Consider the following 115343-nt stretch of genomic DNA (forward strand, 5'->3'; position numbering starts at 1 on the left):
CCTCACACCGGTTCTCGCGATGCGGGACGCCGGTACTTATCTGGACTGGCTGACGGGTCCCAACTCAGGTGTCGGCGCGGAGAGCGTGGCACTGGTCGGATACTGCGTCGGAGCGCGGCTGGCGCTCCTGACGGCCGGCACCTATCCGGAACGAGTCGAGTCGGCCGCGGGTTTTCACGGCGGACGACTGGCGACGGAGGAGCCGGACAGCCCTCATCTGGTCATCCCGCGGATCACGGCCAGGCTCTACTTCGGACATGCCGACAACGATCCGTCCCTGCCACCGGATCAGATCCGCCGGCTCGAGAACGCCCTGGCCGACAGTGGCGTCCGCCATCGGAGCGAGGTCTATGCGGGCGTTCGGCACGGCTTCACACAAGCCGACACCGACGCCTACGACAAGGACGCGGACGAGCGGCACTGGGCGGCTCTCCTCGATCTCCTGGGGCGCGCGGCACGCCCATGATGCGGTGAACACGTAGGACCAGCCAAGGAGTTGGGATGCACTCAGCACGTTCTCCCCGGCGATCGACATCCCGCCGGGCCATGCTGCGCGGCACAGGCCTGGCGCTTGCGGGGGCCGCCCTCCCGGCCTTCACCCGCCCGTCATCGGCGGCCGGCGTCACCCTCAAGGTACTCGTCAACACCCCCCATCTGCCCATCTACACCACGTACTTGGCGCCGGCCTGGAACCAGGCCACCGGAGGCGTTCTTGAGGCGTCGGCCGTCGACTACACCCGGTTGACCGACCGGATCATCGACGATGTGCACAGCGGCGCGGCCGAGTTCGACCTCTTCGATTACTACTACTACGGGCTGGGAGCCATCGCCCACGCCGGCGCCCTGGTCGATCTGACGCACTGGACGGCGAGCCGCACAAGCCTGCACACCCGAGATTTCCTGCCGTCGACGTACGACGCGTACACCCAGTACCGAGGACGGCGGTACGGCCTGCCCTACGACGGCGACCAGCAGTTGATCTTCTACAACTCCGAACTGCTCGATGCGTACGGTCTGCAGCCGCCCACGACCTGGGACGCCTACGACGCGGTCGCGAGACGGATCACGCAGAAGGGCGGCGGTGACCACTACGGGGCCGTGGTGCAGGGACAGCCCGACCCCATGGTGCTCGGCTGTGCCTTCATCAACCGCCTCAACGGCTATGGCGGAGACCTCGTCGACGGGCACGGCCGACCGACCCTCACGACACCGGCGGCCGTAGCAGCAGCCCGGCATCTGGTGGACATCGCGCCCTACGCGCTGCCCACTCCCACCGAAACGGGCTTCGACACCGCCACCAGTGCCTTCCTGGCGGGCCGGGTCGCCCTCATCGAGAACTGGACCGGCATCGCCCGGCGCGCCGACGACCCCAGCCTGTCGAAGATCGCCGGCAAATGGGGAGTCACATCGCTTCCGCTGGGCGGCGGCAACCGGAAGCGGCGTACGCCGCTCAACGGCGGATACGGCCTCGGCGTCTCGGCGGCCTCGCAGCACAGGGCGGCGGCCCTGACCTACCTCGAGTGGGCAACCAGTCGCACGCACATGCTCCTGCAGACCACCCAGCCGAACAGCGCGATCGACCCGAACCGCAGCAGCGTGCTGCACTCGCCGACGTACGCCGGATCCACACCGGACGCCTACCCCCTCATCAGGGCCGGACTCGACGCCACACCCCTGGTCTGGCCGAAGGGGCCCGCCGACCCGGACAACCTCCGGCATCTGGTCGAGCAACTCGCCCTGGCCGTGGACGGCAGGCAAAGCCCCCTCACCGCACTGCGCACCGCTCAGGCCGCCTGGAGATCCTGACGGCCTGCCCGGCAACTCCCTTGTCGGACGGGCTCAGGCGTACGAGCCGAGCCAGCGCAGCTTCGCGGCCTCGTGGTGGGGGCCGCCGCCCTCGTGGTCGTTGAAGTCGTACACCTCGATGGTCTTGTCCTCGTGCGCCCAGGTGTTGAATGCGGCGAAGACCGTGGACGGCGGGCACGTCTGGTCCTCCAGCGCCGTCGAGAAGAGCGCGGGGACCCGGCCACGGGCCGCGAAGTGCACGCCGTCGAAGTAGGACAGCGTGCGCAGCACCTCCGCCGAGCGGCCACGGTGCGTCTTGAGGTACAGGCCGATCTCGCGGTAGGGGTGACGGTCCGTCATCTTGATGGCCCGGGGAAAGTCGCACAGGAACGGTGTGTCCGGGGCCACGGCGACCAGGTCGGGGACCAGGGCGCCGACCGCCAGGCTGAGGCCGCCGCCCTGACTGTGGCCCAGTGCGACGGTTCGTGTGGCGTCCGTGAGGGGATGCGTGCGGGCCGCCTCGACGGCCCGCACGGCATCGGTGATCACCCGGCGGTAGTAGTAGGTCTCGGGCTCCTCGATTCCTCGTGTCATGAACCCGGGGTATGCCGGTGCCGAGCCGACCGGGTCCGGCGTGGCGCCGCCCCCACCGAACGCACTGCCCTGGCCGCGGGTGTCCATGACGAAGTGGGCCCGGCCCGTCGACGACCACAGCAGGTGCTCGTGGGCCAGGCCGCGACCGTTGCCGTAACCGACGAACTCCACCACCAGGGGCAGCGGTTCGGTGGCGCCGGCCGGCAGCCGCAGCCAGCCCCTGACCGGGTGGCCACCGAATCCTCGGAACGTGACGTCGTACACCTGGACCGTCGACAGCCCCGTCACCACCGGCTCGAACCGGACGTCCAGTTCGTGTGCACGTGTCTCCTGCAAGGTCTTCTGCCAGAAGGCGTCGAAGTCCTCCGGTTCCGTGGAGTGACCGTGATACGCGCGCAGTTCATCGAGGGGCAGGTCGAACTGGGGCACTGACAACCGCCTTTGTGTCGAGGAATCCGGTCACCGGGTCAGGCGACGGGTGGGATCGGAATGGTCGTGCTGATCGGGGCCGAGCCGTTGATCATCTTGGTGGCGGCGCCGGCGAGCCGCATGTAGAAGTCGGACGAAAGGTGGGTGCCGTCGGCGTCGAGGGTGAGGAAGTACTGGTTCGTAGGGATCTGCGAGGCGTCCGTGGCGGCCGGTGCGATCGCGGTGGCCTCGTCGTACTCGTCGAACATGGCGACGAAGGCGTTCTTCGTCCCGCAGCGGGCGACGGCCACGGCCTGCTGCCACATGAAGTTCCCCGCCTTGCGCGGGATTTCGTTCTTCGGCGCTCCGGTGTGCCAGTTGGACCAGGCGAAGCCCGGGTAGATGACCGGCTGGTACTCCTGGCCGTTCGCCTTCAACTCCGCCATGTCGTCGTCGAACAGCTGCTGATCGACGGTGGGGTTGCCGACGTTCCAGGGGGAGACCATGTTCAGGGCGGCGTACACGGGGCCGAACCCGGGCTTGGCGTTGGCGTCGGTGCGCCAGCCGCGGGGCACGCCGCCGATGACGTAACAGCCCTTGTTCTTGAACCAGTTGATGAGGTCGAGGCTGCCCTGCACGGTCCCCGGCCGGTTGGTGAACCCCAGACCCCACAGATGGACGACCGGCTTGCCGCCTTCGTGGGCGTACGCGCTGGAGCTGGTCAGCTTCAGCGTGCCGGTGATGGTGTTCGTCCAGTCGTTCTGGACCGTCGCGACGAGGTTGTCGTCGGTGAGGCCGCTGAGGTCGTACTCGATGTAGAAGCCCCGGCCGTGCTTCTCGGCGGCGTCGCGGGCCTTGGACTGGATGTCGTTGCGCTGCTGGAGGCGGGGCTGGCCGATGGCAACGATGTCACTGCCGAAGCGCTGAAGCGCGGCGCCGTCGATGCCGTGCTGCTGCATCCACGCGAAGTGCTGGTCGACGACGGCCGTGGAGTAGGAGCTGAAGAGTTTGGCGGGCTTGCCGTTGCCCAGGTTGGCATAACCGGTCTGGTACAGGCCTGATGCGGGGTAGACGGAGATGTCCGGGTAGAGCTCGAAGGTCTGGTTGCCCGGAGCGGGAGTGCCGCTGGCCCAGTGCGTCCACGCGTTGACGGGGGAGCCGTCGCCGGCGGCGGCGAACCAGCCCTGGTATCCGGCGTACACCTTGCCCTTGACGCCGGGCGCCGCGGCGGCGGGCTTCCGCCGCGCCGCCGACCGGGCTTCCTTGCCCTGCGCGGTCGTCTCAGCACTGGCCGACGAGATGTTGCTGATACCGACCCATGCCGCCGCTCCTGCGCCTACGGCACCGCCGGCGCCCCGCAGGAACGTCCGTCGGGAATGCTTGCGTCCGGTCATGCTGATTCCTCTGCTCGGTGTGGGGTGAGGGGATGGGATACCGGGAACCGTCAGGAGCCGGTCGGAGCTGTCGCGTGCGTGGCGTGGAGCGGGGCGAGTGCGGCGGGCACGGCGCGGAGTGCGTCGTACCAGACGCCGGCCATCTTGTCGTAGCCCGCTTTGGTGGGGTGAATACCGTCCGCGAGATCTGCCGTCGTCAGTGCGTTGTACATCTTCACCAGACGGACGTGCGGCCCCTTTTGGGCCACCACTGACGGAATGGCGGCGTTGTATGCCTCGACGCGCGCCTCGAGCGTCGCATTGGACTGTGGCGGAATGGTCGCCACGAAGAGGAAACTCTGCGGTTTGAGCGCTTGAATGTGGTCGATCAGTCCCGAAAGGCGTGCGGGCGCGTTCGCTATGTCGTGATTCTGGTTCAGGTCGTTCGTGCCGATGAGCAGCAGGATGGTGCGTGGATCGCTCTGGCCGAGCCAGGTGGCTATGTTCGCGTCGAGCTGGTCTATGCGCCAGCCGGGGTGGCCCTCGTGGTCGTGGTCGCCGAGTTCGGCCGGGCCGTTGGTCTGGGAGCCGACGAAGTCGATGGTGTAGCCGCCTGCGGCCAGCAGTTGCCACAGCCTGACGCGGTATCCGCCCGGATAGGGCGTGTACCCGTCGGTGATCGAGTCGCCGAGCGGCATGATGCGCACGCCGCCGTTGGACTCGCCCGGGACGGCTGCCACCGCGGGAGTGCGCCCCAGAGCGATTCCTGCGACCGCGAGGGCACCGCTCAGGAGCGCGCCACGTCTGGACAGCTTTGTCTGCATGAGAACTCCTTGGGGGGAAACGGAGTTGAGGGACGCGGGTAACGGCGGGGGTGATGGTTCGCAGCACAGGAAATTCAGTGGTCCGGCGTCACGTCAACACTTCCGGCCGGCTTCATAGGGGCGAACTCTCCAGTGGAAACGTTGTTGCCTTTCAGCCGGCCTCCGTGTTTCGGAGGTGTGAACTGGCAACGTGCTGATTCCTGGTGCCGCTCCGGGTGTTCGCTGTGCGTGCGTACACGGCCGGGAACGGAGCCTAACTACTTTTACAGGGCTTCGAGTGCGCGTGCGGTCAGTGTGTGAGAGCCCCTGGGCGTGGCATGGCGCGCGGTGAGGACGAGCCGGTGGACCGAGGAGCCCCACACGTGCGTGAAGGCCGGGTCGGTGAGGGGGATCGTCTCCGCTTCGGCGGAGAAGGCGCCGGGATCCCAGGTGAGCAGCAGACCGCGCCGGTTCCGCGGACGGACGGTGGCGCGACCCTCCGGGTGGATCGTCAGGTCGCCGGCGATGAGCAGGTGCAGGGCCAACTCGGAGGACGGGGAGCGTAGTTGCCAGGCGTCTTCGATCTCGGCGCGCTCGTCCTCGCCGCGGACGAGACGCACGGTCCTCATCCATGACTCCAGTTGCGCCTGCGGTGGGTAGGCCGGTGCGAGATCACAGGTGATCTCGTCCGTTTCGGCGGTGGAGTGCGCGGTCACCGAGGATGCCCGGAAGCCGGGTCCCGGCCGTTGCCCGAGGCCATTGACGACCGGGACGTTGTGGTACTCGCTGGTCATCGACCAGATGCTGTAGCGCCGGTCGTTGAACGTCTCCCGCCGGTAGGTCCCCACCCCGGCGTCGATGACCAGGGGACGGGTGTCGACGGCGATGATGAAGGTGCCGACGTCGTTGTGGTTGTGACTCTCGTCGTTGTGGCCCGCTTTGGCCGCCACGAGCAGTCCCCGCTCGGATGCCGCACGCGTGCGGGCGACGAGAACCTGGGTGTCCGGCAGCCAGCTGCGCGCGGGCAGCGGGAACGACGCGGGAGACTCCGCGTTCCACTCGGTGTCGAGCAGGGCGTCCAGGGTGCGGCGCAGATCGAAGGGGCCGGCCGTGGTGAGGGGCCCGTCGCCGGTGTCCTCGCGCAGCGCCCGGGCATGTGCGCTCACCTCGGGCTGCTCGGTGCGGCGGCCGTACCGGTACAGCAGGGCGGGAGCCGTCTCCCGTGGCCGGGCGGGTCCGTCCGCGAAGTTGACGGCCCATCCGTCGCCGATCCAGGTGGCCACGGGGTAACGGGCCATGGCACGCACGAGGGGGTGGCCGAAGACGCCCGCGTCGGTTCCCAGCAGCGAGGTCAGCGTCTCCAGGCACTCGAAGAGGCTGGCGCCCGCGCGCCACCAGTAGTGCGGTCCTTCGTCGCAGCCGCCGTCCCGGGGATGGGCCCGCAGATAGTTCTCCAGCCCTTGCAGGATGCGGCACACCAGGGCCGTACGGTGGTCGTCCGACTCCTCCGTGAGGGCGGTGGTCAGCAGCAGCTCGGAGTGGATCCACGGGTTCCAGTTGTTGAGCTTGGCCGTCGAGCCGTCGTACCAGCCCCATTCGTCGCGTTCCAGGTAGGGCCGCAGCACACGCGTGGAGACCTCACGGCGCAGTCGCCGGCGCACGAGCGGATCGAGGCGGTCGAGCTCGTCGCCCGCGATCGCGTCCGTGAGAGCGAGCAGCACGGCGATGCCGGACGCACCGAGGTCGAGGGTGGGCCGATCCGGGTCTGCCAGCAGCCCGTGCTCGGGCCCGAGCACCCGGAAGTCGTGGGCCGGCCAGACCCAGGACGTCTCCTCGCACAGGGCCCATACGCCGTCCATGACCTCGTCGATGAAGGCGCCTTGGCTCGTCTCCGTGCCGGGGGAGACGGCGGCGGCGAGGACGGCCCGGGCGAGACGCGCCCGGCGTGCGAAGACCCGGTCCTGGTATCCGGACCGGTCGCCGTCGCGCGCGAACCGGGCGAACAGGGAGGCCGGCAGATCGGGCCAGGGCCGCCCCAGCGAGGCGGAGGCGGTCTCCAGGATCCGGTCCCGTGCGGCACGGTCGATCGCCTGCCATCGGTCTCGGTCCTTCAGCGATGGCACTGGACTCCACTCGCCGATGCGGGGCATCCGGGCGGCGACCAGCGTGGGCGGGAACAGCCGGGTGAGGAGCGGATGGGCGGCGCCCTCGGCTTTCTGCGGCGAACTCATGCTTGTCCTAACTCGACGAGGTGGGGGCATGTCGACAAAGTGGTGGTGGGGAAGGGGAGTTGACCCTGCGGGGCTTCGATGCGCGAGGCACCGGCCCGCTCAGGAGGCCGTCCCGCTGTGGGTGCGCAGGCGGGGCGCGAAGGCCATGTGGAACACTCCCGCCGCGGCACCGACCGCCGCGGCGGACGCGCTCAGGGTCGAGTACGTGACCCGCACCGTGCGGACGCGGCGGGCCATCGGGAAGCGGTTCACGGCCGTCGAGATCTCCGACAGGTACAGTTCGGCGACTTCGGGCGGGACGGCCGGCCCGCCGACGATCATCAGGTCGATGTCGTAGAGGTCCGTCATGGCGACCGCGCCCCGCGCCACGATCACCGCCACGTCACGGATCGCCCGCACCGCCCGCTCGTCGCCGTCCGCCGCCGCGGCACACACCGCCTCGTAGGTGATCTCGCCGTCGGGCGAGCTGAGGCCCGCCTCCACGGCCCGGGCGACCACGGCGGACATGGGGGCGCACTCCGGCACCATCTCCGGGCCGCCCTCCGGCGTCAGCCGCTGGAGGGCGTACGCGGTGAGTTCCCCGAACTCTCCCGCGTTGCCCGAAGCGCCGCGGTACACGTCGCCGTTGAGGAAGGCCCCGCTGCCCGCGCCCGCTCCGAGGTAGAGGTACACGAAGTCGGTGCTGCTCTCACCGGCTCCGAGCCACTGCTCGCCGATCGTGGCAGCCGTCGCGTCCTTCTCCAGGATGGTGGGGAGTTCCAGCATCCGGTGCAGTTCGGCGCGCAGCGGGAACTCGCCCCACTTCGACCACAGGGGCGGGTTGAGGAGCACGCCCTCGTGCACGTCCAGCGGGCCGGGCGCCGCCACTCCGACGCCGAGCAGTTTCGTGCCGAGCGGGCCGGCCGCATCGACGGACTGCCGGGTCGTCTCGGCCATCCACTCCAGGCACGACCGCGGGTCGCTGTCCGGAGTGACGGGAAGGCACCGCCGGTCCCGTACGTTGCCGCACAGGTCGACCAGGACATGGGTGATCTGCTCCGGGTCGACGTGGATGCCGATCGCGAAGGCGGCGTCGGGACGCAGCTTGAGCGGCACGCGTGGCTTGCCCTTGCCCGTCCACCGGCGTTCGTCCTCGACCAGGAAGCCCGTGGTGAGCAGGTTGCGGGTGATCCGGGAGACGGCCTGGGGCGTCAGCCCGGTGCGCTCCGCGATCTCGACCCGGCTCAGGGAGCCCGCGACGCGTACGGACTCGATCACCAGTTTCTCGTTGAACGAGCCGAGTGCCAGCTGGTCGAACGCGCGATGGACGGTACGGCGACGGGGCACGCCCTCGCCCTGACCCTCGCGCAGCCACCAGAAGGGCGTGCCCGGCGGGGCCTTGGCGAGGCTCCGCGCGGTGTCGGCCAGCAGGTCGAGGGCGACTCGTGCGCGCTGCGGCTGGTGCTGCAGTTCGAGTTGCGCCATCAGACAGACGGTTGCCGCCCAGCCCATGGAGGCGGGTGCGGCGTGATGGGTGGCGTTCGCGGGCAGGTTGGCCGGTCCCCTGGTGTCGCCCCAGGTGATGACGTGGATACGACGGCCCGCCCAGCGGCCTGCGATGAGGGGGGACACGGCCAGGGCGGGAACCACCGGCAGAGCGCGCACGCTGCCGGAACTCCCCGCCGGCTGTGCGAAGTCGGAGCCCTCGGCCGTGGTGCGTCGGTCCTCCTCCGTGCCGTCCGGCAGTGCCTGTCGCATGACCGCGGTGAGCGCGGCGTAGCGCATCTGCCGTTCCTCCGCGGTCGCGGCTCCCATGCGGGGCTGTCCCGACGGCACGGCTTCCGCGAGCACCACGAAGGCCCTGCCGTCCGGCCGCGCTCCCACCGCGAGCAGCTCCGGGCGGTGGCAGGTCAGCGCGGGACCGACCGGGAGCACCACCGTCGTGTCGCTGCTGCCCGGCCTGATCTGCCAGCGTTGCCACACCCTGCCGAGCGCCGTGTGCGACAGGCCCAGATGGTCGGCCAGGGCACGGGCCGACCAGGTGCGCTGGGGTGGCGGGGGACCCGCGAGCGTCGCGGCGATGACGTCGGCCTCGTCGATGCGTGCGGGGCGTCCGCTGCGCGGCCGGTGTTCGAGTCCGGCCAGTCCGTGGGCGGCGTAGCGCTGCCGCCAGGCGGTGACCGTCGGGCGGGAGATCCCGATGGCGCGTGCGCTCTGGGACACGGACAGTCCGGCCGCCGCGTCCTGCACGATGCGCAGCCGGACCGAGCGGTCCTCCCTGCCTTCCGCCCAGGCCCGCAACTCGGCCAGGTCCTTGTCCGTCAGTGACCATTCGCTCGGCTTGCGCATGACCCCTCTCAGGCTCATTTGTAAAAGTATTTAGTGGCCACATGGCTTGCTTTGGTGTACCCCGGACCGACGCCCCTTCCGTACTCGTGGAAACGCCGACCACCTGGGGTGATGCACTCCGATTGCTCTCATCAGCGCACCTTGTGAATTCGCCTGCAACATACGGCCGTTACATCTTGCCTGTCCACGGCATTGACGTCGAGCAATCCATGAGATTTACATGACCCCGGTCAGTCCGGATGCGGACAGGGACGCCCGCATCTCGGGGAAGGGATCACATGACATGACGACTGTTGATCGGCCGCTCGACCGGCTGGATACGAAGGAGGCGCCGCCCAGGAGCGGCCGCCCCGCACCACCCGGCCGCAAGAACAAGGCGCTGTTCTGGTTCGCGGTCCCCGGCACCGTCCTGCTGCTGCTCTTCCATTACGTGCCGCTGCTGGGCAATGTGATCGCGTTCCAGGACTACCAGCCGTTCACCGGCTTCACGCACAGCCCGTGGACAGGGTTCGACAACTTCAAGATCCTCTTCAACGGCGACCCCGCGTTCCTGCACGCGCTGGTCAACACGCTGGAACTGACGGTCATTCAGGTCGTCTTCGTCTTCCCGCTGCCGATCCTGCTGGCCCTGCTGCTCAACAGCCTGGTCGGCGAACGGGTCAAGCGCGTGGTGCAGAACGTGCTCTACCTGCCGCACTTCCTGTCCTGGGTGGTCGTCGTGGCCGTCTTCCAGCAGATGCTGGGCAACGGCGGCCTGCTGAACGTCTTCCTGCAGGCGCACGACATGGGCACCTGGAACATCATCGGCAACCCGGACCTGTTCAAGGAGCTGCTGACGTCCCAGGTGATCTGGAAGGACACGGGATGGGCCACCATCCTCTTCCTCGCCGCGCTCTCCCGCGTCGACACCGACCTGTACGAGGCGGCCGCGGTGGACGGCGCGAGCCGTCTGCGCCAGACCTGGCACGTGACGCTGCCGGCCCTGCGCGGCCTGGTGATCCTGCTGCTGATCCTCCGCCTCGGTGACGCCCTGAGCGTGGGCTTCGAGCAGATCGTGCTCCAGCAGACGGGCATGGACAAGAACACCACCGAGGTGCTGGACACCTACGTGTACAACAACGGCCTCGTCGCCGGGGAATGGGGCATCAGCGCGGCGGTCGGCCTCGTCAAGGGCCTGGTCGGCGTGGTGCTGGTGCTGGGGGCCAACAAGATCGCCCATCTTCTCGGCGAGGAAGGCATCTACAGCAAATGAGCACAGTCTCCACGGCGGGCCGCAGGCCCGCGCGCAGCTACAGCGCCATCCCGGGCCAGTCGGGGGGCTCCCCGCTGTGGCGCACGGCCAAGTCCCTCGTGCTGCTGGTGTGTGTGGCCCTGGTGGCGATCCCGTTCCTTGCCGTGCTCTCGACCTCGCTCGCGGACGCCGCGCAGATCAACGAGACCGGTGGCTTCGTGCTGTGGCCGAGCCACCCCACGCTCGACTCCTACCGCGCGCTCCTGGGCGGAGGCCTCGTGTCGAGGGCGATGCTGGTCAGCGTCGGCATCACGGTCGTCGGCACCCTGATCAGCCTGGCCGCCTCGATCACGCTCGCGTACGGCCTGAGCCGGCCCGGCTCGTACGGCCACAAGCCGATCCTCATGCTCCTGGTCCTCTCGCTGCTGTTCGTGCCCGGTGTGATCCCCAGCTATCTGCTGGTCAAGCAGCTCGGGTTGATCAACAGCTACTGGTCCCTGATCCTGCCGACCGCCGTCAACGCCTTCAACGTGATCGTCCTGCGCTCGTTCTTCGCCGCCCTGCCGGGCGAGCTGACCGACGCCGCCCGTATCGACGGGGCCGGCGAGTGGCGCATCCTCACCCGGATCGTGATGCCGCTGTCGAAGGCAGCGATCGCGGTGATCGGCCTGTTCTACGCGGTCTCCTACTGGAACGCCTTCTTCAACGCCCTCATCTACATCAACCAGTCGGCCAAGTGGCCGCTCCAGCTCATCCTGCAGACCTACGTCGTCAACAACTCGGCCATCGGCCAGGGACAGACGGCCGACCCCGGCGCGGCGCTCCCGCCGACCGTGGCGCTCCAGGCAGCCATCCTCATCCTGTCGGTCGTCCCGATCGTCATCGTCTACCCCTTCCTGCAACGGCACCTCACCAAGGGCGTGATGATCGGCGCGGTCAAGGGATGACCCGCGCGGACCCTGTGACCGACCGCCCAGAAGAAGGGATTCCCCACCCATGGGTGCGCACCTCACCCGGAGAAACGTCCTGCTCGCAGGACTGGCCGCCGCGGCCGTGCCAAGCCTTGCCGCATGCGGCGACGGCGTAGCCGAACCCTCCCTCGCGGAGAACGCCGACGTACGGCTGCCGGACTACGTCCCCTACCGGGGCGTGCAGCCGGACCTGCCCGGGACGAAGGCCGGCGTGCTGAACGGCTACTACCACTACCCGAAGAACCCCGTGAAAGCGGCGCCGGACGGCCCGCCGGCCAAGGGGCCGTCCATCGACGTCATGACCCTGACGTACAGCCCCGTACCGCCGCCCGCGTCGAAGAACCCTCTGTGGCAGAGGCTCAGCGACAGCATCGGCACCACGCTGAACTACGAGATCGTGCCGGTGGCCAACTACCCGGTGAAGTTCGCCCTGACGATCGCCGGGGGCGATCTGCCCGACGCGATGCTGGTGCTGCCCACCGCTCCACGCCAGCCCGCCATGCTCAACGCCCTCTTCGAGGACCTGTCGCCCTACCTGTCCGGCAGCGGCGTGAGGCGCTATCCCTATCTCGCGAACATCCCCACCAGTTCCTGGTCTCCCATGGTCCTCGCGGGCGGCCTCTACGGCCTGCCCATGCCGCGCGCCAACAGCGGCTCCGCCATGTTCTACCGCGCCGACATCATGAAGCAGAAGGACCTGGACCCGAACCCCAAGTCCTTCAAGGAGTTCCTCCAGCTGTGCAAGGACATCTCCGATCCGAAGCACGCGAAGTACGCCAACGGCGACCCCGCCGTCACCCTGTACTTCATCCTGGAGATGCTGCACGGCGCGAACGAATGGCGGGAGCAGGGCGGCAGGTTCACCTGGTGGCTGGAGGAGAGCGACATCCTGCACCAGGCCCTCGACGCCATGCGGCAGTTGGTCAAGGCGCAGACGATCCACCCGGACGGATTCACCACCGTCGGCAAGTTCAAGGACTGGTTCGGCAACGGCCAGATCGCCATCAACTACGACGGCCTGACCGCCTGGAACCAGAATCTGCTCCAGTACGGCGCCACCAACCCGAAGTTCGAGATCGACGCGATGGTCGCGCCCGGCTTCGACGGCGGCAAGGGCACGCACTGGGCGGGCAACACCAACTTCGCGATGCTCAGCCTGAAGAAGGCCCCGCGCGAACGCATAGAGCAGCTGCTGCACGCGTTCAACCTGCTCGCCTCGCCCTTCGGCACCGACCTCTACCTGCTGCGGAAGTACGGAGTGGAGGGCCACGACTTCGCGTACAAGGGCGCGGACCCGGTGCTGAATACCGTCGGGGTCACGGACACCGGACTGCCGACCACCTTCACCACGGACGCACCGCAGAGCATCTACTTCCCGCAGGACGCGGAACCGGTGCGGCTGCAGTACGAGTTCCAGAAGCGCGCCGTCGACGTGCTGGTGACGAACCCGGCCTACGGCCTGTACTCCGAGACGAACACCACGCTCGGCAACACGATGAGGCAGAACATCATCGAGGGTCCGCTCAAGGGCTACATGCGCGGATCGGCCGACTGGAACGACGTCCAGGACGCGGTGAAGAACTGGCGCCGCAGCGGCGGCGACAAGATGCGCGGCGAGTTCGAGCAGGCCTGGGCCGCCCTGCGCGCCTGACCCACCCCGCCCCCCACCGGAAAACCCCCTGAACCACCACGCAAAGGACCCTGGACTGTGCACGACGAACGACGGATCACCGAAGCACGCGTGCGGAAGCTGCTGGACCGGGTCATCCGCCCCGCGCTCTACAGCGCCGTTCACCCGCTCGCACTCGAAGCCTGGCACGTCGACGGTGAGCCCGTGCCCCTCGCCGACGCCCAGCGGGCCACCTACGCGCCCATGGCGGTCGGCGATACCTGGGGCAGGCCGTGGGGCACCACCTGGCTCAAGGCGACGGCCGAGATCCCGGCCGACTGGACAGGGCGGCGCGTCGAGGCCGTCTTCGACCTGGGCTTCGATCTGACGCGTGGCCCGGGCGGACAGGCGGAGGGCCTGGTCTACCGGGACGGTTCCCCCGTGCAGGGGCTGCACCCGTACAGCCGCAGCGTCCTGCTCACCGGCAGCGCCACCGGCGGCGAGAGCGTGGACCTGCTGGTGGAGCTGGCCGCCAACCCCGACATCTCCGGCAGCCAGGCGAAGGGCACCCACTTCGGCTCGCTGTCCACGGCCGGCGACGCGCACCTCTACCAGCTCAGGCAGGCGGAGATCGCGGTCCGCGACGACGAGGTGTGGCACCTGATCCACGACATCGAGGTCCTCGACCAGCTGATGCACGAACTGCCCGAGGGTTCCTCGCGCCGCCACGAGATCCTCTACGCGCTGCGCAAGGCCGCGGACGCCCTCGACGCGCACGACGTCGCCGGCACCGCGCGCGCAGGCCGGGCGGCCCTCGCCGACGTCCTCTCCCGGCCCGCGCACGCCTCCGCGCACACGGTGACCGCTGTCGGCCACGCCCACATCGACTCCGCCTGGCTGTGGCCGGTGCGGGAGACGGTGCGCAAGTGCGCCCGCACCTTCACCAACATGACGACGCTCGCCGCCGAGTATCCGGAACTGGTCTTCGCCTGCTCCTCGGCGCAGCAGTACGCCTGGATGAAGGAACGGCACCCGGAGGTCTTCGACCGCATCAAGAAGGCGGTGGCCGCGGGTACTTGGGCCCCCGTCGGCGGCATGTGGGTCGAGGCCGACGGAAATCTCCCGGGCGGCGAGGCGCTGGCGCGGCAACTCGTGTACGGGCGGCGCTTCTTCGCCGAGGAGTTCGGCGTGGAGCAGGAAGGGGTGTGGCTGCCGGACTCCTTCGGATACAGCGCGGCCTACCCGCAGCTCGCCAGGCTGGCGGGCGCCCGCTGGTTCCTCACCCAGAAGCTGTCGTGGAACGAGACCAACCGGCTGCCGCATCACACGTTCGCCTGGGAGGGCATCGACGGCTCCCGCATCTTCACCCACTTCCCGCCCGTCGACACCTACAGCGCGGAGCTCTCGGCCGCCGAACTCGCCCACGCGGAAAGCAACTTCGCCGACAAGGGCCCGGCCAACCGGTCGCTCGCCCCGTTCGGCTACGGGGACGGCGGCGGTGGCCCCACCCGCTCCATGCTGGAGCGGGCCCGCAGACTGCGCGACCTGGAGGGCTCGCCGCGGGTCGAGGTGAGCAGCCCGAACGCCTTCTTCGAGGCGGCCCGCGCGGAGTACCCGCAACTGCCGGTGTGGCGCGGCGAGTTGTACCTGGAGAACCACCGCGGCACCTACACCAGCCAGGCCCGCACCAAGCGCGGCAACCGCCGCTCGGAGGCCCTGCTGCGCGAGGCCGAACTGTGGGCCGCCACGGCCGCGGTGCACGCCGGCGCCCCGTACCCGTACGAGCGTCTGGAGTCGATCTGGCGCCGGGTGCTGCTGCACCAGTTCCACGACATCCTGCCCGGCACCTCCATCGCGTGGGTGCACCAGCAGGCCGAGGAGGTGTACGGCGAACTCCTTGCGGAGCTGGAGGCGGTCATCGGGGAGGCGAGCGGCAGCCTCGGCGCCGCGCCCTCGGACATGTTCCTCAACGCGGGTCCCTACGACCGCCGCGAGGTCGCCGTCCTCCCGGCGGGCGCCGAGCAGGCCGCCGGGCCCGTCGGGCAGCGCCTGTCCGACGGACGGCTCGCCGTCCTCGCGGACGTGCCCGCACTGGGCTCCGGCGGGACCCTGGAGCAGCCCACGGCACCGGTGACGGCGCGTGCTGAGGGCGACGGCTTCGTGCTGCGCAACGGCGCGGTGACGGTGACGATCGACGGCGACGGGCTCGTCACGTCCGTCCACGACCACGCCGCGCACCGCGAGGCGATCGCTCCCGGCGCGGCGGGCAACCTGCTCCAGCTGCACCCGGACGACCCCAACGTCTGGTCCGCCTGGAACATCGACCCCTACTACCGGGACACCGTGCGCGACCTGCGCGCGGCCGCCTCGGTCATGCTGGCCGAGAGCGGGCCGCTGCTGGCCTCCGTGCGGGTGGAGCGCCGCTTCGGCGCCTCCGTCCTCGTACAGCATCTGGAACTCGCGGCCGAGAGCAGGCAGTTGACCGTCCGCACCGACGTCGACTGGCAGGAGCGCGACGTCGTGCTCAAGGCGGCCTGGCCGCTGGACGTGCACGCGGAGGAGGAGCGGGCGGAGATCCAGTTCGGTCATGTGCGCCGCCCCACGCACCAGAACACCAGCTGGGACGCGGCCCGTTACGAGCTGTGGGCCCACCGCTGGGTGCACGTCGGCGAACGGCACTGGGGAGCCGCCGTCCTCAACGACTCGACGTACGGGCACGACATCGGCCGCGACACCCGGGAGGACGGCGGCACCACCACGACCCTGCGGCTGTCCCTGCTGCGCGCCCCGCACAGCCCCGACCCCCAGGCGGACCGCGGGCGGCACTCCTTCACCTACGCGCTGGTGGTGGGCGCCCGGGTCGAGGAGGCGATCGCCGGCGGCTACGCGCTGAACCTGCCGTTGCGCCCCGCGCCCGTCACCACACCGGCCCTGGTCACCGTCGACACGACGGACGTCGTGATCGAGTCGGTGAAGCTGGCCGACGACCGCAGCGGCGACGTGGTGGTGCGTCTCTACGAGGCCTGCGGCGGCGCCGTCACGGCAACGCTCACGGCGGGTTTCCCGGTGGCAGGTGTGAGTGACTGCGACCTGCTGGAGTCACCCGAGGAAGACCTGCCGCTGTCGGACGAGGCAACCACGACCTTCAGGATGCGCCCCTTCCAGATCCGCACCCTTCGGCTGCACCGGGCACGGGAGACGGCGTAGACGCTGTCCGGAGCCCCTGTCCCGAGTCGGCCCCCGAGCCACCTTCCCCCCCCGCACCACACAGGAGACCCCTTTCATGCACGACGACCGGAACCTGGTCGAAGCCCGGCTGGAGCGCGTCCTGAGGGAACGTGTCCGACCCGCTGTTCACCCCCTCACCGCACCGCTGTCCGTCGAGATCTGGTCCACCACGGGCGAACCCGTGCCGGTGGCCGAAGGACTGGCCGCCCCCACCCGTCCCATCGCCGCCGGGACCCCTTGGGGCGCGCCCTGGGGCACCAGCTGGTTCAAGGTCACCGGCACGGTCCCAGCCGAGTGGGCGGGCCGCACCGTCGAGGCCGTCCTGGACCTCGGCTTCACCCGGCGCACTCCCGGATTCCAGTGCGAGGGACTGGTCCACCGGCCCGACGGGACCCCGGTGAAGGGGCTCCACCCGCGCAACTCGTATGTACGTGTCGGCTCGCCCGTGGCAGGGGGCGAGCAGGTGCACTGGCACATCGAAGCCGCCTCCAACCCCGACCTGGAGGCGTCCGGTGTGCCGTTCCAGCCCACGCCGATGGGTGACAAGACCACGGCGGGCGACGCACCCCAATACGTGCTGGGCGACATGCGGTTGGCCGTCCTCGACGAGACGGTGTGGAACCTCGTCACCGACCTGGAGGTCCTCGGCGAGCTGATGGCGGAACTCCCCGTCGACGGCGCGCGCCGCTGGAACATCCTCCGCGCGGTGAGCCGGGCCCTGGACGCCCTGGACCTGCAGGACGTGAACGGGACGGCCGCGGCCGCGCGCGCCGAACTCTCCGACGTACTGGCAGCTCCCGCGACGCCGGCGGCGCACCGCATCAGCGCCGTAGGCCATGCGCACATCGACTCGGCCTGGCTGTGGCCGCTGCGGGAGACGGTGCGCAAGGTCGCCCGTACCGCGTCCAACATGACGGCGCTCCTGGAGGAAGAGCCCGACTTCGTCTTCGCGATGTCGCAGGCCCAGCAGTACGCGTGGCTCAAGGAGCATCGGCCCGAGGTGTACGCGCGGGTGAAGAAGGCCGTCGCGGACGGCAGGTTCGTGCCCGCGGGAGGCATGTGGGTGGAGTCCGACACCAACATGCCGGGTTCGGAGGCGATGGCGCGGCAGTTCGTGCACGGCAAGCGCTTCTTCCTCGACGAGTTCGGCCTGGAGAGCGACGAGGTCTGGCTGCCCGACACGTTCGGCTTCGCGGCGGGTCTGCCGCAGATCATCAAGGCGGCGGGCGCGACCCGGCTGCTCACCCAGAAGATCTCGTGGAGCCGCACCAACAGCTTCCCCCACCACACCTTCTGGTGGGAGGGCGTCGACGGCAGCCGCGTCTTCACCCACTTCCCGCCCGTCGACACCTACAACTGCGAGGTGACGGGACATCAGATCGCGCACGCGGCACGGAACTTCAAGGAGAAGGGCGTCGCCACCCGGTCCCTCGCGCCGGTCGGGTACGGCGACGGCGGTGGCGGCACCACGCGGGAGATGGTCGCCCGGGCGGCCCGCCTGCGCAACCTGGAGGGTTCGGCGACGGTCGAGTGGACGACGCCCACCGACTTCTTCACCAAGGCCCAGGCCGAGTATCCCAACCCACCCGTCTGGGTCGGCGAGTTGTACCTCGAACTGCACCGCGCCACGCTCACCAGCCAGGCGCAGACCAAGCGCGGAAACCGCCGCAGCGAGGCCCTGCTGACCGAGGCCGAGGTGTGGGCCACCACGGCGGCGATCCGCACCGGCGCCCCCTACCCCTACGAACAGCTCGACCGGCTCTGGAAGACGGTACTGCTGCACCAGTTCCACGACATCCTGCCCGGCTCGTCCATCGCCTGGGTGCACCGCGAGGCGCGCGAGACGTATGCGCGGGTGGCCGCGGAACTGGAAGGACTCATCGCGGACGCGCACCGCGCCCTCGCCGGCGATCCGGCGGGCGGCACGGAACTCGTCTTCAACCCGGCCCCGCACGCCCGCGGCGGCGTCCCCGCCACCGGCGCCTCCGCACAGCCGCCCACCGGCGGCGCGGTCGTGCCGGTACCGCGCGAGGAGGGCGGCCACATCCTGGACAACGGCCTGCTGCGCGTGGAGATCGACGCCCGCGGCCTCGTCGTCTCCGCCTACGACACCGCCGCGGGCCGCGAAACCATCGCGCCCGGACAGCCCGCGAACCTCCTCCAGCTCCACCCCGACCTCCCCAACCAGTGGGACGCCTGGGATGTCGACGCCTTCTACCGGAACACCGCCAGCGACCTCACCGACGTCACCGAGCTGGCCGTCGAGGGCACGTCCGTGCGCATCGCGCGCAGCTTCGGCGCCTCGTACGTCACGCAGGTGCTGTCCATGCCGTCGGACGCCAAGCGCCTGGACATCGCGACCGAGGTGGACTGGCACGAGACCGAACGCTTCCTGAAGCTCGCCTTCCCGCTGGACGTGAAGGCCGACCGGTACGCCGCGGAGACCCAGTTCGGCCACGTGTACCGGCCCACCCACCAGAACACCAGCTGGGAGTGGGCCAAGTTCGAGGCGTGCAACCACCGATTCGTGCACGTCGACGAGCCCGGCTGGGGCGTCGCGGTCGTCAACGACGCCACCTACGGCCACGACGTGACCCGGGAGGTGCGCGCGGACGGAGGCACGACCACCACCGTCCGCGCCTCGCTGCTACGGGCGCCCCGCTACCCCGATCCGGAGACGGACCAGGGCGTGCACCACTTCCTGCACGCGCTCGTACCGGGCGCGACGATCGGCGACGCGGTCCGCGAGGGCTACCGCGCCAACCTGCCGGAACGGCGGGTCACCGGTTCCGTCGCCGAGGTCGCGCCCCTGGTCCGGGTGGACCACGAAGCCGTCGTGGTGAGCGCGGTGAAACTGGCCGACGACCACAGCGGGGACCTCGTCGTCCGCCTCTACGAGGCCCACGGGGGCCGCGCCCACGCCACCGTCCACGTGGAGGCGGAGGGAGCCGCCGTCGAGCAGGCCGTGTTGGTGGACCTGCTGGAGCGACCGCTCGCCGGGCGTGGGGAGCCGACGCGGGGCGAGAATGCCGTCGTGCTCGACCTGCGGCCGTTCGAGATGGTGACACTGCGGATACCGCGCGGTTGACCATGCACTGAAGCCCGCCATGTCTCGCAGGAAAGAAGAGGGACCCCTTTCATGTCAGTTTCAGGCGACCGTACGGACCGTCCCACGGCCGTGTGCGTGATGAACCCCGACGTCGCCGCCCGCGTCCTCCCAAGTGAGCTGCGCACGCGGCTGTCGGCGTCGGTCCGTCTCGCTCCGGATCCGGAAGACCCGTACGCGGGCGAGAACTTCGCGGCGGCGGTCGCCGATGCCGACGTCCTGATCAGCGGCTGGGGGTGTCCGCGGCTCACGGCGGAGGTCCTGGCGCGGGCGCCCCGACTGCGGGCCGTCATGCATGCCGCGGGCACGGTCAAGGAACTGGTGAGTGACGCCGTGTGGGAACGCGGCATCGTCGTGTCGTCGGCGGCCGACGCCAACGCGGGACCCGTCGTCTCGTACACCCTCGCTCTGATCACGCTCGCCGTCCGGCGCACGCTGACCATGGCGGCGGGGTACCGGGACGGCTGGCCCGGATTCGGCGCGCGCTCGGGTGGAGACGGTCACACGATCGGCATCGTCGGTGCCTCGCGCATCGGCCGCAGGGTCATCGCCGGGCTGACCGCGTCCGACGCGGGCTACGACATCCTCGTGAGCGACCCCTACCTGACGGACGAAGAGGCGTCCCGACTCGGCGCCGTACGCGTTGAGTTGGCGGAACTGTGCCGTCGCTCAGGAGCCGTGAGCATCCACGCACCGCTCCTGCCGGAGACGGTCGGCCTGCTCGACGCCGACATGCTCGCACTCATCCCCGACGGGGGCGTGCTGATCAATACCGCGCGCGGCGCCATCGTGGACACCGCCGCCCTGACGCGGGAGTGCTCCTCCGGTCGCCTGGAGGCCTACCTGGACGTGACCGACCCGGAACCCCTGCCCCCGGACCAGCCCTTGCTCGGCCTGCCCAACGTCCTGGTGACACCGCACATCGCCGGGGCCCAGGGCAGCGAGGTCCGGCGGCTGGGCGCGTACGCGGTCGCGGAGGTCGAGCGCTGGCTGCGGGGCGAGCCGCTGCTGGGTGAAGTGACCCGCGAGGCGCTGCCCCGCCTGGCCTGAACTGCGGCAACGAGACATCCACTTCGTTCGAGCGTGCAGGAGAGCCGACACCCGTGAACCGCACTCCGTCCACCGAGCCCCGCACCCCCGCCGAGGGCCGCGCCCACTGGGAACAGGTCGCCGACCGGCTCCTGCTCGCCGTGCGGCCGTACGCCACCGCCGACCACGCCCTGATCGACCTGCCCGGCACGCCCAGCGTCAACGGTCGGCACAGCGACGGGCTCGAAGGTTTCGCGCGGACCTTCCTGCTGGCCGGCTTCCGGCTCGCGGGAGCGGCCGGTGCGGACCCGCACGACCTGGCGGGCTGGTACGCGGCCGGTCTCGCCGCCGGGACCGACCCGAAGAACCCCGGGCGCTGGCCCACCTTCGCCGAGTGCAACCAGGCCAAGGTGGAAGCCGCGTCCATCGCCATCGCCCTGCACGAGACGCGGGCCTGGCTCTGGGACCGCCTGGACGAGTCGGTGCGGCAGCGGACCCTGGACTGGCTGGCCGCGATGGTCGGTGACGCGATGCCGGGCAACAACTGGATCTGGTTCCAGGGCGTCACCGAGGCCTTCGCCCGCACCGCCGGGGGCACCTGGAGCCAGCGGGACTTCGACCGCATCATCGCGCTGACCGACGACTGGTACGCGGGCGACGGCTGGTACTCAGACGGGCTCACCGGAGGCGAACACCGCAACTTCGACCACTACAACGGCTGGGCCATGCACCTGTACCCGCTGTGGTTCTGCCGCATCCTCGGCGACGCCGCCCCCTCCGGCCTCCTCGACCGCTACCGCACGCGGCTGCGCCGCTTCCTTCAGGACCAGCGGCTGCTGGTCGGCGGCAACGGCTCACCCGTCATCCAGGGCCGCTCGCTCACCTACCGGCACGCGGCACTCGCCTCCCTGTGGACGGGCGCCCTGTTCGACGCCACACCCTTGGCGCCGGGGGAGACCCGGGCGGTCGCGAACCGGATGCTGGACCACTTCCTCGGCCACGGAGCCGTAAACGAGCAGGACTTGCTCACCCTCGGATGGCACCACCCCTTCCGCGGTGTGCTGCAGGTCTACTCGGGACCGGCGTCGCCGTACTGGGCCTCCAAGGGGTTCATGGGCCTGGCCCTCCCCGCCGACCACCCCGTCTGGACCGCCGACGAGGCCCCCCTCGCCGTGGAGCGGGGCGACTTCACGCGTGCCCTCCCGGCGCCCGGCTGGCTCGTGTCCGGGACGGCGGCGGACGGCGTCGTCCGCGTCGTCAACCACGGCGGCGACCACGCCGATCCGTCCCGCCCGCACGCGGACGACCCGTGCTACGCCCGCTTCGCCTACTCGACGCACACCGCGCCGGAGACCCCGGGCGACCCCACCGCGAGCCCCGACGCGTGCGCGGACGCCGACCCGCTCGACAACGCCGTCGTCCTGCTCGACGGCGCCGGACGCGCCTCCCACCGCAGGCCGGCGCAGCGGATCTCCCTGGACGGCGCCACCGCCGTCTCGCGGTCCCGCGCACACTGGCCCGCGAACGCGACGTGGGACCCGTTCGGCGGCCCCGACACCGAGTACGTCCTCGGCCCGTGGATCACCGTCGGCTCCGCGCTGCGGGGATCGATCGAAGTACGGGCCGTACGCGTGGACCCGGCCACCGACGAGGACGCGACCGCACCCGGGCACGTGCTGCGCGTCGGTGGCTGGGCCCTGCCCGTCGACTCCCGCACCGCGGCCGCTCCCGGTCCGCCGGCGGGGGACAGCGCGCGGGTCGTGGGCGCCGAGGGGCTGGTGTCACGCGTCGTCGGCGTCCGCGGATTCACGCAGGCCCGGGTCGTCCTCGGTACCGACAGCAACGCCCTGGGCCCGCTCTCGGCCGTTCCCGTGGTCGAGACGCAGGGTGCGGTCACCCCCGGCATCGTGTACGTGGCCCTGGTCCACCTCGGCGGCACCGAGCCCCACGCCCTGCCGCAGGTCGTCACGGGTGCGGAGGGCGCCACCCTCCTCGTGGACGTGAGCTGGGACGGGGGAGCACGGGACACCATCCGGCTGCCCGCACCCCGGAAGGGGTCAGGGGACTAGCGTCGGCGACATGACACTTTCGTACGACATCCACGGCGACGGGCCCACTGTGGTGCTGCTGCACTCCTCCGTGTGCGACCGGCGCATGTGGGACCGGCAGGTGCCGGTGCTGACCGAGGCGGGGTACCGCGTGGTGCGGTGCGACTTCCGGGGCTTCGGCGAGACACCGGTCGCGGACCGGCCGTACAGCGACGCCGGGGATGTCCGCGACCTGCTGGACCACCTGAAGTGCGAGCGGTACGCCCTGATCGGCTCCTCGCACGGCGGCGAGGTCGCCCTGGAGGTGGCGGCGACCCGGCCTGAGGCCGCCGTCTCCCTGGTGCTGCTCTGTGCCGCGATGCCGGGCCATGTCGCGGGACCCGAACTGAGGGAGTTCACCGAGCGGAAGAAGGAGTTCCTGGCGGCGGACGACATCGCCGGAGCCGTGGAGCTGAACCTCGCGACCTGGATGGGTCCCGATGCGCAGGAGGACGCCCACCACCTGGTCCGTGTGATGCAACAGCACGCGCTGGAAACGCAGCGGGCGGCCCGCTTCACCTCGACCGCGGCCCCGGTGGACATCGGCAGGATCACGGCCCCCTGTCTGGCGGTGTCCGGTGCGCACGATCTTGCGGACTTCCGCGAGATCGCGCGCACCCTGCCCCGACGCATCGCCGGCGCCCGCCACCTCGAACTGCCCTGGGCGGGTCACTTCCCCTCCCTGGAGCGGCCCGACGAGGTGAACGGCCTGCTGACCGACTTCCTCTCCACGACCTTCCCGGCCCGGTGACGCGCGCCCCGCATCGGGATGCGGGGCTCCGGGCCTGCTTCAGGCGTTGCTCGACCAGGCCGCCGAAGGCACTTCGCGATCGGCCCAGGCCGTGAACGGGGTGGCCGGGCGGCCCAGGACCTGCTCGACTCCGTCGGAGACATACGCGTCGGCACCCGTACGGATGCCCTCCAGCATCGCCATCCGCCATTCCACATAGCCCTCCGGCGTGCCGGCCGCCCGCAGGCGGGCCATGTGCGCGACCGGATCCTCGGGCTCGAAGCGCACCTTGACGCCCGAGGCGGCCGAGAGGACGGCCGCGGCCTCCTCGAAGGTCACCGCAGCGGGGCCCGACAGGGCGATCCGCCGGCCCACGCACGCGCCGTCGGCCAGGATCCTGGCAGCGGTCTCGGCGAGATCCTGCACGTCGATGAAGGGCTCGGCACCCGTGCCCACCGGGGCGGAGATCAGCCCGTCCACCGGAACGAACATCGCCTCGGTGAAGTTCTGCGCGAAGTGCGACGGACGCAGCACCGTCCACGGGACCGGACCCGCCTCCAGTGCCCGTTCGGCGAGATCGACCGCGCCACCGGGAAGGAACTCCACGCCGCGGGCCGACAGCAGCACCGCATGCCGGACGCCTGCCGGGGCCGCGACGTCGAGGAAGCGGGCGAGCAGGCCGCTCCAGTCCCGTGCGGATCCCGGACCCACGACGAACACGCTCTCGGCGCCGGCGACCACCGCCTCCCAGGTGGAGGCGTCATGCCAGTCGAACCGCAGCTGCGAGCTCCGGCTCGCCGCCGTCGCCTCGTGTCCCTGCCGGGTCAGCGTCTCGATCAGACGCCGCCCGACTTTCCCTTGTCCGCCCAACACGATGATCTTTGCCATGCCTCCACGCTAGGAGGTCGAGCCGAGATGATGGATAGGTGATCGGCTGGAAAACATTCGTGTTCGTCTACGCTGGCGGGGTGGACGTTCTCAGCGACCAGCTCGCCCGCGCCCGTGCGCGCGGTGCGGTGTTCTCCACCCTGCGCCGTGTCGCGCCCTGGGGCCTGGAGTTCTCCGGCCTGCGTCCCCTGACCGCGCACATCCTCCTGGAGGGCACGGGTTGGCTCAGCGCCGGTGAGGAGGAGCCGGTTAGTCTCGGCACCGGCGATGTCGTTCTCGCCACCGGGGGAGAGCCGTATCGGATCGTCAGCGAGATCGGTGCCGACGTCGAGACGATCACCGCCGCCCGCCGCCGGGGCAGTGACCGGCACCCCGGACCCGCCTCCACCGTCCTGTGCGGGGCGTACGTGGTCGAAGGCAGCGTGGGAAGGAACCTGCTGGAGTCGCTGCCCCGATTCGTGCGCATCCCGCCCGACGAGCAGACGGCCCGGCACCGCGACGCGATCAGCCTGCTGGCCGCGGAGGCCGATGAGGACGAGACCGGGCAGCAGGCCCTTCTCGACCGGCTGCTGGACCTCAATCTGGTGTACGCGCTGCGCAGTTGGTGGCAGCAGGACCGCAGTCACGCGCCCGGGTGGTATCGGGCGCTGGCTCACGAGGGCCTCGCACGGGTGATGCAGGAGGTGCACGAACGACCGGAGCACAAGTGGACCGTGGAGGTCATGGCACACACCGCGGCCATGTCCCGGGCCGCGTTCACCGCCACCTTCAAGAAGGTGATCGGCCAGAGCCCCGGCGCCTATGTGACGCAGCTGCGGATGGGACACGCCGAGGACCTGCTGTTGCGCACCGACGCCCCCTTGGCTTCCGTAGCGGCACATGTGGGCTACACGAACGAGTTCGCCTTCGCCACCGCCTTCCGGCGCGCCCACGGCCTCGCGCCCGGACAGTGGCGCACCACCCGTCGTCAGTCGAACTCCCCGCAGGACAGCGAGAGTTGGTGACGCGGTCGGGTCAGTGGGGGTACGCCGTGGCCTCGGCCACGTGCCGCCAGGTGTCGAGTTCGGCCCGGACCGTCCTGAGCTTGTCCTCGACCCTTTGCACACAATCGGCGCCGAGCTGGAGGCGGAGCGGGGGATCGGTGTGGTCGGAGAGGTCGACGATGGCGGCCGCGGCCCTCGCGGGGTCTCCGGGCTGGGCGTGGTTGGCGGCATGGGCGCGTTCACGTGAGGCGCCGGCGGTGGCGGCGTAGTCGGGGATGTGGTGCGGGGTGGTGCGCAGACTGCTGGAGTCGAGGAAGTCGGTGCGGAAATAGCCGGGTTCGACGATGGTCACGTGCACGCCGAGAGGGGCGAGTTCGCTGCGCAGCGCCTCGGAGTGGCCTTCGACGGCGAACTTGCTGGCGGCGTAGATGCCCCAGGCGGGGGAGCCGGTGAAACCGGCGACCGAGCTGATGTTGACGATCCATCCCGAGCGCCCGCCGCGCATGACCGGCAGGACGCTGCGGGTGACATTGAGCAGGCCGAAGACATTGACGTCGAAAACCGCGCGGACATCGGCGTCGGGGATTTCCTCGACCGCGCCGAGGATTCCGTATCCCGCGTTGTTGACCAGGACGTCGATACGGCCGAAATGGTCCACTCCCTGCTGGACGGCGGCATCGGCCATCGCTCCGTCGGTGACGTCCAGGGCGGCGGTCAGCAGACGGCTGCCGGCGTCGAGGTCGGCGAGAGCGTCATCGATCGACTTGGGGTCGCGGGCGGTGGCGATCACCTGGTCGCCGCGGGACAGCGCCTGCCGTGCGATCTCGAGGCCGAAACCCCGGGACGCACCGGTAATCAGCCAGGTCTTCATACGTTCCTCCGTCACATGGGTGCGGTCATGCCGCGTGGATGCGTCATCAGTACAGACAGCACCAGCTTGATCGGCATTCCTGTGAACCGCTGACACGGGGGTCAGCGCCCCAGCTCCCGGTGCGCCGTCTCCGGCAGCCTCAGATACACCAGTGACGACAGCAGGCAGAGTGCCGCCACGTACCAGGGGAACAGCCCCGCGTGGTCCAGCTCCTTGAAGAGCGTGCCCACGTAGGGGGCCGTGCCGCCGAAGAGGGCGACCGTCAGGGAGTACGGGAAGCCGATGCCCGCCGCGCGGACCCGGGGTGGGAAGACCTCCGCGTTCACGGCCGCGCTGATCGACGTGAAGCCGGTCAGCAGGACCATGCCCGCGCACTGCACGAGCAGCAGCACCGCGAAGGAGTCGCGCAGGGAGTGCAGCAGGGGGACGACGAGCAGGGCGAAGCCCAGGCCGAAGAAGAGGAGGAGGGGGCGGCGGCCGAAGCGGTCGGAGACGAGTCCGCCGAGGGGCTGGAGCAGACCGAAGAAGGCCAGCGAGATGGTGCCCGCGAGCAGCGCGTCCGACTTGGCGACACCCGCGTCGAGTTCGGCGTACGTCGGCAGGTACGACGTCCAGGTGTAGTACGCGATCGTGCCGCCCGCGGTGATCCCGCAGATGAGGAGCGACTCGCGCGGGTGCCGGCGCAGCGCCTCCAACAGGCCGGGGCGTGGGGCGCGTTGCTGCTCCTCGCTGCGGGTCTCGACGGCTCCCCGGCGGATCCAGAAGCCGACGAGACTCAGTACGGCGCCGAGAGCGAAAGGAACGCGCCATCCCCAGCCGTCCATCGACCGGTCGGTCAGGGTGTCCACCAGCAGGGTCGCGATCCCCGAGGCGACCAGCTGTCCCGCGGTCGTCGACACGTACTGGAAGCTGGAGAACAGCCCGCGCCGCCCCGGCCCCGCCGACTCCACCAGGAACGTCGTCGAGGCCGCGAACTCCCCGCCCACGGACAGGCCCTGGAGCAGCCGGGCGAGGACCAGGATCACGGGAGCGAGGACACCGACCGCCGCGTACGTCGGGGTCAGGCCGACCAGCAGGCTGCTGCCGCCCATCAGCAGGATGGTGACCGTCAGGGCGGAGCGCCGTCCGTGCCGGTCCGCGATCGCCCCCATCAGCAGTCCGCCGACGGGCCGCATGAAGAACCCGACGGCGAACACCGCGAAGGTCGAGAGCAGCGGGACCAGGGAGTTGGACGCGCTCTTGGGGAAGACCGCGGCGGCGATGTACGTGGCCAGGAACGTGTAGGCGTACCAGTCGTACCACTCCACGGCGTTGCCCACGGACGCGGCGAGCAGCTGTCGTACGGGCCGTCCGGTGGTCGGGGGTGCCGAGCGCGTCTGTGTCATGATCGCGACCTCCCCGGCGGGCGGGCCCGGCACACCTCACCCCCGCCTCGGCACACCGCTCGTACCGACGACTTTCACATTGGCGCCATCCGACCCTTCCCTGACGTTTGTTGCTCTTGGAACACTCGCTCCGCGCGCATTTCGTCATGTTCCGGCCATCCGCCCAGGATGAGAGGCACCCACCCATGCCCGAAGTCAATCGGCGCCGATTCCTGCAACTCGCGGGCGCGACGACCGCGTTCACCGCGTTGTCGAACAGCATCCAGCGTGCCGCCGCGCTGCCCGCGAACCACCGCACGGGGTCCATCGAGGACGTCGAGCACATCGTCGTCCTGATGCAGGAGAACCGTTCGTTCGACCACTACTTCGGTTCGCTCAAAGGCGTCCGCGGCTTCGGCGACCCGCGCCCGGTGACCTGGCCCGACGGGACGTCGGTGTGGCACCAGAAGGACGCGAACGGCAAGGAGATCCTGCCCTTCCACCCCGAGGCCGACGATCTGGGCCTGGCGTTCGTCCAGGACCTCCCGCACGGCTGGAACGACGGACATGCCGCCTTCAACGGGGGCAGGTACGACAAGTGGGTGCCGTCCAAGGGCTCCACGACGATGGCGTACCTGACCCGCAAGGACATCCCGTTCCACTACGCGCTCGCCGACTCCTTCACCATCTGCGACGCGTACCACTGCTCGTTCATCGGCTCGACCGACCCCAACCGCTACTACATGTGGACCGGTTACACGGGCAACGACGGCCAGGGCGGCGGACCGGTCCTCGGCAACGACGAGGCGGGCTACGGCTGGACGACCTACCCCGAGCGCCTGGAGAAGGCGGGCATCTCCTGGAAGATCTACCAGGACGTCGGCGACGGCCTGGACGCGGCCGGCGGCTGGGGCTGGATCGACGACGCCTACCGCGGCAACTACGGGGACAACTCGCTGCTGTACTTCAACCAGTACCGCAGCGCCAAGCCCGGCGACCCGCTCTACGACAAGGCCCGCACCGGCACCGACGCGTCCAAGGGCGAGGGCTTCTTCGACCGGCTCACGGCCGACGTCAAGGGCGACAGGCTGCCGCAGATCTCCTGGATCGCCGCCCCCGAGGCCTTCACCGAGCACCCCAACTGGCCCGCGAACTACGGTGCCTGGTACATCTCCCAGGTCATCGACGCCCTCACCTCCGACCCGAAGGTGTGGGCGAAGACGGCGCTGTTCATCACCTACGACGAGAACGACGGGTTCTTCGACCACCTGGTCCCGCCGTACCCGCCGCAGTCCGCCGCGCAGGGCAGGTCCACCGTCGACCCCGCCCTCGACCTGTTCAAGGGCAGCGGCAGCAACCCGGCCGGGCCCTACGGCCTCGGCCAGCGCGTGCCGATGCTCGTCGTCTCGCCCTGGAGCAAGGGCGGTTACGTCTGCTCCGAGACGCTCGACCACACCTCGATCATCCGGTTCATGGAGAAGCGCTTCGGTGTCGAGGAGCCGAACATCTCGCCCTGGCGGCGCGCGATCTGCGGCGATCTGACCTCGGCCTTCGACTTCTCCCGCACGGACACCCGGCCGGTCGCCCTGCCGGACACCGACGGCTATGAGCCGCCCGACAAGGACCGGCACCCGGACTATGTGCCGACCCCGCCCGCGCAGGGCGTCCTGCCCCGGCAGGAGCGCGGTCACCGCCCGACGCGGCCGCTCAAGTACGCGCCGTACGTGGACGGTTCGGCCGACATCGCGGCCGGGAAGTTCACGCTCACCTTCGCCTCGGGGGCCAAGGCGGGGGCCGCGTTCCTGGTGACCTCCGGCAACCGCACCGACGGGCCGTGGACGTACACCACCGAGGCCGGCAAGAAGGTCGCGGACACCTGGAACTCGGTGTACTCGAACGGCTCGTACGACCTGGCCGTGCACGGTCCGAACGGCTTCCTGCGCGTCTTCAAGGGCCCGAACAAGACCGCCGGACCCGAGGTCACCGCCCGGCACACCGGCGAGGACGTCGAGCTGACGTTCACCAACAAGGGCTCCGGCACGGTCCGGCTGAAGCTCACGGGCGGCTACGGCTGCCGTCCACGCACCTTCACCGTCCGGCCCGGCGCGACGCTCAGGCACACCGTCGACCTCACGGCGAGCCACCGCTGGTACGACCTCACGATCACGTCCGAGGCCGACCCCGCATTCCTGCGCCGCTTCGCCGGACACGTCGAGAACGGGCACCCGAGCGTGAGCGACCCGGCGCTGCTGACCGCGTAGGCGGCGGGCTCACAGCGGTGTGAGGTGTCCCGGTTCGGCCGATGGCCGGGGCACCAGGGCCGGTTCCGGGGTGGCCGTTTGCGGTTCGAGGGCGAGGACGGCCGCCACCGGGTGCTGTTCGTCCGGCGGAGTCGGGCGCACCCGGGTCAGCAGGACGACGCCCCAGGATGCGAGTGCGGCGCCCGCGAGGCCGAGCAGGACGCCGGCCGCGCCGCCGCGCAGGCCCTGGCCGAGCAGGGTGAGGCCGATCACCGAGGCCGCCACCGGATTGGACAGGGTCAGCACCGCGAGCGGAGCGCCGAGGCCGCCCTTGTACGCGGTCTGCGACAGGAACAGCCCGCCCACGGCGAACGCGGCGACCAGCACCGCCACCAGGACGACCTGGAGGCTGAGCGCCGGGCCGGACCGGTCGGTGGCGGCGACCGTCACCGTCTGGGTGAGCGCCGATGCCACGCCCGAGGCGAACCCGGACGCCGTGGCGTGCCGCAGCCCCGGCCGGGCTCCCGGCCGCGACAGCAGACCGATCAGCGTGGCCGTGACTCCCGCGACGGCCAGCGCCTCGGTCAGGCTCAATACCTGCTCGGGAGCGGATCCGGACGCGGCGACCAGCAGGGCCGCGAGTCCGGTGAGCGTCAGCGCGGTGCCCCGCCACTCGGCCGTGCTGACCTTGCGCCCGGCGGCCCGCGCCCCCAGCGGCACCGCGGCGACCAGGGTGAGGGCACCGAGCGGCTGGACGACCGTGAGCGGACCGTACTTGAGGGCGACGACGTGCAGCAGCGCCGCGGAGGCGTTGAGCCCGACCGACGCCCACCAGGCGCCCGTGCCCAGCAGCCGCAGTACGCCGGCGTCGGCGTCGCGGGCGGCCAGCCGCTCCTGGGCCACGGCCGCCGCGGCGTAGGCGACGGCCGAGACCAGCGAGAGGGCGACGGCGACGAGCGTGGCGGTCATCGGCCCGCTCCCACGAGGACCTTTTCGTCGTCCGGCGCGAGCCGCTCGCTGCCGCGTCCCGCCGTGCTGACGGTGCGCTGCGGCCGGTGGATCAGCGCGAGGGCGCCGCCGAGCATGGCGGTCGCCACGATCGCGTCGAGCCAGTAGTGGTTCGCCGTCCCGACGATCACCAGCAGGGTGACCAGCGGGTGCAGCAGCCACAGCCAGCGCCAGCGGGACCTGGTCGCCACGATCAGGCCGATCGCGACCATCAGGGCCCAGCCGAAGTGCAGCGACGGCATCGCCGCGAACTGGTTGGAGAGATGGTCCGAGGAGGGCGGGCCGTACACCGACGGCCCGTACACGTGCGCGGTGTCCACGAGATGCGTGGCGGCCAGCATCCGCGGCGGGGCCAGCGGATAGACGAAGGGCAGCACCAGGGCCGCCGAGGTGAGCACGGCGAGGACCCGGCGGGCCCAGACGTAGTGCGCGGGGCGCCGCAGGTAGAGCCAGATCAGGAAGGCCGCGGTGATCGGGAAGTGGACGGTCGCGTAGTAGGTGTTCGCGATCTGCGCGAGGCCGTCGCCGTGCAGCAGCAGGGACTGCACCGCGCCCTCGCCGGGCAGGTGCACGGCCCGTTCGAGGTCCCACACCTGGCGTGCGTTGTGGAAGGCCTCGCCGGTGTGCCCCGTCGCGAGCTGCCGGCCGAGCTTGTAGACGAGGAAGAGCCCCGCGACGAGCAGCAGCTCGCGCACGAGCGGCGGCCGTGCCGCGTCGGTTCCCCCCACATCCGGAGGCTTGGTGCGTCCGTTCATCCCCCGGCCCCTTTGCTGACCGTCGTACCTGTGCTGGTGCTGAGTGAGACTCCGGCCGTGGCCGGAACTCATCGGTACGCACCCGTCCCGAAACGAAAGCGTTCCGATACGGGAGTGTACCGATACGTCGGCGTTCCGGTACAGTGGCGTATCGATAGGTACGACACACAGGCAGCCGGGAATAATCCCGGACCCGGGGAAGACCGCAGAAAACGCGAGAAAGACCACAGACGAAGGAGAAGCGCGCATGACGTCGCAGGCCGCGGACGGACCGGACACGGTCGTCGCCTCGCGCCGCTCCAAGATCACGCCCGAGCGTGAGCAGGAGTTCTTCGACGCCGTGCTCGAACAGATCCGTGAGTGCGGATACGACGCCGTGACCATGGAGGGCGTCGCCGCGAGCACGCGCTGCAGCAAGTCCACGCTGTACCGCCAGTGGAAGACGAAGCCGCAGTTCGTGGCGGCCGCGCTGCGGTCGGCCCGGCAGGTCCGCTTCGGCGGCATAGACAGCGGGTCACTGGCCGAGGACCTGAGGCAGGCCGCGCGGATCGCCGCCCAGTGGGGACGCAAGGACACCCGGCTCCACCAGGCGCTGGGCCACGCCATCACCCAGGACCCCGAGCTCCAGCGGGCCCTGCGCGAGGCGCTGGTCGAGCCGGAGATCTGCGCGCTGCAGGAGATCCTCCAGCGCGGCGTGGACCGGGGCGAGATCGCCGCCGACCATCCGGCCCTGCCGTACGTCCCGGCGCAGATGTTCGGCGTGATGCGGGCCCGGCCCGTCCTGGAGGGGGAGTACGCCGACCCCGACTATCTGGTCCGCTTCGTGGAGGCCGCCGTGCTGCCGGCACTGGGCCTCTCCTGAGACTCGGGCCGCCGTCCACGGGATGACTGGACGGTGACCCGACCGCGCCGCACCGTGGGGACGGGGGCGGCGCGCACCCCCCGGCCGGGTGGGGCTCCCCTTTGAGCGGAGGGGAGCACCGCCCGGCCGATCGCCGTCCGGGACGGGACCGGACGGCGCCGGATCAGACGTTCTGGCCGTTGCCGCTTCCCGTCGACACCTTGATGCCCTTGGTGATGGTGTCGATGACGGTCTGTTTCTCGGCGACGTCGACACCGAAGCGGACGACGACGATCTGTTGGGGGTTCGCGGGGGAGGGGAACGCCAGCGACTCGACGTAGCCGTCCGAGCCCTTGCTGGTGACCGCCTTCCAGCGGACCAGATAGCCCTTCTGCCCGGCCACGGTGACCGCCTTGGAGTCGAGCACGTCGTGCGACGTGATCGAGCCGTAGGTCTTGCCGCCGTAGGACTCCTCGGCGTTGGCCCCGATGTCGGCCTTCGCCACCTCCTCGGCCGACGAACCCTTGGTGCCCAGGGCCAGGGCGGGCGCCGAGTACGCGCCGCCGTTCGTGCAGGTCTGGGAGGTGTCGCCGGGGCACTTGTAGGAGTGGTCGGAGGTGATCTGGGCGCCCACCGAGAGCTGCTGGCCGTACCAGTCGTCCGGGATGGGCAGGCTGATCCCGGAGACCGCGTCGGTCACCGAACCGCTCCTGATCTTCGGCGCCTCGGACTGCCCGGGAGCGGGCGACTCGCTGCCGCCGGAGCCGCCCGAACCGCCGGAGCCCCCCTGACCGCCGTTGCCGCCGAACGGTCCGCCCTGGCCGCCCTGTCCGCCCGAGGAGCCGTCCTGCCCTCCGGGGCCCGGCCCCTGCCCGGAGGCGGTGCCGCCGCCCGAGTTGTCGTTGCCCGCCAGGGCGTACACGCCCACGCCGATGCACGCGAGGACGACCACGGCCGCCCCCACCGCGATGCCCGTGCGCAGACCGCGGCGCGGCGCGGCCGGTGGCTGGGCGGGATACGACGGGTACGCCGGGTAGGCCGACACACCCGCCGCGGGGGCCGCCTGCGCCGGATCGGCACCGGCCGTCGGCGTCTGCGCCGGTGGACCCCATACGGCCGCCGACCCGGCGGGGCGGGTCCGGTCCGTCCATGCCTTGCCGTCCCACCACCGCTCGGTGGCGGGACCCTCACTTGTCTGCCCGGGGTCGGGGTACCACCCGGGAGGAGTCACCTGCGTCATGCCCCCACCGTATGAGGCCTCGGTGAAAGCGGGATGAGAGCCCCGGCGTTCATGCCACCACCAGCCGCCTCGGCGGCCGTGCACCGGGTGGCGGCAGCCGCAGCCCCTCCCGGCCGGGAGTGATCGAGCCGAGCACGCGCGCGTGGCGGGCGCCGGTGCTCGCCGGGTGGGTGCCGGGCAGGCCGTGGGCGGTGAGGAAGCCGAGGACGGCGAAGGCGTAGGCCTCCTTGGCGTTCCAGGGCAGGCCCAGTTCGTCGGAGGTGCGCACCGCGGTCCCCGGCAGCCGCTGCCCGAGCATCGCCATGAGCACAGGATTGCGGGTGCCGCCGCCGGAGGCGATGACCTCCGTGGCGTTCAGGGCGCCGACCGCGTCGGCGACTGTCCGGGCCGTGAGCATGGTCAGCGTGGCGATCACGTCCTCGGCCCTGAGGGTGGTGAACCCGGCCAGCGCGTCGCGCAGATAACCGAGGTGGAAGAGTTCCTTGCCGGTCGTCTTGGGGGCGGGCAGCGCGTAGTACGGCTCGTCGAGCAGCCGGCGCAGGAGCGGTTCGTGAACGGTGCCGCGCGCGGCCAGCGCCCCGTCGACGTCGTGGGCCAGTGCTCCGCCGCTGAACCCCCGTGCCGCCGCGTCGATCAGCGCGCACGCGGGCCCGGTGTCGAAGGCCGTGCCGTCGGGGGCGGTGACATTGGCGATGCCGCCGAGGTTCAGGGCGACGGGTGTGCCGGGTCTGCCGCGCAGCCACAGCAGGTCCACCAGGCTCACCAGAGGCGCGCCCTGGCCGCCCGCGGCGATGTCGCGCGGCCGGAAGTCGGCGACCACGGGCAGCCCGGTGGCCTCCGCGATCCAGGCCGGCTGCCCGAGCTGGAGCGTGCCGCGCACCTCGCCGCCGTCCGCCCAGTGGTAGACCGTCTGCCCGTGCGAGGCCACCAACTCGGCCTCGCCCCGGCACACTTCACGGTCCGCCCGCACCGCGGCCGCCGCGAACGCCTGCCCGATGCCCGTGTCGAGCCGGCACACCTCGGCCGCCGACGTGACACCCGGCGGCAGCGCGGCGGCGAGCGCCTCCCGCAGCTCCTCGTCGTACGCCTCGCTCACCATCCCCAGCGGCTTCAGTACGAGACCGTCGCCGTCGAGGCTCAGGTCGGCCGCCGCCGCGTCGATGGCGTCGTACGACGTGCCCGACATCAGGCCGATGACCCGCATCCGCTCAACCCGCTTTCCGTTTCGGTGTTCCGGCCAGGGCGAGGACGCTCACCGCGCATGTCGCCGCCGCGTAGTACCCGGGAATGTCGACGTTCCCCGTCCGCTTCACGGTTTCCGTGATGATGAGCCCGGCACAGCCCGAGAACACGGCATTGGACAGCGCGTAGGCGAGTCCCAGGCCGGTGTATCGCACGTTCGTCGGGAACAGCTCGGAGAGCATCGCCGGGCCGGGGCCCGCCATCAGCCCGACCACCGCACCCGCGCCGAACACCGCCGCCCCCTTCACGGAGTTCGACGTCCCGGTGTCCTGGAGGAGGTCGAGCAGCGGCAGCGCAAGCAGCACCACGAGCACCGCGCCCGTCAGCATCACCGCCCGCCGGCCCACCCGGTCGCTGAGCAGGCCCGCCGGGACGATCGTGACCGCGAAGCCGGCATTGGCCAACACCGTGGCGATCAGCGCCTGTTGGAAGCTCGCGTCGAGGGTGCTCTGCAGATACGAGGGCAGCACGACCAGGAAGGTGTAGCCCGCCGCAGCCCAGCCCATGATCCGCGCGGCGCCCAGCGCGACGGTCCGGGCCACCTCGCCCGCGGGCGGGCTCACCGCCGCGGTCTCCCGCCGGAACGCCGGCGTCTCGTCCAGGCGCAGCCTCAGCCACAGCGCCGCGAGCCCCAGCGGCAGCGTCAGCAGGAACGGCACCCGCCAGCCCCAGTCGCCCAGCTGATCCTCCGTCAGCAGGGAAGCCAGCAACGCCGCCACACCCGCCCCACCCAGCAGCCCCAGCGCCACCGTGAACGACTGCCACGAGCCGTACAGCCCGCGCCGGCCCGGCGGCGCGAACTCCGTCATCACCGCCACCGCGCCCCCGAACTCCCCGCCCGCGGACAGCCCTTGGAGCACCCGCAGCAACGTCAGCAGCCATGGCGCCAAGGCCCCGACCGTGGCGTAGGTCGGCAGCGCCCCGATCAGCGTCGTCGCCGCCGTCATCAGCAGCACCACCAGGATCAGCACCGGGCGGCGCCCCACGCGGTCGCCCAGCCGTCCGAACAGGGCCGCCCCGACGGGCCGGAAGAAGAACGCGAGCGCGAAGGAGGCGTACGTCTTCACCAGCGCCTCCGCCTCGCTGCCGCCCTCCGGCGTGAAGAAGCGCGCCGCGATGACGGTGGCGAAGTAGCCGTAGACCCCGAACTCGTACCACTCGATGAAGTTGCCGACCGAACCGGCCAGCACAGCGCGTGTCGTGGACGCGTCCCGCACGACCCGGCGTTGCCCGAAAAACAGCGTCATCTCAGCGCCCTTCGACTGTCGGTTACCTTCTGTCGGGCTGCTCACGGGTCCGTCGCGTCGCCTTGCCGTACCCGCTGTCACCCATCACGGCAAGAGCTACCCGGAGCGGCCACCACTTGCCCGACCGGACGGCTACGCTCGAGGTCTGTACGTCGTTCGGGCGACTTGGGGAGGTAGCGGGATGACGGACGTCCGGCCCGGGGAGGGCGCCTCGGCCTCCCTGTGGGAGCGCGAGGACGAAGTCGCCGCCGTCGTACAGGCGCTCGACACCCTCTGTGGCGATCGCGCGTCCGGGGGCAGCCTGATGGTGATCCGGGGAGAGGCGGGCATCGGCAAGACCGCCCTGCTCGCCGAGGTCCGCCGGATCGCCGAACGCCGCGGCTGCACCGTGTGGTCGGCCCGCGGCGGCGAGACCCTCAGGTCCGTCCCCTTCAACGTGGTGCGCCAACTGCTGCAGCCCGCCCTGGTGTCGCTGATGCCGGAGGAGGCCCGCGAGTACCTGGGCGACTGGTACGACATCGCGGGCCCGGCCCTCGGGATAGCGGAACCGGGCGAGCGCCAGGCCGACCCGCAGGGCGTGTGCGACGGACTGGTCGCCGGGGTGCGCCGGCTGGCCCGCCGCGACTGGCCCCTGGTGCTGCTCATCGACGACGCGCACTGGGCCGACCAGGAGACGCTGCGCTGGCTCGCCGCCTTCGCCGAGCGCCTCGACGACCTGTCCGTGCTGCTCGTGGTGGCCCGCAGGCCCGGCGAGGTCAGCGGTGACAGCGCCCGCTATCTGGAGGCGGTCACCGCCTGCGCGGGCGGACCCGACGCCACCCTGAGCGCCCTCACCCCACAGGCCACCGCCGGCCTCACCCGCGCCACCCTCGGTGCGCACGCCGACGCCCCGTTCTGCCGCGAGGTGTGGGCCGTCACCGGCGGAAACCCGTACGAGACCGTGGAGTTGCTCGCCAAGGTCCGCGAAAGCGAACTGGAACCCACCGAGGGCTCCGCCGCCGAACTGCGCGCCCTCAACCGCTCCGCACGCGGCGGCGGCCTCGTCGCCCGCCTGGAGGAACTCGGCATCGACGCCACCCGGTTCGCCTGGGCGGCCGCCATCCTCGGCACCGGCATCTCCGTCGACCTGGTGGCCAAGCTCGCCACCATGTCCCGCGAGGACGCGCTGCGCTGCGCCGAACTGCTGCAGGGCGCCCGCATCCTGACCGAACCCGACCCGGCCGGCGTCCGGATCGGCGACGGCGACCTGGAGTTCGTGCACCCACTGATCGCCTCCGCCGTCTACCACTCCATCCCGGACGCCCTGCGCACCGCCATGCACGGCATCGCCGCCCAGGTCGTCACCGACTCCGGACTCGGCGCCGCCATGGCCTCCCGGCATCTGCTGCAGGTGCACCCAGACGACGACGAGGAACTGGTCGAGCAGCTGCGCGAGGCCGCCCGGGAACACCTCGCCGTCGGCGCGCCCGACGCGGCCCGCCGCTGCCTGGAGCGCGCCCTGCTGGAGCCGCCCGTCCCGGAGTCCCACGCGCGCGTGCTCTTCGAACTCGGCTGCGCCACCCTGCTGGACGCGCCCGCCACCACCATCGAGCATCTGCAGTCCGCGCTCGCCATGCCCGGCCTCGACAGCGAGGAACGCGTCGACGCCGTCGTCCGCCTCTCCCAGGCCCTCCTCCACAACGACCAGCTGGGGGAGGCCGTCCGCACCGTCGAGGCGGAGGCCGCCCGGCACGAGGACGGCCCCGCGAAGCTGCGGCTGCAGGCCGTGCAGTACATGTGGGAGGGCATCCACGCCGGAGAGTCCACCTCGCCGGGACGCTCCGAGCGCCTCGCCGGCCTCGCCCGCACCTGCACCGGCCGCAACAACTCCGAGCGCGCCCTGCTCATGCTGCGCGGCTTCGACGCGCTGCTCCAGGGCGAGAGCGCGGAGGAGGTCATCGAGGTCTGCGACCGCGCCCTCGTCAACGGCCGCCTGGCACCGGGACTCGGCTGGACCAACACCGAGTGGGGCATCGAACTGCTGCTGATGCTCTCCAACTCCTACGCCTACACCGACCGCCTCGACCGCGCCGAGAGCCTCTACAACGAGGCCCTGCGCACCTACGAGACGGCCGGCTGGAGCGGCGGTCATCTCTCCCTGGCCCACGCCCACATCGGCCTCGTGCACCGCAGGCGCGGCCGGCTCAGGGAGGCGGAGGCATCCCTGCGCGAGGCGCTGCGCCTGGCCGAGCGCGTCGGCCGCGGACTGCCCCTGTACTGGTGCGCCACCAGCAACCTCGTCGACGTCCTGCTCGCCCGCGGCCATGTCGACGAGGCCTGGGCCATAGCCGACCAGCACGGTTTCGCACCGCCCTACCCCTCGCCCATGGTGATGCACGACCCGCGGTCCGTGCGCGGCCGACTCCTGCTCGCGGTCGGCCGCACCGCCGACGGCATCAACGAACTGGAGGAGGCCGAGAAGGACGCGGCCGCCCGCGGCCACCACAACCCGGTGGTCCTCCCTTGGGCGTTCAACCTCGCCCGGGCGCTCGCCACGGAGGAGCCGGCCAGGGCCGCGCAACTGGCCACGGACGCCCGGCAGCAGGCCGAGCGGTTCGGCACGGACACGGCCATCGGCGAGGCGCTGCGGTGTGAGGCGGCGCTGGAGACGGGGCAGCGGGCCGTCCGGCTGGCCGCCCAGGCGGTCGCCTATCTGGAGGCCTCGCCCTGCCAGTACGAGCATGCGGCGGCCCGGGTCGAGTACGGGATCGCTGCGCGGTCCGTGTCCGAACTCAACAGGGGGTTGGCGCTCGCGCGCTCTTGTGGGGCGGACGGGTTGGCCGAGGAGGCGCGGCAGGTGCTGGAGGCGGGGCGGGGGTTGCGCTGACGAGCTCGGGCCTTGAGGTGAGTTGGCGTCTGCGGGTCGGTTGGGGTTGATCGCGCAGTTCCCCGCGCCCCCAAGACACGAACCCCCGCTACAGCGCCAGCAGTTGGTCCGTCACCGCTGACAGGCGTTTCTGTAGCTCGCGGTCATACGTCGCCTCGTGGGCCCGTGCTCGGTTCGTGCCGTCGAAGTAGTTGCCCGTGCCCGTGTCCTTGGTTGCCAGGGCCAGTACGCCCGGTGCGCCGTCGGCCACCGAGTTCCAGGGGGTGACGCCGCCCTCGCGGACCATGGCCGTGTCCATGAAGGTGGCGGGGTGCAGGACGTTGACCGACACGCCGGAGTCGGCCAACTCCTCGGCCAGGGTGAAGGTGTGGGCCGCCAGGGCGAACTTCGCGCGGCGGTACGCCGCGAAGCCGTCGTAGCCGCGACGGAACTCGATGTCGTCGAAGTCGAGGGGTTCCTGGCCGACCGAGCCGACGTTGACGACGCGGGCCGGCGGGTTCGCGCGCAGCACCGGCAGCAGGGCGCGGGAGAGCACGACCGGTGCCAAGTAGTTCACCGCGAGGCGCAGTTCATGGCCGTCGGCGCTCAGCTCGCGGCCCGCGCCGGACGCGCCCGCTCCCACGCCCGCGTTGTTGATCAGCACGTCCAGACCGGGATGCGCACCGGCGACCCGCTCGCCCAGCTCGCGCACCTGCGTCAGCGAGGCCAGATCGGCGACGAACCCTTCCGCGTGCCCCTCCGTGCGCAGCTCCGCGACCAGCTGCTCGGTGCGGCCCGGATCGCGGCCGTGCGCGAGGACGGTGTGGCCGGAGCGGACCAGCTCGAAGGCGACGTAGCGGCCGAGACCCGAGGTGGCGCCGGTGATCAGAATGGTGGACATGCCTCCACCGTAGGCACGCGGTGAAGGCATGTGGCAGATGCTGCTGAGGCTACGACCAGCAGGGTCACCCTCGGCTCCCGTCCTCCTCCGCCAGCACCCGCTGGGCCGTCGCGAACGCCGAGTTCGCCGCCGGAACCCCGCAGTACACGGCCGTCTGCAGGAGTACGGCGCCGATCTCGTCCGGCGTCAGACCGTTGCGCCGGGCCGCCCGCACATGCATGGCGAGCTCGTCGTAGTGGCCGTGCGCGACCAGCGCCGTCAGCGTGATCATGCTGCGTTCGCGGCGCGAGAGCGTCGGATCGGTCCAGATCTCGCCCCAGGCGTAGCGCGAGATGAAGTCCTGGAAGCGGGCGGTGAAGGGGCTCTGGCGGGCCTGCGCCCGGTCCACGTGCGTATCGCCCAGCACCGCACGGCGTACCTCCATGCCCCGCTTGGCACCCCCGTCGAAGTGGGCGCGCAGCGCGGTCAGCACGGCCTCGGGGCACTCCGCCGGCGCGAGATGCGCGGCACCCGGAAGCTCGACGAGCGTGGCGCCGGCGACCGCGTCCGCGATCTCCCGCAGATGCGGCGGCGGGGTCGCCCGGTCCTCGCGCCCGGCGATCAGCAGCGTCGGCACGGAGATCTCCGCGAGCCGGACCCGCAGGTCGAAGGCGGCCAGTGCGTCGCAGCAGGCGGCGTACGCCTCCGGATCGGCCTCGGCCTGGTCACGCACCAGCCGCGGGACGGTGAAGCCGGGGGTGAACCAGCGCGCGTCGGCGCTCTCCACCAGTGAGGCGAGGCCCTCCCGCCGCACCAGCGCGGCCCGTTCCTCCCACGGCTTCGAGCCGTTGAAGTGCGCCGACGAACAGATCACGGCCAGCGACGACACCCGGTCCGGGTGGTGCACCCCCAGATGCAGACCGACGGCTCCGCCGAGCGAGACACCGGCGTAGGCGAAGCGCTCGATGCCGAGCGAGTCGGCGAGCGTGAGCACCTGGGCGGCCAGGTCGGCGACGGTGGCGCCGGGAGCGATCAGACCGGGCGCCGACCCGCCGTGCCCCGGCAGGTCCCAGCGCACCACACGGTGGCTGACGGCCAGCTCGGGCGCCACCTGGTCCCACAGGGCGTACGACGTGCCGAGGGAGGGTCCCAGCAGCAGCGGGGGAGCCGAAGCGGGCCCTTCGGCACGGTGGTTGAGGAGTTTCTCGGTCAACGTCGCTCCAGTGCACGGTCGGTGAGGGCTCCGGCGGAGCCGGTGTAGCGGGCGGGATCGGTCGGCTCGTCGAGGTCGACGTCCTTCAACTCGGGCTCGGCCGCGAGCAGTTCACGCAGGGAGCGTCCTTCGGCGTAGGTGCGTCCGGCCAGCTCGCTCAGCAGCTTCTTGGCGCGGGCGCGGCCCAGCACCGGGGCCAGCTCGGCGGACAGCCGCTCGGAGACGATCAACCCGTGGGTGAGGCCGAGGTGTTCGCGCATCGTGTCCGCGTTCACCCGCAGCCCCTCGGCCAGTTCGGCGGCGTCCCGGGCCGCCCCGCCGACCAGGCGCAGCAGATCCCGCAGCGGCTCCCATTCGGCGTGCCAGGCCCCGGCCGGGCGCTCGTCCTCGGCGGCCAGCGACCCGTACAGCGTGGCCGCGAGCTGCGGAGCCCGCCGGGCCGCCGCCGCGACGAGCGTGGACCGCACGGGGTTCGCCTTGTGCGGCATGGCCGACGAGCCGCCGCCGCTGCCCTCCGCGACCTCGGCGATCTCGGTACGGCCGAGCGCCAGCACATCCACGGCCATCTTGCCCAGCGCCCCGGCCGCGAAGGCCAGACAGCCCGCGAGATCGGCGATCGGTGTGCGCAGGGTGTGCCAGGGAAGCAGCGGTTCCCGCAGCCCCAGTTCTCGGGCGAACGCCGCCGTGAGGGCCTGCGGGTCCCGGGCGCCGTACGCGGTGAAGGCGGCCAAGGTCCCGGCTGCGCCCCCGAGTTGGGCCGGCAGACCGTCCTGTACTGCCTTGATCCGGTCCCGGGCGTCGAGGACGAGCGAGCGCCAGCCGGCCGCCTTCAGCCCGAACGTCGTCGGCACGGCGTGCTGGGTGAGCGTGCGTCCCGGCATCGCGGTGTCGCGGTGCTCGGTGGCCAGTCGGGCGAGCGCCCGTTCGGTGCGGTCGAGGTCGGCGAGCACCGGGTCCAGGGCGCGCACGGCGACCAGCATCGTCGCCGTGTCCATGATGTCCTGGCTGGTCGCGCCCCGGTGGACGTAGGGCCCGTGCTCCTCACCGACCGCCTTCGTCAGATCGGCGACCAGCGGGATGACCGGGTTGCCGCCCGCGCGCGCTCGCTCCGCGAGGGACCGCACGTCGAAGCGACCGGCCTCGGCCGCTGCGGTCACCGCGGCCGCAGCCGTCGCCGGGGCGAGATCCAGGGCGGCCTGCGCGCGGGTGAGCGCGGCCTCCGCGTCGAGGAGGGCCTGCAGATACGCCGTGTCGGCGGTGGCCGACGCGACGGGGGAGCCCGCCCACCCGGGGGCGAGCAGGCCGGGGTCGTCGGGGTTCTCGAAAGCGGCGGGTGGACCGGCAGATGTCACTGGAACTCCAGGAAGACCGTTTCGCCTTCGCCCTGAAGGCGGATGTCGAAACGGTAGGTGCCCTTGCCGTCGTCCTCGGCGATCAGCGTGTCGCGTCGCGACCGGTCCACCCGGGACAGCAGCGGGTCGGCGGCGAGGGCAGCGTCGTCGCCCGGCAGATAGATCCGGGTGAACAGATGCACCAGCAGCCCGCGCGCGAAGACGCACACGCTGATGTACGGCGCGCTCCGCCCGCGCGCACCGGGCCGCAGCGTACGGGCGTACCAGTGGCCGTTGGCGTCCGTCTGGATGCGCCCCCAGCCGGTGAACTCCACGCCGTTGCGGCCCACATAGCCGCCGGTCGCCGGGTCGCGCCGGATCGATCCGTCGGCGGTCGGCACGTTGCCGTCGGGGTCGGCGCCCCACAGCTCCACGAGGGCGTCCGGCAGTGGTTTGCCCTCGCCGTCGTACACGTATCCCTGGAGCGTGATCGTGTCGGGGTGTCCGACCGGCGCGATGTCACCGCCGCCGGGAAAGGGCAGGGCGTAGCCGTAGAAGGGGCCCACCGTGTGCGAGGGAGTGGGCAGGACGGTCTCGGGCCGGCTCGTGTCGATCTTCGTCATGGCAGGTCAGCGCCCTTCCTCGAGCCAGGTGGCGTGCGGGCCGTCCAGCACGATGTCCCAGTGGTAGCCCATCGAGAACTCCGGTACGGACAGGTCGTGGTCGTAGGTCGCGACCAGCCGCTGCCGCGCGGAGTCGTCGGTGACGGACTGGATGATCGGGTCGTACGGGAACAGCGGATCGGCGGGGAAGTACATCTGCGTCACGAGCCGCTGGGTGAACGCCGAGCCGAACATCGAGAAGTGGATGTGCGCCGGACGCCAGGCGTTGAGGTGGTTGCGCCAGGGGTAGGGGCCGGGCTGGATGGTGGTGAAGCGGTAACCGCCGTCGGCGTCGGTGATCGTACGGCCGAATCCGGTGAAGTTCGGGTCCAGCGGGGCGTCGTGCTGCTCGCGCTGATGGGCGTAGCGGCCCGCCGAGTTGGCCTGCCAGATCTCGATGAGCTGACCGCGCACCGGACGGCCGGCGCGGTCCAGCAGCCTTCCGGAGACGGTGATGCGCTCGCCGATCGGCTCGCCCCGGTGGTGCCGGGTGAGGTCGTTGTCGATCTCGGTGATGTCGCGCTCGCCGAAGGCGGGGGAGTGCAGCTCCACCAGCTCCGGGTCCTTGCTGACGTCGATGGCGATGGGCGGCTGTTGGGGGTGACGGAGGATCGAGGAGCGGTACGGCGCGTAGTCGCGGCGCGGGTGGTGCTCCATGGGGGCGCCGTCGGTGACCCGCTTCTCGTACGCGGCGTGCTCGGCCGCGATCTCCTGGTCGATGTCGTGTTGTGTGAGCGTCATGGGGTTTCCCTCGGGGTTCCCGGGTGTCCTTGGCGTTCCGCGTTCCGCGTTCCGCGTTCCGGCGGTGGGGCGTTCAGCGTTCGAGGACGAGGGCGAGGCCCTGGCCGACGCCGATGCAGAGGGTGGCGATGCCGGTGCCGGTGCCGCGGGCGGCGAGCTGGTGGGCGACGGTGCCCGCGAGCCGGGCCCCGGAGGCGCCCAGGGGATGGCCGAGCGCGATGGCGCCGCCCTGCGGGTTGAGGATCGCCGGGTCGAACTCGGGCCATTCGGCGACGCAGCCCAGCACCTGCGCGGCGAATGCCTCGTTCAGCTCCAGCACGTCCAGGTCGGCGAACGTCTTGCCGGCCTTGGCCAGGGCCCGGTTGACGGCCTCGACCGGGGCGAGGCCGAAGTAGTGCGGGTCGACGGCGTGCACCCCGGTCGCGGAGACCCGGGCCAGCGGCTCGCGGCCGACCGCGTTCAGGCCGGCCTCGTCGACCAGCAGCAGGGCGGCGGCGCCGTCGTTGAGGGGGGAGGCGTTGCCGGCCGTGACGGTGCCGTTCTCCTTGCGGAAGGACGGCTTGAGCTTGGCCATGGCCTCCAGGGAGGCGTTGGGGCGGACGCACTCGTCGGCGGCGAAGTTGACCGGCTCGCCCTTGCGCTGCGGGATCGCGACGGGCGCCAACTCGGCGTCGAACAGCCCCTGTTCGCGGGCGGCGGCGGCCTTGCGGTGGGAGGCGAGCGCGAACTCGTCCTGCTGCTCGCGGCTGATCTTGTGCTTGTCGGCGATCAACTCCGCGCTTTCGCCGAGGGGGATGGTCCACTGCGGGTCCATGGTCGGGTTGACCATGCGCCAGCCCAGCGTGGTGGAGTACAGCTCGGTGTGGGCGGCCGGGAAGGGGCGGTCGTTCTTGGGCAGCACGTAGGGGGCGCGGGTCATCGACTCCACGCCGCCGGCCACCGCGATGGAGGCGTCGCCGGCGGCGATGGCGCGGGCGGCCTGGATGACGGCCTCCAGGCCGGAGGCGCACAGCCGGTTGACCGTCACCCCGGGCACGCTGGTGGGCAGCCCGGCCAGCAGGGCGGCCATGCGGCCGACGTTGCGGTTCTCCTCACCCGCGCCGTTGGCGTTGCCGAAGTACACGTCCTCGATCCGCGCGGGGTCCAACTGGGGTGTGCGGGCGAGGAGTTCGCGGATGGTGTGGGCGGCGAGGTCGTCCGGGCGCACGCTCGCCAGGCCGCCGTTGTAGCGGCCGATCGGGGTGCGCACGGCGTCGACGATGTACACGTCCTTCAAGCGGTCGCTCATGAGTGGATCTCCTCCGGGATGCGCACCGTGGCGGCGGTCTTGGTGATGATCTCTTCGACGCTGACGGCGGGCGCGGTCTCCACCAGCACCAGCCCATCCGCGGTGACGTCCAGGACGGCGAGGTCGGTGATGATCCGGTCCACGCATGCCTTGCCGGTCAGCGGCAGCGCGCACTCGTCCAGGATCTTCGGGCTGCCGTCCTTCGCGGTGTGGGTCATCACCACGATCACCCGGCGGGCCCCGTGCACCAGATCCATCGCCCCGCCGATCCCGGTGACCAGCTTCCCCGGGATCGCCCAGTTCGCCAGGTCACCGGTGGCCGAGACCTGCATGGCGCCCAGCACCGCGACATCGATGTGCCCGCCGCGGATCATTGAGAAGGACAGCGCCGAGTCGAAGAACGAGGCGCCCGGCAGCACGGTGACGGTCTCCTTCCCGGCGTTGATCAGGTCCGGGTCGACCTGATCCTCGGCCGGATAGGGGCCGGTGCCCAGGATGCCGTTCTCCGACTCCAGCACCACCTCCACCCCGGCGGGCAGATAGTTCGGGATCAGCGTGGGCAGCCCGATGCCGAGGTTGACGTACTGCCCGTCGTGGAGTTCGCGCGCGGCCCGCGCGGCCATCTCCTGGCGTGTCCAGGCCATCAGCTGCTCACCGTCCGCTGCTCGATCTTCTTGTCCGTCGCCTGTGCGGGCGACAGGGCGACCACCCGCTGGACGAAGATGCCGGGCAGGTGCACCGCGTCCGGGTCGATCGCGCCGGGTTCGACCAGCTCCTCCACCTCGGCGATGGTCACCCGCCCGGCCATCGCGGCGAGGGGGTTGAAGTTCCGGGTGGCCTTGTTGAACACCAGGTTCCCGTGCCGGTCCCCGCGCGCGGCCCGTACGAGTGCGAAGTCGGTGCGGATGCCCCGCTCCAGCACGTACTCGATTCCGTCGAAGGCGCGGACCTCCTTGGGCGGTGAGGCCAGCGCCACCCCGCCGTCGCCGTCGTAGCGCCAGGGCAGGCCGCCGTCGGCGACCTGGGTGCCCACCCCGGCCGGCGTGTAGAAGGCCGGGATGCCCGCACCGCCCGCGCGCAGCCGTTCGGCGAGCGTGCCCTGCGGGATCAGCTCCACCTCCAGCTCCCCGGCCAGGTACTGCCGGGCGAACTCCTTGTTGGCGCCGATGTAGGAGCCGGTCACCCGGGCGATCCGGCCCGCCGCCAGCAGCACCGCGAGCCCCGTCTCCATCGCCCCGCAGTTGTTGGAGACCACCGACAGGCCCCCCACCCCCCGCTCGAACAGGGCCCCGATCAGCACGTTCGGCACCCCGCTCAGACCGAACCCGCCCACCGCCAATGACGCGCCCTCGGGCACATCCACCACCGCCTCAGCGGCAGTGGCGACCACCTTGTCCATCCGTGAAGCCCCATCCCGTCCGAGCGCCCGGTCCGCAATTAATCAGGGCACTGAGTATTTCGGTGAAGTTTCCTTCACGCTGCCACTGTCGCCGCGAGGCGTCAAGACCTCCGCGTAGTCCATGGTCAGAGTCCGATGCAGGGATGCAGACAGCCCGTACGGGCGCTGGGTATCGTCAGTACACCAACGAATTCGACCTCGGGAGCGCACATGGCCGCGGTGGACCTCACCACCCACCCCGGGCACCTGGCCCGGCGGCTGCAGCAGGCCCACTACCTGCTGTGGAACACGATGGTCTCCGAGGAGATCACCTCGCCGCAGTTCGCGGTCCTGAACGCGCTCGTCGCCGAGCCGGGCCTGGACCAGCGCACGGCGGGGGAGCGGGTGGGGCTCGACCGGTCCACGATCGCCGAGGTGATCAGCCGGCTCGGCAGGCGCGGGCTGGTGGACAAGGTGCGCGACCCGCAGGACGGCCGCCGTTTCCTGCTGCGCCCTACCGACGAGGGGGTGCGCACCCATCGCAAGCTGACCGTGCGCACGGCCCGGATGAACCAGGTCTTCCTGGCGCCGCTGACCGCCGCCGAGCAGACGGTGTTCTTCGACCTCATCCGCCGGGTCGCCGACGCGGCGGAGGGGCTCCGCAACCCCGCGGAACCCCTCGTGGCGCAAGGAGGATGAGCAGGCCGTACAGGTCATCAGGACCGTACAGGGCATGGAGACCGCACAGGTCATGAGGCCTGTGCCAGCACCACCCACACCTGGCCCTTGGCGAAGTTGACCGGCCTGCCGTCCTTCGTTGTGAACGACGTACCGTCCATGGCCGTCGCGCGCTTCCAGTTGACGTCGTGGACCCGTCCGTCGCGCAGGACGTCCGCCCGCCCCGATCCCACCGTCTCGGTGTACGGCGTGTAGTTGCCGAGGAAGTCGTGGAAGGCAGACTTGTGCACCTTCACGTACTGCACGACGACCGTCGCCGGTGCCACCCGCTTCCCGTCGGTCGTCACGGTGGGCGTTCCGTCCATCGCGACCAGATAGCGGTGCTGGGCGGGGGACCAGGTGAAGGTGAAGCGGGCGGCCGGGTAGCGGATCGTGCGCGACTTCTCGGCCTTGCCGCCGGCGGGTGCGGGGCCGTAGCGGAAGCCGGTGGTGAGCGCGGCCGGGCCGGGGGCCGACGGCATCAGGCGGGCGGGGCGCAGGTAGAGGTTGTGCGGGGCGGCCTTGGCGGTGCCGCGGAAGTAGGCCTTGGACGCCTTGCCCGGCGGCTCGGCCTGCACCGGGGCCTGGTCGATGAGCGGCAGCAGCCTGTGCTGTGCGCCGGAGAAGGCGAGCGTCGGTCGGTCGAACTGACGCAGCAGCTCCAGGTCCGACTCGCGGGCGCTGCGGACCGGCCCGACGACCTTCGGCAGCGTGGTCGCATACACCGCCATCAGCCGGCTCAGGCCGCCCTCGACCTGCTCCACGTAGACGATGTCCGCGGTGTCGAGCCCGGTCTGGGGGCGGGCCCCGGGCGCGTTGTCGATCTTCACGGCGAGTACGGAACCGGCGGCGTCGACGCTGTGGTGCGGGGCGGGGGTGTGCTGCCCCTCTGTGCGTCCGCGCTTGTCGTCGGACTGGCCGTGCCCTGCCGTGCAGCCCGCCGCCAGCGCGGCCGTCATCGTGGCGGCCAGCAGCGCCACCGTCGTCGAGGCGCGTCGAGGGCGCACCGTCCGTCTCATGCTCACGTGGCCACCACATCCCGTGTAGATGATTGTGCGTTTATACGTTCATTGGTGGCCATACCCGCTCGGTTCTGGTTGTGCGCGGTGAATACGCCCATTGGCCCTGATCCTGCTTCGGTCGGCGCACGCCCGGGTACCCGGGCGGGACCGCAGAACGGACCCATCGAAGCGACGGAGGGAGCGTCACACGATGAAGGCTGTGACCTGGCAGGGGAAGCGGGACGTACGGGTCGAGGAGGTACCGGATCCGAAGATCCAGGAGCCCACGGACGCCGTCATCCGCATCACGTCGTCGGGGCTGTGCGGCTCCGATCTTCATCTGTACGAAGTGCTCACACCGTTCATGACACCCGGCGACATCCTCGGACACGAGCCGATGGGCATCGTCGAGGAGGTCGGACCCGCGGTGCCGGACCTCGCGGTCGGTGACCGGGTCGTCGTGCCGTTCCAGATCGCCTGCGGCAACTGCTGGATGTGTCTGACGGGGCTGCCGACGCAGTGCGAGACCACCCAGGTCTCCGGCGAGGGCATGGGCGCGGCCCTGTTCGGCTACACCCGGCTGTACGGCGCCGTGCCGGGTGCGCAGGCCGAGTACCTGCGGGTGCCGCAGGCCCAGTACGGGCCGATCAAGGTTCCCGAGGGCCCGGCCGACGACCGTTTCGTCTACCTCTCCGACGTGCTGCCCACCGCCTGGCAGGCGGTCGAGTACGCAGGCATCCCGAAGGGCGGCAGCGTCGCCGTGCTCGGCCTCGGACCGATCGGGGACATGGCCTGCCGGGTCGCCCAGGTGCGCGGTGCGGGGCAGGTGTTCGGTGTGGACCTGGTGAGCGAGCGGCTGCGCCGGGCCCGTGCGCGGGGTGTGGACACGTACGACCTCAGGAGCTTCGACAACGACAAGGAACTCGTCGCCGCGATCCGCGACAAGACCGACGGCCGCGGACCCGACGCCGTGATCGACGCGGTGGGCACCGAGGCCCACGGCAGTGCGGCCGCCCGGCTGGCCCAGCAGGCCTCCGCGATGCTGCCGCGCAAGATCAGCGGACCGTTCGCCGAACGCTTCAGCATCGACCGGCTGGCCGCCCTGTACACCGCGATCGAACTGGTCCGCCGCGGCGGCACCATCTCGCTCAGCGGCGTCTACGGCGGAATGGCCGACCCGATCCCGCTGCTCACCCTGTTCGACAAGCAGATCCAGATGCGGATGGGCCAGGCCAACGTCCGCCGCTGGAGCGACGAGATCATCCCCTACCTCACCGACGAGGACCCCCTCGGCGTCGACGACTTCGCCACCCACCGCGTGCCGCTGACGGACGCCCCGCGCGCCTACGAGATGTTCCAGCAGAAGCGGGACGGCGCGGTGAAGGTGCTGATGACGCCCTGAGCCGGGTGGGCGGCGCGTGTCAGCCGGGTGAGCGGAGCGCGCGTCAGCCGGGCGAGCGGAGGATTTCGTCCAGGTCGTAGCGGACCGGCTTGTCGAGCTGGGCGTAAGTGCAGCGTTGTGGGATGGGGTGGGTGCGGTCGGCGGCGGGAACGGGCTGCGTGCCGACGGCCAACTCGGCGCGTCCGTCAGCGCCACCCACGTGACGCTCGCGGGCGCTCCGCGGGCGTGCGAAACGCCCTGCGCCGGCCCGGCAGGGCGCGTCAGTCGGGTGAGCGGAGGATTTCGTCCAGGTCGTAGCGCACCGGTTCGTCCAGTTGTGCGTAGGTGCAGCTCTGCGGGGTGCGGTCCGGGCGCCAGCGGCGGAAGCGGGCCGTGTGGCGAAAGCGGGCTCCGTTCTCCATGTGGTCGTAGGCCACTTCGGCCACCCGCTCGGGGCGCAGGGGCACCCAGGACAGGTCCTTCTTGCCCGACCAGCGGCTGGGCGCACCGGGCAGCCGGGCCGTCTCGTGCGCGGCCTCGTCGGCCCAGGCCGCCCACGGGTGCCCCGCCGCGTCCTCCATGCGCAGCGGCTCCAGCTCCTCGACCAGCTCGGCGCGCCGCTTCATCGCGAAGGCGGCGGACACCCCAACGTGCTGGAGGCGGCCATGGTCGTCGTAGAGGCCGAGGAGCAGCGAGCCCACGACCGGCCCGCTCTTGTGGAAGCGGTAGCCCGCGACCACGACGTCCGCCGTGCGCTCGTGCTTGATCTTGAACATGGCGCGCTGGTCCGGCAGATAGCGCAGGGTGAGCGGCTTGGCGATGACGCCGTCCAGGCCCGCCCCCTCGTACTGCTCGAACCAGCCCTGCGCCTCCTCGACATCGGTGGTCGCCGGCGCCAGATGGACGGGTGCGGTGACGCCCTGCAGCGCGCGGCTCAGCAGCGCCCGCCGGTCGGTCAGCTCCACGTCCAGCAGGGACTCGTCGGCAAGAGCCAGCAGATCGAAGGCGACGAAGGACGCCGGGGTCTTCTCGGCGAGCATCCGCACCCGGGAGTCGGCCGGGTGGATGCGCTCGGTGAGCGCGTCGAAGTCGAGCCGCCCCTCGCGGGCGATCACAATCTCGCCGTCGAGCACGCACCGCGTCGGCACCCGCTCCTTCAGCGCCTCCACCAGTTCGGGAAAATACCTGGTCAGCGGCTTGCCCGTACGGCTGCCCAGCTCGATCTCGGCCCCGTCGCGGAACACGATCGCCCGGAACCCGTCCCACTTCGCCTCGTACTGCATGCCCGGAGGGATCTTCGCCACCGACTTGGCGAGCATCGGCTTCACGGGCGGCATCACCGGGAGATCCATGGTTCCGATTCTGCTCGCATACGTCACTTGTCGCCCGGTATGCGAGGTTCGCGAGGTGCGCCTACCGTGGCCGCATGGGTGCAGCGGTGGAACTGGAGTCGGGTGGCCGCACGGTCCGGCTGTCCAGCCCGGACAAGATCTTCTTCCCGGAGCGCGGCTACACCAAGCTGGACCTCGCCCGCTACTACATCGCGGTCGGCCCCGGCATCCTGCGCGCCCTGCGCGACCGGCCCACCACCCTGGAGCGCTACCCGGAGGGGGTCACCGGCGAGTCCTTCTTCCAGAAGCGGGCGCCCAAGAACATGCCCGACTGGATCCCGACCGCCCACATCACCTTCCCCAGCGGACGCAGCGCCGACGAGATGTGCCCCACCGAACCGGCCGCCGTCCTGTGGGCCGCCCAGTACGGCACGCTCACCTTCCACCCCTGGCCGGTGCGCCGCGACGACGTCGACAGCCCCGACGAACTGCGCATCGACCTCGACCCGCAGCCCGGCACCGACTTCGACGACGCCGTCCACGCCGCCCATGAACTGCGCGCCGTCCTCGACGAGTTCGGCGGACTGCGCGGCTTCCCCAAGACCTCCGGCGGGCGCGGCCTGCACGTCTTCGTACCGATCGAACCGCGCTGGACCTTCACCCAGGTCCGGCGGGCCGCCATCGCGGTGGGCCGGGAGCTGGAACGCAGGATGCCGGACCATGTGACGATCAAGTGGTGGAAGGAGGAGCGGGGCGAACGCATCTTCGTCGACTACAACCAGACGGCGCGCGACCGCACCATCGCCTCCGCCTACTCCGTACGCCCCCGCCCGCACGCCCCCGTCTCGGCGCCGCTGCGCTGGGAGGAGGTGGGCGTCGCCCGACCTGAGGACTTCGACATCGTGACCATGCCCGCGCGCTACGCCGAACTCGGCGACGTGCACGCGGACATGGACGACACGCGCTACTCCCTGGAGACCCTGCTCGAACTCGCCCGGAAGGACGAGCACGACCACGGGCTGGGGGATCTGCCGTACCCGCCCGAGTATCCGAAGATGCCGGGGGAGCCCAAGCGGGTACAGCCGAGCCGGGCGAAGAAGGGGGCGCCCCCGGCGAAGGCGCCCCCGGGGGACGCTACAACTCCTTGATCCGGACGTCCCGGAAGGACACCACGTCCGACGTGCTGTGCACCTGCAGTCCGACATAGCCGGAGGCGAAGCGCCGTCCGTCCGTGCCCGGGTCGTCCGAGCGCGGCGGCTCGAAGACCTGGCCGCCGATGTTGTCGAACTCGTTGATCAGCACGCCGTTGCGGTAGACCGAGTAGTGCTGGCCGACCACGCGGATCTCGTAGTCGTTCCAGGTGCCCTTCTGCGTGACACCGGCACCCGCGAGCCCGACGCGGTCGAAGCCGTAGATCGAGCCCGTCTTGTACATGTCGCCGGAGGGCGAGTCGAACACCTGGATCTCGTGCCCGAACTTGATGGCGGCCCACTCCGGGCGCGGCTCCTCGGGGTGGTCGTGGATCCACGGGAAGCGCACGAACACACCGGAGTTGGCGTTGCCCGTGCCCGGAGCGTCGTCACGCCACTGCAGCTTCAGCGAGAAGTCGCCGTACTTGCGCTGCGGATACCACAGCATGCCCAGGCCGTCCTTGGTGGTGCCGCTGGTGATCGAGCCGTCCGCGTTGAGCGCGAACGAACCGCCGCCCACCTGCTCCCACTTGGCGAGGGACTCGGCGGTGCCGTCGAAGATCGTCCGGTAGCCCTGGGTCTGTCCGGGTTCACCGATCCCGGACTGGCGGGCGGCCTTCTGGATCGCCTTGACCTCGCGCCGGTCGACGACTCCTTCGTCGCGCAGCTTGTCGAGGACCGTCCTGACGTGCTTCAGGAACAGCGCGTGGGACGTCCACTCCTTCTCGTCCTCGATCAACTCGTTGATACGGCACCGGTTGTTGGTGACCCGGTTCGGCACACCCGTGTCGACCGTGCCGACGATGACGGTCAACCGCTCGTCGTACTCAGGGCAGTTGGGCGCGGGCACCCCGCCACCGGCCACCACCGTGAAGCTCGCGGTCCGCGACTCGGAGGTGTTGCCCGCCTTGTCGCTCGCCCGGTACGCCACGGTGTGGCTGCCGGTGCGGTCGACGGTCACGGCGGCGGTGTAGGCGAGGTACGGGCCGCCGTCGAGGGAGTACTCGATCCGGTCGACGCCCGAACCGCCCTCGTCCGCCGCGCTCACGGTGACCTTGGCGTTGCCGACGTACGCCCCGTCCGAGTTGCGCGTGCCGTCGACGCTGACACCCGTCACCGGCGGGGTGGTGTCCTGCGCGGGCGGCGAGACGACCGTGAACTCCACGCTCTTCTCGGCGGCCGTGTTGCCCGCCTTGTCGGTGGCCCGGTAGTGCACGGTGTGCGTGCCGACCTGATGCACCATCACGGGCGCGGTGTACGGCTGCCAGGCGCCGGAGTCGACCGCGTACTCGATGGTGTTGACCCCGGAGCCGGTGTCGGACGCGGTGACGGTGACCGTGGCCATGTCGAGGTAGTTCCCCTCGGCGTCCTTGTCCCCGCTGACCGTCGCCGAGGTGTCCGGCGGTGTCGTGTCGTCCGTCGGCGGTGCGACGACCGTGAACGACACGCTCTTCTCGGCCGCCGTGTTGCCCGCCTTGTCGGTGGCCCGGTAGCGGACCGTGTGGTCCCCGACCTGGTCGACCACGACCGGCGCGGTGTACGGCTGCCAGGCGCCGTCGTCCCCGATCGCGTACTCGATCTTGTCGACACCGGAGCCGCCCGTGTCGGTCGCCGTGATCGCCACGCTCGCCGAACCGACGTACTGGCCCTGCGAGTTCTGCGTGCCGTTCACGGCCGCCGAGGTCTCCGGCGCGGTGGTGTCCTCGCCGCCGCCCTCGGTCACCGTCAGGATGCCCTGCATCTGCCCGTGGCCGGGGATCGTGCAGTGGTAGAAGTACCGGCCCGGGGTGAGCGTCACCTCGGCGGTGTGCCGGCCGCCCTGGTCGTCGTTGGGGTTGGCGAGGATGTTCAGCTCGACGTCGCTGTTGAACTCCGGGTCCGAGGTCACGAACGTCAGCGTGTGCGGCATGCCCATCGTGTTGCCGGTGGCCACGCTGTTCTCGAAGACGATCGTCGCCTGGCCCGCCACCGCCGTGGTGGGCGCGGACGCGTACTTGGTGATGTCGTCACCCGCGGTCCAGGTCAGGACCTGCTCGGCGGCCGCCTCGGGTGCGGGTTGCGCACCGGCCGTCGTCGTCTGCAGGCCCAGCATCATCAGTACGGCGGCCAGCAGCGCCGTCAGGAGTCTTCGTTGCCGCAGTTGCCGCATCACTGCCCTCCCCTCGCCAGTTGATCGGCGGCCGGGGTCGGCCCGCCGCCGGTGTAAGTGACCCGCCACAGCGCCGACTTGGCGTCCGAGGTGAAGAAGCCGCGGCCGTAGTCGAGGACGTACAGCGCCCCGTCCGGGCCGAACTTCCAGTCCATGAGGTTCTTGATGCCGTCGTTGCCGATCGGCACGATCTTCTTCAACGACTCCGAGTGGACCGGCAGTCCGCCGTCCCCGTGGGTCTTGGGGTCGGTGAGCACCGCGTTGCGCGGCTGGTCGGCGTCGTAGAAGTCACCGACGAACCACTTGCCGTCCCAGTACGAGGGCCACTTGGTCTCGCTGGTGTTCGCCGGGTCGTAGCGGTAGACCGGCCCGTCCATCGCGGCCTGGCCGCCGCCCTTGAGCCAGGGCAGCAGATAGGTGGCCTCCTCCTGCTTGTACGAGGGGATGCCGTTCGCGTCGCGCGGGTAGTCCGGGGCGCCGCCCTGCGGCGAGTACCAGATGTTGTTCCCGGTCGCCGGCGGGAGGTTGACCAGGCCGTCGTTGTTCGGCGACTCGTTCTTCGGGTGGTCGCAGTCGTACCAGCCCAGCGGCTTGCTGGGGTCCGGCAGATTGCGGTCGCGGTAGGGCTGCTTGTTGCCCATGCAGTACGGCCAACCGCGGTTGCTCGCCTTGGTGATGACGGCGAACGTGTCGTACTTGGCCGGACCCCAGGTCGTCGACGGGGCGCCCGCGTCCGGGCCGACCCAGCCGGCGTAGAGGGTGTCCGTCTTCTTGTCGACGGAGATCCGCGCGGGGTTCCTGACCCCCATCACATAGATCTCGCCGCGCGTCTTGCCGCCGCCCTCGTCGGTCTCCTTGCCGGTGAAGAGATTGCCCTCGGGGAGCGTGTACGTCCCGTCCGGCTCCGGATGGATGCGCAGGATCTTGCCGTTGAGGTTGTTGGTGTTGCCGGCGGTGCGGCGCGCGTCCGCGAAGGAGACGCCCTTGTAGTTCGGCTGCGGATTGTTGCCGGAGTAACCGTCGCTGAATCCGCTGGAGTTGTTGTCGCCGGTCGCGATGTACAGGTTGCCCTTGGAGTCCCAGGCCATCCCGCCGCCCGCGTGGCAGCAACTGTGCACCTGCACCGGCCACTTGAGCAGCACCTTCTCGCTGCTCAGGTCCAGCTTGTTGGTGGCGAGGTCGAGCGTGAAGCGGGAGACGCGCCGCTCGGCCATCTGCGTGTCGCGGTTGAGCTGCGAGTGCGGCGTGTAGTGCAGATACACCCAGCCGTTCTGCTCGAAGCCCGGGTCCAGCTCGATGCCGAGCAGGCCCTCCTCGACCTTGACCAGCTCGTCGCCGCCGCCCTTGTTGCCGAAGATCGTCAACTCGCCCGCCAGCGTGACCTTCTTGGTCTTCGGGTCGTAGACATGGATCTGCCCCTTGCCCTTGCCGACGTCCGGGTTGTTCCAGTCGGTGATCACGGGCTGGGAGGCGTCCGCGCCGCCGCGGCCGATGTAGAGCACCCGCCCGTCGGGGGCGGTGACCAGGCCGTGCGGCTCGCCGATCTGGTCGTTCTGCCCCGGCTGGTTGGGCTGGGTGAGGCGCTCCGCCTTGTAGTTGGCGTCGATCGTCGCCTTGCAGTCCGCCTGCACCAGACGGGTCGTCCACAGCAGGGCGCCGCGCAGATGGTCGCGGAAGTCCGTCTCGTCGTACGAGGAGACCGTGCCGCCCATGCCGGTGTAGAAGGAGCGCCCGCCGTCGTAGTCACGGCACCAACTCACCGGGTGGTCCCAGCCGTTGGCACTGGCGCCCGGCTTGTACGTCGACTCGCGCACGCGTGCCACGGTGTGCACGTCGCCCGAGGGGTTCTCGACCCAGTTGAACCACTGGTCGGGCCGCTTCCACTGCAGCGGCAGGTCCTTGGTCGCCGGGTGCTGCCGGTCGCCGACCTCAACTACCGCGCGCTGCACGGCGGTCGGGCTGGAGGGGGCGGGCCGGGCGCCGACCAGACCGGTGAACCAGTCCGAGTACGGCTCGGCGCGCGCCGCGTCATGGATGCCGACGAAACCGCCGCCCGCCTCCATATAGGCCTCGAGGCCCGCCTCCTGCTCGGGATCGAGGACGTCGCCCCCGCCCGTCAGGAACACGATCGCGTTGTAGCGCCCCAGCTTCTTCTCATTGGTGAACACCGAGGCGTTGTCCGAGGCCTCGACCGTGAACCGCTGGTTCGCGGGCCCTGTCTGGCCGATCCGTTCGATCGCCTCGATACCGGCGTTCACGACCGGCGACTCGTCCCCGGCCGCGGCGGAACCGTAGAAGATCAGCACCCGTACATTCGCGCCGCCCGGAGGCGACTTGACGGACATCGTTGTCGAAGACGGTAGGGGGGCCGGGCCGGCGTGCGCGACCGGCCCCGACAGCAGTCCGGCACCCAGCACCCCCGCCGACACGGTCGCCACCCAGGTCCGTCTTCTCGCGCTTCTTGTGCTCAACCCTCGTAAGTGCATGGGCACCTCCTCGGTCACAGCAACAACGCCAAGGAAGCTAGACCCCTTTGCGTGACTCGCCAATACCTATGACCGCAATGGCACGAACTTTGTCCTGAGTGTGGATAAACGCTTCGGCGGCCTGTACCGTCTCACAGGTTCACCACAGCTTCGTCTCGCAAATTCCGTACCAGGGTGGGGAGTTCTGCATGGACAGACGTGGGTTCAACCGGCGGAGCATGCTCCTGGGCGGTGCGGCGGTGGCGACATCGTTGTCCCTCGCCCCGGAGTCGGCGAGCGCCTCGGGCCCGGCGAAGACCGCCCCGGCCGGCGGCGAGGTCAGACACATCAAGCTCTACGCCGAGAAGCTCGCCGACGGACAGATGGGCTACGGCTTCGAGAAGGGCAAGGCGACCATCCCCGGGCCGCTCATCGAACTCAACGAGGGCGACACGCTTCACATCGAGTTCGAGAACACCATGGACGTCGCGGCCAGCCTGCACGTCCACGGCCTGGACTACGAAGTCTCCAGCGACGGCACGAAGTTGAACAAGAGCGACGTCGAGCCCGGCGGCACCCGCACCTACACCTGGCGCACCCACAAGCCCGGCCGCAGGTCCGACGGCACCTGGCGCCCGGGCAGCGCGGGATACTGGCACTACCACGACCACGTGGTCGGCACCGAGCACGGCACGGGCGGCATCAGGAAGGGCCTGTACGGCCCGGTGGTCGTCCGCCGCAAGGGCGACATCCTGCCGGACGCGACCCACACGATCGTCTTCAACGACATGACGATCAACAACCGGCCCCCGCACACGGGACCCGACTTCGAGGCCACGGTCGGCGACCGCGTCGAGATCGTGATGATCACGCACGGCGAGTACTACCACACCTTCCACATGCACGGTCACCGCTGGGCGGACAACCGCACGGGCATGCTCACCGGCCCGGACGACCCCAGCCAGGTGATCGACAACAAGATCGTGGGCCCGGCGGACTCGTTCGGCTTCCAGGTGATCGCGGGCGAGGGCGTCGGGGCGGGCGCGTGGATGTACCACTGCCACGTCCAGAGCCACTCGGACATGGGGATGGCCGGGCTGTTCCTGGTGAAGAAGACGGACGGCACGATTCCGGGGTACGAGCCGCATCACCACTGACCGCGGCCCCTGTGAGCGCTCTCACCTCCCCGCCCGCCCGGAGTTATCCTGATCGGCACCCGCCGATGAGGAGCCCCGAAGTGACCGACACAGCGCCACGCCCCACGCTGGAGGCCGTGGCCGCCCGCGCGGGGGTGTCCAGGGCGACCGCCTCCCGGGTGGTCAACGGCGGGGACGGGGTGCGCGAGCCCCTGGTGGCCAGGGTCCGGCGCGCGGTGGAGGAACTGGGGTACGTGCCGAACCAGGCCGCGCGGAGCCTGGTGACCAAGCGGCACGACGCCGTCGCCGTGGTCATCGCCGAACCCGAGGCCCGCGTCTTCGCCGACCCCTTCTTCGCACTCCAACTGCGCGGCATCAGCAAGGAGTTGACGGCCCACGACAACCAGCTCGTGCTGCTGCTCATCGAGGGCCGCGACGACCACGCCCGCGTGGGCCGCTATCTCGCCGGCGGCCATGTCGACGGCGCTCTCGTCTTCTCCCTGCACCTCGACGACCCACTCCCCGGACTCATCCAGCACGCCGGGGTGCCGACCGTGTTCGGCGGCAGGCCCGGCTGGAGCGACGGCCACAGCGAAGCCCTCTACGTCGACTGCGACAACCGCGAAGGGGCCCGCGAGGCCGTACGCCACCTCACCGGCCTCGGCCGCACCCGCATCGCGCACATCACCGGCCCGCTCGACCAGACCTCCGCGGCGGACCGGCTCGACGGCTACCGGGACATGATGGCCGACGCCGATCCACGGCTGGTCGTCGAGAGCGACTTCACCCCGGCGGGCGGTGAGCGGGCGATGCGTGAGCTCCTCGAACGCCGGCCCGACCTGGACGCTGTGTTCGCCGCCAACGACCTCACCGCCGCAGGCGCCCTGCGGGTGCTGCGCGAGAGCGGACGGCGGGTGCCCGAGGACGTCGCCGTGATCGGCTTCGACGATGTGCTGCCGGTCGCCGAGCAGACCGATCCGCCGCTGACGACGGTCCGTCAGGACATCGAGGAGATGGGCCGGTTGATGGCCCGGCTGCTGCTGCGCCGGCTCGGGCACCGGGGCGTGGCCGAGGACGCCGAGGGCGCGCCGTCCAGCGTGGTGCTGCCGACGACACTGGTACGCCGCGCCTCCGCGTGAGCACTCCGCCCGCCGAGCCGGAAAGGTCCGGGGGTGCTGCTTCGACGACTGCTGCTAAGTCTGCTGCGGTGCGCTCTTGATGACGGCGAAGCGGGCGCCGTAGGGGTCGGTGAGCCTGGCGATGCGGCCGACGCCCTCGACGTCGGTGGCCGGGACGCGGACCTGCCCGCCGAGCCGCTGTGCCTCGGCGACCGTGGCATCGGTGTCGGTGACCTCGAAGTACGGCAGCCAGTACGCGCTGTCCTCCGCCGGGTCGTCGGCCAGGTCGACGACGCCGCCGAACATGGCGTCCTCACCGGCGCCCGCGGGGTTGAGGCAGGTGTACGTGCCGCCGGGGAAGGGCACCGCGGAGGTCTCCAGGCCCAGGGTCTCGTGGTAGAACCACGCGGCCGCCGGGATGTCCGGGGTGTACAGCTCGACCCAGCACAGGGCGCCCGTCTCGTTGGCCTTGTCGACACCCTTGGTCCGGCCCGGCTGCCAGATGCCGAACGACACGCCCGCCTTGTCGGCGAGGATCGCCATGTGGCCCTCGCCCATCACGTCCATGGGCTGCATGAGCACGCTGCCGTGCGCCTGCTCCGCGGCCTTCGCGGTGGCCTCGGCGTCCGCGCTCTGGAAGTACACCGTCCAGGAGGGCGGGCCCTGCTCGGGGGTGGTCTGCATGCCGCCGGCCACGGTCTTCCCGTCCAGCTGGAAGAAGCCGTAACCGCCGGCATCCGGGCCCGCCGACTGGAACCGCCAGCCGAAGAGACCGCCGTAGAAGGTGGTGGCGCCCTCGATGTCGGAGGTGCCGACATCGATCCAGTTCGGAGCGCCGTTGACGAAACGGGTGGTGAGCATCGTGCCCTCCTCGTAAGGGTCCCGTCCTGTGCACTGCTGAGTCTTGCACCGCCCACTGACAACCGCTGCCGGAGCGCTGCGGCGGGGTGTTGGCGGGGTCCGCCGGGGGAGCGACGGTCCGCCGGGGGCGCGGCGGCCCGACGGGAGCGCGGCGGGGTGGCGGGCGTGGCAGGGCACGGGCGCGGTGGGGCGGAGGGCGTGGCAGGGCACGGGCGCGGCGGGGCGGAGGGCGTGGCAGGGCACGGGCGCGGCGGGGCGGAGGGCGTGGCGGGGCACGGGCGCGGCGGGGGCCGTGGCGGTCACCGCGGGGCAAGGGCGCGGCCCGCACGGATTTCACACGCCCCCGCGCGCCGCCGTGCGCAGCCGGGTGCGGGCGCGCAACCATCGGGTGGCCGGGACCCCTGCACGGCGGCGTTGATCCCGCGTTGATCGAACGTTTTTCGCCGCACGGCACGCTCGGGCTCATGCACAACGACACGATCACCCCGGCCGACCCCGCCTGGCAGGCCCAGGCGCTGTGCGCGCAGACCGGGGCCGACTTCTTCTTCCCCGAGCCCGGCAGCTCGGTACGCGAGGCGAAGCGCATCTGCGGCATGTGCGAACTGCGCCCCGTCTGCCTCGACTACGCCCTGCGCAACGACGAGCGCTTCGGAGTGTGGGGCGGCCTGTCGGAGAAGGAGCGGATGGAGCTGAGGCGGCGCCAGAACAACCGGTGAGCCGGCCACGCGCGCGTGGCCGGCTCACCGCATCGGGAATCGGATGAGCCGTCAGGCTCCCGCCCGGGCCGCCATCCGGGCCTTGCGGGCGGCCAGTTTCTCGTCGAACTTCAGGGCCTCGGCGTCGAGGCCGCCCATGAAGAGGCCGAGTTCTTCCTGGGCCTTGAGGCCCTCGGGGCCGAGGTTGTCGATGTCGAGGACCTTCAGGAAGCGCAGGACGGGCTGGATGACGTCGTCGTGGTGGATGCGGAGGTTGTAGACCTCGCCGATCGCCATCTGGGCCGCGGCCCGCTCGAAGCCGGGGATGCCGTGGCCGGGCATGCGGAAGTTGACGACGACATCGCGCACGGCCTGCATGGTGAGGTCGGGGGCGAGTTCGAAGGCGGCCTTGAGCAGGTTGCGGTAGAAGACCATGTGCAGGTTCTCGTCGGTCGCGATGCGCGCCAGCATGCGGTCGCAGACCGGGTCGCCCGACTGGTGGCCGGTGTTGCGGTGCGAGATGCGGGTCGCGAGCTCCTGGAAGGCGACGTAGGCGACCGAGTGCAGCATCGAGTGGCGGTTGTCCGACTCGAAGCCCTCGCTCATGTGCGCCATCCGGAACTGCTCCAGCTTGTCCGGGTCCACCGCGCGCGAGGCGAGCAGATAGTCGCGCATCACGATGCCGTGCCGGCCCTCCTCCGCGGTCCAGCGGTGCACCCAGGTGCCCCAGGCGCCGTCGCGGCCGAAGAGGGAGGCGATCTCGTGGTGGTAACTGGGGAGGTTGTCCTCGGTCAGCAGGTTCACCACCAGCGCGGTGCGGCCGATCTCGCTGACCTTGGACTGCTCCTTGCCCCAGGCCTCGCCGTCCTCGAAGAGGCCGGGGAAGTTACGGGCGTCCGACCACGGCACGTACTCGTGCGGCATCCAGTCCTTGGCGACCTTCAGATGCCGGTTGAGTTCGTTCTCGACCACTTCCTCCAGGGCGTACAGCAGCCGGGCGTCGGTCCAGACGGCGGGACTACCGAGGTGCGGGGAAGTGATCGTCACGGAAACTCCAGGGGGACGGGCGGCAGAACGGAAAGGGTCCGGCGAGCGGTGCCGGGAACCTACGGGATCGTAGGCTACGAAACCGTAGGTTACGAGACCGTAAGTTAAGAGGGGCGTAAAGAGCCCTGATCAGATGCCGTGCCCATGGCATGCGGGAGCATGCCAAAAGCCTCAAGGACTTGCAGGTCCCGGGGCTGAAGGAGTGAAACGATCGCCCGTCAGGCGTAGAGGTCCCGCAGCCGGACCGAGAGGCATGTCACACAACCCTCGAGCTTCTCGAACTCGCTGATGTCCACCACGACCGGCTCGAAGCCGAGATCCGCGAGCAGGTCCGCCGACTTCGGCGCGCTCGCCGCCATCAGCAGCTTCTCGCCGCCGAGCAGCACCACATGGGCACCGCTCTCCTCGGGCACCGACAGGAAGCGCGGGAACAGCGAGGGCCGGTCCACCTTCGGGATGTGCCCGACGACCGTCCCGTCGGGCAGCGCCGTGACGGCCGACTTCAGATGCAGCACCTTGCTCACCGGTACGGCGACGATCCGCGCCCCCAGGGGCTCGAAGGCGGCCCGCAGCTGCTGGACGCCGGCGGCGTTCGTGCGCCCGCCCCGGCCGACGTAGATGGTGTCGTCGATCTTCAGTACGTCGCCGCCGTCCAGGGTGCCCGGCTCCCAGATCCAGTTCACCGAGCAGCCCAGGCGCGCCACGGCCTCCTCGACGCCGACCGTCTCCTCGCGCCGGGACGTGGCGCCGGGCCGGGTGATCAGCGCGACGTTCTTGTACATGACGACCGTGTCCTCGACGAACACCGAGTCCGGGCAGTCGTCCTCCGGGGCCACCTCCACGGTCTCCCAGCCGTGCGCCTGCAGGGCCTCGACGTACGCCTCCCACTGCTCCACCGCAAGATCGGTATCGACCTTCTCCCGCTCGATGTGCGTCACCAGGCCTTCGGCCAGGCGGGGGCTGGGGCGGCGGACGAGGGCCTTCTTGCTGGGCACGACGGGACTCCGTAACGGCGGGACTGTGGACCGGGCCCCGTGATACAGGGCCCGGTCCGCCATCATGCAGGGCGGATGTGCGCGGGCAAAACCCCTCGTTGCCAGGCTGTGCCCCTCCTGCAATGCGCTATCCGACCTCCTCCGGCGCGGTCTCCTGCAGCTCGCCGTCCAGCAGGAGCCAGCGGGCGATGCCGATCGACTCCAGGAACGGCAGATCGTGGCTGGCCACGATCAGCGCCCCTTCGTACGACTCCAGGGCCGACGTCAGCTGCCGCACGCTCGCCATGTCGAGGTTGTTGGTCGGCTCGTCGAGCATCAGCAGCTGCGGGGCCGGCTCGGCCAGCATCAGCGCCGCGAGAGCGGCCCGGAAGCGTTCGCCGCCGGACAGCGTGGCCGCCTTCTGGTCGGCACGGGCGCCCCGGAACAGGAAGCGGGCCAGACGCGCCCGTACCCGGTTGTTGGTGGCGCCCGGCGCGAACCGGGCCACGTTCTCCGCCACGGACAACTCGTCGTCGAGCACGTCGAGCCGCTGCGGCAGAAAACGGAGCGGCACGTGCGCGTGCACCTCGCCCGACACCGGCTCCAGCTCACCGGCGATGGTCCGCAGCAGCGTCGTCTTGCCCGCGCCGTTGCGCCCGATCAGCGCGACCCGCTCGGGACCGCGCAGGTCGAGCCCGCCGGCCACGCGCGCGCCGTACGCCAGCTCCAGGTCCATCAGCGTGAGCACGCCACGGCCCGCCGGGACGGCCGTGAACGGCAGGTCGACGCGGATCTCGTCGTCGTCCCGCACGGCGTCCACCGCGTCGTCGAGCCGCTCCTTCGCCTCCGTGAGTCGCTCCTCGTGCATGATGCGGTGCTTGCCCGCGGACTCCTGTGCCGCGCGCTTGCGCGCCCCCATGACGATCTTCGGCTCGCGCTTCTGGTCCCACATCTTCTGTCCGTACCGCTTGCGGCGGGCCAGCTTGACCTGGGCGTCGGCCAGTTCGCGCTTCTGCTTGCGGTAGTCGGCCTCGGCGGCGCGGACCATCCGCTCGGCCGCCTCCTGCTCGGTCGCGAGCGCCTGTTCGTACGCGGAGAAATTGCCTCCGTACCAGGTGACCTCCCCGGAGCGCAGATCCGCGATCTGGTCGACGAGGTCCAGGAGTTCGCGGTCGTGGCTGACCACGACCAGTACGCCGGGGTAGGCGGACACGGCCGCGTACAGCCGTCTGCGTGCGTACAGGTCGAGGTTGTTGGTCGGCTCGTCCAGGAGCAGGACGTCCGGGCGGCGCAGCAGCAGTGCGGCAAGCCGCAGCAGCACCGACTCGCCGCCCGAGACCTCGCCGATGGTGCGGTCCAACTCGATGTGGCCGAGCCCGAGTTCGCCGAGTGTGGCGAGGGCTCGTTCCTCCACGTCCCAGTCGTCGCCGACCGTCTCGAAGTGCTCCTCGGTCACGTCGCCCGCCTCGATGGCGTGCAGCGCGGCCCGCTGGGCGGCGATGCCGAGCGCCTCGTCGACCCTCAGCCGGGTGTCGAGTGTGACGTTCTGCGGGAGACGGCCGACCTCGCCCGTGATCCGCACGGTGCCGTCGGCCGGGGTGAGTTCGCCCGCGATCAGCTTCAACAGGGTCGATTTCCCCGATCCGTTGACGCCGACGAGCCCGGTTCTGCCGGGGCCGAAGGCGACGTCGAGGCCCTCGAAGACGGGGGTGCCGTCGGGCCAGGTGAAGGACAGGGACGTACAGGTGATGGAACTAGACATACAGGACCTCGCGGTTGCGTGATGCGGTCAGGGGCAAACGCGTATCGAGACACCGCGGGACTGCGGGCGCAGAGAGGAGTCCTGGAGAGGAGAGTCCCGGAGTGGAGAAGGGGCCTTAAGGACGCCTTGGGGACGCCCTTGGGGATGAAAAAGGGCCTGCTCCGCCGGGGACGGCTCGACTGCCGAGGTCACACTCTGCGCACACACCTCAAGGGGTGTGACGCGGTGTCTCAGGACCTCAGAGGAGCAACGTCCTTCTCCGATCGACGGCAACAGAACCGCTGTACACCGTACGAGCGGCTCCGGGAGCTGTCAACGCATTAACGAATTACCGTGATCCTCGACGACGCCGCACCAAGGAGACCTCGTGCCCCACGGTTCGCTCTCGATCCCGGCCCGGCTCTGCCTCCTCGCCTGGGACCCCACCGGCGCCGAGGCCGCGGACGCCGCGCATCTGGTACGGGCCGGCGCCCTCGCCGAACTGGCCCGACGCGGTCTGCTCACCGACGAGGACGGCATCGCCACACCCGTCGACATGGACTCCCTCGCCGGCGACGCCCCTCTGGACGGCCTACTGGAACTGGTCCGCGAGTCCCGTCCACACCCCTGGCGGGCGTGGGTGCTCCTCCACGCACGCGTGACGGCGGACGCCGTAAGGGAACAGCTGACGGCGGAGGGTTGGCTGCGGGCGGAGAAGAGGCGGGTTCTCGGCGTCTTCCCGAGCGTGGAGCACGTCCTGGAGCGCGCGGACGCAGTGGAGACACTGCGGGAGGAGGCGCGGCAGGTGTGGGAGGGGGTGGCGCAGGTGTCGGGGGCGTCGGGGGCGGATGCCGCTGTTGTGGCCCTGGCGGTGGCGGGTGGGGTGCGTGGCGTGGTCGGGGATGGGGGCCGTGAGGGGCGGAGGGTGCGGTACAGGGCGCGCGTCGAGGAATTCGTGGGGCTCAGCGGGGAGAGCTGGGTGCTGGGTGAGCTGGTCGCTGCTCTCGGATCGGAGCTTCGGGTTTCCGGCGCCGACCGCCCCGGGCGCTGACCAGGCATGACAACCAAAGAGACGCTACGCGCGCGTGCCGGGCGCTCGGTGTTGCGGACGGCGATCGGCTGGATAGTGCCGCTGCCGACGCGCTCGGGGTGCCGTTGTTCGTGAACGTGCGGATCGACACGTTCCTCAGGGGCGCCGGGGGGTGGACCTCACCCTGGAGAGGGCGGCCGCGTGCCCGGAGTCGTCGACCCGGGGGTCGTCAAGGTCCTCGTCGACGGGATCGAGAAGCCGGTGAACGTGATGGCGGGGCCCGGCGCTCCACCGGTCGCCGAGCCGGCCGCGCTCGGTGTCGCCCGGGTGGGCGCCGGCTCGGGCATCGCGCAGGCCGCCCACGCACTGGTCCGGCGCGCCGCAGGGGAGCTGCTGGGCACGGGGACGTACGACTCGCTGACGGGCGGGCTCGACTACGGCGAGCTCAATACGCTCATGGGCGGGAGCCGTCAGGCGGCGTCGCGCATCAGTTCCGCGAGGTCGTGGTCCAGGTCCAGCTGCAGATGCTCAAGGCCCACGGGCACGAGCGCGTTCGTCGCGGCGAGGAACCCGCGGATCTCCTCCGAGCGGACATGCACGATGGCCGTGCCCTCGGGGGCGTGGAACTCCAGCACGGTCCGGTCGTAGCCGTAGGGCCGCACCCGGACGTCGCCGTCGCCCACGGCCTCCTCCTGGCCGTCCATGAGGAGTTCGCGCGAGAAGGTCCAGCAGACCTCCACGCCCTCCAGGGTGGCCGGCGCGGGGAAGGTCATTCGGACTGCGAACGGGTCGCTGCGGTCGTAGTGCAGGGTTGCCGGAATGCTCGGCATGCGTGGCGCGGCGGCCACGAGGCGGGCCTCCACGGGCTGCTCGATGACGGTGGACAACGTCTTGCTCCCTTGTGACGTCTGGGCGGACTGGTGGGCGGACAGGACCGGGCACTGCTAGAGACGCCGGAACCAGCCAATCCGTGCACCCCAAATCCGAGTGACCTCCGTCACCGCGTTCATTCACAGGAGTGACGAGGTCTACTTCTCGTGTGCCGATGGGCACGTGGGACCCGCCCCCAGGTGCCCATGGGACCACCCCCGTGGGCACATGAGCCGTGTCCCGACCGGCACTTGGGACGGTGACGGGCCGTCTGGACGGTGCCCGGGCGGTGGACTAGTTTCGCCCGCCATGAGGCGCTTGGGGAGCACGCGACGCGTGAGACGTACGTTCTGCACGGTGGCAGCAGGGGCGGTGTGCTCGATGGCGCTCGCCGCCCCGACCGCCGTACCCGCACAGGCCGCACCGTCACAGGCCGCACCCGCACAAGGGCAGGAGCACGGGGTGCACAAGGCACCGCACTGGGAGCTCACGGACACCGGTGCGGCCGACGTTCGCTTCCGCGCACTGTCGGCCGTCAGCCGTCACACCGCCTGGGTGGCCGGAACCAAGGGCACCGTCCTGCGCACCACGGACGGCGGTACGAACTGGCGAGACGTCTCGCCGCCGGGCGCCGACGCCCTGGAGTTCCGGGACATCGAGGCCTTCGACGCACGGCGCGCCGTGGTGCTGGCGATCGGTGAGGGCGAGGCGTCCCGCGTCTACCGCACCGACGACGGCGGCGTGACCTGGACGGAGTCCTTCCGCAACACCGACGCCAAGGCCTTCTACGACTGCCTGACCTTCTTCGACCACCGCCACGGCCTCGCGATGAGCGACCCCGTGGACGGCAGGTTCCGCATCCTGTCCACCAGCGACGGCGGCAACTCCTGGAAGGTGCTCCCCGACGCCGGCATGCCGCCCGCCCAGGAAGGCGAGGCGGGCTTCGCGGCGAGCGGCCAGTGCCTCGTCGCCTCCGGCCCCTCGGACGTCTGGCTGGCCACCGGCGGCGCCGCACGCGCGCGCGTGCTGCACTCCCGCGACCGCGGGCACACCTGGACGGCGACCGACACCCCGATCCCGGCGGGCGACCCGGCCAAGGGCGTCTTCGCGCTCGCCTTCCGCGACCGTACCCACGGCCTCGCGGTCGGCGGCGACTACCGCCCCGACCAGTCCTCACCGCAGGCCGCCGCACGCACCGCCGACGGCGGCCGCACCTGGCAGCCCGCCGCCCAGCCGCCGCCCGCCTACCGTTCCGGCGCCGCCTGGCTCCCGCACAGCCGTACCGCCGCCCTCGCGGTCGGCCCGACCGGCACCGATCTGACCACGGACGGCGGCCGCACCTGGCGGACGGTCGACACCGGCTCGTACGACACCGTGGACTGCACCGCCGACCTCGGCTGCTGGGCCGCGGGGCAGCAGGGGCGGGTGGCACGTCTGGAGAAGTGAGGCACAAGAGGGCCGGAATGCGGGTACTCGATCGCGGACATCGGCAGTCGCGACTGCGAAGGGAGCGAGCGATCATGCCCGCAGGCTCGAGCTCCAAGAGGGAGCGCCAGTACGAGCACATCAAGAAGAGCGCCCAGGACCGGGGCGAGAGCACCGGACGCGCCGAGGAGATCGCGGCCCGGACGGTCAACAAGGAGCGCGCCCGGTCCGGCGAGTCGAAGACCGCCAGCCGCACGTCGACCCAGGACATGTCGTCCGGCGAGCGGGGCGGCAAGCGCTCGGGCCGGGGCTCCGGCGGCCCGACCCGCGACCAGCTCTACAACGAGGCCAAGCAGCGCGGCATCGAAGGGCGCTCGTCGATGAACAAGGGGCAGCTGCAGCGCGCGCTGAACGCGAAGAAGGGCTGAGCCGAGGCGCTCAGCCGGCCGGCTGCCGGTGGCGCTCCAGCTCCGGAGCCGTCTTCGTGGCGCGGAACTCCGTGACGCGGTAGGTGCACACACCGGCGACGTTGAAGGGATCGCCCGCGACGATCTCCTCGATGCGGGCCCGGTTCTCCGCGACGGCGAGGATCACCCCGCCGTCACGGGGCTCCTTGCGCCCCGACGCCAGGAAGACGCCCTTGCCGTACTGCTCGTCCAGCCACGCCACATGCTCCGGCAGCAGGGCGTCCACGGCGTCGAGCGGGGCGGTGTAGGTCAGCTCCAGTACGAACATGATCGCGAGCCTACGCCGCCCTCCTGGGGCCCGTACGCTCGTTCCCATCATGACGACCGTAGGGATTCCCGCGGGCTGGCCCGCGACCGAGGAAGAGGCCCGTGCCGTCCAGGACGAGCTGCGGGGGCGTGTGGTGCTCGACGAGTCCGGACCGCCGCCCGGCACCGGGCGGGTGACCGGTGTCGACGTGGCCTACGACGACGAGCGGGACGTCGTCGCGGCGGCGGCCGTGGTGCTGGACGCGGCGAGTCTGGACGTCGTCGCCGAGGCCACGGCCGTCGGGCGGATCTCCTTCCCGTACGTGCCGGGTCTGCTCGCCTTCCGCGAGATCCCCACGGTCCTCGCCGCCCTCGACGCGCTGCCGTGCCCGCCGGGGCTCGTGGTGTGCGACGGCTACGGCCTCGCCCATCCGCGCCGCTTCGGCCTCGCGAGCCACCTCGGCGTCCTGACCGGCCTGCCCACCATCGGCGTCGCCAAGAACCCCTTCACCTTCGCCCACGACGCCCCGGGCGCCGCGCGCGGCAGTGCGTCACCGCTGCTCGCGGGCACCGAGGAGGTCGGGCGCGCACTGCGCACCCGGGACGCCGTGAAACCGGTGTTCGTGTCCGTCGGCCATCGCGTGAGCCTCGACAACGCCTGCGCCCACACCCTGGCCCTCACCCCCGCCTACCGGCTGCCGGAGACGACCCGCCGGGCGGACGCGTCGTGCCGACGGGCACTTCAGGACGCGACGATCCGCCACTGACCCACTTCGCGGTACTCCGAGTCGTAGACCGCCGCCTCGTCCCCGGGCTGCAGCGGGTAGTGACGGAGGTTGCCGCCCCAGTACCGCAGAATCCGACCGAGCTCGCCGGCCGGGTCCTTCGTCAACGCCGCGTCGTCCATGGTGACTTCGAGAAGGAATTTCATACCTTCAAGTGTTTCATTGAACTGCCTGTTGGCACTTGACGACGGATCTCGGCCGGAAAACGGGGCCGGTGCGCAGGAAAAGCCTCAACTGGCGCTTGCGGGAGGTAGGTGGACGCGCGGCGCGATGTGAGTATGCGTACTGAGTACGAGTACGGATGTGGGCACGGCTTCCCGGCCGACAGGCTGTGCCCCATGACGACGCACCGCGCCCCAAAGCCCCTCGCCGACCCCAACCGTCCCGTCGAGCGCGCCGTGACGGCCGCACTGATCCTGGCCGTCCTGGCGGGCGTCGGCTGGATCGCCGGGATGATCTACACCGTGGCCGGCTGGTCGCTCTAGGAAGCGCCGGACGCCGCCAACTGTGTGCCTTGCCCGGGTTCAGCGGCTCACGACCACTCGAAAGCCGATCCCGGCCCCGCTCAGCCGCTCGATGAGGGCGTCGCCCATCGCGACCGCAGTCGTCACCTGCCCGGCTGTCGCCGGAAGGTCGTCGAAGGCGAGCGACAGGGCGGACTCGGCGAACATCACGGCGGTCTCGCCGTAGCCGGGGTCGCCGCCCGTGACCTCTGTGAAGACCTGTCGGCCACCGCCCTCGCCCACGAAGCGGATCTTGAACCAGCTCTTGGCGCGCTTCTCGGCGTCCGGTCCCTCGCCGGGCTTGAGGCGGTTGGACAACCAGCGGCGGGCGGGCGGCAGTTGGGCGGCGGTGAAGAGGCCGCCGGCGGCTGCGACGCCGGCCATGGCCATGGGCAGGCGGCGTACGGCGGCGTAGTGCCGGTAGCGGAAGTCGGGGCCGTAGCGCTCCAGGGCCTTGGCGGAACGGTGCACGATCTGCGGGTCGATGGTGGGCAGCGGCAGCGCCCACGCGCCGATCTCCTTCGCGAACCGCGGCACCCCGGTGGGCGCCGTGGCGCGTCGCCCCACCAGGCGTGGCTCGTGCCGCCTGCGGTCCCGCTCGGCGGCCAGCATCGGGCGCACCCGCGCGAACTGGTTGAGCGCCGAGGCGAACGTGCCGCCCGAGAAGACGGCGTCCACCGTCACGAATCCGTCCACGGTCAGCGGCACCCCCTCAGGCAGGTGCTGGACCGTGAAGTACGCGCCGAGGTCGTGCGGGATCGAGTCGAAGCCGCAGGCGTGCACCAGCCGGGCACCGGTCTCCCGCGCGCGTGCGTCGTGGCGTACGTACGTCAGGTCCACGAACTCGGGCTCGCCGCACAGGTCGAGATAGTCCGCGCCGCTGTCCGCGCAGGCGGCGACGAGCTCCTGGCCGTAGGTGACGTACGGACCCACCGTCGTGGCCACCACGCGCGCGTGCCCGGCGAGTTCGCGCACGCCGGCCGGATCGGACACGTCCGCCCGCAGCACACCCACCTTCTCGCCGCCGGGCAGCCGCTCGCGCAACTCCTCCAGCTTCCGCTCGCTGCGCCCCGCGATCGCCCAGCGCAGCCCGTCGGGTGCGTGGGCCGCCAGGTACTCGGCGGTGAGCGTCCCGACGAATCCCGTCGCGCCGTAGAGCACGATGTCGTACGGCCGGTCCGTCCCGTTCAGCCTGCTCATGACACCCCTTGTCCACAGCCCGCGCCTTGTCCACAGCCCGCGCCGTTGTCGGTGGCCGAGGCTAGCGTGAGATGCGCTGAGTTCGATGACGAGCCCGGAGGCGGGACTGTGGCCGTGACCAGAAATGCCCTGAAGAAGTGGGAGAAGGTGCGCGCGTTCGCGCTCGGGTTGCCGGGCGCCGCCGAGGAGTTCCCGTGGGGTGAGTCCGTCGCGAAGGTCAACAAGAAGGTGTTCGTCTTCCTCGGGGTCGACGACGGCAGCTACCCGCTGGGCGTGACGGTGAAGCTCAAGGACGAGGCGGCCCATGCCCACGCCCTGACCTTCCCCGGAGCCGAACCCGCCGGATACGGCCTGGGCAGGGCCGGCTGGGTGCGCGTCCCGCTGGAGGAGCAGGGTGCCCCGGCGGCGGAGCTGCTGTGCGACTGGGTGGAGGAGAGCTATCGCGCGATAGCCCCGAAGAGGCTGACGGCGCAGCTCGACGCGCGGTGAACCGGTCGGTGGATCTGTCAGCGATCCGGTCATTGTCTAAGCGCTTGCTCGCTCAGGGCTTGTGCTCAGTGGAACGTGTTCTTAGCATCACTGGTGTTACATCAGTTGTGTCACAGTGCTGGGGGCTGGATGACAACGGCGAAGACGCCACCCGGGCAGGGCCCGCTGACCGGCGTGCGCGTGGTCGAGCTCGCCGGGATCGGGCCGGGCCCGTTCGCGGCCATGATCCTGGCCGACCTGGGCGCCGACGTCGTGCGCGTCGACCGCCCCGGCGGCGCCGGACTCGCGATCGACACCGCGTACGACGTCACGAACCGCAACAAGCGCTCGGTGGTCGTCGACCTGAAGTCGGCGGACGGTCCCGCGCGCGTCCTGGACCTCGCCGAGCGCGCCGACATCCTCGTCGAGGGCTACCGCCCCGGCGTCGCCGAGCGCCTCGGCGTCGGCCCCGAGGCCTGCCACGCGCGCAACCCGGGGCTGGTCTACGGCCGGATGACCGGCTGGGGCCAGGACGGCCCGCTCGCCCAGCGCGCCGGCCACGACGTCGCCTACATCGCGCTCACCGGCACTCTCGGCATGATCGGCGACCCGGACCGTCCGCCCGCCGTCCCCGCCAACCTGCTGGGTGACTACGCGGGCGGCTCCCTCTACCTGGTCATCGGCGTCCTCGCCGCCCTCCACCACGCGCGCGCCACCGGCACCGGCCAGGTCGTCGACGCCGCGATCGTCGACGGCACCGCCCACCTCTCCGCGATGATCCACGGCATGCTCGCGGCCGGCAGCTGGCACGACCGGCGCGGCGCCAACCTCCTGGACGGCGGCTGCCCGTACTACGGCACGTACGAGACGTCCGACGGGAAGTACATGGCGGTCGGTTCCCTGGAGCCGCAGTTCTACGAGGAGTTCGTGACGCTCCTCGGCCTGCCCGAGCACTCCGGCGCCCGCAGGGACTGGGCCCGCTGGGGCGAACTGCGCGAGGCCGTCGCCGCGCGCTTCGCCACCCGTACCCGCGAGGAGTGGACGACCGTCTTCGAGGGCTCCGACGCGTGCGTGGCGCCCGTCCTGTCGCTGCGCGAGGCCCCGCACCACCCGCACCTCGCCGCCCGCCGCACCTTCACCGACCAGGGCGGCATCACGCAGCCGGCCCCGGCCCCCCGTTTCTCCGCGACCCCCACCGCGGTGCGCACCGGTCCGGCCCGGCCGGGCGCCGACACGGCGGCCGTGGCGCACGACTGGGACGTACCCGATCTCCTGAAGGACCAGGACCTCACGAAGGGCCCCGAATGAAGCGGCAGATCTTCGCCCCCGAGCACGACGCGTTCCGCGAGACGGTGCGCGCCTTCCTGGCCAGGGAGGTGCTGCCGTACTACGAGCAGTGGGAGAAGGACGGCATCGTCTCCCGCGAGGCCTGGCGGGCGGCCGGCAAGCAGGGCCTGCTCGGGCTCGCCGTGCCGGAGGAGTACGGGGGCGGCGGCACCTCCGACTTCCGCTACAGCGCCGTCCTGGCCGAGGAGTTCACCCGCGCGGGCACCCCCGGCCTGGCCCTCGGCCTGCACAACGACATCATCGGCCCGTATCTGACCTCGCTCGCCACCGAGGAGCAGAAGCGGCGCTGGCTGCCCGGCTTCTGCGACGGCTCGATCATCACCGCCATCGCCATGACCGAGCCCGGCGCCGGCTCCGACCTGCAGGGCATCCGCACCCACGCCGAGGACCGCGGCGACCACTGGCTGCTCAACGGCGCCAAGACGTTCATCTCCAACGGCATCCTCGCCGACCTGGTGATCGTGGTCGCCAGGACCACCCCGGAGGGCGGCGCGCGCGGGCTGTCGCTGCTGGTCGTCGAGCGCGGCACGGACGGCTTCGAGCGCGGCCGCAACCTCGACAAGATCGGCCAGAAGGCGCAGGACACGGCCGAGTTGTTCTTCCACGACGTGCGCGTGCCCAAGGAGAACCTCCTCGGCACGCTCCACGGCGCGTTCGTCCACCTGATGACGAACCTCGCCCAGGAGCGCCTGAGTATCGCGGTCTCGGCGATCGCCGCCGCCGAGCACCTGCTGGAGATCACCACCGACTACGTCAAGGGGCGCGAGGCCTTCGGCCGGCCGCTCGCCGCCAAGCAGCACATCCGCTTCGAGATAGCGGAGATGGCCACCGAGTGCGCCGTCACCCGCACCTTCCTCGACCGCTGCATCGAGGAACACGCAGACGGCGGGGCCGGCACGCTCGACGCCGTCCACGCCTCCATGGCCAAGTGGTGGGCGACCGAGCTGCAAAAGCGCGTCGCCGACCGCTGCCTCCAACTGCACGGCGGCTACGGCTACATGACCGAGTACCCCATTGCCAAGGCCTTCACCGACGGCCGCATCCAGACCATCTACGGCGGCACGACCGAGATCATGAAGGAGATCATCGGCCGTTCGCTGCTCGGCTGAAGCTTCCCGACCGGCCGGCCCTCACCACCGGACCGCCGGCCCACCCTCACCCTCGAAAGGCCTGCTCGTGACCACCGAAGCGTATGTGTACGACGCGATCCGCACCCCGCGCGGCCGCGGCAAGGCGAACGGCGCCCTGCACGGCACCAAGCCCGTCGACCTGGTCGTGGGCCTCATCCACGAACTCCGCGGCCGCCACCCGGACCTCGACCCCGCCGCGATCGACGACATCGTGCTCGGCGTCGTCGGCCCGGTCGGCGACCAGGGCTCCGACATCGCCCGGATCGCGGCGATCGCCGCGGGCCTGCCGGACACGGTCGCGGGCGTCCAGGAGAACCGCTTTTGTGCCTCGGGTCTGGAAGCCGTCAACATGGCCGCCGCCAAGGTCCGTTCGGGCTTCGAGGACCTCGTCCTCGCGGGCGGCGTCGAGTCCATGTCCCGGGTGCCGATGGCCTCCGACGGCGGCGCCTGGTTCAACGACCCGATGACCAACCTCGCCACCAACTTCGTGCCCCAGGGCATCGGCGCCGACCTCATCGCCACCATCGAGGGCTTCTCCCGCCGAGACGTCGACGAGTACGCGGCCCTGTCGCAGGAGCGCGCGGCCACCGCCTGGAAGGAGAACCGCTTCGAGCGCTCGCTCGTCCCGGTCAAGGACCGCAGCGGCCTGGTCGTCCTCGACCACGACGAGCACATGCGCCCGGGCACCACGGCCGACTCCCTCGCCAAGCTCAAGCCGTCCTTCGCGGACATCGGCGACCTCGGCGGCTTCGACGCGGTGGCGCTGCAGAAGTACCACTGGGTCGAGAAGATCGACCACGTCCACCACGCGGGCAACTCCTCCGGCATCGTCGACGGCTCCGCGCTGGTCGCCATCGGCTCCCAGGAGATCGGCGAGCGTTACGGCCTCACCCCGCGCGCGCGGATCGTGGCGGCGGCGGTCTCCGGCTCGGAGCCCACGATCATGCTCACCGGCCCCGCGCCCGCCACCCGCAAGGCGCTGGCCAAGGCCGGGCTGACCATCGACGACATCGACCTCGTCGAGATCAACGAGGCCTTCGCGGCGGTCGTCCTGCGCTTCGTGAAGGACATGGGCCTGTCCCTGGACAAGGTCAACGTCAACGGCGGCGCGATCGCGCTGGGCCACCCGCTCGGCGCCACCGGCGCCATGATCCTCGGCACGCTCGTCGACGAACTGGAGCGCCAGGACAAGCGCTACGGCCTCGCGACCCTCTGCGTCGGCGGCGGCATGGGCATCGCCACCATCGTCGAACGCGTCTGAAGACCCCAGCGGCCACCCAAGACTTCTACGGAGAACCCCTCATGACCGAGAGCACCACCATCCGCTGGGAACAGGACGACACCGGCGTCGTCACCCTCGTCCTCGACGACCCCAACCAGTCCGCGAACACCATGAACCAGGCGTTCCGCGACTCCCTCGCCGTCGTCACCGACCGCCTGGAGGCCGAGAAGGACTCCATCCGCGGCATCATCCTCACCTCCGCCAAGAAGACCTTCTTCGCCGGCGGCGACCTGCGCGACCTCATCCGGGTCACCCCCGAGACCGCGCAGGACCTCTTCGACGGCGGCATGGCGATCAAGCGCAACATGCGCCGCATCGAGACCCTCGGCAAGCCGGTCGTCGCCGCCCTCAACGGCGCGGCCCTGGGCGGCGGTTACGAACTCGCGCTCGCCTGCCACCACCGCATCGCCCTCGACGCGCCCGGCTCCAAGATCGGCTGCCCCGAGGTCACCCTGGGCCTGCTGCCCGGAGGCGGCGGAGTGGTCCGTACGGTCCGTCTGCTGGGCATCGCCGACGCCCTGCTGAAGGTGTTGCTCCAGGGCACCCAGTACAACCCGCGGCGCGCCCTCGACAACGGCCTGGTCGACGAGGTCGCCGAAACCCGGGACGAGATGCTCGCCAAGGCCCGCGCCTTCATCGACGCCAACCCCGAGTCGCAGCAGCCCTGGGACAGGCCGGGCTACCGCATCCCCGGCGGCACCCCCGCCAACCCCAAGTTCGCGGCCAACCTGCCCGCCTTCCCGGCCAACCTGCGCAAGCAGACGAACGGCGCACCCTACCCGGCGCCGCGCAACATCCTCGCCGCGGCCGTCGAGGGCTCCCAGGTCGACTTCGAGACCGCACAGGTCATCGAGGCCCGCTACTTCGTCGAACTGGCCGCGGGCCAGACCTCGAAGAACATGATCCAGGCGTTCTTCTTCGACCTCCAGGCCGTCAACTCCGGCGCCAACCGGCCGACCGGCATCGAACCCCGCACGGTCCGCAAGGTCGCTGTCCTCGGCGCCGGGATGATGGGCGCGGGCATCGCCTACTCGTGCGCCCGCGCGGGCATCGAGGTCGTCCTCAAGGACGTCTCGCTGGAGGCGGCCCTCAAGGGCAAGGGCTACTCCGAGAAGCTGTGCGCCAAGGCCGTCTCCCGCGGCCGTACGACCCAGGAGAAGGCCGACGCGCTGCTCGCCCGCATCACGCCCGCGGCGGACCCGCAGGACGTGGCCGGCTGCGACGCCGTGATCGAGGCCGTCTTCGAGAACCCCGAGCTCAAGCACAAGGTGTTCCAGGAGATCCAGCACATCGTCGAGCCCGACGCGCTGCTGTGCTCCAACACCTCGACCCTGCCCATCACCGCCCTCGCCGAAGGCGTCGAGCGCCAGGCCGACTTCATCGGTCTGCACTTCTTCTCGCCCGTCGACAAGATGCCGCTGGTGGAGATCATCAAGGGCGAGCGGACGGGCGACGAGGCCCTCGCCCGCGCCTTCGACCTGGTCCGCCAGATCAACAAGACGCCGATCGTCGTCAACGACTCCCGCGGCTTCTTCACCTCCCGCGTGATCGGCCACTTCATCAACGAGGGCGTCGCCATGGTCGGCGAGGGCATCGAGCCCGCGTCGGTCGAGCAGGCGGCGGCGCAGGCGGGCTACCCCGCGAAGGTCCTCTCCCTCATGGACGAGCTGACGCTCACGCTCCCGCGCAAGATCCGCAACGAGTCGAAGCGGGCCGTGGAGGAGGCCGGTGGCACCTGGCCTGCGCACCCCGCCGAGGCCGTCATCGACCGCATGGTGGACGAGTTCGACCGCCCCGGCCGCAGCGGGGGAGCCGGCTTCTACGACTACGACGAGAGCGGCAAGCGGGCGGGCCTGTGGCCGGGCCTGCGCGAGCACTTCACCAAGCCGGGCCACGAGATCCCGTTCGAGGACATGCAGGAACGCATGCTCTTCTCCGAGGCGCTCGACACGGTCAAGCTCCTGGAGGAGGGCGTGCTGACGTCCGTCGCCGACGCCAACATCGGCTCCATCTTCGGCATCGGCTTCCCCGGCTGGACCGGCGGCATCCTGCAGTACATCAACGGCTACGAGGGCGGGCTGCCCGGATTCGTGGCACGCGCGCGTGAGCTGGCCGAGCGCTACGGCGACCGCTTCACGCCGCCCGCGCTGCTGGTGGAGAAGGCGGAGAAGGGGGAGCGCTTCACGGACGCCGCCTGAGGGAGCCGGGCGGGTTCGGCCCCACGTATCGCTGAGCGGTACGCGGGTCTTGCACCCGACCCTCCGGGCCCGGGACGCTGACCTGCGAACGCTCCGCACGGCCACCGTCCCCCGGAGGAGCCCCCATGGGATACCGTCCCGCCCTCGCCGTCCTGGACATCCTGCGCGGCGAGGGCGTGGATCGCGTCTTCGGCAACCCCGGCACCACCGAACTGCCCTTCCTGGCCGCCCTGTCGGAGGCGGCGCACGACGGACCCGAGTACGTGCTCGGCGTCCACGAGGGCTCCGTGGTCGCCATGGCCGACGGCTACGCCCGCGGCACCGGCCGCCCGGCCTTCGTCAGCCTGCACATCGCCGCGGGCCTCGCCAACGGCCTGATCGGCCTGCTCAACGCCCGCCGTTCGCGCACCCCGCTCGTGGTGACGGCCGGCCAGCAGGACCGCCGTCACCTGCAGCAGGACCCCATGCTCTCCGGCGACCTGATCGGCCTCGCCACACCCGCGGTGAAGGCGGCGTACGACATCCAGCACGCCCAGGACCTGCCACTCGCCCTGCGCCGCGCCTTCGCCCTTGCCGTACGGCCGCCCGCCGGGCCGGTGTTCCTGTCGGTCCCCATGGACCTGCTGGCCGAGAACACCGAGGTCGACGTCCCGGCCCGCACCCCCACGCCCCCGCCCGGACCGGCCGCCGGTCTGGAGCGCGCCGCCCTGCTGCTCGGTGCCGCGGCCCGGCCCGCGATCGTGGCCGGGGACGGGGTGGGTCGCGAGGACGCCGTCGCCGCTCTCGTCGCCACCGCGGAGGCGTGCGGCGCCGTCGTCCACCACCAACCGATGAGCGATTGCCTGAACTTCCCCACCACCCACCCGCTGTACGCGGGCATGCTGCCGCCCCGGCACGACGCCATCCGCAAGGCCCTCGCCCCCTACGACGCCGTACTGGTCGCCGGCGCCCACGCCTTCACGCCGCACCACTACAGCCCCGGGCCCGCGCTGCCGCCGGGCCTCACCGTCGTCCAGCTCGACTCCGACCCACACGAGATCGGCCGCAACTTCCCCGCCACGGCCGGGCTGGTGGGCGCTCTCGCCCCCTCCCTGAACCGGCTGTGCGAGCTGCTGCGCGACCGGGTGCCCGCGCACACCGCCAAGGCCCGTGTCGAGCGCGCGGGCGAGCGTCACACCGCCGACCGCGAACGCGCCGAGTCCGCCGCCCGCGCCGCCTACTCACCGGCGCCGCTCGCCCCCTGGGCCGCCGCCCACGCCGTGGCGCGCGGGCTGCCGCCGGACGCCGTCGTCGTCGAAGAGGCCATCACCGTCGGCCTGTTGCTGCGCCGCCTCGTCCGCCTCGAACGCCCCGGCAGCTACACCCACACCGTCGGCGGCGGCCTCGGCTGGGGCATCGGCGCCGCCGTCGGCCGCGCCCTCGCCGAGCCCGGCCGCCCCGTCGTCGCCGTCCTCGGCGACGGCTGCACCCTCTTCGGCCTCCAGGGCCTGTGGAGCGCCGCCCGGCAGAACGCCCCCGTCCTCTTCGTCGTCATGAACAACGGCGTCTACCGCACCCTCCAGGACACCTACGAAGCGATGGGCGCCCAGGGCCCCTGCCCCGGCACCGACCTCGGCCCCCTCGACTTCACCCAGGCGGCCCGCTTCTTCGGCGTCGACGCGGTACGTGCGGCGAGCGCGGACCACCTGCGGGAACTGGTGACGGGCGCGGACGCCCTGACCCGGCCCCTGCTGGTGGACGTACCGCTGCGCGGTTGAGGGCGCGCACGGCGCCGTGGTCCTCGCGGCCCACGCCTTGTCACTCCCCCCGAAAGCGACCACCATCGGTTCATGACGGACGGTCAGCTGCCGAAGTCTGTGCTCGCCCGCGGGGTCCTGCTGCTGCGCGCCTGCGGTGACTCCGAGACCGCCCTCACGCTCGCCGAGCTGGCCCTGTGCACGGGGCTGCCCAAGCCCACCGCGCACCGGCTGATCGGTGAGCTGGTGCGGCTCGGGCTGGTCGAGCGCACCGAGGAGGGCAACTACCGCATCGGGCTCGGGCTGTTCGTGCTGGGGCAGTCGGCACCGAGCGTGCGCGAGCTGCGGGACGCGGCGCTGCCCTACCTCGGCGATCTGCACGAGGCCACGCTGGAGAACGTCCACCTGGCCGTCCCGGACGGCACCGACACCCTGTTCCTGGAGAAGGTCACCGGCCGGCGCGCCACCCCGATCGTCTCGCGCACCGGAGGCCGGCTCCCCGCGCACTGCACGGCCACCGGAAAGGTCTTCCTCGCCCAGGACCCCCGTCCGCCGTACCGCGCCCTGCCCCGGCTGACCCCGCGCACCCTGGTCCTGCCCGGCCAGCTCGCGCGCGACCTCGCCCTCACCCGGGCCCGCGGCTACGGCGTCAACCTGGAGGAGGCCGAGATCGGCATCTCCGCCGTCGCCGCCCCCGTCTACGTCCGCAGCAACGGCCCCCGCCCCATCGCCGCCATCTCCGTCACAGGCGGCACCCGCCGCCTCGACGTCGACCGCATGGGCGCCCGAGTATGCGCAGCAGCAAAAGCCCTCACCCGCACCTTGTCGGCCTGACCGGCCCAGGGACTTCGCCTCACACCGCGCCCGGCCCCGCCCGCGGCGCTGTCGGTTTGACCGGGTCAGGGGCCTGGCCCCGCGCCCAACCGGATTAGCGCGCCGTGTTCCGCGCCCCGCCCGGCCTGACCGGACCAGAGGCCGGAGCCCGTTCCCCCTCCGGCTCAGCCCCGCTCACCCCGACTTGGCCACCGTCTGCTGCCGCCACCGCCGGCTCGTGCTCCGTGAGCCGCTCCCTGCAGACCGCTCGGGCACCCGGGTGTGTGCCGCGGCCAGGGCCGTCCCCCGCACCCTGTCCGCCTGACCCCCACGGCCCCGGATCCCCGTTCCTCTCACGTCGACTCGGTCACCGTCGGCTGCACAGCTACCGCCAGTTCATGCTCCGTGAGGTGCTCCCCGTGTACCTCGCCCGTGAGCCGGCCGCGTACGAAAACGAGCACTCGATCGCACACCTCCGTCAGTTCGGCGAGGTCGGTCGAGGCGATGAGGACGGCTGTTCCGGTGGCGGCCAGCTCGGTGATGATGCGGTGCATTTCGGTGCGTACGCCGACGTCGACGCCGCGGGTGGGATCGTCCAGGACCACGATCTTCGGGTCTGTCGCCAGCCACTTGGCGAAGACGACCTTCTGCTGGTTGCCGCCGGACAGCCGGGCCACGATGTCGTGCAGGCCGCCGCGAAGGCGCAGGTGTCGGGTCAACTCGGCCGTGCGGCGGACGAGTTCGGAGCGGGAGGGCAGCATGCCGCCGCGGCCGAGCGCCAGCCAGCTCACCGTCGTCGTGTTCTCCCACACCGTACGCTCCGCCATCAGCCCGTACCGTTTGCGGTCGCTCGGCACGAAGGCGACGCCCGCCCGCACCGCTCCGCGCAGGGAGCGCGGGAGCCCCCGGCCCGCGACGTCCACCCGGCCCGCGGAGATCGCCGTACGCCCGCACACCACCTCCAACGCGCTGAGATGACCGGCACCCTGCAGCCCGGCGACCCCGACCACCTCGCCCGCCCGCACCGTGAACGTCACATCCCTCAGCCGCCCGGGCACGCTCACCCCGGACAGCACCACCGGCGGCGGCAGATCCACCACGGCCCGCGCCCGGCGCACCGGCTGCGGCGGGCGGCCGCCGAGCATCGCGGTGACCAGCTCCGGCACACCGACCTCGGACCGGCGCACCCCGCCCAGCGCGACCTGCCCGTCCCGCAGCACGGTCACGCGGTGCGCGAAGCGCATCACCTCCTCCAGGAAGTGGGTGACGTACAGAACGGCGATGCCCCGCCCGGTGAGGGTGCGCAGCACCTCCGCCAGCCGGTCCACGGCGGCCGCCGGCAGCGCCGAGGTCGGCTCGTCGAGGACCAGCAGCCGGGGACTGCGCAGCAGCGCCCGCGCGATCTCCGTCAACTGCTGGTCGGCGAGCGGGAGTTCACCCAGCTCCTGGCCGAGGTCGACGTCCAGTCCGAGCTCGGCCAGGACCGGTCTCGCCGCCCGGTCCATCGCCCTGCGGTCGAGCAGTCCGAAGCGCCGCAACGACCCCCGCGGGAAGAGGTTCTCGCGCACGGTCAGATCCGGGAACAGGCTCAACTCCTGGGAGACGACGGCGATCCGGATGTCCCCGGCCGTCCGCACCGCCCCCTGGTCCGCCGCCAGCGTCCCCGACACGATCCGCACCAGCGTCGACTTGCCCGCGCCGTTCTCCCCGACCAGCGCGTGCACCTCACCGCCCCGCAGCCGGATGCCGACCCCGTCCAGCGCCCGCACCCCGCCGTACGACTTCACCAGGCCCTGTGCCACCAGGATGTCCCCGTTCGTCATCTCAGCGGGCGTCCTTCAGGGGCTTGAGGTTGGCCTTCTGGTCGCCCAGCAGCTTGTCGATCGTCGGCTTGTACCAGTCGTACGCCGCCGTCGCGGACTTCTGCCGGGCGATGATGTCGTCGATGTTCGAGGAGTCCACCACCCCGCCCGGCGACAGGAACCATCCCTCGGGCAGCTTGCCGTCGTTGTCGCGCACCGCGTCGATCAGCAGCGCCGTGGACAGATAGCCCTTGAGGAAGTGCTGCGGGTCGATGGTGACGAAGTTCGAGCCGTCCTTGACCGCGTCGAGGGTCTTGGGGTCGACGTCGAAGCCGGCCGTCAGCCACTTCCCGTGCCGCGACTTCTTGATCTTGGCGAGGTTGTAGCTGTCGGCGTCACCCACACCGAGGAACGCCAGCGCCTCGGGGTGCGCGTTGACCTGCGACGACCAGGAGCTGTAGTTCTGCCCGGGATCGCTGTACGTCTGGAAGGGGCCGAGCACCTTCACCCCCGGCGCCTGCTTCCTGAACGTGTCGGAGATGCCCTTCGCCCGGTTGTCCAGCACCGGCGTCCCCGGGTTGGGCACCCCGATCACGATCTCGCCCTTCGGATCCGCACCCAGCCGCTTCAGCGCCTCCTTGGCCATCAGCTCGCCGAGCGCGTAGTTGTCGTTGCCGACGTAGAAGGTGACCTTGCTGCCCTCGGTGGGGGAGGTGTCCAGGGCGACGACCGGGATGCCCTTGTCGACGGCCTGCGCGGCGGGGCGGGTGAAGATCGGCGGGTCCAGGTTCTCCAGGACGATGCCGTCCTTCGCGGTCGCGGTGAGGTTCTGGAAGAGCTGCACCTCGGCGGGCCCGTCGGTGTTCGGCGGCCCGACCGCCTTGAAGTCCACCTTCCCCGCGTGGCTCGCGGCGCTCTCGGCGCCGAGCACCATCTCGTGGGCGAAGTTGAGCGAGATGTTGGCGACCGCGATGCCCATGTCGAGCTCACCGCTCCTGCCGCCGGAACCGCTGTCCCCGCAACCGGCGGCACCGAGCAGCACCAGCGCACCGAGCACGGCGGCGGTCGTACGGAGTCGGGCGTGCATCACGGCCTCCAAGTGCTGTGCGCAGGCTGGGTGTTCACTTGCGTCGGCGCCCGGTGCGCCGCAACGCGCTGTCGGCCGCGACGGCGACGAGGATGACCCCGCCGGTCGCGAACGACGTCCAATTGATGGGTACTTCGAAGAAGACGAGCCCGGAGGCCACGACCGCCAGGATCATCGCCCCGGCCACCGCGCCGACCACCGAGCCCCGTCCGCCGGCCAGCGGAGTGCCGCCGATGATGCAGGCGGCGATGGCCTGCAGTTCGTAGCCCTGGCCCAGGGTCGGGTCACCGGCGCCGTAGAAGGCGAGGGCGAGCGCGGCGGCGCACGCCGTGGTGAGCCCGGACAGGGCCAGGGCCTCGATGCGGGTGCGGACGACCGGGATGCCGCTGAAGGCGGCGGCGTCGGGATTGGACCCGATCGCCCGCACCCGGGCCCCGAAGCGGGTGCGGGCCAGCACCACGGCCAGCACCACGAGCACCGCCAGCAGCACCCACAGCGCGAACGGCACCCCGCCCGGGTCGCCGCCCACGACCGTGAAGAACGAGTCGTCCAGCGGCAGATCGGTGATCTGCTTGCCGTCGGCGAGCGCGAGCCCGACCCCCCGGAACAGCATCAGCGTGCCCAGCGTGACGATGAACGACGGCAGCGCGAGCAGGGTCGTCACCAGCGCGTTGAACACCCCGGCGGCGATCCCCGTCAGCAGCATCACCGGCACCGCCAGCCACGGGCTCAGCCCGTCCCGCACCAGCAGCGCCCCGACGACCAGGCACATCGCGTAGGTGCCGCCCACCGACAGATCCACCTCGCGCATGGCGAGCACGAAGACCATGCCGCACGCCATCAGCGAGATGTAGACGGAGTTGTGGGCCGTGGAGAGCAGATTGGAGGTGTCGAGGAAGTCCGGGTACGCGATGCCGATCCCGGCGATCAGCAGCCCCAGCACCAGCAGTACGCCCAGCTCGTCGCGGACCAGGCGCCCGGGCAGCGGGGCGAGCCTGCGCAGTCCGCCACCCTGATCGCGGGCGCGCTCGGCGTCGTCCACGGCACGCTCGGTCTCGGTCATCGGGCACGGCTCCCGTACGGCTGGTGCTGGCGACGGGCCCGATCCGCCGGCCAGGCCCCGCCCGCAGCGTCGGCCCCCGGGCTGCGTACGGCAACAACGCCGTTTCAGCGAGTGAAATGCACCCTTGCCGAGTGCCTGACGGCTCATCACACTCGGCCCATGGAGACGCGTACCGCCCTGGTGACCGGTGCGGCACAGGGCCTCGGGCAGGAGTTCGTGGTGGCGCTCGCGGGACGTGGGTACCGGGTTGCCGGGCTCGACCTGGTCCCGCAGACCCAGACCGCCGGGCAGGTGCTGGACTATCTGGAGCTGGTCGGCGACGCCACCGACGAGGAGCAGGTGCAGGCCCAACTGGAGCGTGTGATCGACCAGTTCGGCACCCTGCACGTGGTGGTCAACAACGCCGGCGTCTACCCCGCGAAGCCCTTCGAGGAGACGACGGCCGAGGACTGGCGCCGCGTCATGCGGATCAACCTGGAGGCGCCCTTCCTAGTCACCCGGGCGGCGCTGCCGTATCTGAAGGCGGCCGGGTGGGGGCGGATCGTCAACATCGTCTCCGCCGCCGTGTTCACCGCACCACCCGACATGGTCCCCTACGTCGCCTCGAAGTCCGGCCTGATCGGCTTCACCCGCGCGCTGGCCTCGGCCCTCGGCCCCTACGACATCACCGTCAACGCGATCGCGCCGACCATGGTGCGCACCGCCACCGCCGAGCGGACGGTCGGCGCGGACGGCGGCTTCGAGGCGGTCCGCGCCGGGCAAGTCGTGCGGCGCACCCAGGAGCCGTCCGACCTGGTCTCGACCCTGCTCTACGTGGTGGACGAGGGCAGCGGCTTCCTGACCGGGCAGACGCTCAACGTGTCAGGCGGATCGGCCTTCCTGTGAGCCGGTGCGAGTGTCCCCGCGTGACTCCGTGTGGGCGTCGGCGAGCCACTGGTGCACCTCCTCCTTGAGCGAGCGCTGGAACGTCGTCAGCAGCGCCTGCACCACCAGAGGCTGCATGTACGCGGACAGCGACTTCACGTCCTCCTCGTCCCGTTCGAGGACCTCACCGCGGAACAGCTGCGACAGTTCGTGCGCCGCCGCGCGCGAGTGCTCGATGAGCACCTGGCGCGAGGCGAGGATGACCGCCTCGGACAGCGGTACGTCGAGCAGCTGGACGGCGAGCCTGAGCAGCCCCGAGTCGACCCGGAAGGCGTCCCCGTCGGGCCGCACCACGCCCATGGCGGCGAGCCGCTCCACGTCGTCCTCGCCCAGCGGCCGCCCGGCCCGGCGCCCCAGCTCCTCGGCGGTCAGCGTCTCCACCGTGTCCGGGGCCCAGGAGGCCACGACGGCCCGGTGGATCGCCAGGTCGTGATGGCTCAGGTCCGCGGGCAACTGCTCCATGTAGCGCTCGATCGCCGCCAGCGTCATGCCCTGGTGCTGCAGCTCCTCGATGAGCGCCAGCCGGGCCAGGTGCTGCTGCCCGTAGTGGCCCACGCGCCGGGGACCGAGCACCGGGGGCGGGAGCAGCCCCTTGGTGCCGTAGAACCGGACCGTGCGCACCGTCATGCCGGCCCGCGCGGCCAGTTCGTCGATCGTGAGCGTCGGCTCCCCGGTGTCGCGGTCGGTGTCCGTCGTCATGTGCAGCAGTATCGCTGTCTCACCAGAACTGTGAAACCCGGACGGCAGGGTCGCCCGGGACCGGTGGGGCGCAGGTGGGAGTCCTGTGGGGCGCGTGTGAGAAGTGCCGCTGTGTGATCTATGCCATCGCATGCGCCCGGGGGGTCGGGGGAAGGTGGCGCGTTGGTCTGCGTTTCCCCACCGAGTGCGCGGGCCCCGTACGTCCGGAACACCCGAGCGCGACCCGCTCGGGCGCACCAGAGAGTGGTACCCCCGTGAGCAAGGACGCCGTGACCACGGCACAGGTCGCTCCCCACAGCGACGCGGCCCCGACGCCCGCGGACGCGGGCGACGCCGGATACAGCAAGGGCCTCAAGCACCGTCACGTCAACATGATCGCCATCGGCGGCGCGATCGGCACCGGACTCTTCCTGGGCGCCGGCGGCCGGCTGCACAGCGCGGGCCCGGCCCTCGCGATCGCCTATCTCGTCTGCGGGATCTTCGCCTTCTTCGTCGTACGGGCGCTGGGCGAGCTGGTCCTGTACCGCCCGTCCTCCGGCTCCTTCGTGTCGTACGCGCGCGAGTTCCTGGGCGAGAAGGGGGCGTACGTCGCGGGCTGGATGTACTTCCTGAACTGGTCGACCACCGGTATCGCCGACATCACCGCGATCGCGCTCTACACCCACTACTGGAGCATGTTCACCAGCATCCCCCAGTGGGTGCTGGCCCTGATCGCGCTCGCAGTGGTCCTGGCCGTGAACCTGATCTCGGTGAAGATCTTCGGCGAGATGGAGTTCTGGTTCGCGATCGTCAAGGTCGCCACCCTGGTGGGCTTCATGCTGATCGGCATCTGGCTGCTGGCGACGTCGCACGAGGTGGGCGGCGGGACCCCGGGCATGAGCGTGATCTCCGACCACGGCGGGGTCTTCCCGCACGGCGTGATGCCGGTCGTCCTGGTCATGCAGGGCGTGATCTTCGCCTACGCCGCCCTGGAGCTCGTCGGCGTCGCCGCGGGCGAGACCGCGGAGCCGGAGAAGGTCGTCCCGCGCGCGGTGAACTCCATCATGTGGCGGGTCGGCCTCTTCTACGTCGGCTCCGTCGTCCTGCTCGCCCTGCTGCTGCCCGGTTCGGTGTACTCGGCGGACGAGAGCCCGTTCGTCACGGTCCTGTCGAAGATCGGCGTCTCCGGCGCCGGCGACGTGATGAACCTGGTCGTCCTCACGGCCGCCATGTCGTCCCTGAACTCGGGCCTGTACTCCACGGGCCGCATCCTGCGCTCGATGGCGACGGCGGGCTCTGCCCCGAAGTTCACCGCCCGGATGAACCGCAGCCAGGTCCCCTACGGCGGCATCCTGCTCACCTGCGCGGTGTGCGTGCTCGGCGTCGGCCTCAACTACCTCATGCCGAGCCAGGCCTTCGAGATCGTCCTGAACGTCGCCTCGCTCGGCATCGTGTCGACCTGGGTGATCATCATGATCTGCCACCTGGTCTTCGTCCGCCGCGCCAAGGCGGGCCTGCTCGCCCGCCCCTCCTTCCGCCTCCCCGGCAGCCCGGTCACCGAGATCGTCACGATCGCCTTCCTCCTGGCCGTGCTCGGCCTGATGTGGAACGACCCCGAGGTCGGCCGCAAGACCCTCCTGCTCATCCCGGTCGTCGCTGCGATGCTGGTCGCGGGCTGGTTCGGCGTACGCCGCCGGGTCGGCCGTACGGCGGACCAGGAGCTGTCCCAGCTCGGCAAGTAGTCCGCCGAGCAGCCCTCGCCGATATTCAGGGGCCCGTTGTCAGTGGCGGGCCGTACGGTGGCGTCATGTCGGAGATCATCTACATCCGGGGTGACGCCACCGCGCCGTCGGTGAAGGGCGTCAAGGTGATCGCCCATGTCTGCAACGACCTGGGAGGTTGGGGGAAGGGCTTCGTCCTCGCGCTGTCGCGCCGCTGGCCGGAGCCGGAAGCGGCGTACCGCGCCTGGCACCGCGACCGCGCGAAGAACGACTTCGGGCTCGGCGCAGCACAGTTCGTGCAGGTCGAGCCGTATGTGTGGGTGGCCAACATGATCGGCCAGCGCGGCACCAGAACCGGCAGCAAGGGCGTCCCGGTGCGCTACGAGGCGATCGACGCCGCCCTCGGCAGGCTCGCCGACAAGGCCCTGGAGCTGAATGCGTCCGTCCACATGCCCCGGATAGGGTGCGGGCTGGCCGGCGGCAAGTGGTCGCGGGTCGAGCCGCTGATCACGGAGCGACTGGTGAGACGCGGCATCAAGGTCACCGTGTACGACCACGGGGAGGGCGGAAAATGAGCCGCGACATCGACGTTCTCGTCCTGGGCGGCGCAGGTGTGGACACGATCGTCCATGTGCCGCAGCTGCCGCTCCCGTATGCCGACAGCTACATGATCGAGCAGGGGATCCGCACCCGCGCGGGCCAGACCGGCGACTTCGTGGCCCTGGGGCTCGACGCCCTCGGCCTGCGGGTGCACCACCTCGACATGCTCGGCGACGACCATGAGGGCGACCTGGTCCGCGCCCTGCACACCGAGAAGGGCATCGCGTTCACGGCGATTCCGCACCCGGCGGGGACCAAGCGCGCCGTCAATCTCGTCGGCCCCGACGGCAGGCGGCTGTCCCTGTACGACGTGAGCCGGACGCAGGGCGAGGACCGCTTCCCCGAGGACACGGTGCGGACACTCGCGGGAGCGAGCCGCCACGTCCACGTCACGATCACCCAGCCCTGCGCCGACGCCCTGCCCCTGCTGCGCGAGTCGGGCGCGACGCTCTCCACGGACCTGCACGACTGGGACGGCGAGAACCCCTACCACGCACCCTTCGCCCACGCCGCGGACGTCGTCTTCCTCTCCGCCACCGCCCTCGGCGACCCGGAACGCACCATGCGCCGCATCGCCGACCGAGGCCGCGCCGAGGTGGTCGTCGCCACGGCAGGTGCGAAGGGCGCCTACCTCCTCGCCGACGACGAACTCACCCACATACCCCCGGCCACACCCCCCGGCCCGGTCCTCGACTCCAACGGCGCGGGCGACGCCTTCGCGGCGGCCTTCCTCCACGGCTGGCTCAACCGCGAAACCCCCCGCCGCAGCGCCCTCTACGGCACCCTCGCAGGCGCCCACGCCTGCACAGTCCCATCAACGGAGACGGCCCCACTAACCCGCGAGGCCCTCCTGACAAAGCTAGTGGCAACCCCCTAAGGGGCGCGGGGAACTGCGCGACCAACCACATCGGCCCCGCAGCCCCCAAACAACCGAACCCGGCACTACCTAGTGGGCGCCGTGAGCAGCCACAATCTTCTTCCACGACCGAGGCTGCACACCCGCCGACTTGGCAAAAGCCTCACCCGCGGACTTTGCAAGAGCCCCACTGGCCGGCTTGACCGGCTGGAACAACCACACGTCGAACAGCGCCCCGAGCGACTTCCCGGACACCTTCTCCGCATACGCCTGGAAATCCGCGATGGACGCGTTCCCGTACGCATGCTCCTGCGGCCACCCCTTGAGAATGGCGAAGAACGCATCGTCGCCGACCGCGTTGCGCAGCGCCTGGATGGCCAGCGCCCCCCGGTCGTAGACGGCGTCGTCGAACTGGTGGTCCGGCCCGGGGTCACCGGGCTTCACGGTCCAGAACGGGTCGTCGGCCGGATGCGAGGCGTACACGTAGTCGGCCAGTTCCTGTGTCGTGCCCTCGCCCTCGTGCTCGGACCACAACCACTGCGCGTACGAGGCGAAGCCCTCGTTGAGCCAGATGTTCTTCCAGCCCTTGAGCGACACACTGTCGCCGTACCACTGGTGCGCCAGCTCGTGGACGACGAGAGAGGAGTTGGCGCCGTTCGCGAACTGCTTCGGGCTGTAGTAGACCCGGGTCTGCGTCTCCAGGGCGTACCCGGTGGTCGTGTTCGGGACATAGCCCCCGGCCGAGTTGAACGGATACGGCCCGAAGTAGCCGCTCAGCCAGTCCACCAGCTCCCCGGTGCGCTCGATGCTCGCCCGCGCGGCCCCGTCGTTGTCGCCGAGGTCCTTGCTGTAGGCGTTGACGACGGGCACGCCGCCCTCGGAGGTGCTGGTCGTGATGTCGAACTTCCCCACCGCCAGCGTGGTGAGGTACGTCGCCTGCGGCTTGTTCTGACGCCAGTTGTAGCGGGTCGAGCCGAGCTGTGAACGCGTCGACTGCAGCGTGCCGTTGGAGATGGCCTGGGTGCCGTTCGGCACGGCCACCGAGACGTCGTAGGTGGCCTTGTCGAGCGGGTGGTCGTTGCTCGGATACCACCACCAGGCCGCCTCGGGCTCGTCGGCCGCGACCGCCCCGTCGGGAGTGCGGTGCCAGGTGCTGAAGCCGTAGGCGCTCTTCGTCGAGGGCACGCCGCTGTAGCGCACGACCACGGTGATCGAAGTGCCCTTGTCGAGCGGCTTCTTCGGCGTGACGACCAGTTCGTGCTGGCCCGAGGTGGTGAAGGACGCCTTGGCGCCGTTGACCCGCACCTCGCTGACGTCCAGCAGGAAGTCCAGGTCGAAACTGGACAGATCCTGCGTCATCTTCGCCAGGATCGTCGCCGTACCGGACAACTCGTCCGTCGCGGGCTGGTACTTCAGGCGCAGGTCGTAGTGGGAGACGTCGTATCCGCCGTTGCCGTAGGCCGGGTAGTAGGGGTCGCCGATGCCCGGAGCGCCGGGGGAGTGGCTTGCGGCGGACGCCGGGATCGCCAGCATCAGGGAGGCCGCAGCGAGTGCGCCCGGCGCGATGATTCTGCGGTGCACGAAAGCTCCAAGTCGTAGGGGCACGAAGTCTGTTCGCAGCCTATTGAGTCCCTGTGGCCCCGGGCATGTCCATGGCACCGCCTGTCACACGATCGCCATTCGGCCGACATGGGCCCCTCCACGACAGGAACCGATCCGGCCGCAGAAGCCCCTGCCGACCGCCCATGACGTCCTACGGCCCTCTTCTGCACGGCAGTTGACCGATGTACCGTCCCGCGCATGCCGATACGCATGCGCTTCACGACCTGGAGACCGCTCGCGACGGCGGCCATCGCCGTCCTCATGGCAGCCCTCCTCACCCCGGCGGCGGCCCACGCGGCCGGCTCGACGCCGAGGGAGAGCCGACCCGTCTACTCGTACGCGAACGCCATCCGCGAGGCCGTATGGGTGGACACCGGACTCGACGGCGACCGCGACGGACGGCACGACCGCGTCGCCGTCGACATCGTGCGCCCGCGCGAACCCGCGCAGCAGGGGCGCAAGATCCCTGTCATCATGGACGCCAGCCCGTACTACTCCTGCTGCGGCCGCGGCAACGAGAGCCAGCTCAAGACGTACGACGCGCAGGGCCACGTCGTCCAGATGCCGCTCTTCTACGACAACTACTTCGTGCCCCGCGGCTACGCCTTCGTCGGCGTCGACCTCGCCGGCACCAACCGCTCCGACGGCTGCGTGGACGTCGGCGGCCGCTCCGACATCCAGTCCGCCAAGGCCGTCGTCGACTGGCTCAACGGCCGGGCCAAGGCGTACACGACCCGCACCGGCGCCACGACCGCCAGGGCGAGCTGGACCAACGGCAGAACCGGCATGATCGGCAAGAGCTGGGACGGCACGATCGCCAACGGCGTCGCCGCGACCGGCGTCAAGGGCCTGAAGACCGTCGTCCCGATCAGCGCCATCTCCTCCTGGTACGACTACTACTTCGCCCAGGGCGCCCCGCTCTACGACTCGGGCCCCGACTGGCTCTCGGACTACGTCGACAGCCCCGACGCCCGGGCCAGGTGCGCCGCGGTGCAGCAGCGGATCGTCGACGGCGCCCCGCGCACCGGCGACTGGACCCCGTTCTGGACCGAGCGCGACTACGTCAAGGACGCGAGCAGGGTACGGGCGAGCGTCTTCCTCACCCACGGCATGCAGGACCTCAACGTCCGCACCAAGCACTTCGGCCAGTGGTGGGACGCCCTTGCCAAGAACGGCGTCGAGCGCAAGATCTGGCTCTCCCAGACCGGCCACGTCGACCCCTTCGACTTCCGCCGCGGCGCCTGGGTCGACACCCTGCACCGCTGGTTCGACCATGAACTCCTCGGCTACGACAACGGAATCGACCGCGAGCCGATGGCCGACATCGAGCGCCACCCCGACCAGTGGATCACCTCCACGGTCTGGCCCCCGCGCGGCACCACGGCCACGACCCTGCGCCCCGACCGGGGCACCCAGGCGGGCGTCGGCACCCTCGGCCTCACCAAGGGCCACGGCAGCGAGACCTTCACCGACAACCCGCAGCTGAGCGAGACCGACTGGGCCGCCCGGATCGCCACGTCCACCCCCGAGAAGGCCGGCTTCCTCACCGGCCCCCTCACCCACGACCTGCGCCTGTCCGGCTCCTCCAAGGTGACGGTCACCGCAACCCCGACGACGAGGACGGCCCACCTCTCCGCGGTCCTCGTCGACATCGGCCCGGACACCATCCGGGACTACGCGGACGGCGGCGAGGGCATCACGACCGGCACCGACCGCAGCTGCTGGGGCGCGAGCACGACGGGCGACAGCGCCTGCTTCAAGAACACGGCGGCGAAGAAGACGACCGTCGACTACACGGTCTTCAGCCGCGGTTGGGCCGACCTGGGGAACCACGCCTCCCTGCACAAGGGCGTCCCCCTCACCCCCGGCAAGGCCTACACCATCACCCTGAACCTGGCCGCCACCGACCACGTCGTCCCCGCCGGCCACCGCCTCGCCCTGATCATCGCGGGCACCGACAAGGACCTCATCGACCCCCCGACCGACCAACCGACCCTCACCGTGACCCTGACCCACACCCGGGCCCAGGTCCCGATCGTGGGCGGCACCCAGGCCTTCACCCACGCCACCACCAACACCGGCACCGCCCCCAAGGCGACACCTTTGAAGGGCGTACGTGCCCCGAACACGACCCACCGCATCCCAACCCCCTGACCTGCAGCGTCTTCAGGGGCGCGGGGAACTGCGCGACCAGCCCCAACGCACCCGCACCCGCCGAACAACCCGTCCCCGCACCCCCGATGGAGCGCGGGGACGGTAACGGAATGTGTCAACACATGCTCGGAGAGCCATCGCACCGGGAATACTCACAGCATGTCTGCCGAGTACGCGACCTTCGGCCTGGCACCGGCGATGCGTGCCGGTGGAGTCCTCGCCAACGGTGACTACCAGATCCACCGGGACTTCGTGGACTTCGTCGTCGACGGACGGCCGCTGCTGTTCCAGCTCTCCGACCTCGACGCCGTCTCCCCGCTCGCCTCCGACGTCCCACCCGCGATCTTCACCGAACAGGTCCGCAGCCTGCTGCTGGAGGCGGACGCGCCGCTCCCGGACGGGCGTTACGTCATCTACGGCTGCCCCGACTGCGCGGACCTGGCCTGCGGCGCGGTCACCGCGGTCATCGAGCGGGACGGCGAGGACTTCATCTGGCGGGACTTCGCCTGGCAGACCGACGAACACGCCGACCTGGAGCTCAACGGCTACCACGGCATAGGGCCGTTCCGCTTCCGGGGCGCCGCATACCGCGAGGCGCTGGACGCCCTCCTCGACGGCGCCACCACGGGCCCGCGCCGCCGGGTCCTGCTGATCGGCGCCCGCGTCGCCCTGCTCGCCAAGCTGGCCGCGGCCCTGCGCACCATCGGCATCGGCGCCGACATCGCCCACGACGCGCACGGCGTCCCCGCCGACGAACTGCGCGGCTACGGCGCCGTCGCCTTCGGCCGCGCGATCACCCAGGAGCAGCGAGCCGCCGTACGCCGCAGCTTCGAGCAGGCCGGCGTCGAGGTCGCGTACGTCGAGGGCCTCGCCCCGATCGTCCCCCTGCTCGTCGCGCAGATCGAACACGCCCTGGACCGCAGCCCGGTGCAGCTGCGCCGGCTGACCCGGCTGGTGGCGGCCGACGGCGAGGCCGGCATCGAGGTCACCTCGCCCTGCCGGGTCCGCCTGACCGCGTACCGCCTGGACCGCCTCTACCGCACCCACACCCACGAGGTCTTCGACGGCGTCCTCGAAACGGGCCGCCATCGCATCGCCCTGGACACCAAGGCCGTCAGGGGCGAGTCCTTCGTGGTGGCCCGGACGGCGGGGAGCGTACTGGTGGAGGCGATGGCGCGCTGACGAGAGAGGCCCTCGCTGCCGGGAAACGCCGCGGCGGGTGGCCCCCGACGGCCGTTAGGATCGGCGGCCTGATGACTGCCACACTCGTCGCCAAGAACCTCGCCGCCGGGCACGGCGACCGCTCCGTGTTCGCCGGGCTCGACCTCGTCGTCGCACCCGGCGACGTGATCGGGCTGGTCGGTGCCAACGGCGCGGGCAAGTCCACCCTGCTGCGGATGCTCGCGGGCCTGCTCGCACCGGAGGAGGGCGAGCTCAGGCTCTCCCCGCCGACGGCGACCGTCGGACACCTCCCGCAGGAGCCGGAGCGCCGCCCCGGCGAGACCGTCCGCGCCTTCCTGGCCCGCCGCACGGGCGTCGCCGAGGCGCAGCGCGTGATGGACGAGGCGACCCAGGCCCTCGTCGACGGCGCACCCGGCGCCGACGACGCCTACGCGGCGAGCCTGGAGCGCTGGCTCGACCTCGGCGGCGCCGACCTGGAGGAGCGGGCCGAGGAGGTCGCCGACTCCCTCGGCCTCGCGATCGACCTGGACCAGCCGATGACGTCCCTGTCCGGCGGCCAGGCGGCCCGCGCGGGCCTCGCCTCCCTCCTGCTGTCGCGCTACGACGTCTTCCTCCTCGACGAGCCGACCAACGACCTCGACCTGGACGGCCTGGAACGCCTCGAACGCTTCGTCTCGGGACTGCGCACCGGCACCGTCGTCGTCAGCCACGACCGCGAGTTCCTCACCCGCACGGTCACCAAGGTCCTCGAACTCGACCTCGCCCAGGGACAGATCAACCTCTACGGCGGCGGCTACGAGGCCTACCTGGAGGAGCGGGAGGTCGCCCGCCGGCACGCCCGGGACGACTTCGAGGAGTACGCGGACAAGAAGGCGGCCTTGCAGGAGCGGGCGCAGACGCAGCGCTCCTGGATGGACAAGGGCGTCAAGAACGCCCGGCGCAAGGCGGGCAACGACAACGACAAGATCGGCCGCAAGTTCCGCAGCGAGGCCAGCGAGAAGCAGGCCGCGAAGGCCCGCCAGACCCAGCGCATGATCGAGCGCCTGGAGGTCGTCGAGGAGCCCCGCAAGGAGTGGGAGCTGCGCATGGAGATCGCCTCGGCCCCGCGCTCGGGCGCAGTGGTGGCCACCCTGCGGGACGCGGAGATCCGGCGCGGCGACTTCACCTTCGGGCCGGTCTCCCTCCAGATCGACTGGGCGGACCGGGTGGCGGTGACCGGGGCCAACGGCGCCGGCAAGTCGACCCTGCTCGGCGCCCTGCTGGGCCGCGTTCCGCTCGACGCCGGCGCCGCCTCTCTCGGCTCCGGAGTCCTGGTCGGCGAGGTCGACCAGGCCCGCAAGCTGTTCCACGGCCCGGAGGCCCTGCTCGACGCGTTCTGCGCGGCCGTACCGGACACCGAACCGGTCGACGTACGCACCCTGCTGGCCAAGTTCGGCCTGAAGAGCGACCACGTCCTGCGCCCGGCGGCGACCCTGTCCCCGGGCGAGCGCACGCGCGCGGCGCTGGCCCTGCTGCAGGGCCGAGGCGTCAATCTGCTGGTGCTGGACGAGCCGACGAACCACCTCGACCTGCCGGCCATCGAACAGCTGGAGTCCGCCCTCGACGCCTACACGGGCACCCTGCTGCTGGTCACCCACGACCGCCGCATGCTCGACGCGATCCGGGTGAACCGCCGCCTTGAGGTGGCGGACGGGAAGGTGACGGAGCGCTGAAGGCGCTTCGGGGGAGGCGCTCCTGGGGAGGGGCGGCAGCCGCCCCTCCCCGTCAGCTCACCGCTTGCCGTTCTTCGGGTCCACCAGTCCCGCCCGGCGCAGTGCGTCGGCCATCGCGCTGTTCGCCGGCGGCGCCTGACGTGCGCCCCCGCCCTGGCGCGCACCTCCGCCCTGGCGCTGGCGCTGCTGGGGCGGACGGCCGCCGCGCTGCCGGCGTTCACCGCCACCGTTGCCGCCCTGGCGGCCCTGCGGGGCCGCCTCGTCGTCCAGGCGCAGGGTCAGCGAGATGCGCTTGCGCGGGATGTCGACGTCGAGGACCTTCACCTTGACGATGTCGCCCGGCTTGACGACGTCCCGCGGGTCCTTGACGAACGTCTTCGACATCGCGGAGACATGCACCAGACCGTCCTGGTGGACACCGACGTCGACGAAGGCACCGAAGGCCGCCACGTTCGTGACCACGCCCTCCAACACCATTCCGGACGACAGGTCGGCGATCTTCTCCACGCCCTCCTTGAACGTGGCCGTCTTGAACGCCGGACGCGGGTCCCGCCCCGGCTTCTCCAGCTCCTTGAGGATGTCGGTCACCGTCGGCAGACCGAACGTCTCGTCCACGAACTCGTCCGGCCTGAGCGAGCGCAGCACGGCCGTGTTGCCGATGAGGGACGCCACTTCCTGCCCGGACGTCTGCACCATGCGGCGGACGACCGGGTAGGCCTCCGGGTGCACGCTGGAGGCGTCCAGCGGGTCGTCGCCGCCGCGGATGCGCAGGAAGCCCGCGCACTGCTCGTACGCCTTCGGGCCGAGCCGTGCCACGCCCTTGAGCTGTGTACGGGACTTGAAGGGGCCGTTGGCGTCGCGGTGCGCCACGATGTTCTCCGCGAGGCCCGAGGTGATGCCGGAGACGCGGGCCAGCAGCGGGGCCGACGCCGTGTTGACGTCCACCCCCACGCCGTTCACACAGTCCTCCACCACCGCGTCCAGCGAGCGCGAGAGCTTCACCTCGGACAGGTCGTGCTGGTACTGGCCGACGCCGATCGACTTGGGGTCGATCTTGACCAGCTCGGCGAGCGGGTCCTGCAGCCGGCGCGCGATGGAGACGGCGCCGCGCAGCGACACGTCCATGTCGGGCAGCTCCTGCGAGGCGAACGCGGAGGCGGAGTACACGGACGCGCCCGCCTCGGACACCATCACCTTGGTGAGCTGCAACTCCGGGTGCTTGGCGATGAGTTCACCGGCGAGCTTGTCGGTCTCGCGGGACGCCGTGCCGTTGCCGATCGCGATCAGCTCGACCGCGTGCTCCTTCGCGAGCCGGGCCAGCTTGGCGATCGCCTCGTCCCACTTGTTGGCCGGGACGTGCGGATGGATGACGTCGGTGGCCACCACCTTGCCGGTGGCGTCGATGACGGCGACCTTCACGCCCGTACGGAAACCGGGGTCCAGGCCCAGCGTCGCGCGCGTGCCGGCCGGGGCGGCGAGCAGCAGGTCGCGCAGGTTGGCCGCGAACACCTGGACGGCCTCGTCCTCCGCGGCCGTACGCAGCCTCAGGCGCAGGTCGATGCCGAGGTGCACCAGGATGCGGGTGCGCCAGGCCCAACGGACCGTGTCCTGCAGCCACTTGTCGGCGGGACGCCCTTGGTTGGAGATGCCGAACTTCGAAGCGACGATGCTCTCGTACGAGGACGGGCCCTCGGTGGGCTCCTCGGCCTCCAGGCTGAGGTCGAGGACGTCCTCCTTCTCGCCGCGCAGCATCGCCAGGATGCGGTGCGAGGGCAGCTCGGTGAACGGCTCCGCGAAGTCGAAGTAGTCGGCGAACTTGGCGCCCGCCTCCTCCTTGCCCTCCTTGACCTTGGCGGCGAGGCGCCCGCGCACCCACATGCGCTCGCGCAGCTCACCGATCAGGTCGGCGTCCTCCGAGAACCGCTCGGTCAGGATCGCGCGGGCGCCGTCCAGCGCGGCCTGCGGGTCGGCAACGCCCTTGTCGGCGTCGACGAACGCGGCGGCGGCCGCGAGCGGTTCGACACCCGGGTCACCGAGCAGCCCGTCGGCCAGCGGTTCGAGACCGGCCTCGCGGGCGATCTGCGCCTTGGTGCGCCGCTTGGGCTTGAACGGCAGATAGATGTCCTCGAGCCGGGCCTTGGTCTCGGCGGCGCGGATCTGCGCCTCCAGCTCGTCGGTGAGCTTGCCCTGCTCGCGCACCGAGTCGAGGATCGCGGCGCGCCGCTCCTCCAGCTCCCGCAGATAGCGCAGCCGCTCCTCGAGCGTGCGCAGCTGCGCATCGTCGAGCATCTCGGTGGCTTCCTTGCGGTAACGGGCGATGAAGGGCACCGTCGAACCGCCGTCGAGCAGCTCCACGGCAGCCTTGACCTGCCGCTCCCGTACGCCGAGTTCCTCGGCGATCCTGCCTTCGATGGTCCCGACTGCGCTGGACCCGGGTGTCGTCACGATCCCGTACCGCCTTCTCACTGAGGTTGCGCCGCAATTGTGGCAGGTGGCAGTGACAGTCGGGGATCAGGGCGGCACCCGGCGGGCCGGGGCGCCGGAATCAGGCGCCGCGGCCGCGCGCGGTGGACGAGGCCCCGCCGAAGAGACGGGCGAGAGCCCTGAAGGGCAGCGTCACGACGGTGGCGATGGCGCCACCGATCTGGCGCAGGACGTCGGCTATGGCTCGGAACACGGATTTCCCCTTTCCTCCTCCGGCCACGGCGGCCGGCAGAGGTTCGGGTACCCGGGTCCGATCAATCCTTGCCTATCAGATCCGCGGGGAAGGCCCCGGCGCCGACCGCGGCCCCCGCGAAGGCCTTGCCCAGCTCGGTGAGCCGCGCGACGCCCTGCGCGCCCAGATGCTCGTAGGGTGCCCGGTCGAGCCGGTCCGTGTCCGCCTCGATCTGCGCCCGCAGCGCGACACCCTGCTCGGTCAACTCGCCGTCGCCGTCCAGCAGTCCGCGCCCGCGCAGCCGCTCGCAGGCCGCGTCCCACTCCTCCTGGCTCCATCCGCGCGTGGCGAACACCCACTTCGGTGTCATGCCCTTGCCGGTCGCGGTGTGGGTCACCACGGCCTCCAGACCGTCGAGACCGGCGGCCGTCAGCAGGGCCACGTGTCCGTCGCCCCGGTGCTCGCGCAGCAGCGTGGCGGCGTGGAAGAGCGCCATGTGCGGCTGTTCGGGGACGGGCAGGTCGGCGTGCGCGGAGTACAGCGGCCGGGCCGGGCGCGTACAGGCCTCCGTCGCCCGCAGCGCCAGCTGTGCGGCCTCGGCCATCTCCCGGGACGCCAGGATCTCCTCGCCCAGCAGCCGGCGCAGGGTCGCGTCGACGGCACGCGCGCGTGCGTCCAGGATCTCCCCCGGAGCGGCGCTCTCCCAGACCCCGGGCACGTGCCGGGCCACGAGCTCGTACTTGTAGTTGTAGAAGACGGCCGCCACCGTGCCCGGTCCGACCGGCCCCAGGGCGGCCCCGCGGACGGCGAAGTTGCGCGCCTTGGGGTGCGTGATGCCGAGGGCGCTGAGCTCCTCGCCCAGGTCGGGCGAGAAGTAGTGCGCCGCGTGAAGGGAGTTGAGCATGTTGTGGCAGCGGCGGCCGGCGCGGGACTCGAGGACGGCAGTAGTCATGCAGCGCACGTTACCGACTGGTTGGTATGGATGCCAGGGCGGGGCACGGTATGGCAGGAAAGGTGGGGTGCTCGTCATTGCGGCCATCGGGCGGGCCGCCAAGAATCGAAGACATGCGAACCGTCCTGGTCGTCCTCTTCGACGACGTGCAGAGCCTCGACGTCTCCGGCCCGGTCGAGGTGTTCAACGGCGCCGAGCTGCACCGCCCGGGCACGTACCGCATCCGCACGGTCAGCCGGGACGGCCGGCCCGTGCGCACCTCCAGCGGCCTCACCCTGGTCCCGGACCACTCCTTCGCCGACGCACCGCCCGCGCACACCCTGCTGATCCCGGGTGGCGCCGGCACCCGGCGACCCGACCCGCGCCTGGTGGCCTGGCTGCGGGAGAACGGCCCGCGGGCGGCGCGTCTGGTCTCGGTGTGCACCGGCGCGCTGCTGCTCGCCGAGGCAGGCCTGCTGGAGGGCCGCCGGGTGACCAGCCACTGGTCGGTCTGCGACAAGCTGGCCCGCGAGCACCCGTCCGTGGAGGTCGACCCCGACCCCATCTTCATCCGCGACGGAGACCTCGCCACCTCGGCCGGCGTCACCTCCGGCATCGATCTCGCGCTCGCACTCGTGGAGGAGGACGCGGGCCGCGAAACCGCCCTCTCCATCGCTCGCCACCTGGTGGTCTTCCTGCGCCGCCCCGGAAACCAGGCCCAGTTCAGCGCACAGCTCGCCGCGCAGACGGCACAGCGGGAGCCCTTGCGTGAAGTGCAACAGTGGATCACCGAGCACCCGGGCGAGGACCTGTCGGTGGAGTCGCTGGCCGCCCGTGCGCGGCTCTCGCCCCGCCACTTCGCCCGGGCCTTCCAGGGCGAGACCGGCATGACACCCGGCCGCTACGTCGACCGCGTCCGCCTCGAACACGCCCGCCGGCTGCTGGAAGAGTCCGCGGACGGGATCGAGGAGATCTCCCGCAGCTGCGGCTACGGCACCCCGGAGGCGATGCGCCGCGCCTTCGTACGGACCCTCGGCGCGGCGCCCGCCGAATACCGGCGCCGCTTCCGCCCGGCGCCCGCCCCCTGACCACCCGCCGAACCAGCCGATCCCGGCGCATCAGCCGAACCAGTCGATCAAGCCGAACAAGCCGAACCAAAGGGGGAACCATGCAGTTCGCGATCGTCCTCTACGACCGCTTCACCGCCCTCGACGCCGTGGGACCGTACGAGACCCTCAGCCGTCTGCCGGACTCCGAGGTCGTCTTCGTCGCCGAGCGGACCGGTCCCGTGCGCACCGAGGGCGGCAACCTCGCGCTGGTCGCCGACCGGACCCTGGCCGAGGTGCCGCACCCCGATGTCGTCGTCGTCCCGGGCGGCCCGGGTCAGACCCCGCAGATGGACAACGGGGCGCTGCTCGACTGGATCCGCACCGCCGACGCCACCAGCACCTGGACGACGTCGGTGTGCACCGGCTCCCTGCTGCTCGCCGCGGCGGGCCTGCTCGAAGGCCGCCGCGCGACCTCGCACTGGCTGGCCCTGGACGAACTGAAGCGGTTCGGCGTCGAGCCCACGGGGGAGCGGGTGGTGATCGACGGCAAGTACGTCACCGCCGCCGGGGTCTCCTCCGGCATCGACATGGGCCTCACGCTGCTCGGACGGATGTCCGGGGACGTCGTCGCCCAGGCCGTGCAGCTGGGTATCGAGTACGACCCGCAGCCGCCCTACGACGCCGGGTCCCCGCACAAGGCGCCCGCGGACGTCGTCGAGCTGATCCGCTCGATGAGCCGGTTCATCCTGGGGAAGGAACCGACCACGTGAAGCGCGGCTGACGGCGCTCCAGGAACGCGGCGACCCCCTCCGCGGTGTCGCCGCTGCCGCGCGCCTGCTCGCCCCAGTGGGCGTCCCGGTCGGCGCGGCCGTTCGCGAACTCCTTCGCCGCGGCCTGGGTGAGCTGTGAGCGGGACACCAGGATCCGGGTGAACTCCGCGACCCGCTTGGCGAGTTGGTCCTCCGGCAGCACCTCGTCCACCAGGCCGGTGCGCAGCGCCCGCGCCGAGTCGATCAGCTCTCCGGAGAACAGCAGGTACTTCGCGGCCGCCGGGCCCACCAGCGACACCAGCCGTCGGGTGGAGGACGCCGGATAGACGATCCCGAGCTTCGCGGGCGTCACCCCGAACAGCGCGCCCTCCTCGGCGAACCGCAGATCGCAGGCCGCCGCGAGCTGCGAGCCGCCGCCCACGCAGTGCCCGCGCACCGCGGCCAGCGTCGGCTTCGGAAAGGCGGCCAGGGCCTCCTCGGCGCGCACCGCGAGCTGCTGCGCCTCCTCGGGCGCCTCCCGCAGCGTGGAGATGTCGGCCCCGGCGCAGAACGTGCCGCCCTCGCCGGTCAGCACCAGCGCCCGTACGTCCGGATCGGCCGCGAGGCGATCGAGCAGCGGCGGCAGCGCGGCCCACATCGCGGCCGTCACGGCGTTGCGCTTGGCCGGGTGGTGGATGACGACGGTGGCGACCGAGTCGGCGACACCGTGCAGCAGCTGGGGCTCCATGAGCCGGATGCTAGCGGTCTCGCACTACAACCCGAAAAGTTCGCGAAGTCGGTTCCGGAGGGGACAGGAGCGGTCCCGCAACTGGCTGTGTCGTGCGCCAACGGTCATAAACGCTCGATATCCGCTGACTTGTGTTCAGTCATCCGGAGCGGGGCGGGTCGGAACCAACACTCGACTTGTGGTGACAATCGAGCGCGAGGGTGGCGACCGGACGATGGACGACCACGGGCGTGGGCCCGGCCCACGCCCAGAGGGCGGCGCCGAGGGGCCCCGAGATCCGGGGCCGACGGATCCGCTGCCGTACGAAGGCGTCTGGCGGTTCACCGCACCCGCCGTCGACGCCTCCGTCCCGCAGGCGCGGCACGCCGTGCGCGACCTGCTGCACCGCCAGGGGGTGCCCGTCTCCGACGACCTCGTCCACGGCCTGCTGCTGATCGTCTCCGAGCTGGCCACCAACGCCGTCAAACACGCGGCCGTGCTGTCGCCGATGCTCGCGGTGGAGGTCGCCGTGGGCGCGGAGTGGGTGCGGGTGTCCGTGGAGGACGACCACCCCTACCGCCCGACCGCCCTGGAGGCCGACCACGGCCAGACCGGCGGCCGGGGGCTGCTCCTGGTCAGCGAGGTCGCCCGGGAGGCGGGGGGTGTGTGCGACGTCGAACACACCTCGAGCGGCGGCAAGGTGATCTGGGCCGCCCTGCCGCTCAAACCCGTGCGGGCGCTCTGAGCCCCGGGGCCGCCGCGGGCGTCACCAGCCGGCCGACGCGCCGGTCAGCTCCCTGACCGCGGGACGCGCCGCGTCCAGCACGGTCATGAACCAGGACGAGAAGGTGTCCTTGGCATGCCGCTCCGCCAGCTCCTCGGGGCTCACGAAGGCGATCTCGCCGACCTCCTCCGGATCCGGCCGCAGCGGGGACTGCACCAGGCCGACGAACAGGTGGTTGTACTCCTGCTCGACCAGGCCCGAGTCGGGGTCCGGGTGGTTGTAGCGGACCGTGCCCGCCTCGGCGAGCAGCGAGGGGGACACACCCAGCTCCTCGTACGTCCGCCGGGCCGCCGCCGCAAAGGGCGCCTCGCCGGGGTAGGGGTGGCCGCAGCAGGTGTTGGACCACACGCCGGGGGAGTGGTACTTGCCCAGCGCCCGCCGCTGCAGCAGCAGCCTGCCGTGCTCGTCGAAGAGGAAGACGGAGAAGGCGCGGTGCAGCTGCCCCGGCGGCTGGTGGGCGGCGAGCTTCTCCGCGGTGCCGATCGTGACGCCGTTCTCGTCGACCAGTTCCAGCAGAATCGCGTCAGCGGTGCCGTTCGACGGAGTGTGCGTCGCGGTGGCAGGTGTGATCGGCATACCCATCCTTCGCATAGGTCTTCGCGCCCCAAGTCTGCCGTACGAAACCGGCACTCCCGGCACTTCACGGCGCACCCGCATGTCCCGCGTGCACCGCGGGGCGCGGCCGTCGCCGGCCGGGCGCCGGAAGAGGGGCCCGGTGGTTGATCGTGCCCGGAGCGATCGGCGGGGAACCGTCCGGGCGGTGCTGTGAGGGTCAGGACGCACCTCCGCGCCGGACGGCTGCATTCCGCCCCGGGGGCGCACCACCCACCTCAATTCTGCACCGCACCCCCACCCACCCCACACCGCCCCGGTTCCCCCGCCACCGCACGGGGTGGGCCCCAGCTCACCTCTCGTGATGCAACTGCCACCCCGCCCACGCCGACTCCACCATCTCCCGCACCCCGCGCCGGGCGGTCCAGCCCAGTTCCTTGGCGGCCCTCTCGGCCGAGGCGACCGCGCGAGGTGCGTCGCCCGGGCGGCGGGCCTCGACGAGCGGCGCACGCCTCTCACCGCTGACCTCTCCGATGGTGGTGATCATTTCGCGGACGGAGACGCCCTCGCCGCGGCCGATGTTCACCGTGAGATCGCCGTCGGCGCCGGTGTCCAGCTTGCGGGCCGCCGCCAGGTGGGCCTCGGCCAGGTCGGCGACGTGGATGTAGTCGCGGACGCAGGTGCCGTCCGGTGTCGGATAGTCGTCGCCGAAGATCCGCGGCGCCTCGTCGCGGGTGAGCCGGTCGAAGACCATGGGAACGATGTTGAACACGCCCGTGTCGGCCAGCTCGGGCGCGGCCGCGCCCGCCACGTTGAAGTAGCGCAGGCACACCGTGGAGATGCCGTGCGCCCGGCCCGCCGCCCGCACCAGCCACTCACCGGCGAGCTTGGTCTCGCCGTACGGGTTCACCGGCGCGCAGGGCGTGTCCTCGGTGATCAGGTCCACGTCCGGGCTGCCGTAGACGGCAGCGGACGAGGAGAACACGAACCGCCCGATCCCGGCCTCGGCGACCGCGTCCAGCAGGGTGGCGAGGCCGCCGACGTTCTCCCGGTAGTAGCGCGTGGGCTGTGCCACGGACTCGGCGACCTGCTTGCGCGCCGCGAGGTGGACGACACCGGTCACCGCGTACCGCGCGAACACCCGCTTCAGCAGGTCGCCGTCGAGCGACGAGCCCTCGACGAGCGGTACGTCCGACGGCAGTCGCGCGGGGTTCCCGGCCGAGAGGTCGTCCAGCGCGACGACGCGCTCCCCGGCGCCGGCCATGGCCCGCGCCACATGGGCCCCTATGTATCCGGCTCCGCCTGTGATCAGCCATGTCATGGTCGCCCACCCTATGTCGGCCCCGACCCCGCGATCCCCAATGTCCGTGATGCCTGGTCTGCTCCCCGCGGTTTGTGAGCGGGACCCCGGATCCCCGATGATGATCGCGGCAAAGGCCGGTGGAGACTGCGTTGATCGGCTAGTTAACGGGCGGTGAACGCCGCTCTCCTGGCATCCGATAGCCTCTGCCGACATGCCGCCCGCCTGGTGCAGCCAGGGGCGCCCGTACCCAGCACATGACCGGCGCCAGCGCGTCGGCACCCAGGGAGTGAGTTCGGTTGTCGACCGCCATCCTCACCGGTCAGCCGGTCCCCGGATCGTCGATCGAGGGCGATCTGCGGTCCCTCGGCTACGACGTCCGGTCCGCGGCCGACGCCGCGGACGCGGAGACGCTCCTCGCGCAGGTCCCCGGCGACCAGCGGGTCGCGGTGGTGGACGCCCGCTTCGTGGGCCATCTGCACGCCCTGCGCCTCGGCCTCACCGACCCCCGCTTCCCGCTCGCCGCCATCCCCGGCGCCGTCACCGCCCAGCCGGCCGGCCGTCAGGCGCTGACCCGCGCCATGGCCCGCGAGAACTCCGCGGGCGGCGGCGCGACCGTCGTCGTGGACAACCTCGCCGACCGCATCGTCGCGGCCCTCGACGCCGACGGCACCGACGTCCACCGCCCCGAGCTGGGCAGCCTGGTCGCCGAGGTACCGGCCGACCCGCAGGCCCGCAACGAAGCACGGCAGGCCGTCGCCGGCGTTGACGACGAGGCCATACGCCTGAAGTCGGCCGTGAAGTCCCGCGACGGCTTCTTCACCACGTTCTTCATCAGCCCGTACTCCCGCTACATCGCCCGCTGGTGCGCCCGCCGGGGCCTGACCCCGAACCAGGTCACCACCGCCTCCCTGCTGACCGCGCTGATCGCGGCGGGCTGCGCGGCCACCGGCACCCGCACTGGCTTTGTCGCCGCGGGCATCCTGCTGATCTGCTCCTTCGTCCTGGACTGCACGGACGGACAGCTCGCCCGCTACTCCCTGCAGTACTCCACGCTCGGCGCCTGGCTGGACGCCACCTTCGACCGGGCCAAGGAGTACGCCTACTACGCGGGCCTCGCGCTGGGCGCGGCCCGCGGCGACGACGACGTATGGGCCCTGGCGCTCGGCGCGATGGTCCTGCAGACCTGCCGGCACGTCGTGGACTTCTCCTTCAACGAGGCCAACCACGACGCCACCGCCAACACCAGCCCCACCGCCGCCCTCTCGGACAAGCTGGACAGCGTCGGCTGGACGGTGTGGATACGGCGCATGATCGTGCTGCCGATCGGCGAGCGCTGGGCGATGATCGCGGTCCTGACGGCGGTCACCACCCCGCGCATCACCTACTACGTCCTGCTCATCGGCTGCGCCTTCGCGGCGACGTACACCACGGCGGGCCGCGTGCTCAGGTCGCTGACCCGCAAGGCCCGGCGCACCGACCGCGCCGCGCAGGCGCTGGCGGACCTCGCGGACGGCGGACCGCTCGCCGGGGCGGTGGCGCGGTTCGCCCCGCGCGTCCCGGCCCCCGTCGCCGCCGCGGCCGCCGGTCTCCTCGTGGTGATCCCCGCCGCGATCTGGGGCGCCGCATGGCCCACCGTGCTGGGCGCCGTCGCCTACGTCCTGCTCTCCGGCGCCGCGGTCGCCCGCCCCCTCAAGGGCGCCCTGGACTGGCTCGTCCCGCCCTTCTTCCGGGCGGCCGAGTACGGCACCGTCCTGATCCTCGCGGCGAAATCCGGGGTGAACGGCGTGCTGCCCGCAGCTTTCGGCCTGGTGGCGGCCGTCGCCTACCATCACTACGACACGGTGTACCGCATCCGCGGCAGCGCCGGAGCGCCGCCGGCCTGGCTGGTGCGCGCCATCGGGGGACACGAGGGGCGGACGCTGCTCGTCACCGTCCTCGCCGCGGTGCTCACCGCCTCGCAGTTCAAGGTCGCGCTCACGGTCCTCGCCGTGGTCGTCGCCCTGCTGGTGCTCGTGGAGAGCATCCGCTTCTGGGTGTCCGCAGGGGCGCCCGCAGTACACGACGAAGGAGAAACCGCATGATCGGCCTCGTGCTGGCGGCCGGCGCCGGACGCCGCCTGCGCCCCTACACCGACAGCCTGCCCAAGGCTCTGGTGCCGGTGGGGCCCGCGGGCATAGAGGACTCGATCACGGTGCTCGACCTCACCCTCGGCAACTTCGCCGAGATCGGCCTGAGCGAGGTCGCGGTCATCGTCGGCTACCGCAAGGAGGCCGTGTACGAGCGCAGGGCGGCCCTGGAGGCGAAGTACGGCCTCAAGATCACCCTCATCGACAACGACAAGGCCGAGGAGTGGAACAACGCCTACTCCCTGTGGTGCGGCCGTGACGCCCTGCGGGACGGTGTGATCCTCGCCAACGGCGACACCGTCCACCCGGTCTCCGTCGAGAAGACGCTGCTCGCCGCGCGCGGCGACGGCAAGAGGATCATTCTCGCCCTGGACACGGTCAAGGACCTCGCCGACGAGGAGATGAAGGTCGTCGTCGACCCCGAGAAGGGGATGACGAGGATCACCAAGCTGATGGACCCCGCCGAGGCCACCGGTGAGTACATCGGCGTCACCCTGATCGAGGGCGACGCCGCCCCCGAGCTGGCCGACGCCCTCAAGGCCGTCTGGGAGAGCGACCCGCAGCAGTTCTACGAGCACGGCTACCAGGAGCTCGTGAACCGCGGCTTCCGGATCGACGTGGCGCCGATCGGCGACGTCAAGTGGGTCGAGATCGACAACCACGACGATCTCGCCCGCGGACGGGAGATCGCGTGCCAGTACTGACCCGGCTCATCCCCTCGCCGCTCGTCGTGGACATCCGCCCGGGTGCCCTCGACGACCTGGCGGGCGTGCTCGCCGACGAGCGCATCTCGACCTCCGGCAGGCTCGCCGTCGCGGTGAGCAACGGCTCCGGCGCCCGGCTGCGCGAGCGCCTCGCACCGTCACTGCCCGGCGCCACCTGGTACGAGGTCGGCGGCGGCACCCTCGACGACGCCGTGCGGCTGGCCGGCGAGATAAAGGCCGGCCGGTACGACGCGGTCGTGGGCCTGGGCGGCGGCAAGATCATCGACTGCGCGAAGTTCGCCGCGGCCCGGGTCGGGCTGCCCCTGGTCGCCGTACCGACGAACCTCGCGCACGACGGTCTGTGCTCGCCGGTCGCCACCCTCGACAACGACGCGGGCCGCGGCTCCTACGGCGTGCCCAACCCGATCGCGGCCGTCGTCGACCTCGACGTCATCCGCGAGGCGCCGGCGCGCTTCGTACGGGCGGGCATCGGCGACGCCATCTCCAACATCAACTCGATCGCGGACTGGGAGCTGTCCAACCGCGTCACCGGGGAGAAGATCGACGGCCTCGCCTCCGCCATGGCCCGCCAGGCCGGCGAGGCGGTGCTGCGCCACCCCGGCGGCATCGGGGACAACGACTTCCTCCAGGTCCTCGCCGAGGCACTGGTGCTCACCGGTGTCGCCATGTCGATCTCCGGCGACTCCCGCCCCGCCTCGGGCTCATGCCACGAGATCAACCACGCCTTCGACCTGCTCTACCCCAAGCGCGCCGCCAGCCACGGCGAGCAGTGCGGCCTCGGTGCCGCCTTCGCGATGTATCTGCGCGGCGCGCACGAGGAGTCGGCCTACACGGCCGAGGTGCTCCGCAGGCACGGGCTTCCGGTGCTCCCGGAGGAGATCGGCTTCACGGTGGACGAGTTCGTCCGCGTCGTGGAGTACGCCCCGGAGACCCGGCCCGGCCGCTACACCATCCTCGAACACCTCGACCTGACCACCGACCAGATCAAGGACACATACGCCGACTATGTCAAGGCCATCGGTAGCTGAACTCCGTCCGGTCGTCCACCCCGCAGGGGTCAAGGACCGGCGCAGCGGTGAGCACTGGATGGGGCGCCTCTACATGCGCGAGGTGTCCCTGCGGGTCGACCGCTACCTGGTGAACACCAGGGTCACGCCCAACCAGCTCACGTACCTGATGACCGTCTTCGGCGTGCTCGCGGCCCCGGCACTCCTCGTGCCCGGGGTCTGGGGCGCCGTGCTCGGCGTCGTCTGCGTCCAGATGTATCTGCTCCTTGACTGCGTCGACGGCGAGATCGCGCGCTGGAAGAAGCAGTACTCCATGAACGGCGTCTACCTGGACCGGGTCGGCGCCTACCTCACCGACGCCGCCGTGCTGGTCGGCTTCGGGCTGCGCGCCGCCGACCTGTTCGGCAGCGGCCGTATCGACTGGCTGTGGGCCTTCCTCGGCACGCTTGCCGCGCTCGGCGCGATCCTGATCAAGGCCGAGACCGACCTGGTCGGCGTCGCCCGCCACCAGGCCGGGATGCCGCCGGTCAAGGAGGCCGCCGCCGAGATGCGCTCCTCCGGCATGGCGCTGGCCCGCCGGGCCGCCGCCGCGTTCAAGTTCCACCGGCTGATCCTCGGCATCGAGGCCTCCCTGGTGATCCTGGTCCTGGCCTTCGCCGACCAGGCGCGCGGGGACCTCTTCTTCTCCCGGCTCGGGGTGGCGGTGATGGCCGGCATCGCACTGCTGCAGACCCTGCTGCACCTCGTGTCCATCCTGGCCTCCAGCAGGCTGAAGTGAGCGCCATGAAGGTCGGCGCGGTGATCATCACGATGGGCAACCGCCCCGAGGAGCTGCGCGCCCTGCTCGACTCGGTGGCCAAGCAGGACGGCGACCGCGTCGAGGTGGTCGTGGTCGGCAACGGCTCGCCCGTGCCGGACGTCCCCGACGGCGTCCGTACGATCGAGCTGCCCGAGAACCTCGGCATCCCCGGCGGCCGCAACGTCGGCATCGAGGCCTTCGGCCCGAGTGGTCGCGATGTCGACATATTGCTGTTCCTCGACGACGACGGGCTCCTCGCGGGCCACGACACCGCCGAGCTGTGCCGGCAGGCCTTCGCGGCCGACCCGCAGCTCGGCATCATCAGCTTCCGCATCGCCGACCCCGAGACCGGCATCACCCAGCGCCGGCACGTCCCGCGGCTGCGCGCCGCCGACCCGATGCGCTCCTCCCGGGTCACCACCTTCCTCGGCGGCGCCAACGCGGTGCGTACGCAGGTCTTCGCCGAGGTCGGCGGACTGCCGGACGAGTTCTTCTACGCCCATGAGGAGACCGACCTGGCCTGGCGCGCCCTCGACGCCGGCTGGATGATCGACTACCGGTCCGACATGGTGCTGTACCACCCGACGACCGCACCCTCGCGGCATGCGGTCTACCACCGCATGGTCGCCCGCAACCGGGTCTGGCTGGCCCGCCGCAACCTCCCCGCGCTCCTGGTCCCGGTCTATCTCGGCGTCTGGATGCTGCTCACCCTCGTCCGCCGTCCCTCGCGGCCCGCGCTGCGGGCATGGTTCGGCGGGTTCCGGGAAGGCTGGACCACTGCGTGCGGGCCGCGCAAGCCCATGAAATGGCGTACGGTGTGGCGGCTGACCCGACTGGGCCGGCCCCCTGTGATCTGACAAGCTTTTTCCCATGTACGAGCGACGCGGACCCGTCCCGGGTCCCGAGCTTCCGCCCGCACGGGCCGCGCATCCCGAGGACGAAAGTTTCCACCAGTGAGTGAGTCAACCCACGACGGCACGGTCGCCCTGAGCCCGGCCGTGTCACCCGACGAGGGCCTTACGGCGGGCCAGCTCGCCGCCAAGTACGGCCTGACCGTGAGCGGCGCCCGCCCCACGCTCGTCGAGTACATCCGCCAGCTCTGGGACCGGCGTCACTTCATCCTCGCCTTCTCGCGGGCGAAGCTGACCGCCCAGTACAGCCAGGCGAAGCTCGGCCAGCTCTGGCAGGTGGCGACACCGCTGCTGAACGCGGCCGTCTACTTCTTCATCTTCGGCGTCATCCTGAACGCCAGCCGGGGCATGTCGAAGGACGTCTACATCCCGTTCCTGGTCACCGGCGTCTTCGTGTTCACCTTCACCCAGAGCTCGGTGATGGCGGGCGTGCGCGCGATCTCCGGCAACCTCGGCCTGGTCCGCGCACTGCACTTCCCGCGCGCCTCCCTGCCGATCTCCTTCGCGCTGCAGCAGCTCCAGCAGCTGCTGTTCTCGATGATCGTGCTGTTCGCGGTGGCCGTCGGCTTCGGCAGCATCCCGGACCTGTCCTGGCTGCTGATCGTCCCGGTGCTCGCGCTGCAGTTCCTCTTCAACAGCGGACTCGCGCTGATCATGGCCCGGGCGGGCGCCAAGACCCCGGACCTGGCGCAGCTGATGCCGTTCATCATGCGGACGTGGATGTACGCGTCCGGCGTGATGTTCTCCATCCCGATCATGCTGGCCGACAAGCCGGAGTGGACGGCGACCGTTCTGCAGTGGAACCCGGCCGCCATCTACATGGACCTGATGCGCTTCTCGCTCATCGACGGCTACGGCTCCGAGAACCTCCCCGACCACGTCTGGGCCGCCGCGGCCGGCTGGGCCGTTCTCGTCGCCCTGGGCGGCTTCCTGTACTTCTGGAAGGCGGAGGAAAGGTACGGCCGTGGCTGACCAGCACATCGACCAGCAGGGCGGCGGACGGATCCCCACCGTCATCGCCGACGAGCTGCACATCGTCTACCGCGTCCACGGCGCCAAGACCGGCAAGGGCAGCGCCACCGCCGCCCTCAGCCGCATCGTCAAGCGCGGCGAGGAGCGCGGGGTGCGCAAGGTGCACGCCGTCAAGGGCGTCTCCTTCGTCGCCTACCGCGGCGAGGCCGTCGGCCTCATCGGCTCCAACGGCTCCGGCAAGTCGACCCTGCTGCGCGCCATCGCCGGCCTGCTCCCGGCGGAGAAGGGCCGCGTCTACACCAACGGCCAGCCCTCGCTGCTGGGCGTCAACGCGGCCCTGATGAACGACCTGACGGGCGAGCGCAACGTCATATTGGGCGGGCTCGCCATGGGAATGTCCCGCGAGCAGATCAAGGAGCGCTACCAGGGCATCGTCGACTTCTCGGGCATCAACGAGAAGGGCGACTTCATCACCCTGCCGATGCGCACCTACTCCTCCGGCATGGCGGCCCGGCTGCGTTTCTCCATCGCCGCGGCCAAGGACCACGACGTCCTGATGATCGACGAGGCGCTGGCGACCGGCGACCGCAAGTTCCAGAAGCGTTCCGAGGAGCGCATCCGTGAACTGCGCAAGGAGGCCGGCACGGTGTTCCTGGTCAGCCACAACAACAAGTCGATCCGGGACACCTGCGACCGCGTCCTGTGGCTGGAGCGCGGCGAGCTGCGCATGGACGGGCCCACCGACGAGGTCCTCAAGGAGTACGAGAAGTTCACGGGCAAGTAGTCCACTCACCCATGGGCCGACAGGCCCAGCACGCTTCGCGGGGCCCCGCCGGAACTGTTCCGGCGGGGCCCCGCGTCTGCAAAGGAAACGTCAACTCGGTCCCGCCCAAGGAATCTTGAAGCCAATCGGTGTGTTGTTGTGATGTGCAGGACACCCCAGCGAAGCTCGCTGCGTTGTACAACGTAAGCTGTACCGGTCCCGAAAGGCGGCAAGTGGGGCGATAATGCGCGACACCCAAAAGCGGGACGACCGCGCCGAGGGCCGGGCGGCGTGTCCGAAATAGTATGCATTGGGTCGGCAGTGTAGAACGGGAGATGTGACGGCAATGGCTACGGAAACTCCCCAGCTCGGCGGAGCATGTGCCGTCCCCGCCGCGGGCGGCCACCGGTGACGGGAACCGGCGCCTCGTACGCCGGTGATCCGGAGCGCGGCACGCTCGACAAGGCCGCGGGCGAGAACTTCCCCGTGGCTCCTTTCTTCCTGCCCCGGGCCTGGCGCGCCGACCTCATGGCGGTGTACGGCTTCGCCCGCCTCGTCGACGACATCGGCGACGGCGACCTGGCCCCCGGCGGCGCCGACGCCCGTCTGCTCGGCGTCCCGCCCGAGGACGCCGAGGACCGGCTGCTCCTCCTGGACGCCTTCGAGCAGGACCTGAACCGGGTCTTCGACTCGACCCCGCACCACCCGCTGCTGCGCCGCCTCCAGCCGACCGTCCGGCGCCACGGCCTGAGCCCGGAGCCCTTTCTCGGCCTGATCGCGGCCAACCGCCAGGACCAGCTCGTCAGCCGCTACGAGACCTACGACGACCTGCTCGCCTACTGCGAGCTGTCAGCCAACCCCGTCGGCCGTCTCGTCCTGTCCGTCACGGGCACCTCGACCCCCGAGCGCATCCGTCTGTCGGACGCGATCTGCACGGCGCTGCAGATCGTCGAGCATCTGCAGGACGTCGCCGAGGACCTCGGCCGCGACCGTGTCTATCTGCCCGCCGAGGACATGAAGCAGTTCCGTGTTCAAGAGGCGGATCTCGCCACATCCACCGCGGGCGCATCGGTGCGCGCACTGGTCGCGTACGAGGCACAACGCGCCCGGGATCTCCTGAATGAAGGCGCCCCTCTCGTGGGTAGCGTCCACGGCAGGCTGAGGCTGCTGCTCGCGGGGTTCGTGGCCGGGGGAAGGGCGGCGATCCACGCGATCGCCGCCGCTGAATACGACGTACTTCACGGCCCGCCCAAGCCCGGCAAGGGCCGGCTGCTGCGCGAGGTGGGCGTGACTCTGCGAGGAGAGGGGTGATCCGGACCGTGGAGTCTCCACCACACGTGTCCGCGCCGGTACTCGCCGCCTACAGCTACTGCGAGGCCGTCACCGGGCAGCAGGCCCGTAACTTCGCGTACGGCATCAGACTGCTGCCGACGCCCAAGCGGCGGGCGATGTCGGCGCTGTACGCGTTCTCCAGGCGCGTCGACGACATCGGCGACGGCGAGCTGGCGGACGACGTCAAGACGGCGAGACTCGACGAGACCCGGGCGCTGCTGACCCGGGTGCGCGAGGGCGCGGTCGCCGAGGACGACACCGACCCCGTCGCGGTCGCACTCGCCCATGCCGCCGACGCCTTCCCGATCCCGCTCGGCGGCCTGGACGAGCTGATCGACGGCGTGCTGATGGACGTACGCGGCGAGACGTACGAGACCTGGGACGACCTGAAGGTCTACTGCCGCTGTGTCGCGGGCGCCATCGGGCGGCTCTCCCTCGGGGTGTTCGGCACCGAGCGGGGCGCGCGCGGCGCCGAGCGGGCAGCGGAGTACGCGGACACGCTCGGGCTGGCGCTGCAGCTCACCAACATCCTCAGAGACGTCCGGGAGGACGCCGAGGGCGGACGCACCTATCTGCCCTCCGACGACCTCGCGAAATTCGGGTGCTCGGCCGGGTTCAGCGGGCCGACCCCACCGGAGGGCTCCGACTTCACGGGCCTCGTGCACTTCGAAGTGCGTCGGGCCCGCGCCCTTTTCGCCGAGGGCTACCGGCTGCTCCCCATGCTCGACCGGCGCAGCGGAGCCTGCGTCGCCGCCATGGCCGGCATCTACCGCCGGCTGCTCGACCGCATCGAGCGGGACCCGGAGGCCGTGCTGCGCGGCCGGGTCTCGCTGCCCGGGCGTGAGAAGGCGTATGTCGCCGTACGCGGACTGTCCGGCCTGGACGCCCGGCATGTGACCAGGACCGTCAGGAGGCGCGCCTGATGGACAAAACGGGCCAAGGTGATTCCACCGGCGAAAAGCGGCACGCAACCCTCCGGGCGGGGACGGCGTCCCTGACTGCGACGGCCGACCGTGCACCGTTCGAACAGCACGGAGGCCGCGCAGGGGAGGGTGCACGATGACCGACGACACCGGCTCCGACGAGCCGCTCGCGGGCATGCCGGGGCGTCCCGCACGGGACGCCGTCGTGATCGGCGGCGGGCTCGCCGGCATCACCGCCGCGCTCGCGCTCGCCGACGCGGGCATCCGCGTCACCCTGATCGAGGGCAGGCCGAGACTGGGCGGCCTGGCCTTCTCCTTCCAGCGCGGCGAACTGACCGTAGACAACGGACAGCACGTCTACCTGCGCTGCTGCACCGCCTACCGCTGGTTCCTCGACCGGATCGAGGGGACGGCGCTGGCGCCGCTGCAGGATCGTCTCGACGTGCCCGTCCTCGACATCGGCAAGCCCGAGGGGCGGCGGCTGGGCAGGCTGCGGCGCGACCCGCTGCCCGTACCCCTGCATCTGGGGCGCAGCCTTGCGACCTATCCGCATCTCTCGCTCGCCGAGCGGGCCAAGGTGGGGCGTGCCGCGCTCGCGCTCAAGGGGCTCGACCTCGCCGATCCGACCCTGGACACCCAGGACTTCGGCAGCTGGCTGGCCGCGCACGGCCAGTCGGCGCGTGCCGTCGAGGCCCTGTGGGACCTGGTCGGGGTCGCCACCCTCAACGCGGTCGCGGGCGACGCCTCGCTGGGGCTCGCCGCGATGGTGTTCAAGACCGGTCTGCTGTCCGACCCGGGCGCGGCCGACATCGGCTGGGCCCATGTCCCGCTGGGTGAACTGCACGACCGGCTCGCCCGCAAGGCGCTCGACTCCGCGGGCGTGCGCACCGAAGTCCGTACACGCGTCACCTCCATCTCTACTGACGAGAACGGGCGTTGGAGCGTTCAGGTTCCCGGCGAGACGCTTCAGGCGGACGCCGTCGTGCTCGCCGTACCCCAGCGCGAGGCCCACGAGCTGCTGCCCGACGGCGCCCTCGACCACCCTGACCAGCTGCTGGACATCGGCACCGCGCCGATCCTCAACGTCCATGTCGTCTACGACCGAAAGGTGCTCAGCAGGCCGTTCTTCGCGGCCCTCGGCACCCCCGTCCAGTGGGTCTTCGACCGCACCGCGGCGTCCGGACTGCGCGAGGGCCAGTACCTCGCGCTGTCGCAGTCGGCCGCGCACGACGAGATCGACGCACCGGTCGCCACCCTGCGCGAGCGCTACCTGCCCGAGTTGGAACGACTGCTTCCGGCAACCCGCGGTGCCGAAGTGAAGGACTTCTTCGTCACCAGGGAGCGCACGGCGACGTTCGCACCCACCCCCGGCGTCGGACGGCTGCGGCCCGGCGCCCGCACCAAGGCCCCCGGCCTCTATCTGGCCGGAGCGTGGACCGCCACAGGGTGGCCCGCGACCATGGAGAGTGCGGTCCGCAGTGGTGTGAGTGCGGCCGACGCCGCGTTGAGCGCCCTGGGCCGGTCCCGCCCCAGCGACCTCTTCGAGTTCGAGGAGGCGGCTTGATGCTCGAGCAGCACGCGGCAGGCCCCCACACCTCCGGCACCGCAGAAAGAGGAGAGACTGTGCCCACTGTGCCCCCGGCCGAGACGGCCGCGCGGAGGACCGCGGTGGACGTGACCGCGCTCCTGGAGCGCGGCCGGACCCTTGCCACACCGGTACTGAAGGCGGCCGTGGACCGCCTGGCCCCTCCCATGGACACCGTTTCCGCCTACCACTTCGGCTGGATCGACGCCGAGGGCAACCCCGCGGACGGCGA

The 115343-nt window shown here is 71.2% G+C and carries 99 protein-coding genes and 1 pseudogene (2 of these 100 running past the window's edge); 55 read left to right on the plus strand and 45 right to left on the minus strand.

Annotated elements, in window-relative coordinates; all coding sequences use genetic code 11:
* Together MQN93_RS04205 and MQN93_RS04210 are read left to right on the plus strand one after the other, a co-directional pair.
* Positions 1-466, plus strand: partial view of a dienelactone hydrolase family protein gene (locus MQN93_RS04205; protein ID WP_242708341.1) — the 3' portion only. The gene continues 302 nt to the left of window position 1, outside the view; the window shows 466 of its 768 coding nt (coding positions 303-768); the start codon falls outside the window, past its left edge; the stop codon is at positions 464-466.
* A gap of 35 nt (positions 467-501) precedes the next feature.
* A complete protein-coding gene (locus MQN93_RS04210) occupies positions 502-1806 on the plus strand; it encodes an ABC transporter substrate-binding protein (RefSeq protein WP_242708342.1) in 1305 nt (434 codons plus the stop codon).
* A 33-nt stretch (positions 1807-1839) separates the two neighbouring features.
* Here the strand turns inward: MQN93_RS04210 and MQN93_RS04215 are convergent, their stop codons facing one another.
* The 5 genes from MQN93_RS04215 to MQN93_RS04235 all read right to left on the minus strand — a co-directional run bounded on the left by MQN93_RS04215 (position 1840) and on the right by MQN93_RS04235 (position 9540).
* Positions 1840-2808 (minus strand): acetylxylan esterase, encoded by a 969-nt coding sequence (locus tag MQN93_RS04215; protein ID WP_242708343.1) that lies wholly within the window; start codon positions 2806-2808, stop codon positions 1840-1842.
* 38 nt (positions 2809-2846) lie between these two features.
* Positions 2847-4181, minus strand: a complete 1335-nt coding sequence (locus tag MQN93_RS04220; protein ID WP_242708344.1) for a glycoside hydrolase family 99 protein — start codon at positions 4179-4181, stop codon at positions 2847-2849.
* A gap of 50 nt (positions 4182-4231) precedes the next feature.
* Positions 4232-4984 (minus strand): SGNH/GDSL hydrolase family protein, encoded by a 753-nt coding sequence (locus tag MQN93_RS04225; protein WP_242708345.1) that lies wholly within the window; start codon positions 4982-4984, stop codon positions 4232-4234.
* A gap of 263 nt (positions 4985-5247) precedes the next feature.
* Positions 5248-7194: a heparinase II/III domain-containing protein gene (locus MQN93_RS04230; RefSeq protein ID WP_242708346.1), complete on the minus strand. Its 1947-nt coding sequence runs from the start codon at positions 7192-7194 to the stop codon at positions 5248-5250.
* A 99-nt stretch (positions 7195-7293) separates the two neighbouring features.
* Positions 7294-9540 (minus strand): ROK family protein, encoded by a 2247-nt coding sequence (locus tag MQN93_RS04235; RefSeq protein WP_242708347.1) that lies wholly within the window; start codon positions 9538-9540, stop codon positions 7294-7296.
* Positions 9541-9805: 265 nt separating this feature from the next.
* On the opposite strand from MQN93_RS04235, the gene MQN93_RS04240 reads away from it, so the two are divergent.
* The 8 genes from MQN93_RS04240 (at position 9806) to MQN93_RS04275 (ending at position 23534) form a co-directional block, all read left to right on the plus strand.
* On the plus strand, positions 9806-10774 hold the full coding sequence (locus MQN93_RS04240) for an ABC transporter permease subunit (protein ID WP_242708348.1): 969 nt from the start codon (positions 9806-9808) through the stop codon (positions 10772-10774).
* Positions 10771-11700, plus strand: a complete 930-nt coding sequence (locus MQN93_RS04245) for a carbohydrate ABC transporter permease (RefSeq protein ID WP_242708349.1) — start codon at positions 10771-10773, stop codon at positions 11698-11700. Before MQN93_RS04240 ends, MQN93_RS04245 begins: the two co-directional genes overlap by 4 nt.
* Before the next feature lie 49 nt (positions 11701-11749).
* A complete protein-coding gene (locus MQN93_RS04250; RefSeq protein WP_242708350.1) occupies positions 11750-13375 on the plus strand; it encodes an extracellular solute-binding protein in 1626 nt (541 codons plus the stop codon).
* 57 nt (positions 13376-13432) lie between these two features.
* Entirely contained in the window at positions 13433-16540 is a 3108-nt protein-coding gene (locus MQN93_RS04255) for an alpha-mannosidase (protein WP_242708351.1), read from the plus strand.
* Between the two features lie 76 nt (positions 16541-16616).
* Positions 16617-19649 (plus strand): alpha-mannosidase, encoded by a 3033-nt coding sequence (locus MQN93_RS04260; RefSeq protein ID WP_242708352.1) that lies wholly within the window; start codon positions 16617-16619, stop codon positions 19647-19649.
* 51 nt (positions 19650-19700) lie between these two features.
* Positions 19701-20717 (plus strand): hydroxyacid dehydrogenase, encoded by a 1017-nt coding sequence (locus tag MQN93_RS04265; RefSeq protein ID WP_242708353.1) that lies wholly within the window; start codon positions 19701-19703, stop codon positions 20715-20717.
* 53 nt (positions 20718-20770) lie between these two features.
* The gene (locus tag MQN93_RS04270) at positions 20771-22765 is read left to right on the plus strand and encodes a DUF2264 domain-containing protein (protein WP_242708354.1); all 1995 of its coding nucleotides are present in this window, start codon (positions 20771-20773) and stop codon (positions 22763-22765) included.
* 10 nt (positions 22766-22775) lie between these two features.
* Positions 22776-23534 (plus strand): alpha/beta fold hydrolase, encoded by a 759-nt coding sequence (locus tag MQN93_RS04275; RefSeq protein WP_242708355.1) that lies wholly within the window; start codon positions 22776-22778, stop codon positions 23532-23534.
* Positions 23535-23573: 39 nt separating this feature from the next.
* Here the strand turns inward: MQN93_RS04275 and MQN93_RS04280 are convergent, their stop codons facing one another.
* Complete coding sequence (locus MQN93_RS04280; protein WP_242708356.1) at positions 23574-24401, minus strand: NAD(P)H-binding protein; 828 nt, start codon at positions 24399-24401, stop codon at positions 23574-23576.
* A gap of 80 nt (positions 24402-24481) precedes the next feature.
* On the opposite strand from MQN93_RS04280, the gene MQN93_RS44175 reads away from it, so the two are divergent.
* Positions 24482-25405: an AraC family transcriptional regulator gene (locus tag MQN93_RS44175; protein WP_242708357.1), complete on the plus strand. Its 924-nt coding sequence runs from the start codon at positions 24482-24484 to the stop codon at positions 25403-25405.
* Between the two features lie 10 nt (positions 25406-25415).
* Here MQN93_RS44175 and MQN93_RS04290 read toward each other — a convergent pair whose 3' ends face one another.
* Both MQN93_RS04290 and MQN93_RS04295 read right to left on the minus strand, forming a co-directional pair.
* Positions 25416-26255 (minus strand): oxidoreductase, encoded by an 840-nt coding sequence (locus tag MQN93_RS04290; protein ID WP_242708358.1) that lies wholly within the window; start codon positions 26253-26255, stop codon positions 25416-25418.
* Between the two features lie 101 nt (positions 26256-26356).
* A complete protein-coding gene (locus MQN93_RS04295; RefSeq protein ID WP_242708359.1) occupies positions 26357-27640 on the minus strand; it encodes an MFS transporter in 1284 nt (427 codons plus the stop codon).
* A 185-nt stretch (positions 27641-27825) separates the two neighbouring features.
* Here MQN93_RS04295 and MQN93_RS04300 point away from each other — a divergent pair, with 185 nt between their 5' ends.
* The gene (locus tag MQN93_RS04300) at positions 27826-29880 is read left to right on the plus strand and encodes a phosphocholine-specific phospholipase C (protein ID WP_242708360.1); all 2055 of its coding nucleotides are present in this window, start codon (positions 27826-27828) and stop codon (positions 29878-29880) included.
* Between the two features lie 9 nt (positions 29881-29889).
* On the opposite strand, the gene MQN93_RS04305 is transcribed toward MQN93_RS04300, so the two are convergent.
* Together MQN93_RS04305 and MQN93_RS04310 are read right to left on the minus strand one after the other, a co-directional pair.
* On the minus strand, positions 29890-30828 hold the full coding sequence (locus MQN93_RS04305; RefSeq protein ID WP_242708361.1) for a DMT family protein: 939 nt from the start codon (positions 30826-30828) through the stop codon (positions 29890-29892).
* Positions 30825-31622, minus strand: a complete 798-nt coding sequence (locus tag MQN93_RS04310) for a phosphatase PAP2 family protein (protein WP_242708362.1) — start codon at positions 31620-31622, stop codon at positions 30825-30827. The genes MQN93_RS04305 and MQN93_RS04310 overlap by 4 nt, the downstream gene beginning before the upstream one ends.
* A gap of 247 nt (positions 31623-31869) precedes the next feature.
* Here MQN93_RS04310 and MQN93_RS04315 point away from each other — a divergent pair, with 247 nt between their 5' ends.
* On the plus strand, positions 31870-32484 hold the full coding sequence (locus MQN93_RS04315; protein ID WP_016431433.1) for a TetR/AcrR family transcriptional regulator: 615 nt from the start codon (positions 31870-31872) through the stop codon (positions 32482-32484).
* 163 nt (positions 32485-32647) lie between these two features.
* Here the strand turns inward: MQN93_RS04315 and MQN93_RS04320 are convergent, their stop codons facing one another.
* Genes MQN93_RS04320 through MQN93_RS04330 form a run of 3 tightly spaced genes read right to left on the minus strand, consistent with a single transcriptional unit; the run spans position 32648 to position 36192 of the window.
* A complete protein-coding gene (locus MQN93_RS04320) occupies positions 32648-33703 on the minus strand; it encodes a DUF2510 domain-containing protein (protein WP_242708363.1) in 1056 nt (351 codons plus the stop codon).
* 49 nt (positions 33704-33752) lie between these two features.
* Positions 33753-34907 (minus strand): anhydro-N-acetylmuramic acid kinase, encoded by a 1155-nt coding sequence (locus MQN93_RS04325; protein ID WP_242708364.1) that lies wholly within the window; start codon positions 34905-34907, stop codon positions 33753-33755.
* 4 nt (positions 34908-34911) lie between these two features.
* On the minus strand, positions 34912-36192 hold the full coding sequence (locus MQN93_RS04330; RefSeq protein WP_016431430.1) for an MFS transporter: 1281 nt from the start codon (positions 36190-36192) through the stop codon (positions 34912-34914).
* 181 nt (positions 36193-36373) lie between these two features.
* On the opposite strand from MQN93_RS04330, the gene MQN93_RS04335 reads away from it, so the two are divergent.
* A complete protein-coding gene (locus MQN93_RS04335; protein WP_242708365.1) occupies positions 36374-39058 on the plus strand; it encodes an ATP-binding protein in 2685 nt (894 codons plus the stop codon).
* Positions 39059-39146: 88 nt separating this feature from the next.
* Here MQN93_RS04335 and MQN93_RS04340 read toward each other — a convergent pair whose 3' ends face one another.
* The 8 genes from MQN93_RS04340 to MQN93_RS04375 all read right to left on the minus strand — a co-directional run bounded on the left by MQN93_RS04340 (position 39147) and on the right by MQN93_RS04375 (position 46551).
* Positions 39147-39938 (minus strand): SDR family NAD(P)-dependent oxidoreductase, encoded by a 792-nt coding sequence (locus tag MQN93_RS04340; RefSeq protein WP_242708366.1) that lies wholly within the window; start codon positions 39936-39938, stop codon positions 39147-39149.
* Positions 39939-40002: 64 nt separating this feature from the next.
* Entirely contained in the window at positions 40003-41130 is a 1128-nt protein-coding gene (gene pcaDC, locus MQN93_RS04345) for a bifunctional 3-oxoadipate enol-lactonase/4-carboxymuconolactone decarboxylase PcaDC (protein WP_242708367.1), read from the minus strand.
* Positions 41127-42482 carry a 3-carboxy-cis,cis-muconate cycloisomerase gene (gene pcaB, locus MQN93_RS04350; protein WP_242708368.1) on the minus strand — a complete coding sequence of 452 codons (1356 nt, stop codon included), beginning with the start codon at positions 42480-42482 and terminating at the stop codon, positions 41127-41129. The genes pcaDC and pcaB overlap by 4 nt, the downstream gene beginning before the upstream one ends.
* On the minus strand, positions 42479-43084 hold the full coding sequence (gene pcaG, locus MQN93_RS04355; protein ID WP_242708369.1) for a protocatechuate 3,4-dioxygenase subunit alpha: 606 nt from the start codon (positions 43082-43084) through the stop codon (positions 42479-42481). Before pcaG ends, pcaB begins: the two co-directional genes overlap by 4 nt.
* Positions 43085-43090: 6 nt before the next feature.
* Positions 43091-43864 (minus strand): protocatechuate 3,4-dioxygenase subunit beta, encoded by a 774-nt coding sequence (pcaH, locus tag MQN93_RS04360; RefSeq protein WP_242708370.1) that lies wholly within the window; start codon positions 43862-43864, stop codon positions 43091-43093.
* Positions 43865-43937: 73 nt separating this feature from the next.
* The gene (locus MQN93_RS04365; RefSeq protein WP_242708519.1) at positions 43938-45140 is read right to left on the minus strand and encodes a thiolase family protein; all 1203 of its coding nucleotides are present in this window, start codon (positions 45138-45140) and stop codon (positions 43938-43940) included.
* Positions 45141-45148: 8 nt separating this feature from the next.
* On the minus strand, positions 45149-45796 hold the full coding sequence (locus MQN93_RS04370) for a CoA transferase subunit B (protein ID WP_242708371.1): 648 nt from the start codon (positions 45794-45796) through the stop codon (positions 45149-45151).
* Positions 45796-46551 carry a CoA transferase subunit A gene (locus tag MQN93_RS04375; protein ID WP_242708372.1) on the minus strand — a complete coding sequence of 252 codons (756 nt, stop codon included), beginning with the start codon at positions 46549-46551 and terminating at the stop codon, positions 45796-45798. The genes MQN93_RS04370 and MQN93_RS04375 overlap by 1 nt, the downstream gene beginning before the upstream one ends.
* A 210-nt stretch (positions 46552-46761) precedes the next feature.
* On the opposite strand from MQN93_RS04375, the gene MQN93_RS04380 reads away from it, so the two are divergent.
* The gene (locus MQN93_RS04380) at positions 46762-47229 is read left to right on the plus strand and encodes a MarR family winged helix-turn-helix transcriptional regulator (RefSeq protein ID WP_016431420.1); all 468 of its coding nucleotides are present in this window, start codon (positions 46762-46764) and stop codon (positions 47227-47229) included.
* Positions 47230-47279: 50 nt separating this feature from the next.
* On the opposite strand, the gene MQN93_RS04385 is transcribed toward MQN93_RS04380, so the two are convergent.
* The gene (locus MQN93_RS04385) at positions 47280-48266 is read right to left on the minus strand and encodes a DUF3048 domain-containing protein (protein ID WP_242708520.1); all 987 of its coding nucleotides are present in this window, start codon (positions 48264-48266) and stop codon (positions 47280-47282) included.
* Positions 48267-48459: 193 nt separating this feature from the next.
* Here MQN93_RS04385 and MQN93_RS04390 point away from each other — a divergent pair, with 193 nt between their 5' ends.
* Positions 48460-49650: a zinc-dependent alcohol dehydrogenase gene (locus tag MQN93_RS04390; protein ID WP_242708373.1), complete on the plus strand. Its 1191-nt coding sequence runs from the start codon at positions 48460-48462 to the stop codon at positions 49648-49650.
* 43 nt (positions 49651-49693) lie between these two features.
* Here MQN93_RS04390 and MQN93_RS04395 read toward each other — a convergent pair whose 3' ends face one another.
* Together MQN93_RS04395 and MQN93_RS04400 are read right to left on the minus strand one after the other, a co-directional pair.
* Positions 49694-49849, minus strand: coding sequence for a hypothetical protein (locus tag MQN93_RS04395; protein WP_242708374.1), 156 nt, complete (start codon positions 49847-49849; stop codon positions 49694-49696).
* Between the two features lie 61 nt (positions 49850-49910).
* Positions 49911-50981 carry an ATP-dependent DNA ligase gene (locus MQN93_RS04400; RefSeq protein ID WP_242708375.1) on the minus strand — a complete coding sequence of 357 codons (1071 nt, stop codon included), beginning with the start codon at positions 50979-50981 and terminating at the stop codon, positions 49911-49913.
* Between the two features lie 74 nt (positions 50982-51055).
* Here MQN93_RS04400 and ligD point away from each other — a divergent pair, with 74 nt between their 5' ends.
* Complete coding sequence (ligD, locus tag MQN93_RS04405; protein WP_242708376.1) at positions 51056-52108, plus strand: non-homologous end-joining DNA ligase; 1053 nt, start codon at positions 51056-51058, stop codon at positions 52106-52108.
* On the opposite strand, the gene MQN93_RS04410 is transcribed toward ligD, so the two are convergent.
* Positions 52095-54299 (minus strand): OmpL47-type beta-barrel domain-containing protein, encoded by a 2205-nt coding sequence (locus MQN93_RS04410; protein ID WP_242708377.1) that lies wholly within the window; start codon positions 54297-54299, stop codon positions 52095-52097. The genes ligD and MQN93_RS04410 overlap by 14 nt on opposite strands.
* Complete coding sequence (locus MQN93_RS04415) at positions 54299-56785, minus strand: ThuA domain-containing protein (RefSeq protein ID WP_242708378.1); 2487 nt, start codon at positions 56783-56785, stop codon at positions 54299-54301. The genes MQN93_RS04410 and MQN93_RS04415 overlap by 1 nt, the downstream gene beginning before the upstream one ends.
* A gap of 188 nt (positions 56786-56973) precedes the next feature.
* Between MQN93_RS04415 and MQN93_RS04420 the strand changes: the two genes are divergently transcribed.
* Together MQN93_RS04420 and MQN93_RS04425 are read left to right on the plus strand one after the other, a co-directional pair.
* The gene (locus MQN93_RS04420) at positions 56974-57921 is read left to right on the plus strand and encodes a multicopper oxidase domain-containing protein (RefSeq protein WP_242708379.1); all 948 of its coding nucleotides are present in this window, start codon (positions 56974-56976) and stop codon (positions 57919-57921) included.
* Positions 57922-58001: 80 nt separating this feature from the next.
* Entirely contained in the window at positions 58002-59039 is a 1038-nt protein-coding gene (locus MQN93_RS04425) for a LacI family DNA-binding transcriptional regulator (RefSeq protein WP_242708380.1), read from the plus strand.
* Between the two features lie 54 nt (positions 59040-59093).
* Here the strand turns inward: MQN93_RS04425 and MQN93_RS04430 are convergent, their stop codons facing one another.
* Positions 59094-59879, minus strand: coding sequence for a VOC family protein (locus MQN93_RS04430; RefSeq protein ID WP_242708381.1), 786 nt, complete (start codon positions 59877-59879; stop codon positions 59094-59096).
* A 464-nt stretch (positions 59880-60343) separates the two neighbouring features.
* Here MQN93_RS04430 and MQN93_RS04435 point away from each other — a divergent pair, with 464 nt between their 5' ends.
* Positions 60344-60595 (plus strand): WhiB family transcriptional regulator, encoded by a 252-nt coding sequence (locus MQN93_RS04435; protein WP_016431410.1) that lies wholly within the window; start codon positions 60344-60346, stop codon positions 60593-60595.
* A gap of 51 nt (positions 60596-60646) precedes the next feature.
* Here the strand turns inward: MQN93_RS04435 and MQN93_RS04440 are convergent, their stop codons facing one another.
* The 3 genes from MQN93_RS04440 to MQN93_RS04450 form a co-directional block, all read right to left on the minus strand.
* Positions 60647-61621 (minus strand): acyl-ACP desaturase, encoded by a 975-nt coding sequence (locus MQN93_RS04440; protein ID WP_242708382.1) that lies wholly within the window; start codon positions 61619-61621, stop codon positions 60647-60649.
* Between the two features lie 218 nt (positions 61622-61839).
* Positions 61840-62616, minus strand: a complete 777-nt coding sequence (gene ddaH, locus MQN93_RS04445; RefSeq protein ID WP_037780089.1) for a dimethylargininase — start codon at positions 62614-62616, stop codon at positions 61840-61842.
* Positions 62617-62743: 127 nt separating this feature from the next.
* A complete protein-coding gene (locus MQN93_RS04450) occupies positions 62744-64357 on the minus strand; it encodes an ABC-F family ATP-binding cassette domain-containing protein (protein WP_242708383.1) in 1614 nt (537 codons plus the stop codon).
* A gap of 367 nt (positions 64358-64724) precedes the next feature.
* On the opposite strand from MQN93_RS04450, the gene MQN93_RS04455 reads away from it, so the two are divergent.
* Positions 64725-65387 carry a GOLPH3/VPS74 family protein gene (locus MQN93_RS04455; protein ID WP_242708384.1) on the plus strand — a complete coding sequence of 221 codons (663 nt, stop codon included), beginning with the start codon at positions 64725-64727 and terminating at the stop codon, positions 65385-65387.
* Between the two features lie 240 nt (positions 65388-65627).
* Positions 65628-65699 (plus strand): annotated as a pseudogene (locus MQN93_RS04460) (isocitrate lyase/phosphoenolpyruvate mutase family protein); the annotation flags it as partial.
* Between the two features lie 137 nt (positions 65700-65836).
* On the opposite strand, the gene ssgD reads toward MQN93_RS04460, so the two are convergent.
* Complete coding sequence (gene ssgD / locus MQN93_RS04465) at positions 65837-66253, minus strand: spore wall synthesis regulator SsgD (protein WP_242708385.1); 417 nt, start codon at positions 66251-66253, stop codon at positions 65837-65839.
* A gap of 292 nt (positions 66254-66545) precedes the next feature.
* On the opposite strand from ssgD, the gene MQN93_RS04470 reads away from it, so the two are divergent.
* A complete protein-coding gene (locus tag MQN93_RS04470; protein ID WP_242708386.1) occupies positions 66546-67682 on the plus strand; it encodes a WD40/YVTN/BNR-like repeat-containing protein in 1137 nt (378 codons plus the stop codon).
* A gap of 74 nt (positions 67683-67756) precedes the next feature.
* Complete coding sequence (locus tag MQN93_RS04475; RefSeq protein WP_016431403.1) at positions 67757-68089, plus strand: hypothetical protein; 333 nt, start codon at positions 67757-67759, stop codon at positions 68087-68089.
* 10 nt (positions 68090-68099) lie between these two features.
* On the opposite strand, the gene MQN93_RS04480 is transcribed toward MQN93_RS04475, so the two are convergent.
* On the minus strand, positions 68100-68396 hold the full coding sequence (locus MQN93_RS04480; RefSeq protein WP_016431402.1) for a YciI family protein: 297 nt from the start codon (positions 68394-68396) through the stop codon (positions 68100-68102).
* Between the two features lie 49 nt (positions 68397-68445).
* On the opposite strand from MQN93_RS04480, the gene MQN93_RS04485 reads away from it, so the two are divergent.
* Positions 68446-69141 (plus strand): endonuclease V, encoded by a 696-nt coding sequence (locus tag MQN93_RS04485; RefSeq protein WP_242708387.1) that lies wholly within the window; start codon positions 68446-68448, stop codon positions 69139-69141.
* On the opposite strand, the gene MQN93_RS04490 is transcribed toward MQN93_RS04485, so the two are convergent.
* A complete protein-coding gene (locus tag MQN93_RS04490; RefSeq protein ID WP_242708388.1) occupies positions 69117-69305 on the minus strand; it encodes a hypothetical protein in 189 nt (62 codons plus the stop codon). The two genes, MQN93_RS04485 and MQN93_RS04490, sit on opposite strands and share 25 nt — an antisense overlap.
* A gap of 192 nt (positions 69306-69497) precedes the next feature.
* On the opposite strand from MQN93_RS04490, the gene mmpA reads away from it, so the two are divergent.
* A complete protein-coding gene (mmpA, locus tag MQN93_RS04495) occupies positions 69498-69644 on the plus strand; it encodes a morphogenic membrane protein MmpA (protein ID WP_016431399.1) in 147 nt (48 codons plus the stop codon).
* A 39-nt stretch (positions 69645-69683) separates the two neighbouring features.
* Here the strand turns inward: mmpA and MQN93_RS04500 are convergent, their stop codons facing one another.
* The gene (locus MQN93_RS04500) at positions 69684-70862 is read right to left on the minus strand and encodes a saccharopine dehydrogenase family protein (RefSeq protein WP_242708389.1); all 1179 of its coding nucleotides are present in this window, start codon (positions 70860-70862) and stop codon (positions 69684-69686) included.
* A 108-nt stretch (positions 70863-70970) separates the two neighbouring features.
* Between MQN93_RS04500 and MQN93_RS04505 the strand changes: the two genes are divergently transcribed.
* The 7 genes from MQN93_RS04505 (at position 70971) to MQN93_RS04535 (ending at position 79857) form a co-directional block, all read left to right on the plus strand.
* Positions 70971-71351, plus strand: a complete 381-nt coding sequence (locus tag MQN93_RS04505) for an MmcQ/YjbR family DNA-binding protein (protein WP_242708390.1) — start codon at positions 70971-70973, stop codon at positions 71349-71351.
* Positions 71352-71480: 129 nt separating this feature from the next.
* Positions 71481-72638, plus strand: a complete 1158-nt coding sequence (locus MQN93_RS04510) for a CaiB/BaiF CoA transferase family protein (protein WP_242708391.1) — start codon at positions 71481-71483, stop codon at positions 72636-72638.
* Entirely contained in the window at positions 72635-73786 is a 1152-nt protein-coding gene (locus MQN93_RS04515) for an acyl-CoA dehydrogenase family protein (RefSeq protein WP_242708392.1), read from the plus strand. The genes MQN93_RS04510 and MQN93_RS04515 overlap by 4 nt, the downstream gene beginning before the upstream one ends.
* 67 nt (positions 73787-73853) lie before the next feature.
* Positions 73854-75068, plus strand: a complete 1215-nt coding sequence (locus MQN93_RS04520) for an acetyl-CoA C-acetyltransferase (protein WP_242708393.1) — start codon at positions 73854-73856, stop codon at positions 75066-75068.
* A 41-nt stretch (positions 75069-75109) separates the two neighbouring features.
* Positions 75110-77287: a 3-hydroxyacyl-CoA dehydrogenase NAD-binding domain-containing protein gene (locus MQN93_RS04525; protein WP_016431393.1), complete on the plus strand. Its 2178-nt coding sequence runs from the start codon at positions 75110-75112 to the stop codon at positions 77285-77287.
* Positions 77288-77412: 125 nt separating this feature from the next.
* Positions 77413-79044 carry a thiamine pyrophosphate-binding protein gene (locus MQN93_RS04530; protein ID WP_242708394.1) on the plus strand — a complete coding sequence of 544 codons (1632 nt, stop codon included), beginning with the start codon at positions 77413-77415 and terminating at the stop codon, positions 79042-79044.
* A gap of 72 nt (positions 79045-79116) precedes the next feature.
* Positions 79117-79857 (plus strand): IclR family transcriptional regulator, encoded by a 741-nt coding sequence (locus MQN93_RS04535; protein ID WP_242708395.1) that lies wholly within the window; start codon positions 79117-79119, stop codon positions 79855-79857.
* Positions 79858-80189: 332 nt separating this feature from the next.
* Here the strand turns inward: MQN93_RS04535 and MQN93_RS04540 are convergent, their stop codons facing one another.
* The 3 genes from MQN93_RS04540 to MQN93_RS04550 are packed head-to-tail and all read right to left on the minus strand — an operon-like array spanning position 80190 to position 83788.
* Positions 80190-81659, minus strand: a complete 1470-nt coding sequence (locus tag MQN93_RS04540) for a sugar ABC transporter ATP-binding protein (RefSeq protein ID WP_242708396.1) — start codon at positions 81657-81659, stop codon at positions 80190-80192.
* Position 81660: 1 nt separating this feature from the next.
* Positions 81661-82725 (minus strand): sugar ABC transporter substrate-binding protein, encoded by a 1065-nt coding sequence (locus MQN93_RS04545; RefSeq protein ID WP_242708397.1) that lies wholly within the window; start codon positions 82723-82725, stop codon positions 81661-81663.
* Positions 82726-82759: 34 nt separating this feature from the next.
* Positions 82760-83788: an ABC transporter permease gene (locus tag MQN93_RS04550; RefSeq protein WP_242708398.1), complete on the minus strand. Its 1029-nt coding sequence runs from the start codon at positions 83786-83788 to the stop codon at positions 82760-82762.
* Between the two features lie 159 nt (positions 83789-83947).
* Between MQN93_RS04550 and MQN93_RS04555 the strand changes: the two genes are divergently transcribed.
* The gene (locus MQN93_RS04555; protein WP_242708399.1) at positions 83948-84673 is read left to right on the plus strand and encodes an SDR family NAD(P)-dependent oxidoreductase; all 726 of its coding nucleotides are present in this window, start codon (positions 83948-83950) and stop codon (positions 84671-84673) included.
* Here MQN93_RS04555 and MQN93_RS04560 read toward each other — a convergent pair.
* The gene (locus MQN93_RS04560; protein WP_242708400.1) at positions 84650-85411 is read right to left on the minus strand and encodes a MerR family transcriptional regulator; all 762 of its coding nucleotides are present in this window, start codon (positions 85409-85411) and stop codon (positions 84650-84652) included. The two genes, MQN93_RS04555 and MQN93_RS04560, sit on opposite strands and share 24 nt — an antisense overlap.
* Positions 85412-85665: 254 nt before the next feature.
* Between MQN93_RS04560 and MQN93_RS04565 the strand changes: the two genes are divergently transcribed.
* From MQN93_RS04565 to MQN93_RS04575, 3 genes are all read left to right on the plus strand, one after another.
* Positions 85666-87132 carry an amino acid permease gene (locus tag MQN93_RS04565; RefSeq protein ID WP_242708401.1) on the plus strand — a complete coding sequence of 489 codons (1467 nt, stop codon included), beginning with the start codon at positions 85666-85668 and terminating at the stop codon, positions 87130-87132.
* A gap of 65 nt (positions 87133-87197) precedes the next feature.
* Positions 87198-87686, plus strand: coding sequence for a macro domain-containing protein (locus MQN93_RS04570; RefSeq protein WP_016431384.1), 489 nt, complete (start codon positions 87198-87200; stop codon positions 87684-87686).
* Positions 87683-88588: a PfkB family carbohydrate kinase gene (locus tag MQN93_RS04575; RefSeq protein WP_242708402.1), complete on the plus strand. Its 906-nt coding sequence runs from the start codon at positions 87683-87685 to the stop codon at positions 88586-88588. Before MQN93_RS04570 ends, MQN93_RS04575 begins: the two co-directional genes overlap by 4 nt.
* 69 nt (positions 88589-88657) lie before the next feature.
* Here the strand turns inward: MQN93_RS04575 and MQN93_RS04580 are convergent, their stop codons facing one another.
* Complete coding sequence (locus MQN93_RS04580; protein ID WP_242708403.1) at positions 88658-90148, minus strand: M1 family metallopeptidase; 1491 nt, start codon at positions 90146-90148, stop codon at positions 88658-88660.
* Positions 90149-90367: 219 nt separating this feature from the next.
* Here MQN93_RS04580 and MQN93_RS04585 point away from each other — a divergent pair, with 219 nt between their 5' ends.
* The 3 genes from MQN93_RS04585 (at position 90368) to MQN93_RS04595 (ending at position 95217) form a co-directional block, all read left to right on the plus strand.
* On the plus strand, positions 90368-92323 hold the full coding sequence (locus MQN93_RS04585; protein ID WP_242708404.1) for a Xaa-Pro dipeptidyl-peptidase: 1956 nt from the start codon (positions 90368-90370) through the stop codon (positions 92321-92323).
* Between the two features lie 159 nt (positions 92324-92482).
* Positions 92483-93505 carry an oxidoreductase gene (locus MQN93_RS04590; RefSeq protein WP_242708405.1) on the plus strand — a complete coding sequence of 341 codons (1023 nt, stop codon included), beginning with the start codon at positions 92483-92485 and terminating at the stop codon, positions 93503-93505.
* Positions 93506-93576: 71 nt separating this feature from the next.
* Positions 93577-95217 carry an ABC-F family ATP-binding cassette domain-containing protein gene (locus tag MQN93_RS04595; protein WP_242708406.1) on the plus strand — a complete coding sequence of 547 codons (1641 nt, stop codon included), beginning with the start codon at positions 93577-93579 and terminating at the stop codon, positions 95215-95217.
* A 57-nt stretch (positions 95218-95274) separates the two neighbouring features.
* On the opposite strand, the gene MQN93_RS04600 is transcribed toward MQN93_RS04595, so the two are convergent.
* From MQN93_RS04600 to MQN93_RS04605, 3 genes are all read right to left on the minus strand, one after another.
* Positions 95275-97662 carry a Tex family protein gene (locus MQN93_RS04600; protein ID WP_242708407.1) on the minus strand — a complete coding sequence of 796 codons (2388 nt, stop codon included), beginning with the start codon at positions 97660-97662 and terminating at the stop codon, positions 95275-95277.
* A 100-nt stretch (positions 97663-97762) separates the two neighbouring features.
* Entirely contained in the window at positions 97763-97894 is a 132-nt protein-coding gene (locus tag MQN93_RS43850; protein ID WP_016431377.1) for an LPFR motif small protein, read from the minus strand.
* A gap of 61 nt (positions 97895-97955) precedes the next feature.
* Positions 97956-98825 (minus strand): SCO6745 family protein, encoded by an 870-nt coding sequence (locus MQN93_RS04605; protein ID WP_242708408.1) that lies wholly within the window; start codon positions 98823-98825, stop codon positions 97956-97958.
* A gap of 113 nt (positions 98826-98938) precedes the next feature.
* Between MQN93_RS04605 and MQN93_RS04610 the strand changes: the two genes are divergently transcribed.
* Both MQN93_RS04610 and MQN93_RS04615 read left to right on the plus strand, forming a co-directional pair.
* Positions 98939-99892 carry a GlxA family transcriptional regulator gene (locus MQN93_RS04610; protein WP_242708409.1) on the plus strand — a complete coding sequence of 318 codons (954 nt, stop codon included), beginning with the start codon at positions 98939-98941 and terminating at the stop codon, positions 99890-99892.
* A gap of 80 nt (positions 99893-99972) precedes the next feature.
* On the plus strand, positions 99973-100623 hold the full coding sequence (locus MQN93_RS04615; RefSeq protein WP_242708410.1) for a DJ-1/PfpI family protein: 651 nt from the start codon (positions 99973-99975) through the stop codon (positions 100621-100623).
* On the opposite strand, the gene MQN93_RS04620 is transcribed toward MQN93_RS04615, so the two are convergent.
* The gene (locus MQN93_RS04620; RefSeq protein WP_242708411.1) at positions 100595-101350 is read right to left on the minus strand and encodes an enoyl-CoA hydratase/isomerase family protein; all 756 of its coding nucleotides are present in this window, start codon (positions 101348-101350) and stop codon (positions 100595-100597) included. The genes MQN93_RS04615 and MQN93_RS04620 overlap by 29 nt on opposite strands.
* 214 nt (positions 101351-101564) lie before the next feature.
* Here MQN93_RS04620 and MQN93_RS04625 point away from each other — a divergent pair, with 214 nt between their 5' ends.
* Positions 101565-102074 (plus strand): ATP-binding protein, encoded by a 510-nt coding sequence (locus MQN93_RS04625; RefSeq protein WP_242708521.1) that lies wholly within the window; start codon positions 101565-101567, stop codon positions 102072-102074.
* A gap of 21 nt (positions 102075-102095) precedes the next feature.
* Here MQN93_RS04625 and idi read toward each other — a convergent pair whose 3' ends face one another.
* Complete coding sequence (gene idi / locus MQN93_RS04630; RefSeq protein WP_016431371.1) at positions 102096-102689, minus strand: isopentenyl-diphosphate Delta-isomerase; 594 nt, start codon at positions 102687-102689, stop codon at positions 102096-102098.
* 328 nt (positions 102690-103017) lie between these two features.
* A complete protein-coding gene (galE, locus tag MQN93_RS04635; RefSeq protein WP_242708412.1) occupies positions 103018-103986 on the minus strand; it encodes a UDP-glucose 4-epimerase GalE in 969 nt (322 codons plus the stop codon).
* Positions 103987-104264: 278 nt separating this feature from the next.
* Between galE and MQN93_RS04640 the strand changes: the two genes are divergently transcribed.
* The 12 genes from MQN93_RS04640 to MQN93_RS04695 form a co-directional block, all read left to right on the plus strand.
* Positions 104265-106049, plus strand: a complete 1785-nt coding sequence (locus MQN93_RS04640) for a DUF5941 domain-containing protein (protein WP_242708413.1) — start codon at positions 104265-104267, stop codon at positions 106047-106049.
* Positions 106046-106798, plus strand: coding sequence for a phosphocholine cytidylyltransferase family protein (locus tag MQN93_RS04645; protein WP_242708414.1), 753 nt, complete (start codon positions 106046-106048; stop codon positions 106796-106798). Before MQN93_RS04640 ends, MQN93_RS04645 begins: the two co-directional genes overlap by 4 nt.
* A complete protein-coding gene (locus MQN93_RS04650; protein WP_016431367.1) occupies positions 106786-107847 on the plus strand; it encodes an iron-containing alcohol dehydrogenase family protein in 1062 nt (353 codons plus the stop codon). The genes MQN93_RS04645 and MQN93_RS04650 overlap by 13 nt, the downstream gene beginning before the upstream one ends.
* Positions 107825-108604, plus strand: a complete 780-nt coding sequence (locus MQN93_RS04655; protein ID WP_242708415.1) for a CDP-alcohol phosphatidyltransferase family protein — start codon at positions 107825-107827, stop codon at positions 108602-108604. Before MQN93_RS04650 ends, MQN93_RS04655 begins: the two co-directional genes overlap by 23 nt.
* Positions 108605-108609: 5 nt before the next feature.
* On the plus strand, positions 108610-109482 hold the full coding sequence (locus MQN93_RS04660) for a glycosyltransferase family 2 protein (RefSeq protein ID WP_037780081.1): 873 nt from the start codon (positions 108610-108612) through the stop codon (positions 109480-109482).
* A 96-nt stretch (positions 109483-109578) separates the two neighbouring features.
* Positions 109579-110508 (plus strand): ABC transporter permease, encoded by a 930-nt coding sequence (locus tag MQN93_RS04665; protein ID WP_016431364.1) that lies wholly within the window; start codon positions 109579-109581, stop codon positions 110506-110508.
* Positions 110501-111292, plus strand: a complete 792-nt coding sequence (locus MQN93_RS04670) for an ABC transporter ATP-binding protein (protein ID WP_016431363.1) — start codon at positions 110501-110503, stop codon at positions 111290-111292. Before MQN93_RS04665 ends, MQN93_RS04670 begins: the two co-directional genes overlap by 8 nt.
* 357 nt (positions 111293-111649) lie before the next feature.
* The gene (gene hpnC / locus MQN93_RS04675; RefSeq protein WP_278190264.1) at positions 111650-112582 is read left to right on the plus strand and encodes a squalene synthase HpnC; all 933 of its coding nucleotides are present in this window, start codon (positions 111650-111652) and stop codon (positions 112580-112582) included.
* Positions 112579-113526: a presqualene diphosphate synthase HpnD gene (gene hpnD / locus MQN93_RS04680; RefSeq protein WP_242708417.1), complete on the plus strand. Its 948-nt coding sequence runs from the start codon at positions 112579-112581 to the stop codon at positions 113524-113526. The genes hpnC and hpnD overlap by 4 nt, the downstream gene beginning before the upstream one ends.
* The gene (locus MQN93_RS04685; RefSeq protein WP_234024309.1) at positions 113526-113666 is read left to right on the plus strand and encodes a DUF6380 family protein; all 141 of its coding nucleotides are present in this window, start codon (positions 113526-113528) and stop codon (positions 113664-113666) included. The genes hpnD and MQN93_RS04685 overlap by 1 nt, the downstream gene beginning before the upstream one ends.
* Positions 113663-115090, plus strand: a complete 1428-nt coding sequence (gene hpnE, locus MQN93_RS04690) for a hydroxysqualene dehydroxylase HpnE (protein WP_372504265.1) — start codon at positions 113663-113665, stop codon at positions 115088-115090. The genes MQN93_RS04685 and hpnE overlap by 4 nt, the downstream gene beginning before the upstream one ends.
* A gap of 68 nt (positions 115091-115158) precedes the next feature.
* Positions 115159-115343, plus strand: partial view of a polyprenyl synthetase family protein gene (locus tag MQN93_RS04695; RefSeq protein ID WP_037780080.1) — the start only. Its footprint extends 880 nt past the window's final position; the window shows 185 of its 1065 coding nt (coding positions 1-185); the start codon lies at positions 115159-115161; its stop codon lies beyond the right edge, outside the window.

Source organism: Streptomyces spinosisporus, assembly GCF_022698145.1.
In the GTDB taxonomy this organism is placed as follows: domain Bacteria; phylum Actinomycetota; class Actinomycetes; order Streptomycetales; family Streptomycetaceae; genus Streptomyces; species Streptomyces spinosisporus.

Coding starts and splice junctions, on each gene's coding strand:
- MQN93_RS04210 (WP_242708342.1), top strand. CDS start 502: ATGCACTCAGCACGTTCTCCCCGGCGATCGACATCCCGCCGGGCCATG.
- MQN93_RS04220 (WP_242708344.1), bottom strand. CDS start 4,181: ATGACCGGACGCAAGCATTCCCGACGGACGTTCCTGCGGGGCGCCGGC.
- MQN93_RS04225 (WP_242708345.1), bottom strand. CDS start 4,984: ATGCAGACAAAGCTGTCCAGACGTGGCGCGCTCCTGAGCGGTGCCCTC.
- MQN93_RS04230 (WP_242708346.1), bottom strand. CDS start 7,194: ATGAGTTCGCCGCAGAAAGCCGAGGGCGCCGCCCATCCGCTCCTCACC.
- MQN93_RS04235 (WP_242708347.1), bottom strand. CDS start 9,540: ATGAGCCTGAGAGGGGTCATGCGCAAGCCGAGCGAATGGTCACTGACG.
- MQN93_RS04240 (WP_242708348.1), top strand. CDS start 9,806: ATGACGACTGTTGATCGGCCGCTCGACCGGCTGGATACGAAGGAGGCG.
- MQN93_RS04245 (WP_242708349.1), top strand. CDS start 10,771: ATGAGCACAGTCTCCACGGCGGGCCGCAGGCCCGCGCGCAGCTACAGC.
- MQN93_RS04250 (WP_242708350.1), top strand. CDS start 11,750: ATGGGTGCGCACCTCACCCGGAGAAACGTCCTGCTCGCAGGACTGGCC.
- MQN93_RS04260 (WP_242708352.1), top strand. CDS start 16,617: ATGCACGACGACCGGAACCTGGTCGAAGCCCGGCTGGAGCGCGTCCTG.
- MQN93_RS04265 (WP_242708353.1), top strand. CDS start 19,701: ATGTCAGTTTCAGGCGACCGTACGGACCGTCCCACGGCCGTGTGCGTG.
- MQN93_RS04275 (WP_242708355.1), top strand. CDS start 22,776: ATGACACTTTCGTACGACATCCACGGCGACGGGCCCACTGTGGTGCTG.
- MQN93_RS04280 (WP_242708356.1), bottom strand. CDS start 24,401: ATGGCAAAGATCATCGTGTTGGGCGGACAAGGGAAAGTCGGGCGGCGT.
- MQN93_RS04290 (WP_242708358.1), bottom strand. CDS start 26,255: ATGAAGACCTGGCTGATTACCGGTGCGTCCCGGGGTTTCGGCCTCGAG.
- MQN93_RS04295 (WP_242708359.1), bottom strand. CDS start 27,640: ATGACACAGACGCGCTCGGCACCCCCGACCACCGGACGGCCCGTACGA.
- MQN93_RS04300 (WP_242708360.1), top strand. CDS start 27,826: ATGCCCGAAGTCAATCGGCGCCGATTCCTGCAACTCGCGGGCGCGACG.
- MQN93_RS04305 (WP_242708361.1), bottom strand. CDS start 30,828: ATGACCGCCACGCTCGTCGCCGTCGCCCTCTCGCTGGTCTCGGCCGTC.
- MQN93_RS04310 (WP_242708362.1), bottom strand. CDS start 31,622: ATGAACGGACGCACCAAGCCTCCGGATGTGGGGGGAACCGACGCGGCA.
- MQN93_RS04315 (WP_016431433.1), top strand. CDS start 31,870: ATGACGTCGCAGGCCGCGGACGGACCGGACACGGTCGTCGCCTCGCGC.
- MQN93_RS04320 (WP_242708363.1), bottom strand. CDS start 33,703: ATGACGCAGGTGACTCCTCCCGGGTGGTACCCCGACCCCGGGCAGACA.
- MQN93_RS04325 (WP_242708364.1), bottom strand. CDS start 34,907: ATGCGGGTCATCGGCCTGATGTCGGGCACGTCGTACGACGCCATCGAC.
- MQN93_RS04330 (WP_016431430.1), bottom strand. CDS start 36,192: ATGACGCTGTTTTTCGGGCAACGCCGGGTCGTGCGGGACGCGTCCACG.
- MQN93_RS04335 (WP_242708365.1), top strand. CDS start 36,374: ATGACGGACGTCCGGCCCGGGGAGGGCGCCTCGGCCTCCCTGTGGGAG.
- MQN93_RS04340 (WP_242708366.1), bottom strand. CDS start 39,938: ATGTCCACCATTCTGATCACCGGCGCCACCTCGGGTCTCGGCCGCTAC.
- pcaG (WP_242708369.1), bottom strand. CDS start 43,084: ATGACGAAGATCGACACGAGCCGGCCCGAGACCGTCCTGCCCACTCCC.
- pcaH (WP_242708370.1), bottom strand. CDS start 43,864: ATGACGCTCACACAACACGACATCGACCAGGAGATCGCGGCCGAGCAC.
- MQN93_RS04370 (WP_242708371.1), bottom strand. CDS start 45,796: ATGGCCTGGACACGCCAGGAGATGGCCGCGCGGGCCGCGCGCGAACTC.
- MQN93_RS04375 (WP_242708372.1), bottom strand. CDS start 46,551: ATGGACAAGGTGGTCGCCACTGCCGCTGAGGCGGTGGTGGATGTGCCC.
- MQN93_RS04380 (WP_016431420.1), top strand. CDS start 46,762: ATGGCCGCGGTGGACCTCACCACCCACCCCGGGCACCTGGCCCGGCGG.
- MQN93_RS04385 (WP_242708520.1), bottom strand. CDS start 48,266: ATGAGACGGACGGTGCGCCCTCGACGCGCCTCGACGACGGTGGCGCTG.
- MQN93_RS04390 (WP_242708373.1), top strand. CDS start 48,460: ATGAAGGCTGTGACCTGGCAGGGGAAGCGGGACGTACGGGTCGAGGAG.
- MQN93_RS04400 (WP_242708375.1), bottom strand. CDS start 50,981: ATGGATCTCCCGGTGATGCCGCCCGTGAAGCCGATGCTCGCCAAGTCG.
- ligD (WP_242708376.1), top strand. CDS start 51,056: ATGGGTGCAGCGGTGGAACTGGAGTCGGGTGGCCGCACGGTCCGGCTG.
- MQN93_RS04410 (WP_242708377.1), bottom strand. CDS start 54,299: ATGCGGCAACTGCGGCAACGAAGACTCCTGACGGCGCTGCTGGCCGCC.
- MQN93_RS04415 (WP_242708378.1), bottom strand. CDS start 56,785: ATGCACTTACGAGGGTTGAGCACAAGAAGCGCGAGAAGACGGACCTGG.
- MQN93_RS04420 (WP_242708379.1), top strand. CDS start 56,974: ATGGACAGACGTGGGTTCAACCGGCGGAGCATGCTCCTGGGCGGTGCG.
- MQN93_RS04430 (WP_242708381.1), bottom strand. CDS start 59,879: ATGCTCACCACCCGTTTCGTCAACGGCGCTCCGAACTGGATCGATGTC.
- MQN93_RS04435 (WP_016431410.1), top strand. CDS start 60,344: ATGCACAACGACACGATCACCCCGGCCGACCCCGCCTGGCAGGCCCAG.
- MQN93_RS04450 (WP_242708383.1), bottom strand. CDS start 64,357: ATGTCTAGTTCCATCACCTGTACGTCCCTGTCCTTCACCTGGCCCGAC.
- MQN93_RS04470 (WP_242708386.1), top strand. CDS start 66,546: ATGAGGCGCTTGGGGAGCACGCGACGCGTGAGACGTACGTTCTGCACG.
- MQN93_RS04475 (WP_016431403.1), top strand. CDS start 67,757: ATGCCCGCAGGCTCGAGCTCCAAGAGGGAGCGCCAGTACGAGCACATC.
- MQN93_RS04480 (WP_016431402.1), bottom strand. CDS start 68,396: ATGTTCGTACTGGAGCTGACCTACACCGCCCCGCTCGACGCCGTGGAC.
- MQN93_RS04485 (WP_242708387.1), top strand. CDS start 68,446: ATGACGACCGTAGGGATTCCCGCGGGCTGGCCCGCGACCGAGGAAGAG.
- MQN93_RS04490 (WP_242708388.1), bottom strand. CDS start 69,305: ATGAAATTCCTTCTCGAAGTCACCATGGACGACGCGGCGTTGACGAAG.
- mmpA (WP_016431399.1), top strand. CDS start 69,498: ATGACGACGCACCGCGCCCCAAAGCCCCTCGCCGACCCCAACCGTCCC.
- MQN93_RS04500 (WP_242708389.1), bottom strand. CDS start 70,862: ATGAGCAGGCTGAACGGGACGGACCGGCCGTACGACATCGTGCTCTAC.
- MQN93_RS04510 (WP_242708391.1), top strand. CDS start 71,481: ATGACAACGGCGAAGACGCCACCCGGGCAGGGCCCGCTGACCGGCGTG.
- MQN93_RS04515 (WP_242708392.1), top strand. CDS start 72,635: ATGAAGCGGCAGATCTTCGCCCCCGAGCACGACGCGTTCCGCGAGACG.
- MQN93_RS04525 (WP_016431393.1), top strand. CDS start 75,110: ATGACCGAGAGCACCACCATCCGCTGGGAACAGGACGACACCGGCGTC.
- MQN93_RS04530 (WP_242708394.1), top strand. CDS start 77,413: ATGGGATACCGTCCCGCCCTCGCCGTCCTGGACATCCTGCGCGGCGAG.
- MQN93_RS04535 (WP_242708395.1), top strand. CDS start 79,117: ATGACGGACGGTCAGCTGCCGAAGTCTGTGCTCGCCCGCGGGGTCCTG.
- MQN93_RS04540 (WP_242708396.1), bottom strand. CDS start 81,659: ATGACGAACGGGGACATCCTGGTGGCACAGGGCCTGGTGAAGTCGTAC.
- MQN93_RS04545 (WP_242708397.1), bottom strand. CDS start 82,725: ATGCACGCCCGACTCCGTACGACCGCCGCCGTGCTCGGTGCGCTGGTG.
- MQN93_RS04550 (WP_242708398.1), bottom strand. CDS start 83,788: ATGACCGAGACCGAGCGTGCCGTGGACGACGCCGAGCGCGCCCGCGAT.
- MQN93_RS04555 (WP_242708399.1), top strand. CDS start 83,948: ATGGAGACGCGTACCGCCCTGGTGACCGGTGCGGCACAGGGCCTCGGG.
- MQN93_RS04560 (WP_242708400.1), bottom strand. CDS start 85,411: ATGACGACGGACACCGACCGCGACACCGGGGAGCCGACGCTCACGATC.
- MQN93_RS04570 (WP_016431384.1), top strand. CDS start 87,198: ATGTCGGAGATCATCTACATCCGGGGTGACGCCACCGCGCCGTCGGTG.
- MQN93_RS04575 (WP_242708402.1), top strand. CDS start 87,683: ATGAGCCGCGACATCGACGTTCTCGTCCTGGGCGGCGCAGGTGTGGAC.
- MQN93_RS04585 (WP_242708404.1), top strand. CDS start 90,368: ATGCCGATACGCATGCGCTTCACGACCTGGAGACCGCTCGCGACGGCG.
- MQN93_RS04590 (WP_242708405.1), top strand. CDS start 92,483: ATGTCTGCCGAGTACGCGACCTTCGGCCTGGCACCGGCGATGCGTGCC.
- MQN93_RS04595 (WP_242708406.1), top strand. CDS start 93,577: ATGACTGCCACACTCGTCGCCAAGAACCTCGCCGCCGGGCACGGCGAC.
- MQN93_RS04605 (WP_242708408.1), bottom strand. CDS start 98,825: ATGACTACTGCCGTCCTCGAGTCCCGCGCCGGCCGCCGCTGCCACAAC.
- MQN93_RS04610 (WP_242708409.1), top strand. CDS start 98,939: ATGCGAACCGTCCTGGTCGTCCTCTTCGACGACGTGCAGAGCCTCGAC.
- MQN93_RS04615 (WP_242708410.1), top strand. CDS start 99,973: ATGCAGTTCGCGATCGTCCTCTACGACCGCTTCACCGCCCTCGACGCC.
- MQN93_RS04620 (WP_242708411.1), bottom strand. CDS start 101,350: ATGGAGCCCCAGCTGCTGCACGGTGTCGCCGACTCGGTCGCCACCGTC.
- MQN93_RS04625 (WP_242708521.1), top strand. CDS start 101,565: ATGGACGACCACGGGCGTGGGCCCGGCCCACGCCCAGAGGGCGGCGCC.
- idi (WP_016431371.1), bottom strand. CDS start 102,689: ATGCCGATCACACCTGCCACCGCGACGCACACTCCGTCGAACGGCACC.
- galE (WP_242708412.1), bottom strand. CDS start 103,986: ATGACATGGCTGATCACAGGCGGAGCCGGATACATAGGGGCCCATGTG.
- MQN93_RS04645 (WP_242708414.1), top strand. CDS start 106,046: ATGATCGGCCTCGTGCTGGCGGCCGGCGCCGGACGCCGCCTGCGCCCC.
- MQN93_RS04655 (WP_242708415.1), top strand. CDS start 107,825: ATGTCAAGGCCATCGGTAGCTGAACTCCGTCCGGTCGTCCACCCCGCA.
- MQN93_RS04660 (WP_037780081.1), top strand. CDS start 108,610: ATGAAGGTCGGCGCGGTGATCATCACGATGGGCAACCGCCCCGAGGAG.
- hpnC (WP_278190264.1), top strand. CDS start 111,650: ATGTGCCGTCCCCGCCGCGGGCGGCCACCGGTGACGGGAACCGGCGCC.
- MQN93_RS04685 (WP_234024309.1), top strand. CDS start 113,526: ATGGACAAAACGGGCCAAGGTGATTCCACCGGCGAAAAGCGGCACGCA.
- hpnE (WP_372504265.1), top strand. CDS start 113,663: ATGACCGACGACACCGGCTCCGACGAGCCGCTCGCGGGCATGCCGGGG.